Consider the following 95,005-nt stretch of genomic DNA (forward strand, 5'->3'; position numbering starts at 1 on the left):
TTCTGGCTGCTGCGGCACCACACCGTCCAGGCCCGCCAGCCACACCACTAGCTGCGCTGGCGCAACCAGATCCCGCGCCACCCCGACGTCCTGGCCGCGCAGCGCCGCGAACGCGCCCACCAGCCCCTGCCCCCGCAGCCGCAGCCGCAGCCGCAGCGAGAAGGGCATGCGCAGGGGCGAACGCCCCCTCGCCGCCGCAGCCTGACCAAGTGAGGGATCCCGCCGTGCCCGGATGTGGAGATCACACAACGGCCAGGCTCTTCGCCATGACCCGCTCCCTGCCAACGCCATCCGGCAGAAGATCGCCGGGCTCACCCGTGTCCGTGAAACCGTGCCGCTCATACAGCGCGGTCGCCTTGTGGTTGTCCGGCATAACGGACAACCGCAGCGTCGTGGCACCACGTTCCGCCGCCCATCGCTCGACCGCCTGGATCAGGTAGTCACCCACACTCTTGCCCCGAGCCGAGGGGTTGACCCACATCGAGATCAACTCCACGTTCTCCGCTCCCTCGCCCGGCACTCCGCTGGCCATGCCCGCCGGAAGGCCGTCGAGGAGCGCGACGAGATTGTGCGCGCCAGGAGTCGACAGACGGGCACGCCAACGTTCCTCTCGGTCGCCGGAGCCCTGCCACTGGGCCAGCGTCGATCCGAACGCATAGGGCGCCTCAGCAAGCGCGGCCAGTCGCAACTCCCGCCAAAGGGGCCAGTCGTCTGATTCCAAAGTGCGTAGTTCAAGCATGATTCACACCCTGCCCGCCCGCCGAGGTGGCTAGCAAGTTGATTACAACCATGCAAACGAGGTCGTTCAGCCCTGTGACCAGCCGAAACCGGGGAGCAGCGGTGACTCACACACCCGCTGACCGTGAACCCGTCCGGTCGCGGCACTAGCCGAACTCCCTTCAGCGGCCCGGGCATGTTGTGTGCGGCCTCGGTCACTATCGGCGGAACCCGAAGGCCGAGGTCGGAGTCACCCGTGACGTCGCGGGGTGTCTCGTGCACCAACCGGGGAAGTGTCGACGACCTCAACGTACGTAGGCATCGAGGCCGGTACCGGCGGCCAGAGCCGCCAGGTTGGGGGCGAGAGCCTGGCGCAGGCAGGCTGGTGGCGCCGCGTCGGCCAAGGAGACCGCACGGGTTCGGCGGCCCGGGTGGCAAGCAGCCACGAGGGCACGGGTCCGGACGGCGGGGATGTCGGCGAAGAGGTCGTCCATGGTGGATTCGGCTCAGTGCCCCGAGAGCACCAGGAACCTCGGTGGCCACGACGAGCACGCCGGCAGCCGGGCGAGCCGCCGGCCCCGCGGGATCACCCTGATTACGGAACGTGCCCGATAGATTACCCCTTCGGGGATATCTGCCGGCCGATCGGGGCAGGCAAGGGTCCGGGCACGGCAGCATTCAGCCCGAAGCAGGAGGGGAGCGGCATGCACATGGATACGGACGTCCGGCACGCTGTGGTGATCGGGGCGGGCATGGCGGGGCTTGCCGCCGCTCGTGTCCTGGCCGGCAGGTGCGAGGCCGTCACCGTCATCGAACGCGACACACTTCCCGGTGTGTCCGGCCCCAGAGCCGGAGTACCGCAGGGGCACCATGTCCATGGCCTTCTGGCCCTCGGTGCCGAGGTGTTCGAGGGGTACTTCCCGGGGCTTCGGACCGAGCTGGAACAGGCCGGTGCGCCGGTGTGGGACTGGGGCGAGGGCCTGTGTGCCGTGCTGCCCAACGGAACCCCGCCGCCAACGACGATGGGCATGCCGATCCAGACCTTCTCGCGCCCCTTCCTGGAGCATGTCCTCCGCCGCCGGGTGAGGGCGCTGGATCCCGTCACGTTCCGGGACGGACTGACCGTCACGGGCCTGAGCAGTGCCGGCCCCGGCAAGGTCGTCGGCGTGCGCGTCAAGGACGGTGACGGTGAAGAAGAGATCGCCGCTGACCTCGTGGTGGACGCGTCGGGCCGCTCCTCCCACCTGCCGCGATGGCTGGCCGCCCTCGGCCTGCCCAGCCCCCGCACGACGACCGTCGACGCTCAAGTCGGCTACGCCTCACGCACCTACGCCTTCCCGGAAGGACAGGCCCCGCCCTCGTGGATGGGCGTGCTGCAACCTCTGCGGGCCCCCGACTTCCCCAAAGGGTGCTACGCGATCCAGATCGAGAACAAGGCGCTCCACGTCACCCTGCACGGAGCCAACGGAACTCAACTCCCGCACGACGCCGAGGAGTTCCTCGCATTCGCCGCGACGCTGCGTGGCCCCATCGCCGATACCATCGCCTCCCTCACCCCTACCTCCGACGTGCGCCGCTACGCCCGTACGGTCAACCGCAGGATCGCCTACCATCGTCTGTCCCGCTGGCCTGACGGACTGATCGCGCTCGGGGACTCGGTGTGCGCCTTCAACCCCGCCTACGGTCAGGGCATGACGATCGCGGCCCTCGAAGCTCGTCTGCTGGACCAGATGCTCAGCAGCCGGCGCACTCGCACTCCCCTCAACGGGCAGGACTTCCAGCAGCGGTTGGCTCGCCTCACCACGTCCTCATGGCTGATGGCAACCATCCCCGATCGCGCCTGGGAGCAGTCACGGCCCACCTGGCCCGTGAAGGCCGGCAACTGGTTCATGAACCGCCTGATCGACACGGTCCCCCACGATCCGCAGCTCTACACAGCCTTTTCCGGCCTCTTCCACATGACCGCGGGGCCCCTGAAACTGGCCGACCCACGCTTGTTCTCCCGTGTCCTCATCGGCCCCCGCCCGGGCGGACACCCGGTCACGACCACGGTGTGAGTCCGCTGACGAAGAACCACGACCCGGTGCGGCTGGTCAGTCCGCCCCGGGCGACTTCGTCGCGGACGCGGGAGGCTCGGCCCGCTCCAGCGTGCCCAGCTCGCGCAGCGCCTGGAGTTCATCGGCGCGAGCCGCAATCCGTGCGGCTTCGCGCAGCCCGACCTCCCAGGCGGCATCGGCATCGGCATCAAGCCCGGCCTGGACGACGTCCCGCTTCACATAACGGCGCCGGGACATGGGCCGCAGGCGTGTCGGACAGGCGCCCCCGGGCACGACTTCGAGCATCAACTCCGCAACCCGGCAGGCACGGGCAGCGAGGTCGCCAACGGCCCGGCTCAGCACGCGGCGAGCGGATCCACCCGGTGCCGAGATGGCACATCGAGCGGATCACCGTCGTACCGGCGGCGAGGACCAAGCGCAGAGGGAAGGACGAAGTCGGCGTCATCACGGGCGAACTCACCGTACGCACCAACCTCCGCGGCGGCGGACGCAACGCGCACTTCACCGTCCAGTACACCGGCGCCGACGAGTGGTACACCCTCGGTCAGCGCGTCGGCACCTGGTACTCGTCGGCGGACGGCCTCACACGCCGCAGGGAGGCAGTCAGGGGGCCTATGTCCCGGACGACGGTGGCCGTACCGTCGAGCAGCTGCTTCTCGAAGGGTGACAGCGGTCGGGCCGTGACTGCCGCGCCTGCCCCGGAGGCGTGCCGGAGAAGCTGCTTCAGTGCGCGGTTCCGGCTCGGGTACGGGCGGTGGGCCATGGGTCCCCTTCTTGGTCTCCACCAGAATCGCAGACCTCTTCGGCGCTTCGGGCCAGATCGTCAACACGGTGCCGATGTCCTCTCGTCGGTGTGCGTGGCGCGCGGCCCGGGCATGCTGCGCTCCCCGACTCGCCTCTCGCCACCTCCTCGCTCCCCCACCAGCCATTCAGCCCGAGGTACGTGCGGCCTCAGGACGAAGTAGCCCAATGAGCGGCGGCATGACGACCTGCGTTTGGCCTCCTGATACAGCGCGGCACGGGGAATGACATCGCTGGTCATCCATCCATCCGCTCAGTAGATGGTGACGGACACCCCGCAGAGGCCGCGTGCGTCCGCCGCGGCCTGCCGCCATATCCGCAGCGGTCCGTCCAGGACGCTCTCCTCATCGTCGCCGTAGCCCAGCCAGTCCTGGTCCTCGGCCTCCGCGCGCTCCTTGGCTGTGAAGCCCAGTGCGCGCTCGACAGCAGGCAGCGTCTCGCGCACCTCGGCGGAGGTGAGCAGGAAGTTACCGCACCAGCCAGGCAGGAGGACGGCCCGATCGGGGCCGATCGCGTGAAAGAAGGATCTCAGCGCGAACTCCTTGGTCTGCACGGAAACGAAGATGTCCTGCGCTCCGGTGACCAGGTCCCACACGTCCGTGAGCAGTGAGAAGTCGTCGTCGGGTGACAGACCGTCGTACATCTTCTGCACGTGCTCCCCGGAGGCGGTCAGCTCGCCGAAGGAGTTCAGGTCGCCGGCCTCCCTTCGGCAGGACTGGCCGAAGGGCCTCCACCAGGTGCGGAAGTCCGGCAGAGGATCCCGGCGCCAGCGGTCCCAGCGTTCTCGTGCCAACGGGTCGTCCCGCTCCGCAGCGATCAGCGGGAGCAGCCGCGAGGCCAGCGTGCTGATGAAGTCGTCGTTGTGGGCGCTGATGGACCAGGCCGAGGTGATACCCATGTGGGGACCGTACGAGGTGCCAGTGACAATCTGGCTCCAGTGGCGCCGACCTGGATCAGTGCCAGGCGGCCGGTTTGAAGCTCGACCTGTCGCGCGGCCTGGTGCACATGCATCGGCAGCCCGTTCATGACGGTGCTGCCTGCGCGGCGGGTGGCCTGGGCGATCGCAGTGGGCCAGGGCAGGTGGACGACGTCGATGAGGATGGTCTCTGCTGCCGGCCAGTGCGGGGCGAGCGGGTCCGCGGTGCCGGGCGGGTGCAGACAACCAGGGCCGCGTGACGGTGGCGGGCCGCATCGGCCCAGGGGTGCAGGCACAGGTCGACGCCGATCCGGTCCGCCGCACACGTCAGTTCGCGGGTCCGGGCCGGGTCCCGGGCGACGCATTCGACCTCGCGGTCGGCTCCGCGTCGGTTCCCGCCTGACCGGTCGGGTCAGCCCTCGGCGGGGGTCGACCTCAGCGAGATCAGGACGCCTGCCACCAGACGCCGACTGGCAGGGCCGCCCAGGCGTGACAGCACCGACCGGTCTTCCGGGATCCCCGGCAGTGCCGCTCCGTCGAGTGAGTGCAACTCGGCCCGAACCGAGCGCTGATCCGTACATCGGCTCCGCGTCGGCCGGTCACCTGCCGGATGCCGCCTGGCGAGGCGATCGAGGAGCGCCCGGAGGCAGGACTGCCCCGGGCCGTCCTCAGCACGGCGCTCGCAAGCCAGTTCGCTCAGGCTGCTTCGCCCGTCGCCGAGGTCGTCGAGGGTCCGGGTCGGCCGGATCACCGGGGGCGGTTCGGGGCCGACGGCCGCTTCGACCGGTGCCCACGCGAACAGGACCTGTGTGACCGGCCCGTATCCGTCTCCGAGCGCGGAAGCCCGGCGGCCCCGCGGCGAGCACGCTCACGCGTGGGCCGTGGCACGACGGCGCAGCTCCTTCTTGTCGGGCTTGCCCACGTCCGTGAGGGGCAGCTCGGCCGGGAAGGTGATGCGGGCCGGTTCGTACATCGCGCCACGTTCGGCGCGCACCATGGCACGCAACTCGTCGGCGGTGGTCGTGGCACCGGGGGCGAGCAGTACGGCGGCGTGGACCCGCTCCATGCGGTCCTCGTCGCGGACACCGTAGACGGCGCTCTGCAGGACCTGCGGGTGGCTGTTGAGCAGATCTTCCAGTTCGGTGGTGTACACGTGGCCGCCGACCACGACGATCATGTCCTTGAGCCGGTCCACGACGGTCAGGTAGCCGTCGCCGTCCTGGAATCCGATGTCGCCGGTGTGCAGCCAACCGTCCTGGAGGACCTGGGCGGTGAGCTGGGGTTGCTTCCAGTAGCCCTGCATGACCATGCCGGAGCGCACCACGATCTCGCCGTGCTCGCCGTCGGGGAGCGCGTTGCCTGCCTCGTCCCGGATCTCGACCTCGACGCCGTCCAGGAGCTTTCCCGCACTGCGCAGCCGCTCGGGGTGGGCGTGGTCGTCCGGGGAGAGCGTGCTCACCAGGCCTGCCTCGTTCTGGCCGTATCCCTGCATCAGCACGGGGCCGAGGCGGCGCACGGCGTCGGCGAGCCGTGTCGGAGAGGCCTGGCAGCCGCCGTAGAGGATTTGGCGCAGCGTGGAGGTGTCGGTGTGCTGCATGTCGGGGTGGTCGAGCAGCTGGTAGAGGAGGGGCGGCAGCAGCCACAGGTGGGTGATGCGCTCGCGCTCGATGGTCTCGAGCACCGTCCCCGGCTCGAAGTCGTCGAGCATGACCACCGTGCCGCCGGACTCCAGCACGCCGTCCGCGAGCATGCCGGCCGCGTGGGCGATGGTAGTGGCGACGAGTTGGCGGGGCGCGGAGGCCGTGTCACTGTCGACCGGGCGGGCGGAGCGCTGCGCCTGCACCTGCCGGTAGGTGGTGCATATCCCCTTCGGGTGGCCGGTGGTCCCGCCGGTGTGCCGGATGGCACATATGTCGTCCGGCTGCGCCTGGCTCACGAAGGGCTCATCGGACTGGGCCGCGGCGAGCGCCAGCAGATCCTCGGCGGTGTCGGTCGGGCCCAGCACCAGCACCGACTTGACCGGTACGGACTCGGTGATCTCGGCGGCCCGGTCCGTCATCCGGACGTCGACGATGAGTGCCCGGCTCTCCATGTCCCGGACGATGGCGGCCTGCACGTCCGAAGCGAGCTTGCTGTACAGGTGGTTGACCCGGGCGCCGATCAGATTGGCCGCGTATCGCACGGCGACGGCCTCTGGCAGGTTGCCGCTGAGAAGAGTGACGGTCTGTCCGCGCTCGACTCCCTGCGCCTGCATGGCCCACGCCATCCGGTGCACCAATGCACAGAACTCCCCTGCGGTGACACGCTGGTTGCCGTACACCAACGTCTCGCGGTCGGGGTTCTGCCGCAGAGCGTCGAGGATGTACTCCACATGACTGCGGAAGCGTGGGGCGACATTGGACATGTGTGGTCCTCCTGAGCCGGCGCGCACGCACTCGCAGGCCGGCATGGTGGCTGTTCATCTGTGGTGGGGGGCACGGGAGACGGGCGTCGCATGACCTCGGTCACGCCGGCTCCGCTCCACGCAGGTTGGCCGCACACCCGTACCAAAGGTTGCCTGGACCAACCATGTATCGACTCTAGGACGTCACGACGAGCAGTACCAACTCGGCGGCGGAACAACGTCGGTAATCGGCCGTGTCCTGCTCACGCCGCATCGACGGACTCGCCCGCGCACCGTCACCCGGCCCGTCAACGCGCTTGGGCAGCAGGCGGACCGCACCAGGTGGGAACCGGTCACGGAATCACGAAATGGGGTCCGGCTCCCGCGTCCGGCCGTCGGCCGGCCCTGGACAAGGCCGGAGAGCACCAGCGCGGACCAGGGGCACAGCAACTGCCGCACGCGCACCGGCCGGCAGTCGTCCGCCCTGGGCACCTCCTTGCGCCGCTGAACGCCGCCGTGCAGAGCTACGGGGTGGGCATCTGGCCGAGGAGGGGGTGGGCCGACGACCGGAAGGCTGTCGGGATCGGGTAGCGGCCGCCGAGGGTCTGACGGTTCGATCGGGGCGGGGGCGCTGTGGGATGTGCGGCACGAGCAGCTGGAGGACATCGGCCCGTATTGGTGCCCGGTGTGCCCAGTCTGGCCGCTGGAACGGCAGTACGCCCTCCATCTGGTCCGGCACCAGATGGAGGTCGGCGGTGCATCGCCGACACGCCGGGCCACGTCGGGCACCAAGGCGAGGACATGGGGTGGTGGGTGAGGACGGTCCAACACTTCGACCCACCGGTGTGCGGCGGTGGCTGTACGAGCACGGGAAGCGGCCCTCGCGCCGTACACAGGCCGGCAAGTGGGACATGAACTCCGCCGCCGCCCGCCGGCTTCTACGAGCGCGCCCCAGGTCGAGGGGATTCGGCTGAGAACCCATTCTTAAACCCGCAGGGTGAAGCAGCGCGGCTTGCGGCTGGTTGGAGGGGATGTGAGAGAAGAAGGACGGGCCTGGGCCGATGAGTTGATCGGTCGGTGAGTCTTGATCGCCACCAGGCCCGCTGATTGGCTGGTCGGCATGACTGATCTTGGACCCGTCGCCTGGCCGCCTGCCCCGATCAGGACCGAGAGGCTCGTGCTCCGTGAGTCCGAGGCCCGGGACCGTACGGCGTTCATCGAGTTGTTTGCCTCATCGGACGTGCACACCTACCTCGGTGGTCCTCGACCGCGTGATGAGCTCGAACGCGAGGTGCCTGAGATACCCGGACGGCGGCCTGGCTTCTTCGTGATCGATCTCGGCGGAGCGATGATCGGCCAGATCACACTCACCAAGGACACGGGGCACCTTCGGCAGGCTGCCGGGAAGGCCGAGCTCGGCTACCTGTTCCTACCGGAGGCCTGGGGACGCGGATACGCCGCCGAGGCGTGCGCAGCGGCACTGGGCTGGTTCGCCAGCGCACTTCCCGGCGAACCAGTGGTACTCGCTACCCAGACCGCCAACGAGCGCTCGATGCGCCTCGCGGCGAAGCTTGGCTTTGTCGAGGTAGAGCGGTTCGAGGCTTACGGCGCTGAGCAGTCGTTTGGAATGTGGTCCCCGGTCGCGCCGTCCGAGTGAGGTCGTGCTCGGCAGTGTCCGCACTCATCGCGATGAAGCCGGGCGAGCGCGGGGAGATCAATCGAGGTTCAAGGATGGGTTCTGAGGTGCGGCGGACGATGTCAGGTACGGATCTCGTCCGGTCGATCAGCACTGCCACAGGAAGGCTGCCTGGGTGCAGGGCCCGCAGGCGAAGGCGAACGCTGTGCCGCAGCCGCCGAAGTTCATTGCCGTGGCGTGATCCGGTCCCTCCTCAAGCTGTGCGACCAGCGACATGGGCTGGGTGCAGGTCGAGCATGCGGGTGTCTCGTCGCCCTGAAGCCAGCCGGGCTGTCCGCCGAGTTGTCCCAGGACATTCCGCAGGCTGTTTCCGCTGCGGTTGCCCCATTCTTCCCGTGCGCTGAAGTAGTCGGCGGAGGGTGCGGGCACCAGGGTCACGGCGTTGACGGCCCCGAGGCGGAGCACGTCCTCGTCCTCGTCTTCCTCGTCCTCCTCCTCGTCCGGCTCGGGTGCGGCCATCGGCTGCAGTGCGTCCGCGGGGTAGAGCAGGGCGCGGTTGCCGCCGGCCGTCGGGCTCCACTCGTCGCACATGCCGGGATCGTTCTGGCACATGAAAATCGCCATGACATGGCCGGCCTGAGTGCCGCCGCCGACCGGGCGGCTCAGGTCGTCTAGGAGTATCTGGGCCAGGAACTGCATCGGTCCCCCGCACGTCGCGCAGTTGGGCCAAACCGCCCCCGGAGGGGCCAGCGGGGTGCCTCCGGTGCGCGTGATCAGCGCGTCGGGCTCCCCTGGTCCTGCGTATGTCATCAGCGTCGTAGTCATGGACCCGGACCCTACGACATCCCGCCAACTCGGGTCGTCAGGCAAGAACGCCACCATCACCAACCCGGTTCCCGGCCAGGCACCAGACAGGTGGAGCCCTTCGGCCGCTGATCTACGCCCCGGCCGGTGCAAGGCAGGTTCTGGCTCTGCCCTGCACAACGTCCAGCGGCGCGGCCAGGTCCACGGCACGATCAGTCAGGAAGCTGGGAGACGAAGGCCAGGACCGTGAAGCACCCGGTGCCAACTCTAATGTCCCACGCGTCGGTGTCCCGCGATCGACGCAGCGGCGTCGTGTGGCCCGCGGTGGTCAACCTCAGACAGTGCCGCTGGGCGGCCGAGGTGCGCGGCTCGGCCCGCCGGTCCAGCAGCCCGGCCTTGACCGGACGGGTGGTTGCCGGGGCCAGACCGCCGTCACTGACCGGCCGGGCGTAGCCGGACAGGTGCGCGCCACCTGGCTTCCGGACGGGCGGCAGGGCACCCTCGACCAGGAGCGCCGGACCAGCCGGTCGCTCCACGGCGTGGCGGTTGTCACCGTCCTGTCACAGCGGGCGGTCGGTGAAACCCACGACTGCGGTCCGTTATCTAGCTTGGTGTCAGCAGTTCTTCGTAGCAGAGGATGTTCATGAACCACCGTTACGCATCCGCAGCCGTCGTCCTGGCCTCCGCCGCCGCGCTCGTGGCCACCGCGTGCGGGTCTTCCAGCGCCAGCCCGAACACGGCGGCAAGCTCCCCGGCCGTGTCCGCCAAGGCCGGATCGGCCAGGGCTACGGGGTCTACGGCCTGGAAGCCGTGCCACCTGCCTGCGGGGTACCAGCACTTCTTCAAGCTGGACTCCGCCAAGAACGTCCACGGCAAGACCGTCGTGCGCATCACGCCGGAGACCTGCAAGGTGAACACGAAGAACGACGAGGACGTCGTCTACACCCCGAGTGGAGCGGCCAAGTCGCTCGTCTTCGCGTCAGGCGCCTCCGTCAAGGTCCTCCGCGACACCACGACCGTGAAGGTCACCCCGAAGTGGCTGGTGAGTCACAAGCTCGCCAACAGCCCGTACTTCTACTACCGCGTCAACGGCCAGGGCCACATCGCCGCCATGCAGGAGATCTACCACCCGTAGAGGAGTGGGTCTGTTCTCAAGCGCCACCGTCATGAGCTCTGGGTGATCATCACCTGCTGAGATGTGCCCCTGCTGCACGCAAAGGTGCGGCAGGGACAGATTCGCGTTCAAAGGGCGGCATGGCCACGTTCAGGTTCCCCTCAGGGGAGGCGACGGTGGCACGGCGACCAGCCTTTGCCCTACGCCCTGAGCCTGCATCAGCAACGGACCGACAGCCATCAGCCGAACCCTCCAGTCACGGATCACAGATGCCGAGGGATCGCGCGTACCGGTCGATGCGGCGGAACGGGCAACCCGGGCTCAGCAGCGGGTACGGGCCCTGTTGGGGCGACCGCCGAGTCCGAACCCCCGCTGGCGGACAGCAGGGCGAAGCCGGGATCGCGGCCGGACCGCTGTCGCGCCCGAAGCGGTGCCGGGGCCTGCCATGGGGGCACGAGGACCCCTCCGGCACGGGCGCGCGGCAGCTGTCCGGCGGGCACAACGGTCGTTGCGGTGATCGTCCTCGAGCAGCTCAGGGCGCGGTGAACAGGGTGGGAAAGCGGGGAGCCAGCCACGGTTTGGGCCCCCAGGCGAGGACCTGCCCCAGAGCCATGGCCCGCCAGGGGTTGCGCCGGCCCAGCGCGATGAGCAGGAACGCGGTCGATTCGATGAGGATGGTGCAGTCCGTACCGTGCGGCGGAGGCCCCGGGGTCACCCGCACGGCCCTGTCGGCCACGGACACGCCGAACGTGTCGCCCCCGCGCAGCCGGATCCGGTAGCGGGCCGTCAGACCGGCCGTGGCCGCGGTGTCGGCGACTCGCGGCATGACCGAGAGCATGAACGGCATGCACAAGCCCACCCGGACGGGGTCGATCATGTGCGGGCGCCGCAGCGCACGGGCCAGGTCGTATCCGTGGCCCAGCATGTGCGTGAGCAGGTAGGAGGCGAGAACGGACCGGCGCATGGGGCCCAGAGGGGTGGCCGGTGCCGGTCCGTCGGGAACGGTCCGGGACATGGCGTCGAGGAATGCCTCGGCCTGGTCCGTGATCACCTGTGCCAGGGGCTCCGCCCGGCGCTCCTTGAAGGTGGTGAGGGAGCGGGCGTTGGCGGCGGCCAGGCTCTGGGGCGTGCCGTCGCCATAAGGTCGTTGCCGCCCGGCGGCGAGGTCGGCCATCAGTTCGTTGGCCAGGGCCAGATGGGCGGCCGCCTCGCCGACGGTCCACTCCGATCCCGGCACGGGCAGCGCCGTGTCGGACGCGCTCCGCAAGAGCGCGGCGATGTCCTCGGCCGTCCCTCGTATCGCCTGTCCGAGCCCTTCGGGCAACGGACCTGCGCCGTTCTGCCCCACTGTCGCGTGCACGCTGCCTGCACTCCTCCCACCCAGGCTCCGCGTACCTGTGGCGCGGGAACCCAACCAGACTCGGGGGCGCACGGCAAGACCCCGCGCGCCCCGGCTTCGTGTTCGGCATGCCCAGCGCCAGAGGGCCGCGTCGGTCCGCTGCACATCGTCCTGGATCCGGTCGATGCAGGACATCATGGATCCGGCTGTCCGCTCTGCCTGACTACGGCCATTGCCTCGACCGTCCCCGCACCGCCGGGGTCGGCTGTCACCACAGCCGTCAGCGACCGTTCCTTGGCACAAGGACGTGCGTCAGACCGAACTCGCCGTCTGAGGCGAGCGTGCCGTTCGCAGTCGTGACCGGGCCAGGTCCACCGCGGCCTCGGTGGTCGTGGTGCCCGTTCGGCGGGCCTGGGCGATCACTTCGGCCACGCGTGCGCCGACCTGGCGGACGCGCTGCTCGGCCTGCTCGCGCGCGTGGCCCAGGATCTGCTCCTCGAGGAAGACCAGCCCGCCGGCGTTCACGCAGAAGTCGGGGGCGTACAGGATTCCGCGAGCCGCCAGCGCGGCGGCGTGCCCGGGCGCGGCAAGTACGTTGTTGGCGCCGCCGGCGATGATCCGGCAGCGAAGTTCGGGCAGCGTGACGTCGTTCACGACCGCGCCCATGGCGCAGGGCGCGAGGACGTCGCACTCGGTGTGTACCGCGGCCTCCGGCGCGACGACCAGTGCCCCCAGGCGGTCCGCCACCTCGGCGGCCCGTGCCGGGTTGGTGTCGGCAAGGACCAGTTCGGCGGACTCGGCGGCAAGCAGTTCGGCGAGCGCGGAGCCCACGTTGCCGACGCCCTGGACGCACACCCGCACTCCTTTCAGGCTGCCGTCCGCCCCGTCGGCGCGCAGGCAGGCTCGGATGCCCTCCAGCACGCCGAGCGCCGTCATGGGTGACGGGTCCCCGCTGTCACATACCGGAGAGGCCTCACGCCCGAGCACGCCGATGTCGGCCTGGGTGGTGCCGATGTCGTTCACCGGGATGAAGCGACCGCCGAGGGTGGCGATGAACCGGCCGTGGGCGCGGAGCACTTCCTCCGTCTTGTCGCGGGCCGGGTCGCCGATAATGACGCTCCAGCCGCCGCCGAGGTCGAGCCCGGCGGCCGAGGCCTTCAGCGTCATGGCTCGCGCCAGCCCCAACGCGTCGTCCAGCGCCGCGTCCTCGTCCTCGTAGGCGTGCATGCGTACGCCGCCCAGGGCCGGTCCGAGCGTCGTGTCGTGCACCACGATCACGGAGCGCAGCCCGCTGCGGGCGTCATGGCTGAACAGGACCTGCTCGGCGCCGTCGGCGCGGAGCCGTCCGAAAACAGTGGTGTCGTGTGCCGGAGTCGTCATGGGGCGATCCTCCCAAGGCCGGCCGGTGGGCGGCAGCGCAAGGAGGTGAGCTGGGCGAGTCCTTCCGCGGCCCGGTCGGGCAGCAGGACCAGCGTGCAGGCCCGTTCGAAGGCGGCGTCGATGCGCTCCCACCCCGCGACCGATTCGAGCAGGGCGTCCCGGTCGCCGTGCAGCCGCCCGGCCGCGCGGGCCAGGCAGGCGGCCGCCCAGGCGTTCTCGGCACCGGCCGGCGCCGCGGCGGCGAGGCGTTCACCGGCGTCCGCGAGCCCTGCGGACACGGCGGCCTCGGCGGCTACGGCCCAGGAGTAGGCGTCGTAGAACTGGTGCGTCCCCTGCGACCAGGGTGCCGCGGTCACGTCCACCGCGGCGGCGAGGGCGTCGTCGACCGCCCCCGTGTGCAGGGCGACGCGCACGTCGGCGAAGGCGGCGAAGCTCGCGGCGATGCTCCGCGGGTCCCAGGGCTCGGCCATGCGCCGGGCACGGTCGTGCCACTCCCGGTGCAGCCGGCCGCCCTCGACGCCGCCGCGCAGTCCCTGCACCAGAGCGGCGGCGTGCACGGCCGGCGCCATCCAGCGGGCGGTGGGGCGCCCCGCCCGCCGCCAGCCGTCCCACATGGTGGCCGCGTAGTCCAGCGCCTCGTCGAAACGGCCCGACAGCGCCAGCGGTGCCACGCTCTTGCTGGCCCGCATGTAGAGACCGCTGAGGGGATCGTCCCAGGCCCGGCGGGCGGCCGTGCGGGCACGCGGCAGATCGCCGGCGGCCACGGCGGCCAGCGGCACCACGTGCAGGGTGTCGATGATCTCGAGGCCGATCCGGGGATCGTGCCGCGGCAAGCGGTCGAACAGCCGCAACCGCTCGTCGCTCAGGCGGTGCGCCTCACGGAACCGGCCGGCGACCCCGTAACCGCTGCACACCGCGTCGATGGCACCGGCGATCAGCACCGGGTCGGCGGCGGCCCGCGCGGCGTCCAGCGCCACCCGGGCCAGTCCGGCGTCCGGGGCGGTCTTCTGCCCGGTCGCGTTCCAGGCCTCGGCCGCCGCCAGGTGAGCGGCGACGAGCCGGTCCCCCGGCGGCGCGAGACGCCTGGCCTTCTCCAGCAGCGCGCGCAGCTCCTCGTACGGCACCAGGTCGGTGAAGGTGGCGGGGAAGCGGCTGCCGATGCAGGCGGCGAAGGAGAGCGCGATGGCCTGCGCGGCCGCGTCACCGGCGGTGGCCGCGTACTGTGCCGCCTCGCGCAGCAGCGGGTAGGCCAGATCGCCGCGGTGCTGGGTCATCGCCACGTCGGCCGCCGCGCGCAGATCGGCCGCCGCCGCGGCGGCGGTGGGCGCGAGCGACCCGGCCGTACGGAAGTGTGCCCGGGCCTCCGTGAGGAACTGCCTCGCGTAGCACAGGCGGGCCAGGGCCCGGGCGAGTCGGTGCGGCCCGGACGCGGGGTGCGCGCCGACGCCGTCCAGTGCCGCGCGCAGATCGTCGGCGACCATGTCGAACCGGGCCGGCCAGCTGCGCCCCGGCCGGCCTGCGTCGGCTCGTTCGGCTGCGGCTTGCTCCAGTTCGGTGGCCGTCGCGACGGCCCAGGCAAGATGACGGGCACGGCACTCCGCCGCTTCGCTCTCGACGACGAGCCGTTCGCGCGCCATGGTGCGCACCGCGGGCGGCATTCGCCACAGGCCTGCGTCCGGTCGGCCTCGGACGAGCAGGGCGCGGTCGGCCAGCCGGTCGAGGAGCGCGGCGGTTTCGGTGCTGTCCGGGCCGGGACCGGCCGTCCCGGCGGTGCCAATACCAGTGCCGGAACCGGCTCCGGCCGCGACCGCGTGCGCTGCCCGAGCATCGAACTCACGCAGAAACAGGCTGAGTTGGCGTACGGCGTGCTGTTCCTCGGCGCCGAGCAGACCGTAGCTCCACGCGACGGCCCGCTCGGCCTCTCCCGTCCCTGCTTCCTCGTGCCGCTCGTCGGGCCCTGCGTCGAGCGGACCGGCACCGGCCGCGGTCAGTTCGACGGCCAGCGGCGTTCCGCCCCATCGGGCGCACACCCGCGCGGCGCGCCTGCGGTCGCCGCCGGTTTCCCGGGCACGGTCCAGGAACAGCTCCACCGCACCGTGCACCGCCCCGGGGTCCGGCTCCTGCGTCACCGAGAGCGCGTCCAGCTGCAGAACGTGCTCACCGGGCAGCCCAAGGGGTGCGTGGCCGGTGGCGAGGACGACAAGATCGGGGCAGTTGTCGAGCAGCCGGCCGACCAGGCCCGCGACGGCGGAGGGAAAGTGCTCGCAGCCGTCGACGACGAGCAGGCAGCGGCCCTGGCCCAGGCGCTCCTGGAGCGCCTGCTCCAACGGCTGTCCGGGCCGTTCGGTGCATCCCAGTGCCGTCGCCACCGCCTGCGCCAGGAACTCCGGCCGCACGGGAACGAGTTCGGCGAAGCCGCCACCGCCGGGGAACTCCCGCGTCGCCTCCGAGGCGACGACAGTGGCGAGCCGGGTCTTGCCCACACCGGCGGGGCCGGTCAGCGACACGAGCCGGTCCCGGCCCAGCGCCGCCCGGACGGCGGCGCGTTCCGCCGCTCGTCCGACGAACGGCCCCGTCTGCCAATCCGGCAGAGCCGACAGGGCCCCTGCCGACGCTTCGGATGCCTCAACGACGGAGTCCACGCTGGTTCTCCTCCTCGTCACGTTCGTCGGTCGCGGCCGCCGGGGCGGGTTCGCCGCGCGGCGGGCCGTCGGTTTCGGCGGCCGGGCTCCCGACCGCCGCGCAAGCCTCGTCCGCCGGGGAGACGTCGCCGGGCGACGGCGCCCGGTCCGCACGGGGTGTCCGGCGGGAGACCGCGACACCGGCCAGACACGACGCCCCACCCGCGAGGGCAGGCAGGGTGGGGACCTCGCCGAGGAACAGCCACGACAGCAGCACGACGACGACCGGGACCACGTACGTCGTGGCGCCCATCCGTCCCGCCGTGGTGCGGGCCAGCGCATAGGCCCAGGTATAGAAGGCGAGGGCCGTCGGGAACACACCCAGATAGACCATGCCGAGCAGGGCACGCGCCGGTGCCGATCCCAGGTCGTGGACCAGTGCACCGGCGAACGGCAGGCACGCCGCCGCGCCCACCGCACAGCCGAAGGTGGTGACCTGCAAGGCGGAGCCATGGCCGAGAGCGGGCTTCTGGGCCAGCACCCCGGTGGCGCAGCCGACGGCGGCGAGCAGGCACAGCAGCACTCCGGTCAGCGGGGCCCGGCCCGCGTCCGACCCCGCGAGGCCGACCAGGCCCGCTCCGGCGAAGGCCAGCGCCACACCGGCCAGCAGCCGCCTCGGGAACCCCTCGTGCAGCAGCCAGCCGCTGAGCAGCGCGATCAGGATCGGCCCGATGTTCACCACCAGGGAGGCGGTACCGGCGTCGACCCGCTGCTCGCCCCAGTTCAGGGCGACGAAGTACACCCCGAACCACAGCACTCCCGAGCCGAGGATGCCGGGCCACGCGGCGCGCGGGGGCAGCCCCTCACCCCGTACGGCCACGAAGACGCCCAGCACCGCCGAGCCGATCAGGAGTCTGCCGAGGGCGAGGGCGCCGGGCGAGAAGTGGGGCGCCGCGTCGCGGATGACGACGAACGCCGACGCCCACAACAGCACCGTGACCCCGGCCGCGAGTGCCGCCCGCCGTTCGTCCGCCCGCCGTACCTCGGCAGTGCGCATCGTCATGGCCGCCGCCTCCTTCCGCCGCGCCGTCCCCGGCGTCTGTGTCGACTCACTCCGCCGCGGGCGTCCTGCCCGGCACCGCGGCGAGGACCAGGATGGTCGCGACCAGGGAGCCTGCGGCGAAAACCGGCCAGACCTGGTGCCCCAACTGGACGAAGAGCCAGCCACCGACGACCGGGCCGACCGCGGTGCCCAGGCTCCAGATGAACTGGAAGCCACCGATGTAATGGGCCTTGCGACCCGGCGGGCCCGCGATCCCCGGGTAGGCCATCGCGGCCGGGCCCCCGATGATCTCCCCGATCGACCAGATCAGGGTGCCGAGCAGGATGACGGCCGGTCCGAGCGGCAGTCCGTACAGCGCGACGCCTCCGCTGAGCAGGACGAGCGTCAGCGAGATCGTCAGCCGGTGCGGCCACGCCTGGGTGACCTTCGTGAGCAGCAGCTCGAAACAGATCACGATGAAGCCGTTCAGCGAGACGGCCAGGGTGTACCAGAGGACCGCCACGTCCCTGGCCTTCACGTCCAGGGGCAGCGTGGACAGGTACTGCGCGTACACCATGGCGTAGAGCAGCATCGCCAGCAGGTACACCACATAGCGGCGGTCGCGCATCATGGCCGCGTAGCCGCCCCGGCCCGGCGCCTCGTCGCCGGATTCCGCACCGGCCTCAGCGGTGGCCGAGGCCGGCTGCGCGGAGCGCGGCGGGAGGGCGCGCCAGGCGATGGCGGCGTAGACCAGGGCGATCAGTGCCTCGCACCAGAAGACCAGGGTGTAGCTCTGGCCGCCCAGGTTGTACAGCGCGAATCCCAGCAGCGGTGCGACCGTGGCGCCGAGGTTGATGCCGAAGCGGTACATCGCGAAGATCATCACCTGCCGGTGGGCGGGGGTGAGATCGGAGAGCAGGGCCGCGGAGGCCGGGCGGTAGAGCTGGCCCACCAGGCCCACCAGCGCCACCGCGACCAGGATCAGGCCGTACGAGGGCAGATGGATGATGGCGGCCATGAGCACACTCGCACTGGCCATGCTGATGACACTGGCGTTGCGGGCACCGAGCCGGGTGGCGAGCGCCCCGCCGAAGAACACCCCGGCGATGGCGCCGCCGCCGTACACGCCGAGGGCGAGGGCCGCCTGGCTCGTGGAGTAGCCCCGGGAGGCCAGGAAGAGAACCAGGAAGATGTTGAGGAAGCCGCCCAGCCGGTTGACGAACACCCCGACAAGGAGGGCCTTCGCCGCGAGCGGGGCCTGCCGGAAGGTGGCTCCTACCGTGACCGTCTCGGCGTTCTGGGCGGCCTCCTGGGCGACGTCGCTCATGCACGTCCGCCGGTGACGACACGCACTCGGGCGCGAACGCGCGCTTCCAGGTGATCCAGAGTCTCGGGCGTGGGGGCGTCGATGAAGAACGTGACGGACCGGTCGTCCGAACTGGACAGCGGTTCCAGCCGGCTGCCGCGTTCCTTGAGCACCAGTACCGCGCGCAGCGTCGGCGGGTCGTCCGCCGCGCCGGGCTTGATGTCCGGCCAGACGCCGCTGTCGCTGATCCACTCCGCCCGCACGCCCGGCCAGTCGACGATGACGTCCTGCAGTGTCCCGGGGTCGTGTTCCAGATAGACCTGCCTGGTCCAGCGGCGGAGTTGCGGATACCCGGCGGGTTCGCCGAGCGCGATGCGGAGGATCTCCGGTTCCAGGGGACGCCCGGTCGCGAGCTGGTACAGCAGCAGCAGACCGTCGCCGGGAGTGCGGGCCGCCACCTCCATCAGGAAGGGGCGCCCGGTGTCGTCGACCCGCCACTCGGAGTGGGTGATGCCGTCCTGGAAGGCCAGCCCGGCCAGCAGCCGCCGGTTGGCGTCCAGGAGAGTGTCGCGCAGGTCGTCGCGCGCGCTGGGGACGCTGTGGGCGAGTTCGACGAACGTGTGCGCGTGGCTGTCCGTGGTGTCCTTGCCGGTGACCGACTCGAAGATCACCCGGCCGTCCTGGATCAGGCTCTCGACGGAGAACTCGGGGCCGATGACCTTCTGTTCGACGAGGACGACCTCGTGGTCCGGGTAGGCGCCGAGCTGTCGGCGCAGCTCCTGGGGCCCGTCGGCGGTCACGACGCCCGAACTGGAGGCGCGCGAGGCGGGTTTGACCACGGCGGGGTAGCGCACTCCGCTCAGGTCAGCTCTGTCGCGTTCCCCCGCCGGGACGGTCAGCGAGGCGGGGCTGAGCTCGGGCAGGTACCACCGCTGGAGGAACTTGGCGCGGCTCGCCCGGCTGGCCCGCAGGCCGGGCGAGCGCACGCCGAGGCCGTCGGCGAGCAGGCCGGTCGGTTCGGCGAGGTAGTCGCCGACGGCGTACGCGCCGACGATCGTGTACGACTCGCGCCACGTGGTCGTGCGGGCGACCGCGCCCGCGACGAAGGCGCCCTGGACGGTGAAGTCGCCGGTGACGAAGGCGATGTCGGTGATCTGGGAAGCGGGGTTGGAGGTGTCGGCCATCGCCTCGGCCGCCTGTTCCCGGTAGGACTCGGCGGTGATCACGAGGATCTTCAGGCCGCGCCGCGACAGTTCGGTCAAGTACAGGGGGTTGCGGCGGATCACCATGAAGGAGCCGGTCAGGATGAAGGCCTCGGCCTTCTCGGCGGGGGCGGGGGCGGGGCCTGGGACGGCTTCGGTCATGTCTGCGTGTTCTCCTGGTTCGGCACCCCGTCGGGTGCTCGGTTCGACGCCTGCGGGGGCGGCGGCGCCGGTCGTCAGATGACCAGTTCGGCGGCCGGGTCGTCGGCCACGTCGGCGATCTTCTTCAGCAGCGGCTGTTCGAGGAAGTGGGCGAAGGACGCGTAGCCCCGCCAGACCCGGCGCCACTGCGCCGCCACGGCCGCGTCGCCGAGCGTGCGCCGGACGCCGTCGAGGTGGGCGACGATGATGTCGGCGGCCTGCCGGGCATGGCCGGCGGAGAAATTGTCGATGGTCAGATGGGCCTGTTCGTAGCAGATGTCGATGCCGTGGTGACGCAGCTTCTGGATCTCGTGGAGCCGCATCTCGCCGGAACCGAACATCTCGATGGCGAGGTTGTAGCCGAGGATCTCGTCGTAGAAGCGGTCGGGGAACAGACACATGCACAGCTGCTGGATCGCGAACCCGTAGAGATCGTCCGGGAGTTCGTCCTGGTCGATGAAGGCCTCGTCACGGATGTGCGGCAGCTCGATCCCGGCGCTGGCCAGCACCCGGTGGGTCAGGGTGATGTGGTTCTTGCGCAGGTCGCCGTTGCCCATCTCGTCGGCGTAGATAGAGAAGAGCATGCCGTCGCTCTCGCGCTCGTCGTGCCCGAGGCGCGCGAGCCGGTGCAGCCAGGCACCGTCGATGAGATAGGTGAGGTAGTACGTGGTCTGCCGGAAGAGCACCTCGTCGCGGTCGGGTATCTCCGCCAGCGGCCGGTAGGGCTCGACGAGTTTCTCCCAGTAGACCCGCTCGGCCCGCTCGTACAGCGCCTGGGGGCTGTAGTCGAACCAGGTGGCGTCGGTGTACTTGCCGTCGCGTCCGTGGACGAACAGGATCTCCGCTTCGTCGAAGCACCGCTCGGCCCGCTCGGCGGCGAGCGGGAGGGTGTTGGGGAAGTTCTCGATGTTGACCAGCCGGTGGAACAGCTCGCGATGGTCGCGGGGTTCGGCCTCGGCGACAACGACGTCCGCGGGGGCGGCGTGCGCGAGGGCGGCACCGCGGCATGCGGCTCGTTCGTCTCCCACCGTGGCGGGCGAGATCTCGATGTCGGGTCGCTCGCCCGACTGGACACTCGCCGCCCAGGTACGGAAGGTCGCCGCCTCCCGCTCGTCGAAGATCCCGAACATCGGTCCCCCGAACTTCATCGCGTCGGTGAACCGGCAGGCTCCCTCCCCGGTGCCGGTGGCACGCAGCTGTCGGGACTCACGGAATTCGGACAGGAAGGCGCCCAGGTCGACGGCCGCGAGCCCGGCCCGGTCCGCACCGGACTCCGTGGCCTCGCCCCGCGCCCGAGCGGGCGAACGGAAGATGTCCGAGAGCAGGCTGTCGCCGACGCGCACGGCGCCGTGCTGGCTGCCGGCCAGCGGAGCGTGCCGGGCGATGATCTCGGCGACCTTCGACTCCAGGGTCAGCCCGGCGTGCCAGGATGCGAGTTCGGCGAGCATCGCGACGTGCTCGCGCTCCAGCTCCAGCTCCAGCCGTACGGCGGCCCGCAGCCGCCGTCGCTCGTCCGGGCCCGCCAGGCCCACGAAGGCGGTGAGCGTCTCCCCCAGCTCCTGTGGGGACAGCGGCGACGCGGTGCCCAGCAGGAGATCGTCGGTGCCCAGTACGTGGAACACGTGGTGCACGCCGACCACTTCGGGCAGGAAGTTGCCGGGCAGCCGGGAGAGGGCGAGGTAGAAGCAGCCGTGCAGCGCGGTCAGCGGCCGGACCCGCGCCGTGTCGAGGAAGCCGACGGCGGAGATCGAGGGCAGCTGGACGCCCTCGGCCTCCAGCGCCCGCCGTCGCAGCTGGGCCAGGCCACGACGGGGGTCGCCGTTTCCGCGCAGCGTCAGGTGGTGGGTGAACAGCCGGTTGACGATGACGGAGGGCTGGGTGGCGGGCTGTGACAGGGCGTCGAGCCAGCAGCCGTCCAGCAGGGCCAGCGGCGAGCGCTCCCTGACGACGGCCTCGCGCAACTCGGAGTCGAGTCGGCCGAGGGCGTCGGTCGTTGCGGCCAGTTCCGCGCGCACCTCGGCGACCTGGGCGGCGATGGCCGCGGCGACCGTCTCGGGGCCGGCTTCGGCATCGTCGTCCGTGTGGGGACCGTCGGCCGGCAGGAAGGCGTCCAGGACGCGTCGGGCGAGCAGTAAGGACGCCTCGGACTCCTGGTCGGTCAAGAGCCGGTGGAACAGCGCGGCGGGCTCCAGGGACGCTGCCGCCGCCTCGGCCACACCGGCGTGGCTGAACTCGAACGGGCGGCGGGGCAGGGCGGCGATGGTGTCGGGCAGGACGAAGGGCACGAAGGCCCGGTCTCGGCGCCCTGAGTGTGCGGTGTGTGCGGGGGTCATTCCCAGGCTCCCCTCTTCTCGGGACTGCGGGGCTTCTCGGACCTTTGGCGTGGTCATGGGCGCTGCGCCCCGCGGAGCAGCACACCGATGCGCTGCCCCGCGACGGCGGCGGCGAGCATGTAGTGACGGCCGGGTTCGATCTCGCCGAGGGCGGCCCGGTCGACGAGGTTGATCAGCGGGTCGGCGGCGAAGCAGTGCCCCACACGCGTGATGTTGTCGGTGTACAACTGGGCCGGTGTGAAGCCGGCCTGGAGTTCCTTCATCACGACGACGGGCTTGAAGATGTTGGCGTGCAGCAGGCCGGCGACATCACCGAGCTTCATGCCGACGGGTGCGAGGAGACGGTCGTTGGCCGCCCGTGCGAGGTCGGCGCTGATCTCGTTGGAATGGTCGAGTCCCAGCCTGTTCTGTGCGGTGGCACAGCCCACGACCTCGTACCCGCCGTCGGTGTCCCCCTCGGCCGCGATCAGACAACTTGCCGCCGCGTCGCTGAACAGGGCGTAGCTGACCATGCGGTCCGCCTCGTCGGCGACCATGTCGGTCGTGACGACCAGGACCCTGCGGTGGCGCCCCGCGGCGACGAAGGCGCTGGCCGTGTCGATCGCCGCCAGCAGGTTGACGCAGCGGTTCAGGTTCTGGCCGTAGAACGGGATGTCGCCGAGACCTGCCTCGGCGAGGAAGGTCTGCATGAACCGCCCGTGGACCTCCGACGGCCCCGGAATCCGGGTGGAACACAGCACGACCGCGTCTACGGAGGACGGGTCGGCACCGGCGGCCCGCAGGGTGGCGGTCGCGCTGTCGGCCGCCATGCTTTCCAGGCTCCGCTCGGCGCGGCGTACCGTCCCCCACCCCCACAGTTCGGGTGACGGCGGCATACGGAACTCGGCCGCGCGGGCCGGCAGATTGGCGATCTCGGTGTGGTGCACTTCGGTCTCGCCGAGTACGTACTGGGGCCCGTACAGGCGCACCGGGGTCATGCTCATGGCCAACACCTCTGCTTTCTCGTCCGGGATGGGACCTCCTGGATCAGGCCGACGGCGGCGCCGACATCCGTTCGTTGGCCTCGCCGTAGTCGAGGGCCCGCTGGGCGAACGAGAACGTCCCGTGGTCGCGGACCTCCAGCGCCGCCTCGACGAAGGCACCGAGCGCGGCCCGTGCGAAGGCCGAGCCGATGCTGACCCGGTCGGCGCCGGCGGCGGACAGCTCGTCCACCGTCGCCGTCGCGCTCGCGAGGACGTTGAGCGGCCTGTCGACCGCCGCGCGGACCGCCCGGACAGCGTCGAGGCCGGGCAGGGCGGGCGCGTACAGGACGCCGGCGCCCGCCTCCTCGTAGGCCTGGAGGCGGGCGATGGTGTCCTTGAGGTCGCCCCGCCCGTAGAGGAAGTTCTCGGCCCGGGCCGTCACCGTGAACGGGAACGGCAGCGCTCGGGCCGCGTCGACGGCCGCGGCGACCCGTTCGGCGGCCGCGGTCACGGGCCGGATCGGGTCGTCCGGGTCGCCGGTGGCGTCCTCGATGGAGGCGCCGACCAGCCCGGCCTCGGCAGCGAGCCGGATGGTCCGCGCGACGTCTTCGACGGAGTCGGCGTAGCAGCTCTCCAGGTCGCCGCTGACGGGCAGCGGTGTGGCGGCCACGATCGAGCGCGCGTTGTCCAGCGCCTCGTCGCGCAGCACCAGATTCGCGCCGTCCGGCCGGCCGAGGGAGAAGGCCAGGCCGGCGCTGGTCGTCGCGAGTGCCGGGAACCCCGACTGCCACAGCAGACGGGCGCTTCCTGCGTCCCAGGCGTTGACCACGACGAAGGCCCGCTCGCCCTCGTGCAGCCTGGCGAAGTCGACGGCTCTGCGGTACTGGTCCTCCGGGTCGAGCTGCACGCGTTCCCTCCAGAACGTTCTGTTGTTCGCTTCTCTAGATCACTTCGATGTGCCGGTCGGCCCGCACGGCGTCGAGCAGCAGGTCGGTCACGGCTCGGGGACTCTGGTCGCGGAAGTAGAAATGACCGCCGTCGACCCAGTGCAACGCGGGCGGAGTGCGGCACTCGTCGTGCCACTTGCGCATCTTCTCCGGATGCAGATAGGCGTCGTCCCGGCCGCCGACCACGCAGACGCTGACCTCCAGCGGGTCCGCCGGGCGGTAGTGGTATCCGGCGGCCATGCGGAAGTCCGCGATCACTCCGGGAAGCAGCAGGTCCAGGAGTTCCTCGTGCGCCATGACCTCCGGGGGGAGCCCTTCGAAGAAGCTCAGCTGCTCGGCGAACTCCCTGCCCTCCATGGCGGCGAGATCACGCACCCGCTGCGAGGGCGCCAGGGCGGGCGCGGATATCCCGGACACGAACAGATGCCGCAGCGTCGGCAGGTCACGGAGCCTGCGGGCGGTCTCGAAGGCGACGAGGCCGCCGAGGCTGTGTCCGAAGAGGTAGACGGGACGGTCGAGCGGGAAGGCCCCCTCGGCGTCACGCTCCTCGGCGAGGATCGCTGCCGCGGCGCCCTCGGCGAACTCCTCGAGGGTGGGGCGCGGTTCGGCCGCCCGGTGGCCGCGTCCGGGCGGGCACACGGCGACGAGTCGTGCCTCGTCCCCCAGCTCGGACCGCCAGGCGAGGAACGAGCGGGGATCTCCGCCGGCATGGGCGAAGCAGTAGACGCGGGGCACGTCCGGTGCGGTGGAGCCGGCGGTGATGAACCAGTCGGCGGGAGCGGTCATGCTGTCACCTCCGTCGTCGGGTGGTGCGGGTCGGTCCCGCGCAGCCGGAAGGAGCGGGTGTGGGAGCGGGCCGGATCGCCGGGGCGAAGATGCAGTTCGCCGAGGTCCGGTCGCAGGACGACCGCGGCGACCGTCCGCTCCCGGCGGATGTCGCCGTTGCCCTCGACGCGGATCGGCGCCTGCGAGAGCAGCGCGAAGTGGTCCTCGACGCCTGCGGTGGGCGGCAGTTGGGCCAGTTCGCCGCGGCAGGTCTGCAGTCGCAGCCGGGAGAAGTTCCGGGCGAAGACGTTCAGTTCGTCGTGCGGGACGAAGTCGGGGTGGAGGAAATGATTCGTGTGCGTCGTGGTACCGGCCTCGGCGATCCGCAGCTCGTCCCCGAGGATCTCCACCCACGCCGTCTTCACGCGGTCGCACAGGACGAGGGTGCGTGAGCTGGCCAGCTTCAGACCGCGCAGGATCTCCACCGCCTCGTCGACGCCCCCGGCGCTGTCCAGCAGATGGCGGATGGCCAGGTACGGCGGCAGGCCGGGACGCCACTCGCCGCCGAGCACGAGGTTGAGCCCCACCGCGAGCCCGTCGCTGTTGACGCCCAGATAGGCCAGCAGGCCGCCGAAGCTGAGGACGAGGGTGTGCCGGGGCGAGCCGGTGGGCGCGATGTGGACCACGCCGATCCGGTCGTCGAGGTCGCCGTTGAGGTCGACGGTCTGCGCCAGCACGGGCGGGGCGCCGCCGCTGCGGGCGTAGGTCGTGCAGTCCCCCGCCGTGGGAATCCGGCGGTACCCCATGATCTCGCGGCGCACCTGCAGCAGCACGGCCTCGTCCTCGCTCAGTCCGGCCCCGGCCGCCAGTCCGCGGATCTCCTCCGCCAGCCGTGGCGTCTGGGCCTCGATCTCGGCGCGGTGGGCGTCGAGCACGGGCCGTAGCGACTCGATCGACACCGGCTCCGGCATGAGCCGGGCCAGCCGGGTCAGGCCGTCGCCGATGAAGTCGCGCAGACTCTCGCCGAGTTGGGCACCGTGCTGGCGGCCGCACTCGTAGGGGTCGCCGTGGGCACGGACGAACGGCACCACCCGCGGTTGCGTCCCGCTCGCCGCCCCGGCTCCCGGCCCGGTTCCGATCACGACGCCTCCGGGCCGCGCGACACCTTGGGCCGGGTGAGCAGCTGTGCGCGCACTCCGGGCCATTCTCCGCGCAGCACGCTGTAGTAGATGGCGTCCCGGCGGCGGCCACCGGGCATCGGGTTGAAGCTGCGCAGCGTCCCCTCCTCGACGGCACCGATGTTGCGCAGACCCTTGCGCGCCTGGACGTTGAGCACATCGGTCTTGAACTCGACGCGCTCAGCGCCGAGTTGCTCGAACGCCTGCTCCAGCATGAGGAACTTGGCCCAGCGGTTGATGCCCTGCCCCTGGAACTTCAGGCCGAGCCAGGACCAGCCGATCTCCAGCCGGCCGTCCGCTTCGGCGATGTTGCAGAAGCTCATGCTGCCCGCCGTACGGCCGGTCGGTTTGTCGATGATGTGGTAGACGACGCGCCGGCCGGCGTCCTGGTCGGCGAGAGCCGCGTCGAAGAAGGCGTCGAAATCGGCGTCCGTCTCGATCAGCATGACGAAGTAGCGCCAGATCTCCGGTGACATGGCCGGCTCGCGCACTGCCGCGCGGTCCTCGGCAACGATGGGGCGGAGCAGGACGTGGTCGTTCTCCAGCGTCGTCCTTGCCAGCTGTGCCCAGGTCATGTCAGGCCACCTCTCCTGCATGGCGCGTCAGCGCCTCGGTCACTTCGCGCAACGTGGTCATCCCCGCGACATCGGGCTCGGTGAAGCTAGCCAGGCTCACCCCGGCCTCGTCGCAGGCCGACATCAGGAACACGACCTTGTTCAGGGACGTGAGCCCGTAGTCGCCGGCGAGGTCCGTGTCGAGGTCGAGGTCGCCGGGTGCGACATCGGACTCGAGGACCCGGGCGAGGTTCTTCCTGGCCACGTTCTCGATCATGGATTGGGTCTCAGACTGCATGGATGCTTCCCCGGGTGTCGTGGATGGCGGATCGGTAGGTGTCGAGGATCCGTCCGCGTCTGGGTTTGAGCTGCGAGGTGAGCAGACCGTTCGCCACAGTGAACCGGCCGCGCGCCACCACGACCCGGTGAATCTGCTCGTCCGCGCCGAACGCCGCGTTCGTGCGGGCGAGTTGCTCGGCGATGCCCTGGTCCCGGTCCGCCCCTGCCTGCCCGCCCGCCGGTGAGACCACCGCGACAAGGCGCGCCTGGTCGGGGCAGAACAGCACGCACTCCTCGATGGCCGGATGCGTCCTCATGTACTCCTCGATCGGCCGGACGGCGATCTTCCGGCCGTTGTCCAGCACGATGACGTCGTCGGCGCGACCGTGGATGTAAAGGTAGCCGTCCTCGTCCAGGTGGCCGATGTCATTGGTCCGCACGGTCCCGTCGGCGCCGAAGACGCGTTCCGACACGCCCGGCGGCGCCTGCTCGTAGCCCGGGCATACCGGGTGGTCGGCGCGTACGTGGATCACCCCGTCGACGTCGAGCAGGACCTGCTTGCCGGGCAGGACCCGTCCGACGCTGCCCGCGCGGTGGGCGCCGGGATGGTTCTTGGCGACGATACAGGTCTCGTTGAGCCCGTAGCCCTCGAAGACCGGCATCCCGAGACGGGTGAAGAACTCCAGCGTGCCGCCGCTCGCCGGGGCCGAACCGGTCCACAGATAGCGGATACGGTCCCCGAACAGCCGCCGCGCGGCGGCCCGTTCCCCGTCCTCCCCGCTGCCGGGGCCGCCCGCCTGTGCCTGGATGTGCTTGCGCGCGCTTTCGAAGAAGCCCGGCACACCCATCACCACCGTCGGCCGGATCTGCCGGAGGGCGGGGAAGGCGGCCTCGTAGGTGCAGATCGTGACATCATGCCCGAACCGGAGCGCGGAGTACGTCCAGTAGCGCTGCTGAAGCACCGACAGCGGAAGAAAGACGAAGACGTTGTCGTCCGGTCCGTGCGCGAACATGTCCTGGACGGCCAGGAGGTCGCTGTCGATGCTCCCGACGCTCGCCGTCATCGTCTTCGGCTCGCCCGTACTGCCGGAGGTGAGCTTGAGCGACGTCGCGTCCTCGGGCGTGTAGACGACCGGAGACGGCAGCGGCCCCGCCGCCTGCTCGGACGCCATGCGCATGGCGTCGCCGAGCGCCCGGACGTGCGGTGTGTCCCGTGCGGCGTCGGCCGCGCGGTCGGTGAACAGCAGTCGGAGCCGGTAGCGGTCCACAAGGGCGGCGGCGTCGGCCGAGGCGAACTTCACCGGGTCGAACCCGACGGTCATCGCGCCCAGGCGCAGGGCGGCGAGGTCGAGCACCACCCACTCGAGGCAGTTCCCTGCGAGGATGCCGATCCTGTGCCCGCGGGCGACGCCGAGGTCACGCAGCGCGACGGCGAGCCGTCCGGCCCGCTCGTAGAGCTCGACGAGGTCCAGGGTCTCGATTCCGCCGAGCCGGAAGAAGGAGATCCGGTGTCCGGCCGCGGGCGGCCGGGCCACGATGTCATTGATCACCGAGGATCCGGTCATGTCGTGCTCTCCTCCCGCGCGGTGAGGGAGGCTCCGACGAGGCTCGCCATGGCCCGCACGGTGTCGGCCTCCGGCAGCCGGTCCAGTGTGATGGTGAGACCGAACGCCTTGCGGACACCGGTGAGGATGCGGGCGGCCGCCAACGAGTCGCCGCCCAGGTCGTAGAGGCTGCGCGTGACGTCGAGGTCCGTCTCCGCGATCCGCAGTACCTTGGCCCACACGGCGGCCACCTGGCGTTCCAGCTCCGTGTCGGGCGCGGCGACCCCCGCGGCGGACGGCTCACCGCCCTCGGCCGACTCCACCAGCCGGGCCCGGTCGACCTTGCCGTTCCTGGTCAGCGGAAGGCTGTCGTGCCAGTGGACGGCCGCGGGCACCATGTAGTACGGCAGATGCCGCCGCAGTTCCTCACGGATCCACTCGACGCCGGGGCGCTCCTGCCCGGTCGGGATCAGATGGGCGGCGAGCCGGCTGCCGTGTTCCCCGTCCTGCCGTACGACGACCGCTCGTGCCACGCCGTCCAGGGCCGTCAGCCGGGTCTCCACTTCCCCGGCCTCGATGCGGTAGCCGTTCACCTTGATCTGGAAGTCGCTCCGGCCGAGGATGTCGATGTCGCCGTCGGGCAGATAGCGCCCCAGGTCACCGGTCCGGTACAGCCGTTCGCCGCGCTCCGGGTCGTGGACGAACCGTTCCGCGGTGCGGGCCTCGTCGCCCCAGTAGCCCCGGGCGAGACCGGCCCCGGCGGCCCAGATCTCACCGCTCACCCAGTCGGGCACGTCGCAGCCGAACTCGTCGAGCACATAGGCCCGGTTGTTCGCGTTGGGCCTGCCGTACGGGATGCTGCGCGAGCCGTCCTCGTCCTTGCGGACGGGGTGCAGGATGTTCCAGATGGTGGTCTCCGTCGGGCCCCCGAGCGAGATGACCTCCAGGTCGGGCCTGAGCCCGCGCAGTGCGGCCGGCAGCGCCGGGGGGATGCGGTCCCCGCTCATCATCACCAGCCGCAGCGAGGCCAGCGATTCGGCCCCTTCGGGTCCCTCGGCCACGGCCTGCTCGTGCAGGAGCGAGACGATGGCGGGCACGGAGTTCCAGACGGTCACGCCGGCCTCCGCACACCGGTGCAGCCAGTGCGCGGGGTCGGCGGCCTTGTCCGTGTCCGGCAGGACGAGGGCCGCTCCGGTGCTCAGGGCGCCGAAGACGTCGTAGACGGACAGGTCGAAGTTGAAGGCGCTGACGCCGAACAGCCGGTCCGTGGGCCCGACATGGAAGCGGGTGGTGCAGTCCGCGACGACGTTGGCGACGCTCCCGCGGCTGACCATGACGCCCTTCGGCGAGCCCGTCGTCCCCGAGGTGTAGAGGACGTAGGCGAGATGGTCGTCGTCATCCGCTCCGGGGACCGGGCGTGGCTCGGGCGGGGGGCCGGGCGGCAGGGGGCGTGTCGCGTCGAGGACGTGGACGCCGTGAGCGCCGTCGGTGTCGTGGTGGTCGTCGGTGTTGGTCAGAACATGGCGTACCCGGCCGTCGGCCAGCATGTACGCGCGCCGCTCGGCGGGAAGCGCGGCGTCGACCGGCAGGTAGGCGGCGCCGGCCAGCAGGGTGGCGACGATGCCGATGATCTGCTCGGGCCCTCTGTGCATGACCAGGCCGACCAGCTCGTCTGGGGCCGCGTGCCGTGCGCGCAGCCAGGCGGCGGCGTGCGCGGCGTGCCCGTACAGCTCCGCGTAGCTCAGGGTCGTGCTGCCGCTGATGACCGCCGGGGCGTCCGGAGTGCGATCGACCTGGTCGAGGAACGAGTCGGTCAGCGCGCCGGGCGCGGGCAGCGGGGTGGCCGTGTCGTTGGCGGCCCGCCGCCGTCGCCGCTGCTCCTCGGGGAGCAGGTCGAACGTGGTCGCCTGCCATGCCTCGACCGTCAACAGGGCTTCGAGGAGCCGCTGGTAGCCCGCGACGAGGTCCTCTACCAGTCCCTCGGGGAACAGCTCGTCGACACTGTCGAACTGTACGACCACCCCGCCGTGCTGCTCGAACGCGGAGACGTCGAGCCAGACCTGCGGCGTCTGGCTGGAGGTGTGCACCTCGGGGCCGAACAGTTCCAGCGTCGAGCCGTCGAGGCCGGCGTGCACATAGCCGAGCGAGCTGTTGAAGGTGTACGGCATCCGGACCTGGCCGGCGTCGCCCCCGCGCTGGGCGAGCTCACGCATCACCTCGATGCCGGTGAAGTGCCGGTTGTCCAGCTCTTTGCGCAGGCGCGCCTGGAGGGCGCGAGCCCGGTCGGCGAAGCGGGTGCCGCGATCGACGTCGATCTCCACGAGCATGGTCTCGCAGAAGTTCCCGACCGCTTCGAAGATGCGGGGGTGGATGGGAGGACGGTTGGCCACCGTGGTGTTGACGGTGAAGCGCGAACCGGCGCCCCAGGCGGCGAGCGTGTCGGCGTAGACCGCGAACAGCAGCGCGGACGGCGTCAGACCGTCCTCGGCGGCACGGGTCTTGAGCGCCGACCACTGCGCCTCGGCCAGACGGGCGAAGCGCGCGGTGAACCGGGGCTCGGTGATCGACGACGGGCTGGTCCGCAGCGGCAGACCGGGGCAGGGGGCGAGGTCGTCCAGCCGCTCCAGCCAGTGGGCACGGGCGCGCCGGGCGGGGGCCCGTGTTCGCGCGGCCTCCAGCGCTGCCACGTACGCTTCGAACGAGGCCTCCTCGTCCTCGCCGGCGCTCCGGGGAGCCGCGTCGTCGGCATAGGCGGACCACCAGTCCCGGAAGAACAGGAACATGCTGGTGGCGTCCATGATCAGTCCGTCGTGGTCGACGTGCAGGACCATACGGTCGTCGGCCAGGATCGTGACGTCCGCGGCCAGCAGCGGGGCCCGGTCGGCGGGCAGGACGCGATGCGAACGCTCCTCGCGCAGGGCGAGCCGGCGTTCCCGCTGCTCCTCCTCCGGTGCGCCACGCAGGTCGATGCGCCCGATGCGCACCTCGACCGCGTCCTCCCGCACTTGCCGGCCGTCGGCGGTGAAGCGGGTGCGCAGCGCCTCGTGCCGGATGACGACCGTGCGCAGCGCACTCTCGAGCCGGTCGAGGTCCCAGGCGCCCTCGATCTCGTGGTAGACGTGGCTGGCCACGTTGCCGATCTCGACGTGCTCGCCGCGGCCGACGAGATAGCTCTGTTGCAGGCCGGTCAGCGGGAAGCCCGCGGCCATGTCGAGGTGGGCGATCAATTCCGCCTTGTGTTCCCTGATCCGGCCGAGGAGTGCGGCGTCCATGCGGTCGCGCGGCCCCTTGAGACGGAGATCGGTGCCGGCCGCGGTGAGGGTGAGGCCGCGGGCCTCGATCTCGCGGAGCACCTGTACGTGGCTCATGACGTCACCTCTTGGAGGGCGGCGAGGGCCTCGGGTTCCGCGCCGTCCAGGACGCGGGCGGCCAACTCGGCGACCGTCATGTCACCCAGCAGGTCTTCGATCGGCACGTCGGCGCCGAGCTGCTCGGTGATCCGGTACTGGAGCGCGATCGCCTGGAGGGACTCCATGCCGATCTGCACGAGCGAGCTGTCCCGTACGGACTCGTCGGCCGGTAGCCGCAGGGTGTCGCGCACCAGGTCGCTCAGCCAGGGCAGCAGCGGCGAGTCCTCGGCCATGGCCCGCGGGTCGGCGAAGAACTCCTGCCGGGACAGGTCGACGGTGCTCCCGGCGGGCACCAGGGTGACGGTGCTGGGCCATTCGGTCGGCGGGGGTCCGCCGAGGGCGGCTGCCAGCCGGGTCGCGAACCTGGGCATGACGGGGGCGGCGCACGTGGCGAGCAGGCGTGCGGCGGCGAGTTCGAGGGCGACGGCGGTACGGGCCTCGTCCGCGCAGCTCTCGACGTCCGCGGCCGGGGCCTGGCGCCGGGAGAAGACCGTGACGTCCTCGACGATGCCGTTCAGTGCCTCGGCGGCCTGGTTGAGGGAGAACCCGTCCTGGCCCAGACTGCCGGTCACCTGCGCCAGCCGGGTCTGCAGCCGGGCGAGGAACGCCGTGTGCTCGGGGGTCCATGTGCCGGCGTCCGGGGCGGTGTTGCCGTAGCGCTTCTCGAGACGGTCGCCGAGTCCGTTCAGCCAGCCCTGCCAGGTGCCGATGAGGGTCTGCCGCACGTACGCGGTGTAGGCGCCGAGTTCGAAGTTGGTGCGGCGGCCTTCGGGGCGGGTCAGCGCGAGGTAGAAGCGGATGGAGTCGACCGAACGGGGGTTGAGGATCTCCTTGCCCGAGATGACGTGGCGGCGGCTGGTGGAGAACTTGCTGTTGTCGAGCAGGTAGAACTCGTTGATGTGGTAGTCGATGTCCGGCGTCCAGTCCGGATGGGCGAGCCGGTAGAGGGCCGGGACGAACATGGGGTGGAAGAAGCTGCCGTCCGAGCCCAGGAAGTGGACGACCTTCCAGTCCTGTTCGGGCTCGTCGGCCCTCCAGGACCGGCCGAGGCCGCGGCCGAGCGCCTCGATGCCGTAGAGGATGCTGAAGGCGTAGTCCAGCCATGACCAGATGACCTGGCCCTCGACCTCCGACCCGGCGGGCTTCACGCCCCAGGTGGCGGGGTGGGTGAGCGGGATCTCAAGGTGCTCACGGCGGGAGAGCCGTTCGGCGAGTTCCTTCACCGGGGCCGGGATGCGGCCGAGGCGGTGATGGGCGGCGATGTCCTTGGCCAGCTGGTGCAGCGGCACGGTGTAGCGGGTCACGGTGCCCTCGCGGGGCGCGGCGTCGGAGACCGCGGAGCGTGGGTCGGTCAGGTCGGTGCAGACGTTGGGCTCCAGGCAGGCCTCGCAGACGTTTCCACCGGTCTCGTTGGCGCAGTTGGGGCAGCGACCGGTGACGCCGGACTCGTAGAGGTATTCACCGGTCACGGCGTCGAAGAGGGCCGTGCCCGGGCGGGGGGCGACCGTGCCGGAGTCGGTGAGGCGGGTGAAGAACCTCCGAAGGGCGTCAGGGTAGGCGGCGTCACGGCTGGTCGCCGTGTACTGGTGGACATCGATGTCCATGAGCCGCAGGGTCGCGAGGATCTCCGCGCTGTAGTGGGCTGCGGTCTCGGCCGGCTCGCGCTCCTCCCGGCGGGCGGCGGCGACGACGTAGTTCTGGTAGTCGTCGCTGCCGGTGATGTGCCAGGCGTCGGCGCCCTTCATGCGCTGGTGGCGGACGAAGACGTCGGCGCCGAAGAACGGGCCGGACAGATGGCCCAGATGGAGATCCCCGTTGGGGGTCGGTGCCGAGGAGAACACGAACAGCGGACGTGTGTCGAAGCGGCGGTGTGCGGTGTCGGCGGCCGCGTGTGCGGCTCGGTCGGCGTCCCGCCAGTAGAGGCTGAGCAGCAGCAGGTCGGTGTCGCCGTGGTTCTCGACGGTGTGTGTCTCGAAGGGCTCGAACTGCACGACCGTGCCGGCCCGCACCGGGCGGCTTTCGGCGTCGACGGTCAGTTGGCCGGTGCCGGAGACGATCACCCAGGTCTCGGTCTCGTCGTGCTGATGGGCGTCGGACCGTGCTCCGGGTGCGACGCTCACCCAGGCGGCGGCGACGCCCAGCCGTGCCGCGGCACCGGTGTCGAGGGAGGTGACGTCGATCCCGTAGGACTTCTGTAACTCGGCTGCGGTGTAGGTGCTGATCTTCACGGCTGGCTCCTTCGGTTCTGTGCCGGGCGGGGCCGGGGATCCGGCAGGCGCAGCAGATCGACGGCGTCCGAGGCGATCGCCGGGGCGAGGCGGTAACCGGATCCGTTCGCGGCGCCGGCGAAGACGACGCGCCCGGCGGTGTCGAGGGCGCGTACCTCCGGCTCCCCGCCGACGCTGTACGCGTCGCAGAACACCCGCCCCGACGGGGCGTGTTCGGCGAGGTCCGGTGCGTGCCGGCGCAGGCTCTCCCGCGCTTCGACAGCGTTGTCGTAGGAGAGCCCGTCCGCTGTCGCGGCGGGATCGACGTCCCATTCCTGGCAGGTGTAGCTGAACAGCCAGTGCCCCCGGTCCCGCAGGGGCAGCAGGAAGCTGTCCTCGTCATGGAAGACGATGGTGCGGTGACCGTCGGCCGGCGACTGGTCGATGTGGAGGGCGATGATCTTCTTGATCCGGGCGCCGAGCGGCGCGACCAGCTCCCGCCAGGCGGGTGCGGCGAGCCACGGGCCGGGGGCCACCACGACCTGACGTGCCGTCAATGTCTCGCCGGTGCTGAGCCGCAGGGCCACGACGTCGCCGCCAAACGTGTCGTGGGCGTCCGGGTCGACCGCCTCGACGGCGACGCCCTCGCGGAACGTCACGACGTGGCGCAGTTCGTGTGCCAGGGCCTGGACGAGGGCGTACACGTCGGCGTACTGGGCGCCTTCGCAGGTGAAGACCTGGGAGTTCGCCGGGCGGCGGATGCCCGGTGGGCCGTCGGGGAGGTCGTCGGTCCGGGTCAGCCGGGCGCTGTCGAGGTAGATCTCGCGCAGTTCCGGTTCACTCGTCTCCGTGGCCACCACGGACAGGTCTACCTGGTGGATCGGCAGGGCCGGGTGCCGGACCTTGAGTTCGTCGTAGTAGTCCTGGCTGTAGCGGGCCATGCGCCGTACGCGCTCCGTCGCACCGCGCGGGCAGTGCAGCCCGGCCGAGCGGCGGCTCGCGCCGCTGCCGACGGTCTCGCGGTCGAGGAGCACCACGGAGCTGCCGGGTGCGCGCTCCGTGATGTGCCGGGCGATCAGACAGCCGACGACCCCGCCGCCGACCACGGCGACGTCGGCGCATCGTGGCATCACAGTCCGCCCAACTCCTCGGCGGGGGGTTTGGCGGACCACTCCACGAAGGACGGCAGTTGTTCGTCGGAGCCGATGCCCACGATCCGGTCGAAGATGCGCCGGCTGCGCCAGGCGGTGAGACTCAGATTGGGATCGGCCAGGCCGCGCTGCCCGCGGGCTGCGTTCTGCATGAAGATCATGCGGTTCTGGGGGCCGTCCCAGCGGACGGCGAAGTCCCGGTCGATGCGGTACTCGTCGCCTTCGCGTTCCAGGCGGTCCGCGATCGGCTCAAGGAAGTCGGTCGGGGCCGGGCGGAAGCCGGTGGCCCAGACGATGGCGTCCACGTCGACGTACTCGGCGACTTCGGGCCGGTCGTTGTGAGCCATGCTGATGGACCATCCGCCCGATTCGTCGCCGCTGACATCGGTGACGCCCCGGTTCGGCAACAGTGCGACAAGGTCCTCGGCGCCATGGATGAAGCGGTGTTCGTAGCACCGCTGGTAAATCTGCCTGAGTGTCGATTCGGAGATTCCGTCGCTGCTCAGAACATTCTTCTCGTTCAGCGTGTCCCGGGTCGCCCGGTCCAGTCCGAAGAAGTAGTCCGAATAGCTTGGAACGTAGTACTCGTTGGTGAACGGGGAGTCATCGATGGGGAAGTAGTTCCCCCGCCGGGAAATCCACGTCACACGCCTGGGTAACTCGCTGGGCGGCCGCGAGATAAGATCGAGGAACGCCTCCGCACCGGACTGGCCACCGCCGACGACCGCGACTCGCTTCCCGGCCAGGTGCTGTGTCTCAACGGTGAAGTCGGCGACGTGGAACTGAGTCGTGCCGAGCTTTCCCCGGGCCATTTCCGGAACCCAGGGAACGGTTCCGATGCCGACGACTATGTTCTCCGCCTGAAGCGTACGTCGACTGGTGCGCACGACGAAGGAATCGTCGAACTCGACGGCCAGAACTTTCTCGCCGAATACCACGTTCTGGTTGCGGCGGCTGGCCCATTGCAGATAGTTCCGGAACTCCATCCGCGGCACCGCGTCGTACTGCGCGTTGATGAAATGGTAGATCTTTCCCTGATCGTGCAGATACGACAGGAAGGAAAAGCGGTTCGTCGGATCGGACAGGAGAACGAGGTCCTTCAGCAGCGAGACCTGCAACGATGCGCCGGGCATCTGCTGGCCGTCGTGCCATCCGAACTGGCCCTTCTGATCCAGGAAGAGGTTCGGGACCTCTGGCCGACCGTGCAGCAGCGACGCCAGGCTCAGATTCGCCGGGCCGACCCCGATGCCCAGGCAGCGGTAGTAAGTCGTTTCGCTTTCCGTGGTGCGTGTACTGCTCTTCGTGGCAGATTTTCCCACAGCGCTAACACACTCCCAGCACTGACGTGGCTGATCATCTGGCGGAATTCTGCGATCATGCGGAGCACCGACTTCGGCCGGCGCGACAGAACAACTCCCGACGCGATCAAGAAGATCAGCGCAGCAAGAGCTTATCGACAGATGCTTCTCAATGAGCGGCTGCCACACATGATGGAAGCCGGATGGCTGACGGGCGCCAACGGGTTGAAGGCAGTTCGGCGGCTCATGTTCACCTGTCCCCCGCTCGCGTTTTACCGTGTGTCTGCGTTCGCGGCCTGCGGGCTCGAATAGGCCCTGGCCAGAAGCGTTACGACCCTGGATCGATCACCGAGACTGATGATCTCCTTTGTCTCAAACGCTAGTTGACGCTATCACGATCGCTATCGTGTGCCAACCGCTACGATTGATCGATTGGCCTGTGAAACTTTTTCGGCCAATGTGCGTGGTGGAATGAACCCGCCCGTGATGACGTCCTTCGGGCGTGTGTCGTGGCCCCTGAACGCCGGGGCGGACGTCATGTGACAACATCCGCCGGCTGCACGCCGGCCCTTCAACCGGCAGGCAGTTCCAGCCACTTGTCCATCCGTGCTCCCGGGGTGCTTGGTCGTCGGAGGTTCCGACAAGGGAATTGAACGCGTGTGATGAGCCAGGTCGCATGTCGGGCCGGGCCCTGGTCCGCGAGGGCCCCAACCGGGTGACATCACCCGCGGTTGCTGCCCGGCCGTGCACGTTCGACCGGACTCGGCGCGCTTCTGGGCCCTGGGGCCGCCCTCAAGGCCAGCCCCTTGCCACCTGCGCCGGCGTGCCGACCGCAACCGGCGTGCCCGCCCGCGCACTCCGTCAGGACCCGGAGCGTTCCTGCCGAGCGGGGCGCTCACATCGTGCGCGCGGCGCAGCCGGACACCGACGGCGAGCGCCGGCCTGTGAGCCGCACGGCCGCCCCATCCGCGCCGACGCCGTGGGCCGGTTGATGTCCGGCCCACGGGCCGGCACCTCGACCGGAGCCCGGCTGCCGGCGCACTGAACACCGACGACGTCAGGCCGTCCGGCGGTGCGCCGAGGTGCCGGCCCCTCTTTCGCATCATCGAGCGTGCACGCCACGAGTTCTGTGCTGTGGAACGGGTCGCCTTCCCCCCTGCTCGCTCCCCAGCTCTCCCTCCGCGTGTTCACGTGAGGCCGGTCGGATCAGGGTCTGATGCGGCCCTTGCTGCGCATGGCGGCACGGACGCGTTCCTCGGCGATACGGCGCCCGGCGATGTGCGGGGTGGTGGCATGACGTTGGGCTTCTTCGAGCACGTTGACGGCGTTGGCGCGCAGTCGGTGGGCGATCGTCTCGAAGATGGCGGAGGTCTCGGTGCGGAACCCGGAGTAGCGGGCGTCCATGGCGAAGGCCGCGGCGACGACACCGCCGGCGTTGGCCACGAAGTCGGGCACGACGGCGATGCCTCGTTCGGCGAGGATGGACTGGGCCGACGGAGAGGTGGGCAGGTTGGCGCCTTCCACCACCAGTTTCGCCTTGATCCGGCGTGCGGTCGCGTCGTCGATGACGTCCTGCAGAGCCGCCGGGACCAGGATGTCGCACTCGACGGTGAGTTCCTCGCCGGAGGGCACGGCGAACCCCTGGTGGTGGCGGGTGACGAAGTCGTCGCCGTGCTCCTTCCTCGCGGCCTGCAGGGCGGGCACGTCCAGTCCGCTGGGGTCGTGGAGGGCTCCCTTGACGGTGGACACAGCGACGACGGTGGCGCCGAGTTCGGCGAACCTCGCGCCGGCGGCGTGGCCGACCGCGCCGAACCCCTGGATGGCGACCCTGGCGCCCTTGAGCGGCAGCTTGAGGTGCTCGGCGGCGGCGTCGGCGACTTCGGCGACGCCGAATCCTGTGACGCCGAGTTCGTCGTAGGCGACTCCGCCGAGGTGGGCGGGGGTACCGACGGCCGCGCCGCGGTCGCCCAGTTCGTCCTGGATGACGGCACCGTCGTCCTCGGTGAGCCCCATGTCGAGGCCCATGACGTATTCGCGTGGCACCTCGTTGGACAGGGCGCGGGCGAAGGCACGCAGGATCGCCTCCTTGTCGGGGCCGGCCGGGTCGGCGACGATGCCGGCCTTCGCGCCGCCGTAGAAGAGGTCCACGCCGGCCCACTTCCATGTCATGACACGCGCCAGGCGGGCGATCTCGCCGACGGAGACGTTGGGGCCCATCCGCGTGCCGCCCTTGCCGGCGCCGCGGGCGGTGTTGTCGATGACCAGGACGCCCTTCATACCGGTGCGCCGGTGGGAGACGACGACGATCTTCTCGGGTCCCCAGTCGTCGACGAGGGAGAGTGCGTCAGTCATGCGGGTTCCTTGTCTGCTGGTGAAAAGGGCCGGTGGATCAGAGCTGCGTGGACAGACCACGGGCCACAGCGCACCCCTGCGACCGCGTGCTGGATTCCGGCCGCTGCGGCCTGGCGGGAGACTTCGGCTTCGAACTCGGCCACTGCGAACGGCTATGCCGCTGGTGGCCGTGGGTGGCAGTGGGGCTCTCTGACGGAGCGGGCGACGAGGTGAGGAGGCTGCCGGCCCGGGGTGTGGTGGACGAGGAGTTCGGCGTGGCTGCGGGTGCACCGGGCGAGCGCACCGGCACGCGGCTCGGGCGGATCGGTGGTTCTCATGCCGCGGTACAGCCCGGTTCCGGCCGACTGGATGCGACGGCAACCGGAGGCGTCGGCCGAGTACGGGGCGCGGCACCCGGCGTCGCCGTACGTCTCACCACGCTCTCCTCGCGTGAGCGTTACGGGCACGGCCGCCGCGTCGGAACGTTGCGGGCCCCGCGCTGTCGCCGTCACTGCGATCGCTCCTTGTGGCTCACCGATCACGAACCTCGTGACCGCCACGATCCTTGCCTGTGAAGGCAGTTCACAAGGGTCAGCAGCACGACAGAAGCGTCGCTTCAGGGCAAGCACTGCTTATGCTGAATCGAACCTGGAGTCCGGCCGGAGGGATGCGTTGCTCAAGCCGCAGCACCTGCTCACGTTGCGGGCCGTCGTGCGCACCGGCTCGTTCGTCATCGCGGCCGGCGAGCTCGGCTACACCGCCTCCGCCATCTCGCAGCAGATCTCGGCGCTGGAGAGGCAGACCGGTTTGGTGCTGTTCGAGCGGGAGGCGCACGGCGTCCGGGCGACCGCCGCGGCCCGACAACTGGTCGACCTCAGCATCCCGGTGCTGGCCGCCCTCGACGACCTGGGTCACCAGGTGCAGCAGCTCGCCACTGGTGCCACCGGCCGGCTGAGGCTGGGCAGCTTCCCGACCGCCGTCGTCCGGCTCGTGCCGCCGGCCCTGTCGGCGCTGACCGCGACCCAGCCGCGGGCGCAGATCCAGCTGGAGGAGGGCGAGCCGGACGAACTGGTAGCCGCACTGAACGACGGGGATCTGGACGTGGCGCTGGTGTACGAGTACGGGCTCGTCCCCCGTCAGTGGCCGGACGGTCTGGTCCGCCATCAGCTCGTGCGGGAGGACCTCGTGCTGCTCAGGGCCCGCGACGGCGGCCCGTGTGCTCGCCTGGCCGGGCTGTCGCGAGCCCGCTGGATCACCAGCAGGGAGGGGACGGCCGGCGCCCTCTCCCTCACCAGGCTGTGCGCGGCTGCCGGGTTCGAGCCCGAGGTGGCCTTTCGCAGCAACAACTACGACGTCGTACGCGAGTTGGTGTCCGCTGGGCTCGGCGTGGCGATCGTGCCGGGGCTCGGCCATTCGCCCAGAGACTCGGTGCAGGCCACCCGGCTCACGCAACCCTCGGCCTTTCGCCGGGTGATGGCCCTGCACCGCCGGGGCAACGGCAACCCGTTGCTCGGCACGGCGCTTCGTACGCTGCGTGGGGAGATGCCGGTGGCGGAGCCGTATGTGCATCCGGCGCGGGACACACACCCGGCTTGATCCCGTCACGGTTACCGTACCGGCGTACACTGCGCCCGCGACTCGGGCTCGTCGCGCACCGCCAGGTCGTCGTCCAAGGCGTGGGTGCTCGACGGACCCCGGGGCACCACCGGCGTTCCGGGACGGCAGACGCCTCCAGCCTGCCGCTCACGCCTGGGCCGGGCTCGGCCGGCGCCGAACCGCGGAGGCCCGCAGAACGTCGACCATGGCGGCGATCGTCGGCCGGTGCTCGGCGAAGGAACGGCACACCACCACGATGTGGCGCTCCATCGACTCGTCCAGCTCCAGGACATCGAGGCTGGACGGGCGCAGCCGGAGCATCAGATCCGTCACCACGCTGACCCCGACTCCGGCCTCGACCAGGGCCAGGGTGGCGGCCGTGTCCGTCACCTCGTGCAGCACCTGCGGTTCGAAACCCACTCTGCGGCAGGCGGTGAGCACGGCGCGGCCGTAGTAGCTGCCGACGCACGGCATGATCCAGCCCAGTTCCCTGGTGTGGGCGAGCGAGACCGACTGGCGGCCCGGCATGGTGCCGGTGGGAACCGCGAGCGCGAAGCGCTCCCTGGACAGCTCCGTCACCCTCAGGGACGGGTCCCGTGGGATGGGCACGTCCGGGTAGTCCAGGCCCAGTGCCAGGTCCACGCTTCCCCCGGCGACCGCGTCGTACACCTCGTCCACATCCATGTCCCGGCTGCGTACGGTCACGCCCGGATGTCGCTCGCCTATCCGGCGCAGCGCGGGTGGGAGGATCTCGGCCGCGGCCGTGGCGAACAGCCCGACCCGCAGTGTCCCGCTGATCTCGTTGCGCGTGCGCTCCAGCGCCTCCACGGCCTCGGCCTCCGTGGTGAGGATGCGCTCGGCGTGCAGGGCCAGTGTCGCCCCGGCGTCGGTGAGCTCCACCCGGCGTCCCACCCGTCGCAGCAGTTGCATTCCGGTGGCCTTCTCCAGTGCGGCGATCTGCTGCGAGACCCCGCCGGGCGTGTATCCCAGGGCTTCCGCGACACCGGTGATGGTGCCACGCCGGGTCAGTTCCACCAGCGAACGCAGCTGCGCACTCGTCCAGTCCATTTAGAGATACTAAAAGATCAGAAGCATTAACCGATGGTAGACGTCAACGTTTTGATTGCTGCACGATGACGCACAGATAGCTGATCGGCATCCTCCGTACTGACAGCCCGTCCTCTGTGCGACCGGACCCGTCCGGTCGCGACGGGGATGGCTTCTGGAAGGGAGTGGTCTGTTGTCCTCCTCCGCCTTCCGCACCGTTCCGGCCTGCGCCGATGTGGTGATCATCGGCGGAGGCGTGATGGGTGCGAGCACCGCGTTCCATCTCGCCGAGTCCGGGGTGCGGAACATCGTCGTCATCGACCGCGGCGACCTCGGCCGCGGCAGCTCGGGCAAGCCGATCGGCGGCGTACGCGCCCAGTTCTCCGATCCGCTCAACATCGAGCTGGGCAGCCGAAGTCTGCGTGCCTACGAGGACTTCCCCCGGCGCCCCGGAGCCGACATCAAGCTCGACACCGTCGGCTATCTGTTCCTTCTCGACAGCGCACGGCAGACGAAGGACTTCGAGGTCAGCGTCAAACTGCAGAACGACCTCGGTGTGCCGAGCCGCATGATCACCCCAGCTGAAGCCCGGCGCCTGTGCCCCTACATCAGCACCGACGGTCTCCTGGCCGCCGCCTACTCACCCACCGACGGGCATGCCCGCCCCGCACTCGTCGTCCAGGGCTACGCGCTGGCCGCAGCCCGGGCGGGTGTCACCATCGCGGCACACACCGAGGTGTGCGGCATCGACGTGGCCGGGGACCGCGTCACCGGCGTGCACACCAGCCATGGCCGCATCGGCTGCTCCACCGTCATCTGTACGGCAGGAGCCTGGTCGGCGAGCATCGGCGACATGGTCGGCGTCAACCTCCCCGTCCGTCCGGTCAGACGCCAACTGGCGTTCACCGAGCCGCTCGTGCCGTCCGCCCCGCGCATCCCCTTCACGATCGACTTCTCCTCGACCGCCTACTTCCACAACAGCGACGACGGGCTGCTCTTCGGGCTGGCGGACCCCGACCAGGAGGAGGGCTTCGACACCACCTGGACTCCGGAGTGGCTGGAGATGTTCCGCGACATCGCCCGCCATCGCGCGCCGGCCCTGGCCGACATGAGGACGACCAGGGGCTGGGCGGGGCTGTACGAGGTCACACCGGACCACAACGCGCTCATCGGGCGGTCCCCGGATCTGGCCAACTTCCTTTACGCCGCCGGGTTTTCTGGTCATGGCTTCCTCCAGGCACCGGCGGTCGGCGAAGTCGTGCGCGACCTGTACCTGGAGCGCGAGCCGTTCACCGACATCTCCCCGCTCAGCGCCGACCGGTTCCGCCACGGTGCCGGGATCCGGCCCGAGGCGCACGTGGTCTGACCCTCGATCGAAAGGCCCGCAAACATGTCGACGATCAGTCAGTGGCAGCTGCGCGCGGCGTTCGCGGCACGGTTGTCAAAGATGTACGGGCACGAGGTCCCCGCCTACACCACGCTCGTGGATGTCGCGCGCGAGGTCAACGACGACGTCCTGCGCACGCGGGGAGCCGACGCCGAACGCCTCGGCTCCATCAGCCGGGTGACCGCCGAGCGGCACGGCGCGATCCGCGTCGGCACACCCCGCGAACTGGCCCAGGTGGCCCGCGTCTTCGGCGCCCTCGGCATGCACCCGGTCGGCTTCTACGACCTGCGTGAGGCAGCCGCCAGCGCCGTACCCGTCGTGTCCACCGCCTTCCGGCCGGTCGACGGTGAAGAACTGGCCCGCAACCCCTTCCGGGTGTTCACCTCCCTGCTCACCCCGGCCGACCCCCGCTTCTTCGACGCCGGCCTGCGCATGCGCCTGGAAGCCTTCCTCGCGACCCGCGAGCTGTTCCCGCCCGAGCTGCTCGCGCTGGCCGACCGCGCGGCGGTCGAGCGCGAGCTGCCACGGGAGGAAGCCGAGAGTTTCCTCCAACTCGCCGTCGCCGCCTTCGAGTTGTCCGGCGAGCCGGTCGACAGGTCGTGGTACGAGACCCTGGAGCGGATCTCCGCCGTGGCCGCGGACATCGGCGGCGTACGCAGTACCCACGTCAACCACCTCACCCCGCGCGTCCTCGACATCGACGAGCTGTACCGGCGGATGACGGACCGCGGCATCGAGATGATCGACACCATCCAGGGCCCGCCGGCCTGGAAGGGCCCCGACGTCCTGCTGCGCCAGACGTCGTTCCGGGCGCTGGCCGAACCTCGTGCGATGCGCCTCGCGGACGGCAGCGTCGAGAGCGGCGCCCTGCGCGTGCGCTTCGGCGAGGTCGAGGCGCGCGGCATCGCCCTCACCCACGAGGGCCGCGCCCTGTACGACGAACTCCTCGGCGCCGTCGACGAGCAGGCGTCCCGGAATCCCACCGGGGCCCGCGCCGACATCGCCCGCACCCTGTGGGAGCGGCACATGCCGGGCAGCGAAGCCGGACTCGCCGCCGGCGGACTGGCCTACTTCACCTACCGGCCCGCCGACGAACGGCCCCGCGACGGCACCGAACCGCCCACCACCATCGGCGCGTTGGTGCGGCAGGGCTGGGTGCGCGCCGAGCCGATCGTCTACGAGGACTTCCTGCCCCGCTCCGCCGCCGGCATCTTCCAGTCCAACCTCAGCGGCGAGGGCACCCGCGACAACGACAAGGAAGGCACCGCCTACGACGCCGCCTGGCTCTCCGGTGCCATCGGCCGCGACGTTCTGGATCCCTACGCACTCTACGAGCAGCAGCAGGACCGCTCCCTGGCGCAGGTCGCCCGCGACCTCGGCCTCACCGGCACACTCCGCTGACCCCTCGTATCCTCAAAGGAGAGACCATGCCCAGCACCACGCTGCCCACCACCGTCGAGCTGCGCGCCCGCGCCCGGGCCTGCCTCGAGGGCATCGGCGTCACCGTCATGGAAGGCGGCGACCTCCATGCCCGCACCCCCATCACCGGCGAGCACCTCTTCGGCCTGCCGGCCGCCACCGAGGCCGACGTCGAAGCGGCCGTCGAGGCCACCCGTACGGCCTTCCTGACCTGGCGCACCACGCCCGCGCCGCGCCGCGGTGAACTCGTCCGCCAGCTGGGCGAGCTGCTGCGTGCGCACAAGAGCGAGCTGGCGGACCTCGTCACCGTCGAGGCCGGCAAGATCGGGTCCGAGGCGCTCGGCGAGATCCAGGAGATGATCGACATCTGCGATTTCGCCCTGGGCCTGTCCCGCCAGCTCTACGGCCGCACGATCGCCTCCGAACGCCCCGGCCACCGCCTGGCCGAGACCTGGCACCCCCTGGGCGTGGTCGGTGTCATCTCCGCCTTCAACTTCCCCGCCGCGGTGTGGTCCTGGAACACCGCCATCGCACTCGTCTGTGGCGACACCGTGATCTGGAAGCCCTCGGAACTCACGCCGTTGATCTCCCTGGCCTGCGACCACTTGCTCGCCCGCGCCGCCGAGGAGGTCGGCGCACCCCGCGACGTCCACCGCCTGCTGCTCGGTGACCGCGCCGTCGGCGAGAAACTCGTCGACGACCCCCACGTCGCCCTCGTCAGCGCCACCGGCTCCACCCGCATGGGCCGCGAGGTCGGACCCCGGGTCGCCGCCCGCTTCGGCCGCAGCCTGCTGGAACTCGGCGGCAACAACGCCGCCATCGTCACCCCGTCCGCCGATCTGGACCTCGCGATCCAGGGCGTCGTCTTCGCGGCCGCGGGCACGGCGGGTCAGCGCTGCACGACACTGCGCCGCCTCATCGTCCACCGCGACATCGCCGACGCACTCCTCGAACGCCTCACCGCCGCCTACACCAAGCTCCCCATCGGCAATCCCTTCGACGACACCACGCTGGTCGGCCCGCTCATCTCCGCCCCGGCGCTCGACGCCATGCACCACGCCCTGTCCCGCGTCCAGGCCCAGGGCGGCAAGATCCTGGCCGGTGGAAACCGGCGCCTGGCGGAAGCGGCACCCGCGGCGGCCTACACCGAGCCCGCCCTCGTCCGCGTCGGCGAACAGACCGACGTCGTACGGGAGGAGACCTTCGCCCCGATCCTCTACGTCCTCACCTACGACACCCTCGACGAGGCCATCGCCCTGCACAACGACGTCCCCCAGGGCCTTTCGTCCAGCATCTTCACCCGCGACCAGCAGGAGGCCGAGATCTTCCTGTCCGCCGCCGGATCCGACTGCGGCATCGCCAACGTCAACATCGGCACCTCGGGAGCGGAGATCGGCGGCGCCTTCGGTGGCGAGAAGGACACGGGAGGAGGCCGCGAGTCCGGCTCCGACGCGTGGAAGTCCTATATGCGGTCGGCCACGAACACGATCAACTACGCTAGTGAACTCGCCCTCGCCCAGGGCGTCAGCTTCCTCTGACCAGACCCCTCACTGGCCCCGTCCGCTCGGGCAATTCACTCCACCGGCACCGATTCCGGCAGGCCCAGTGCGGCGGACACATGGCGCCAGATGGAGGCGAGCGCGCTGTCCAGGGTGACGGTCGGGTCGCGGAGCATGAGGCGGATGCCGTAGCCGTCGCTCAGGGACAGGACGAGCGTGCAGAGGTCGTCCACGTCGGTCGGCGTGAACTCGCCGGACGCGATGCCGCGCCGTACCGCCTCGGCCACCCAGGTGTGCAGCTGCGCGTACAGGTCCACGGCAAAGGTCCGGGTGGCCTCGTCGCGCAGCGCCCGGACCCACAGTTCCTGCCAGAGCCGCCAGTCCTGGTGCAGTTCGGGATCGGTCGGCAGCAGGTTGCGCACGATGCGGGCCAGGATGACGGCGGCCGGTGCCGTCCCCGCGTCGCGTTCCACGTCCGTGGCGGTGTTGGCGAAGGAGTGCGTCATCGCCTCGGTGAACAGCTTCTCGCGCGTGTCGAAGTGGTAGTGCAGAAGCGCCGTCGACACGCCCGCCCGCTCGGCGACCATGCGCATCCGGATCTTCTCGAAGCCGATCTCGGCGATGGCCTCGCACGCGGCGGTCAGGATGCGCTCGCGCGTGTCTGCCGTGCGCATCTTGGTGGACACCCCGCGGCTCCTCTCGTTCGGTGGTCGTACGCCATGACCATTTTCCCTCACCTTTCCCTCGCCGGGGGCTGTCCGTCGTACATGTGGAAGCCGCGTCCGGATTTGCGCCCCAGCAGTCCGGCCTCCACCATCCGGGACAGCAGCGGGGGCGGTGAGTACTGCGGCTCGCGGAACTCCGCGTACAGCGACTCGGCGATGGCCCGTGTGGTGTCCAGGCCGATCAGGTCCGCCAGGGCCAGCGGTCCGAGCGGGTGGGCGCAGCCGAGGACCATGCCGCGGTCGACGTCCTCGACACTCGCGCTGCCCGACTCCACCATCCGGACGGCGGCCAGCAGATACGGCACGAGCAGCGCGTTGACGATGAATCCCGCCTTGTCCCGGGTGCGGACGACCTCCTTTCCGAGAGCGCCGGTCACGAAGGTCTCGGCGCGGGTCACGGTGTCGGCCGAGGTGAGCAGGGAGGGGACGAGTTCGACCAGCCGCAGTACCGGTACGGGGTTGAAGAAGTGCACGCCGACGACGTGCTCGGGGCGGGTCGTCGCGGAGGCCAGCCGGATGACCGGGATGGAGGAGGTGTTGGTCGCGAGGAGGGCGTTGTCGCCGGTGACCACGGAGTCCAGGCGGGTGAAGACGTCGACCTTGAGGCGCTCGTCCTCGGCCACGGCCTCGATCACGAGGTCGCGGTCGTGGAGTGCCTCGATATCGTCGGCCACGGTGACCAGTGCGGCGGCGGCCTCACGCCCCTCTTCGGTGAGCCTGCCGTGCGCGGTGGCCCGGTCGAGTGAGCCCACGATGCGCAGGCGGCCCGTGCGGGCCGCCTCCGCGTCGCGTTCCACCACCGTCACCGGCAGGCCAGCCCGCGCACAGACCTCGGCGATGCCCGCACCCATCAGTCCGCAGCCGACGACTCCGACGCGTTCGATGTCGGTCATCCGAGCTTCCCTTCGATCTGTACCGGTCGTTGTGTCGGCGTCGGGTCAGGCGGTGGCGGTGGGCAGGTCCAGGACCCCCGCGCCGCGCTTGATCAGCTCGTTGGCGATGATCAGCCGCTGGATCTCGGAGGTGCCCTCCCAGATGCGGTCCACGCGCAGCTCCCGGTACAGGCGCTCGACCGCGTACGTACGGTCGTAGCCCCGCCCGCCGTGGATCTGCAGGCACCGGTCGATCACCCGGCCGGAGGCCTCGCTCGCCGCGAGCTTGGCGATGGCGGCCTTGGCGTGCAGCGTCTTGCGGTCCTCGGCCGGGGCCTGGTCGGCCTCCCAGGCGACCTGGTGGGTGTAGGCGCGGTTGACCGCGATGTCCACGGCGCAGTCCGCGAGCATCCCCTGGATCAGCTGGTACGACGCGATCGGGGTCACGGGCCAGTTCCAGTGCGCGTTCGGCGGCGCCGGTGGTGCGTGCCGCGATCATCAGGCGCTCCTCGGTGAACCAGGAGCGGGTGATGTCGTAGCCCTCGCCCACGCCGCCGAGCACGGCGTCCTCGCCCACCTGGACGTCGGTGAAGGTGAACTCGGGGTGCTCATAGACGAAGGTGTGCATGAAGCGCGGCACGCGTGTCATCTCGATGCCCGGGGTGTCCTTGTCGACGAGGAACAGCGTCGGCGCGCGGTCCGGTCCCGCCGCGGCCAGGACGATCATGAAGTCGGCGTGGTCACCGACCGTCACGAACCACTTCTCGCCGTTGAGCACCCAGCCCCGGTCGTTCCTGGTGGCGGTGGTGGCGAGGTTCTGCGGGTCGGAGCCCGCGCCCGGCTCGGTGACGGCGTAGCAGTCGCGCCGTTCGCCCCTGATCACCGGGGCGAGGAAGCGCTCGCGCTGTTCAGGGGTGCACAAGCGCAGTGCGTTGGCGGGCCGCCACACCATGTCCCACAGGGCACCGGTGAGCCGTCCGAGTTCCTCCTGCACGGTGACCTGCTCGGCGATGGTGAGTCCGGCGCCGCCCCATTCGGCCGGCATGTTGACGGCCTGGAGTCCGGCGTCGAGGACGGCGTCGCGGATCTTGGCGTGAGCGTCGGCGGCCAGGCCGTTGTTCTCCTCGCACTCGATCTCGTAGGCGGCGATGACGTCGGTGAGGGCGCGGGCGTCGGCCTTGAGCTGTGCCTGGCGCGGGGTGAGACGGAAGTCCATGGAGGTGGGTCCTCGCTTTGCTGGGAAGGGGGCGGATTCAGTGCGTGGGCAGGGCCAGGGCGCGCGTGCCGCGCTTGATCAGCTCGTTGGCGATGATCAAGCGCTGGATCTCGGAGGTGCCCTCCCAGATCCGGTCGACGCGCAGCTCGCGGTACATGCGCTCGACGGGGTAGGTGCGGTCATAGCCGCGACCGCCGAAGATCTGCAGGCAGCGGTCCGCGACCCGGCCGGCGGCCTCGCTGGCGGCGAGCTTGGCGGTGGAGGCCTTGGCGTGCAGCGTCTTGCGGTCGGTGCCCGGCTGGTCCGCCTCCCAGGCGACCTGGTGGGTGTAGGCGCGGTTGACCGCGATGTCCACGGCGCAGTCCGCGAGCATCCCCTGGATCAGCTGGTACGACGCGATCGGGGGCGGCACCGACCGTGCGGGCGGCGATCATCAGGCGTTCGTCCGTGAACCATTCCTTGGTCAGTTCGTAGCCGCTGCCGACACCGCCGAGCACGTCCTCGTCGGCCACGAAGACGTCGGTGAAGGTGAACTCGGGGTGCCCGTTGACGGCGGAGTGCATGAAGTGCGGCAGCCGCGTCATCTCGACTCCGGGGGCGGCCTTGTCCACGAAGAAGAGGGTGGGCAGCCGCTCGGGGCCGGCGTCCGCCTGCACCAGCAGGAAGTCGGCGATGTCGCCGCAGGTGACGAACCACTTCTCGCCGCTCAGCAGCCAGCCGCCGTCGGTGCGGGTGGCCGTGGAGGTGCCCGAGGAGGGGTCCGAGCCGGCGCCCGGCTCGGTCACGGCGAACGCGTCGAACCTCTCGGCGCGGAGCACGGGCAGCAGGTACTTCTCGCGCTGGCGTTCGTCGCCGTACGCGAGGACGTTGGCGGGCCGCCAGGGGATGTCCCACAGACAGTTGGTGACCTTGCCGAATTCCTCCTCGACGATGACCTGGTCGAGGAGACTGAGGCCGGCGCCGCCCCACTCGGCAGGCATGTTGATGGCGTAGACGCCGGCGTCCATGGCGGCCCGGGTCAGCTCGGCGACCAGCTCCTGCGGCAGGGGGCCGCCGGCCTGCTCGGACTGGTCCTCGTACCGCATCAGCAGGCGGGCGTAGCCGGCGGCGCGGCGCTTGAGGTCGGCCTGCTCGGGGGTGTAGCGCATGTCCATGGGGCCTCTTCGGTTCGGGGCGCAAAGGGAGGGGGTCAGGCGAGTACCGCGCGGGAGTCCAGGGCGAGCGCCCCGTGCGGGCGTACGAGCAGGGGGTTGACCTCTGTCTCGGCGATCTCCGGGTGGGCGGCGGCGAATGCCGTGATCGTCTCGATGGCCGCCGCGGCCGCGGTGAGGTCGACGGGGGGCCTGCCGCGCACCCCGTCGAGTAGGGCGGCGGTGCGCAGTCCGCGCAGCAGGTCCAGGGCGCGCTCGGCGGTCACGGGGGCCAGGGTGAACGCGACGTCGTGCAGGGACTCGGCCAGTACGCCGCCCAGCCCCACCATGGCCACGGGGCCGAAACGGGGGTCACGGTTGACGCCGACGATCAGTTCGATGCCGTCGGTCAGGTCCGCCATGGCCTCCACGGAGTAGGAGGAGGCACCGAGTCTGGCGCGCATCTCGCGGAAGGAGGCGAGGAGTTCGTCGGGTCCGGCCAGGCCGAGTGCCACCCCGCCCGCGTCGGACTTGTGCAGCAGATGGAGGGCCTTGAGGACGTAGGGTCCGCTGAACTCCGCGGCCACTGCGAGGAGTTCGGTCTCGTCATGGACCTCCCGCGCCGCCGGGAAGGGAAGTCCGGCCGCCTCCAGGGCCCTGCGGGTCTGCAGATAGCCGCTCTCGCGCAGCGGGGTCGCGGGCGGGGGCAAGGGGGTGACGCCCGGGTACGGCGCGCCGGATGTCGTCGCGGCGAGGGCGCGGGCGGCGTCCTCGGTGGCATCGAAGACGGGGATGCCGGCCTCGGCCAGGGTGCGGCAGCTCGGTGACCCCGGATACATCGACTGCACCACGAGCGGCTTGGCGGTGGCCCGATGACGGTCGGCGATCAGGCGTGCGGCGGCCCGTTCCCCGTCCGCGAGGACCGTTCCTCCTCCCCCGAGCCCGCCGTCGGCGTCCGCGTAGCCGCCGAAGTAGCCGGTCATCAGGACGGCGTCCACCTCTTCGGCCGCCAGGAGCGCGGAGACCGTCCCCGCGTACGAGCCCGGGTCCTGCTCGCCCATCCCGGCGAGGTCCACCGGGTTGGCGACGGCCGACTGCTCCCAGAGGATCTCGCGGAGGTCGTCCCGTGTGGGCCGGCCGAGTTCGGGGACGGTCAGGCCGGCCGCCTCGACGGCGTCTGCGGCGATGACACCGTGGCCGCCGCCGTCCGTGAGGATCGCGACCCGGCGCCCGGCGGACCGTCGTGCGCCGTTCAACGCTGCCAGGACGACGGTGAGTTCACGTGGGGTGGCGACCAGTTCCACACCGGCGTCCCGGCACGCCGCACCCACCACGTCGGCCGAGGTGGTGAGCGCCCCGGTGTGGGACTGGGCGCTGCGTGCGGAGGCGTCGCCGCGGCCGGCGGTGAGCAGCACCACGGGTTTGCCCGCGTCGGCGGCGGCCTCGGCGAAGGAGCGTCCGTCGGCGAAGTCCTCGGCGTAGACGGCGATGGCGTGGGTGCCCTCGTGCCGGGCGCAGTCGGCGAGCAGGTCGACGAGGGTGACGTCGGCCTGGTTTCCCAGCGAGACGAACCGGGAGAATCCGAGGCCGTGCGGGCGGAAGCGAAGCTGGAGTTCCAGGGCGAGGTTGCCGCTCTGGCTGAGGAGCGCGATGCCACCGGGGGTGAAGGTGTCGGAGGCCAGGAAGAGGTCCGTGGTGTTGTCGGCCAGCCCGAGGCAGTTCGGCCCGACCATCACGGCACCGGCGGCGCGCACGCGCTCGGCGACGGCCTGCTGGCGTGCCCGCCCCGCGTCGCCGGTCTCCGCGAAGCCGGCGGTGATGGCGACGATCGCCCGGGCCCCGCAGCCCAGGGCCTCGTCGACGGCGTCCTCGAAGCCGGCGGCGGGCACGGAGACCACCGCCAGGTCGACGGGTTCGCCGAGCGCGCTCAGGCTGGGCGCGGCGGTACGGCCGAGCACCGTGCCGCCGCGCCGGTTGACCAGGTGGACGGGGCGACGGCCGTTCGCGCGCAGGGCCTGGGCGGAGATGGCGTGGCCGTACTTCGCGGGGTCGTCGCTGGCTCCGACGACGGCGACGGAGACGGGGTCGAAGAGGGCTGACAGGTCGCGTCCCATGTCACTTCACCAGCCGCAGGGCCGAGTTGGGGCAGGCGGCTACGGCGGCCTCGGCGGCGTTCGCGCCCTCGGCCGGCACGTCGCTCACGCGCACCTGGGCGTAGCCCCACTCGTCGAGGTCGATCAACTCGGGCGCGGGTTCCTGGCAGAGGCCGTAGCCCTGGCAGCGGGTGGAGTCCAGCAGGAGTTTCACGGTCGGTCCTTTCGGTGCGGCGGGTGCGGGCGGCTCGGTGGGGTGCGTGGCGGGGTGGGGCACGGCGGAGGGTCGCGGGCCGGGACCACAGGGCCCGGGACGACGAGGGCCCGGACATCGGGACGACGGGTGGGATGGGACGACGGGGTCGGACGGCGAGGACCGGGACGACTGGGGGCGGGACGGGACAGCGGGAGCCGTGGTGCGGGTCAGGGCACCGCCACCGTGAACCGACGGCCGTCGTGGGGTGCCGGGTCCGCGCACGTGGGGCAGGTGGTGTCGCGGTGGGCGTCGAGACGGCCTGGGAAGTGGGCGAGGAGGGTGGCGACGATCCGGGCGGCGGCATCGAGCAGGCCGCAGGCTCCGCGGCCGGGCAAGTGCCTTGACCAGCGGTACAGTTGGCCGGTCGCCGCGTCGTCCGCCGCGCCGCGGGCCACCGCCGCGAGGGTCTGGGCCAGCGCCCCGGTACCGGAGACGCACACCCCGCACTGCCGGGAACTCTGCGCCGCCAGATAGGCGGCGGCCTCGGTGGCCACGGCAACGGGGCAGTCCTCGGGGTGCAGGAAGTGCAGCGCCCCGCAGCCGAGCGCTCCGCCGGCCGCGTTCAGGCGGTCGTGGTCGAGCTGGAGATCCGTCCAGCCGACGCCGTGGAAGCCCCCGAACAGACCGCCCAGCAGGACCGCCTCGGCCCTGCCGTGGCCGCACAGGTCGGCCAGGACCTTCAGATGCGTCCCGGCGGGCACTTCGGCCAGCGCGGCGGCGGTATCGCCCGTTCCCGAGACGGTCACCAGATGAGCGCCGGCCACGGCCACCGCGGCGTCCGGGCACGCGTGCAGCATCGCGATCCGCGCCAGTGTCTCCACGTTGGCGACCAGCGTGGGCGCTCCGCCCACCCCCGCCTCGAAGGGGCGCGGGGGCTTCGCCGTGGGCAGGGCCGGGCCGCCCCCGATGCGCCGTACGACCGCGGTCTCCTCCCCGGCCACGTACGCGGGCTCCGTCCGTACGACGTCGACGCGCAGGTCGGCGGGACCCTCGGTGAGCGCGTGCCGGACGGCCTTCTCGGCGAGGGCGTCGGAGAGGTAGACGTAGCCGTGCCCGGCACCGGTCATGGCCGCGGCCAGCCGCAGGCCGTCCAGGACCAGATGCGGTCGGTGGCACAGCAGCCACCGGTCCTTGACCGATCCGGGCTCGCCCTCCTCGCCGTTGGCGACGACGACGGGCCGGCCGGGTGCGTCGCGGACGGCCCGCAGCTTCACGGCTGCGGGGAAGCCGGCACCCCCGCGGCCGCGCAGTCCGACGGCGGCGATCCGGTCGAGCAACCGGTCCCGCTCGGTCAGCGGTGCGTACCCGCCCACCGCGAGGTATCGGGCGCGATCCTCGACACCGTGGTGCGGCTCGGCGCCGAACACCGGCGAGACGAGCAATCCGGGCTGTCCGTCGGGAAGGAGGGGGTGGACGCCGGTCATACGGTGCTCCTGGGCTCGAAGTGGCCGGAGAGGGTGGGGCCGGTGCGGGACCTCAGACGCGCCAGCGCGCCTTCCAGGTCCCGCCGCTGGGCGGCGGTGCGCGCGTAGGCGGTGCCGGGCAGGCCGATCAGCATGCGGTGGTGATCGAGGACGACCTCGCCGGCCACCAGCGCCGGCCGGGGATCAGCGGTCGTGGATCCCTGCGCCGCCCGGACGACCAGGTCGGTGACCTCGTGGAGGTAGCGCAGCCAGGTGTGCTGTGTGCCGCGCAGCACCAGCCGCTCGACACGTTGCCGCTCGGCGGCGACCAGGGAGGACGGCGGACAGTCGGTCACCGGTGCGCGCAGGGCGGCCACCGCGGTGGGCAGTTCCTGTTCGGGCTCCGGCGTGAGACCGAGCCAAACCAGACTTCGGCGGTCGCTCATGCGTGCCTCCTTGGTCGCACCGCCGCCGGGTCGGCCCGGAAACGGGGTGGTGCGGCGACGGGGTGGACGAGGTGCCCCGACGCCCGTACGGGATCGGGCGGGAAGCGTGTGCGGGGTGCCGGCCTCGGGGCCGGGCACGGCATGGACAGCAGGTGTCCGCAGCGGTGCGACGTGATCGGCCGAAGCCGTGCACCGCCCGGACCGGGGGTGTCCTGAATCGGACGCCCTGGTGCGCGGATCGAGGTCCGCGGGCGTACGGAAGGCGCCGCGAAGGGCCCGGCACGGACCCTGGCCTTCCGCCTACCACGAGACTAACTAACTAATCAGTCAGCTCACAAGTCTTGACTTCCGGCCACCCCAGGCCCACTCTGACTAACCAATTAGTCAGCCGGATCCCGGCAGGTCGAAAGCCCATTCCTGCCGAGTTCCCGGCGCAGCCTCACCGCCCATCGCCGCCGCAGCGGCGCGGAGGAGGACTCCATGCACCCCTCGACCACCACCCGGGCAGGCGCCGTCTCCCCGGCCCCGCCGGGGCCGCCCTCCGAGCATCCCGGGGAAGCCCTGGCGGCCCGCTACTACACGGATCCGGCCATCGCCGAGGCCGAGACCGACCGTATCTTTGCCAAGTCCTGGCAGCTCGTCTGCCACGAATCCGATCTCCCCGGCCCCGGCGCGCGCCTGACCGCCACGGCCGCCGGCCGGGAGGTGCTGGTCGTCCGGACCGAGGACGGCGATCTCGCCGCCCACCTCAACGTCTGCCGGCACCGCGGCACCCGCCTGGTCACTGAGCCCGCGCCGGCCGGCAAGGCGATCCGCTGCCCGTACCACGGCTGGACGTACAAGCTGGACGGACGTCTCGTCGGCGCTCCCGAGGCCCGCCGGATCCCGTGCCTGGACAAGCCCCGGCTCGGGCTGCACCCGGTCAATGTGGAGTCCTTCCTCGGCTTCGTCTTCGTCAACCTCGACATGGAGGCGACCCCGCTCGCCGAGACCTGTGCCGGGCTCGCCGAGGCCGTCGGCCGCTACACCGGGCCGGACCTCGTCCCCGTCGGCAAGCACCGCATCCACGACGTGGCGGACGGCGAGGAGCAGAACGCCAACTGGAAGGTGATCGTCGACAACTACCTGGAGGGCTACCACGTCCCCGTGGCCCACCCGGCGCTCATGCGGCTGCTGGACTACCAGGCCTACGTGGTGGACGAGCTGCGCGAGGACTACGTCCTGTTCGAGGTACCGCTGCGCGAGAAGCCCTCCTCGAACTGGACCGAGCGGCTCTACCAGCGCCTCGCGACGCCGATGCCGGGGCTGGCCGAGACCGACCGGCGAGTCTGGCGGTACGCCGTGATCTATCCGAACACGCTCATCGACTTCTACCCTGACCACGTGCTCGCGTGGACCGTCCTGCCCACCGCCCAGGGCCGGGCGGCGATCCCCGGCGCCTTCTACACCAAGCACGGGGAGGGCGTGCGGACCCGGCTGGCCCGCCGGCTCAACATCCACATCGGCTGGGTCACCAACGATGAGGACGCCGAGCTGGTGGAGCGTGTACAGGCCGGCCTGTCGACGCCCGGATTCGAGCCGGGTCCGCTTTCGCAGCGCGAGGCCGCCGTCGGCTGGTTCGCCCGCCGGGTCCGGGACGACCTGGACGGTGACGCACAGTGAGGTCCTCCCGCGTGCCGTACGCCCCACGGCTCCGGACGGGCTTACCCCTCCCCCGCTGACGCACACTCGCACCCTCCCCAGACCGGTCTTCCCTACGGAGTCAGGGCCTCCGTGAGCCGACCAGCCGGTCCAGCCCTGGAGTTGTGCCGTTCCTCGACGGAGAGGACGTTCCGTGTCCCCCGAGGTACCCCCGCCCACCCGACGCGCCGTGCTCCGGGCAGGCGCCTACGGGCTGCTGGGCACCACAGCCGCCGGCTGCGGCTTCATGCCCGCGAAAACGCCGGATGCCCAGCAGCTCGCCCCGGTCGCAGCACGCGTCGACGGCGATCTCGTCTACTTCAACTGGGCCGACTACGTCGACCCGTCGGTGTTCAAGGGCTTCGAGAAGGAGTACGGCGTCAAGGTCGTCCAGTCGAACTTCGACTCGATGGAAGGCATGGTCGCCAAGCTCAACGCCGGCAACCGCTACGACGTCGTCTTCCCCACCGCCAAGTGGGCCCAGCGCCTGGTCCGCGGCGGCCGGCTGCGCCGCATCGACCACACCCAGCTTCCCAACGCACACGCGATCTTCGGCACGTACACCTACTTCGCCGACCCCTGGTACGACCCCGGCTCCGCCCACACCGTCCCGTTCACCGCGTACAAGACCGGCATCGGCTGGCGCCGTGACCGGATCGGCGAACTGACCGGATCGTGGCGGGACCTGTGGAGCGACAAGGCCCGCGGCAAGGTGTTCCTGCTGGACGACCGCGACGAGGTCCTCGGCATGGGCGCCCTGGAACTCGGCCTGAAGGTCAGCACCGGGAACACCGGCGACCTCGACCGGATCACGTCCCTGCTGGGCACCCTGCGCCCACGGCTGCGCGGCTTCTCCAGCGACAGCTACAACAACCTGCTCAACGGCAACGCGGTCATGACCCAGGCGTGGAGCGGCGACATGGCCGCCATGCTCAACCAGGCCAAGGACCCCTCCGTGTTCGGCTTCGAGGCCCCCAGGGAGGGCACGCCGATCAACTCCGACTGCTACGCCATCCCCTGGAACGCTCCCCATCCCGGCACCGCGATGCTGTTCATCGACTACATGCTGCGGCCGGAGAACGTGAAGAAGAACATCGAGTACATCGGCTACCCGATGCCGGTGGCGGGCACCGAGAAGACGTACGCCGACCTGGTCAGACCCTTCCCCGAGTGTCTGGTCACCGACGACGACCTCAAGGCCGGCCTGTTCTTCCGCAACGGCAGTCGCGCGGCGGAGGACGCCCGCGACACCGCCTGGACCCATGTGAAGGCGGGCTGACATGGCACTGCTCCGCCCCTCCTCCCGCACCCGCAGGCGCGGCGCGGACCGCGACCGGATCTGGACCTGGCTCATGCTGCCGGGCACCCTGTGGATGACCGGGTTCCTGATCGCCTCGCTGGTGCTGGTCGCCGTCCTCGCGGTCGGCACCACCGACGACCTCGGCAACCCGCGCTTCGGCTTCGACCTGTCCGGTGTACGCGCCCTCGCCGACCCCGCCTACACCGAGGTCCTGGCCCGCTCCCTCGGCTACGCCGTGCTCACCTGCGCGATCTGCCTGCTGATCGCCTACCCGGTGGCGTACACCATCGCCCTGCACGGCGGACGGTACAAGAACGCGCTGATCGCCGCGATCGTGGTGCCGTTCTTCGCCAACTACCTGGTGCGCATGTACGGCTGGTCGGTGGTCCTCTCCGACGACGGACCGGTACTGCGCGCGCTGCGTGCCGTGGGGCTGGCCGACGGGAACACGAAGATCCTCAACACCGGTGTCGGTGTGGTCGCGGGACTCGTCTACGGCTTCGTCGTCTTCATGATCATCCCGCTGTACGCGGCCCTGGAACGCCTGGACGTCTCCCTCATCGAGGCCGGCCGCGATCTGTACGGCGGCCCCGTCCGCACCTTCCTCTTCGTCACTTTGCCCGCCACCCGGCAGGGCGCCGCGGCCGGACTCGTCCTGGTCTTCCTGCCCGCGATGGGCGACTTCGTCAGCGCACAGCTCATGGGAGGGCCGGACCAGATCATGATCGGCAACCTGATCCAGGACAAGTTCTTCCAGGGCCAGAACTGGCCGCTGGGATCCGCCCTCACCATGCTGCTGATGCTCGTCCTGCTGATCGGGATGTTCGGCTATCTGCGGCGCACCCGCAAGGACGAGGCGGAGGCCCGCCGATGACCCTGCTCAAACTGCCCTCCGCCACCGCCCCGGCCCGCCCGGCCGTCAAGGCCCGCAGCCGGCGCGGACGCGGACGCGCCGACCGCAAGCCGCGCGTCCTCATCGCCGCCACCGCGCTGTTCTTCGCGCTGCTCTACCTGCCCATCGGCGTCGTGGCGCTGTTCTCGTTCAACTCCAAGAAGTCCCTGACCGTCTTCGGCGGGTTCAGCCTGCGCTGGTACCGCGCCTTCGTCCACGACGACGTACTGATCTCCTCCCTGGGGACCAGTCTGCGCATCTCCCTGGTGGCGATGGCCGGTTCGGTCGTCCTCGGGGTGGCGCTCGCGCTCGGCCTGGTCCGCTGCCGTACCCGGCTCGGCTCGCTGGCCGGCCTGGTCATGCTGGTGCCGCTGATCACGCCGGAGATCGTCACCGGAGTCGCGTCGATGCTGCTGTTCAAGGGCCTGGGCGTGGACCTGTCGACCGGCACGGTGATGCTCGCCGAGATCACCTTCTCCATCTCCTACGTCACCGTCATCCTGCGCTCCCGGGTCGCGGCGCTGAACCCGGAGGTGGAGGAGGCCGCGATGGACCTGGGCGCCACCCGCTGGCAGGCGGTCCGCCTGGTGACCCTGCCGGCCCTGCTGCCCGCCGTCCTGGCCTCCGCCGTGCTGATCTTCGCGCTGGTCTTCGACGACTTCGTCCTCGCCTACTTCACCACCGGCGTCGATCCCCAGCCGCTGTCGGTACGGATCTATTCCGCGATCCGTTTCGGGGTGCAGCCCACCATCAACGCCGTCGGCACGCTGATGCTCGTGGGATCCATCTGCCTGATCGCGCTGGCCCTGTTCATTCCGCGCCTCTTCGGCCGCCGTGGCGGCCTCGACATCCTCTCCGGAGAGTGACCCATGGACGCGACCCCGGCCGTCCGGCTCGACGGCGTCTCCAAGCAGTTCGCCGACTCCTACGCCGTCCACCGCCTCGACCTCGACATCGACTCCGGCCACTTCTTCTCGCTGCTGGGCCCCTCCGGCTGCGGCAAGACCACCACGCTGCGCATGATCGGCGGGTTCAGCGACCCGACCGAGGGCTCGGTGCTGCTCGCCGGTGAGGACGTGACCGCGCTGCCGCCGAACCGGCGCAACGTCAACACGGTCTTCCAGAGCTATGCGCTGTTCGACCATCTGAGCGTCGCCGACAACGTCGGGTTCGGGCTCAAGCGCCAGGGCGTGGCAAAGGCCGAGATCCGGCAGCGGGTCGGCGAGATGCTGGAGCTGGTCCAGCTCGCCGGTCTCGCCCACCGGAGGCCCCGTACGCTCTCCGGCGGCCAGCGCCAGCGCGTCGCCCTGGCCCGCGCGCTGGTCAACCGTCCGGCCGTGCTGCTCCTGGACGAGCCGCTGGCCGCACTCGATCTGAAGCTGCGCCGGCAGATGCAGGTGGAGCTGAAGCAGATCCAGCGCGAGGTCGGCATCACCTTCGTCTTCGTGACCCACGACCAGGACGAGGCGCTGACCATGTCCGACCGGATCGCCGTGATGAACGAGGGCCGCATCGAGCAGTGCGGCACCCCCGAGGACGTCTACGAGCACCCCGCCAGCCAGTTCGCCGCCTCCTTCATGGGCACGTCCAACCTGATGACCGGCACCTACCGGGGCGGTGAGGTCGCCTTGGCCGGCGGTCCCGCGCTGGCGGTCGGTGCCCGTACCGGCATCGCGGACGGCACCTCGGTCAGCGTTTCGGTACGCCCCGAGAAGATCTGGCTGTCCGACTTCGAACCGGGTATGTCGGTGCTGTCCGGGGTGATCCGCGAAACGGTCTACAGCGGCCCGACCACGACCTACCTCATCGAACTGGCCCCGGGCGTCACGCTGTCCGTGCTGGAGCAGAACACGGCCCGCGCGCGCATGGAGGACCGCTGGAGCGGCGGCGAGACGGTCGAGTTCGGCTGGCGGCCCGAGCACTGTCTGGTCCTGGCCTGATCCGACTGCACAGGAGAGCGAAACCGATGCATCACGACGTGATCGTGCTCGGGGCCGGGCTCGCCGGCCTCGCCGCCGCCCGTGACCTGGCGGCCGCCGGCACCGACGTACTCGTTCTGGAGGCCCGGGACCGCGTCGGCGGCCGGGTCGAGCAGACCCGCACTCCCGACGGCCGTACCGTCCAGCTGGGCGGCGAAGTGGTCGGCCATGCCCACACCGCGTACCTCCAGCTCGCCAAGGAGCTGGGTCTGGAGCTGGTTCCCAGCTATGTCGCCGAACCCGGCCGTATCACCCGTGCCACGCCGGAGGGCCTCTCGGCCGGCGATACACCGCACTGGTTCGACCCCGGCGACCTGGCCCAACACGACCAACTCAGCAGGGAGTTCAGCGATCTCTCGGCCACCGTCGATCCCGACGACCCCTGGTCGCACCCGGAGGCGTCCGCCCTGGACCGGCTGTCCGTCGCCGACTGGTTGCGCTCCCGCCATGCCGCACCCGCCGTGATACGGCTGTGGGACATCGGCCAACTGGCCCTGGCGGGGGGATCGTACGAACGCATCTCGCTGCTCGCCGCGCTGCGCAAGAGCGCGGCGGTCCCTGGCACGGGCGACTACGACTACGACCAGTGGGAAGGACTGCGACTGGCGGACGGCTCGGCCACCCTCGCCGAGGTGATGGGCCGCGAACTGGGTCCGCGCATCCGCCTCGGCTCGCCCGTCGACGCGCTCGACAAGCGCCCCGGCCACTGCACCGTGCGCCTGGTCACCGGCGAAGTCCTCACCGCCGCCGCCGTGGTGAGCGCCCTGCCGGTGGGGCCGCTGCGGTCGGTCGCCGTCACCGGAGTGAGCGACGCCCGCCTGGCCTCCCTGCACCGCCAGCGGCATGCCACGGCTGCGAAGTTCGCCGCCGTCTACGACCGTCCCTTCTGGCGCGCCGACGGTCTCAGCGGCCTGTCCGAGGCCGAGGGCATCCTGGGCAGCACCTGGCCGCAGAAGGAGGGCGTGCTGTCGGCGCTGATCCCGCCCGAACGCTACGGCGTCCTGCTCGGCACCCCGCCCCAGTTGCGCACCCCCGAGCTGCTCGCCGAGGTGGCCGCGATGTTCGGCGACGAGGCGCTGCGGCCGACCTCCTGTCATCTGCGGCTGTGGGGCACCGACCCGTGGACGCAGGGCTATGTCACACAGTGGCCGCCGGGCGAGGTGATGGCGGTCGGCCCGCTGCACGGCACCCATGAACCGCCGTTCTACGTCTGCGGCTCCGACCAGTGGGTCGCCGGATACATGGAGGGCGCCGTCCGCACCGGCCGTGCCGCCGCCGAGGAGGCACTGCGCCGTGGCTGAGAACACCGACCTCACGACCGTCCTCAACCACATCGGCGGCAAGGAGGTGCCGGCCGCCTCCGGGGCGACCCTGCCGCTGATCGACCCCGCCACCGCGCTTGAGCACGGCACGGCGCCGCGGTCCGGCCCCGAGGACGTCGACGCCGCCTGCCACGCGGCGCAGCAAGCCTTTCCTGGCTGGTCGGCCACGACTCCGGCGACGCGGCAGACGGCGCTGCTGGGCCTCGCCGACGCCCTGGAACGGGAGGCGACTGCCGTGGCGCGTGCGGAGGTGGCCGACACGGGCAAGCCGCGGGCCCTGTTCCTGGCGGACGAACTGCCCGCGATCGTGGACGTGCTGAGGTACTTCGCCGGAGCCGCGCGGAATCTGCCGGGCGCCGCGGCCGCCGAGTACACGCCGGGCCGCACCTCGGTGCTGCGTCGCGAGCCGGTCGGCGTCTGCGCCCAGATCACTCCGTGGAACTACCCGCTGATGATGGCCGTGTGGAAGATCGCCCCGGCACTGGCGGCCGGCAACACGGTCGTCCTGAAGCCGTCCGACACCACGCCCTCCTCCGCCGCGCTCCTCGCCCGGCTGGCCGCCGAGCACCTGCCGCCCGGGGTGCTCAACGTCGTGTGCGGCGACCGCGACACCGGACGTGGGCTCGTCACCCACCCCGACGTCCGGCTGGTCGCCGTCACCGGCAGCGTCCGCGCCGGACAGGAGATCGCCGCAGCCGCGGCGGCCGACCTCAAACGGCTGCACCTCGAACTCGGCGGCAACGCACCGGTCCTGGTCCACGAGGACGCCGATCTCGCCGCCGCGGTCGAGCAGTTGTCGTATCTGTCCTTCTACAACGCGGGCCAGGACTGTACGGCCGCCACCAGGATCCTGGTCCACCAGCGGCTCCACGACGCCTTCCTGGACGCCTTCGCGCGCCGTGCCGCGCAGCGCGTTCCCGGCACCTGCGACGATCCGCACGCCGACTTCGGCCCGCTGGCCAACGCCGCCCAACTGTCATCCGTGCGTGGGATGTTGGAGCGCCTTCCGGCCCACACCGAGGTCGTCGCGGGTGGTGCGACCCTGGACCGGCCCGGCTACTTCCATCAGGCCACGGTGGTGGCCGGTGCCCGGCAGGAGGACGAGATCGTACGGAGCGAGGTGTTCGGCCCGGTCGTCACGGTCCAGCCGTTCACGGACGAGGCCGAGGCCCTCCGGATGGCGAACGCCGTGCCCCAGGGGCTGGCCGCGAGCGTCTGGACCCGCGACCACGACCGCGCCATGCGCGCGAGCCGGGCGCTGCACACCGGCATCGTCTGGGTCAACACGCACGGCACGACCGTCTCGGAGATGCCGCACGGCGGTGTACGCCACTCCGGCTACGGCAGCGACCTCTCCCTCACCGGCCTGCTGGACTACACCCAGGTCAAGCACGTCATGCTGTGACGTCCGCCCCGCCGCCCTCCAGGATCTTCTTCAGGGTGGCGAGTTCGATGTCGACCAGGTCGATCTGGGTCCTGAACTCGGAATCACCGAGGGACGGGGGCTGGTAGAAGGTCATCATGAACTCGGCGCCGTCGCCGTTGGGGACCACGCGGGCCGGCACCCGCCAGGAGTCCGTGTCGTCGTCGAAGACGTGATCGAGGATGCCGAACTCGGCGTTGGCCCGCAGGCCCAGCCGGGCCGGACCCAGCGGGGTGGACATGCGCCACCAACAGGGGTCCTCGGTGGGCTCGATGGACTGGACGTTGACCACCGCCCACGCGGGCCAGTTGGCGGGGTCGGCGAGGAAGGCGAAGACCTCCTCGCGGGGGCGGTCGATGCCGATGCTCTTGGTGATGGAGTGCTTGATGCTCATGACTCTCTTCCCTCAGGGGTTGTCGGGCGGCGCCGCGGGGTGGGACTCGCCCACCAGACGCCGGATCCATTCCTCCAGCTGCCGGCGCTGACCGGCGTCGAGCGAGCCGAAGTAGTGGTGGTCGTTGCGGTCCGCCAGTTCGGCCAGCTCCGGTACGAGGGCCTGCCCGCGGTCGGTCAGAACGAGCCGGACCGTGCGCCGGGAGGCGGGGTCGGGCTCGCGGCGGATCAAGCCCTTGGCCACGAGACGGTCGACCAGGCGGGAGACGGCTCCCGGATCGATGTCCATGTGCGCGGCCACGGCCTTGGTGGTGTCGTGGCCATGGAACACGCCGGCCATCACCCCCCACTGGGAGACGGTGACGTCATGCCGCGCGAGTTCGGCCTCGAACCGGCCATGGACCTCGTCGGACAGGCGACGCAGCCAGTAGCCGAGGTGGTCGTGGAGTCCACTCGTTTTACTCACACATCCACCATCATTGTCACGGCAACACTTGTCAAGGCAACAGTTCGATGATTGCTCCTGTCGGGTCCCTGCCGGCCGCCATGGGCCGCACGAGCGGTGATGGTGGAACGGTCGGCGCCCGGTCCCTCGTGGCGCCCTGTCCCGGAGGCCGGTGTGACGTTCTCCATTGCGGCCGGTGTGCCGATGCTGTGAGTCTTCGGGCCGGACCGCTCACCGAAGAAGTCGAACAATTCTCCGAGTAACTGTTATCGGCGCCGCACCGAGCGGTCTCCCAGATATCGGACAGCACCGTTCGGCGTCGAGGACAGGGAAGCTTTGATGGGTACACAGCGCACGGCGGAGTCGGTGGCACTGGTGAACGCCGCCCGAGCGGGAGATCCGGCGGCCCAGGACGCCCTGGTGAGCGCCTATCTCCCGCTGGTCTACAACATCGTGGGCCGGGCGCTGAACGGCTCCGTCGACGTCGACGACGTGGTCCAGGAGACCATGCTCCGCGCCCTCGACGGGCTCGGCGATCTGCGCACCCCCGAGAGCTTCCGCTCCTGGCTCGTGGCCATCGCCATGAACCGTGTCCGGGCGCACTGGCAGGACCGGCAGTTCGCCCCCGACGCCGTCGAGGAGGCCAGCGAACTCGCCGACCCGGGCGCCGACTTCGTGGACCTGGCCATCGTGCGGCTCCAGTTGTCCGGGCAGCGGCAGGAGACCGCCCGCGCGACCCGCTGGCTGGAGCCGGACGACCGGGAGGTGCTGTCGCTGTGGTGGCTGGAGTGCGCCGGCGAGCTGACCCGCGCCGAGGTCGCCGCGGCCCTGGAGTTGTCGCCGCAGCACGCCGCGGTACGCGTGCAGAGGATGAAGGCACGCCTCGAGGCGGCGCGCGTGGTGGTTCGGGCGCTCGATGCGCGGCCGCCGTGCGAGGACCAGCGTGCCGTGGTGGCGTCCTGGGACGGCCGGCCCTCAGCACTGTGGCGCAAGCGAATAGCGCGGCACGCCCGGGACTGTGCGCGCTGCGGCGGCCTGTGGCAGGGCCTGCTGCCCGCCGAGGGCCTCCTGGCCGGGCTGGCCCTGGTCGCGGTGTCGTCGGCACTGTTCGCCACCACCCGCTCGGCCGTGGCGGCGGCCCCGGCCGCGGCGGCCACCCCGGGCCCCGCACAGCCGGGCCCCGCCCCGGGCGGCGGCTACGACGCGTTCGTCGGGCTGGGCTCCGGCGGGAGCGATGCCGAACCGGTCTCCGCGTCCGGCGACGGCCCGGGCGGGGCCGGGCACCGTGCGGAACCCGGCCGGCAGACCTCCCGCAGCAAGGCCCGCCGGCGTCGGCGCATGCGCCGACGAGCCGTCGGCGGAGCCGTGGCGGTGGCCTGCGTGGCGGGCGCCTGCGTCTGGTACGCCGACTCCAGCCCCGCGCCGCACACCGCGACCGCCTCACAGCCCGCCGGCGACCCTGCGGTCGGCCTCGCGGCGCCCGATGCGGCGGCGGCCTCGTCGTCGGCCCCGGCGTCCCCGTCACCGTCCCCGACGCAGACAAAGAGGAAGAGCCCCGCCAAGAAGAGCCCCCACCCCCGCACCACCCGGAAGACCGGCTCGCCCACGCCCCAGCAGTCCGCCACCACGAGTGCCCCCGTCTCGCCGCAGGCACCGCCGACCGCCTCCGGCCAGGTCGGCCAGGTCATCGCGCTGGTGAACCAGCAGCGGGCGACCGCCGGATGCGGACCGGTCAGCGAGAACGCGGACCTGGACAAGGCCGCGCAGGGCCACTCCGACGACATGGCCGCCCGCGGCTACTTCGACCATGTCAGCCCGGACGGCACCGACCCCGGGCAGCGCATCACCGCGGCGGGCTACCGCTGGTCCACGTACGGCGAGAACATCGCCGAGGGCCAGCCGACGCCACAGGCCGTGATGGACGCGTGGATGAACAGCCCCGGCCATCGCGCCAACATCCTCAACTGCGCGTTCAAGGAGATCGGCGTGGGCGTCAACAAGGGCTCCGGCGGCCCGCTGTGGACCCAGGACTTCGGCGCCAGACTCTGACAGGGCTTCACCGTGGGGCGCGTACCGCTGTGCTCGAGGGCGGCCCCGTCGATGCCGGAGATCGAGGAGCACCGGCCCACTCAGTGGCCGGTGTCCGCGTCGGCGCGGCGCCTGCCTTGAAGCCCGGTCCACCGGCCCCGCTCCGTGCGTCAGCGCCCCCCAGCGTCTCCAGCATCGACGCGCGCATCGGGGGCAGGACCGGCTTCACCCCGACCACGGCCGGTCATACCGGCACCCCAAGCGGCAGCGGATACGGCGCCTGCCGGACCGCCACGGTCCTGTGCACACCCAGGTCCCCGGTCACACACCCGACCCCGTACCACGGCCGCAGACCCGACCACCCGTCGGCCGGTTGCAGTCCGTCCCGGTAGAAGCGTGAGCGGGGCACCGGATTTCACCGACGCCCCACTCCTGACCCATTACCGGAGGACGACGCCGTGGACCTGCCGGCTGCGGGCGGCCGGCCACGGTCGTCTCGATGGCGTCGGTGACGAGCCCCTGCCCCCTGGTTCGAGGCGCGGTTGAACGCCGACTCGGACCGGACGCGGCCGAGCCCGGCCGGCCCCAGGCACCAGGCGACGGCGGGCCACGGCGGGCCACGGCGGGCCGACCCTGCGGCTACTCGGCGTGCTCGGCTGTCGCAATGACCCGTCGCAGGGTTTGACGGGCTTGCGCCAACTCGTCCGCTCGCTGGTCAAGGTGGGTGAGTTGGGTGCGCAGCTTGGCCAGGACTCCCGGGCACGGACGCAGTGTGCCGTCGGTGAGGGCGCAGGGCAGCACCTGCCGGATCAGGCTGGTGGACAGCCCTGCCGCCAGCAGGGCGCGAATCTGCCTGACCGTCTGCTCCGCAGCGTCGTCGTAGTCGCGGTATCCGTTGGCCCGACGAACCGAGGCGAGAAGGCCCACGCGTTCGTAGTACCGGAGCAGACGCTCACTCGTCCCTGTTCGTCTGGCCAGCTGCCCAATCAACATCGATGTCTCCGCCGAGCTTGACCTTGCCATGGTGTCAACCCCCAACGATGGGACCAGCGACGGCATTCCGTCGCCGTCACCGATTCTGACCAGGAGAATTCGTTGATCATCGACGCCCACAGCCACGTCCACGATCCCGTGCACAGCCACATCGCCCTGCTGGACGAGGCCGGAGTCGACCGCGCCGTACTCTTCGGAACCCGGCCGCATCCCGAGCGGGCCACCGATCTGGCCTCCTTCCGGAGCGAGATGAGTGTGCTGGACGAGACGATCAGCGGACGGTCCAACGATCCCGACGGCTACCAGGCAGCGTGGCAGGAACTCGACTCGGCTTGTGCGGCGTACCCGGATCGGTTCATCGGCTTCGGCAAGGTGCGCCTGGACCAGCCCGCCGAGCAGATCGCGGTGGAGGTGGAGCGGGAGATCGTCGGCCGGGGGTATCGGGGCATCGGTGAGCTGACCCCGCCACCGGACGGGACCGCGCGGATCGAGCCGGTTCTGCGGGCAGCCGCCGACCACGGTGGCCTCCCCGTCGTCGTGCACGGGTTCACGCCCACCACCGCGGGAGACCTGGCGACTCTGGCCGGACTCGCGCGCCGTCACCCGGACGTCCCGCTGGTGATCAGCCAGCTCGGCGGACCGAACTGGCTGACGGCCATCGAGTTGGCCCGCGACACCCCCAACCTGTACCTGGAGCTGTCAACGGCGAACGTCATCTTCGCAGTGCGGCTGGCCATCCACGAAGTACCCGACCGCACACTGTTCGGTTCCGACGCCCCCTACGGCGATCCGCTTCTCGCCCGCACCACCGTCGAACGCGTCACCAGGCCAGGTGCCCTTCGCGATCGCGTCCTCGGCGGCACGCTCGCGGAGCTGCTCGGCCTGTGACCGTACGCACAGCCCCGACGCGCGGAGAACAGCGCCCAGCAACAAGAGCCCTGCACCCACCCCGGCGACGGGCTCCACCCCCACCACCACGCCCCGCGCCCTCGTCCGCACCTCCGTCGGGGTCCCGCTCGTACAACTGCGGCAGTGGGCAAGGCTGCGCACGGCCATCGCCGACCTGCCCCGTGAATCGGTGGCCGCGGCCGCGGCGACCAGGCCCACCTGGCCCGCACCACACGCGCCCTCCTCGGGGCCGCAGGCACTGCTGAACACAGCGCGTCGCGTCGACGCCCCTGGCACACACGCACACCCCGGTCAGCGCCGTAGTCGGCCGCAGGGCCGTCGGGACCGGCGTGCCGACCACGAGGCCCCCACGGCCCAGCCAGGCGTGTCAGTGCTGAGTCGTACTGTGCCGATGCGCCGCGACCATTCCTCGCCGACGTCGGTGGTGGCGCGTCGCCGCTCAGCAGATCCACTCGGAGTTGTCTTCGATGTCATAGGCAACGGCAGCCAGGAGCAGCAAGGTTGAGGGGCAGCGCGCCGAGAAGGGCCGTGGCCCTGCGCGGGCGGCGGAGGTTACCTTGCAACGATGCGGATCCTGCATCTCTCTGACACTCATCTCGACCGGGCCGGCGGCCCCGATGCCGACGGCGGCGATGGCACCGCGGCTCTCCGCCGTCTGCTGGACGAACTCGGCCATCTGCACGACCTCGACGCGGTGGTGGTCACCGGTGACGTCGCGGACGACGGCTCCCACGAGGCATATGAGCGAACGCGTGAACTCCTGTCCGGCTATGCCGGCCGAAGAGGAGCGGACGTCTTCTACACGACCGGCAACCACGATGACCGCACCGCATTCGCCGACGTGCTCGGCAGCGGCCACGTCCAGCCCGAGGCGGTGTACGACGGCGCGGCGGGTGAGCGGGCGGCAGCAAGTACCGTCGACGGGTGGCGGCTGGTCACGCTGGACACCCTCGTTCCGGGCAAGGGCTACGGCCGACTCGACGACGGCCAACTCAACTGGCTGCGCGGACTCCTGGCCGCCCCGGCGCCGCAGGGCACCGTCCTGGCCTTCCACCACCCCCCGGTCGCCCTGGACGTCGACATTCAGCGGGCGTTGGGTCTGCACAACAGCGCCGAACTGGCCGAGACGATCCGCGGGACCGACGTCCAGCTCATCCTGTGCGGGCACTTTCACCTGCAGATCCTGGCGCGCCTGGAACAGGCGACCGTGTGGGTCACACCCGGCGTCGTCAGCCGTATCGACCTGACCGCCCGCCCCGGCACCGAGCGCGCTGTCCACGGCCCGTCGGCCTCCCTCGTCCACCTCGGGACCGCCCACGGCCCGGTCATCCATACGCTCCACGCCCGGGACCCACGTATGGGCGAGACGGTCTACGAGGCCGACGAGGAGGAGATGCGCGAGGCCATCGAAAGGCTTGGTCCTTCGCGTCGAGCCTGAGCCAAGCGCTCCAGTCGACGTGTCGGTTCAGGCAAGCCGGGCACATCGGGGCAGCGAGAGGTACGGCGGCTCGACCGTCGCGGGGGTCGGCGACGGGCCTCGTCGATGCCGCCTCGGTGACGGACACCTGGTCGCGGGCGGTGCGGTGCCCACCTGCGAGGGCGCGGCGTCGCCCCGGTGGTATGTGCGGGACGCGGCAGACTGCGGGGTTCCCGTTCGACTACAGCTCTGCCGAAGTCCGCGCCGCAGACGCGACAGGAGCGATCCGTCCAGCTGTCGGAACCGTCGCCGACGCAGCCGCTCCGTCTCCCCCGCCGTGCCCGGCGCGACCGGTCCGCGCCGCTGGTCCGCCGTGCAGCCCCGACCGGACACCGCGCCCCGCCCCGATCAGTCCCGGCGCGCCTCGGCACGGGCGTGCTCCGGTCGGCCACGCGGCGCCCGCCGGCGCGCGGCCGGGGAGCCATGCCGCTCTCCCCGGAACGTCGTGCCGTTCCGGGGAGAGCGGTCGATCAGCCTGCGGTTCCGTTGCGGCGTCTAGCGGACGACGCGGACGGTCACCGGCGCGGAGGTGCGGTCCGTCTTCGGGTGCTTGTGGTGCCCGTCGGTCGAGTAGAGCACCGAGCGGAACTGCAGCTCGCCCGCGTGCGTTGCCTTGACGTTCGCGCGCGCGTCGCCGGAGAAGCTCTGCTTGACGGCGCGCCAGTTGCTCCAGTGGCCGGGTTTGCCGGACCGTTCCTGTATGACGAGCGTGGTGTACGGCGCAGCGTCGTCATCACCCTGGCCGTGTGCCTTCACCACATGGCCGACGTGCACCGTGTGCGGGCCTGCCTGGATCGAGATGTCACTCTTCGCGAACGCCGGGGAAGCCGCCAGTGCCGCCGAGGCCACACCCAACGCACCGACTACCCCGAGCCGCTTCAAACCAAGCTTCATGCTTGGATCTCCTTGGATCTCCTCGTTCCCGAGCATCAGTCAGGGCTTCCAACAGCCGCCCCACTTGACGCGCTTTCGCAGAGGAAGAGCAGGTTGCGCACCGAGAAGTTAACTCCCGATTGTCACGACCTTGTAACCTCGTAGGTGCTGGTGGTCGTATCCCTCGTCCAGGTGCGGTGTGTGCGGGCGTCGGCGTCGTGGTCCACGGCGGGGACTGTCGTGGGACGCCGTACACGCCAGCTCCACCAGGCCCTCGGCCGACGGCACATGCAAGCGTGCTCCGATGCTCACACACACGTGCAAGGCACGCATCTCCGCTGGACGCAGCTCGTCTTCAACACACGGACAACGTGCCCCCGTCCGTGTGAGCCGACCGTAGGCAGGAAGGCGTCGTTCGAGGACCCGTTTTCGAGGACCCGTCGGACACGGTCGCGTCGCCTCCGCCTCGTCGAGCAGGCTGCCGGCCCCTCGTGAACGGTCGAGGCCAAGACGTGTCGATCGTGCCGAGGGGGCTTGAGCCGAATGACGATCCCCCGTGGTGCTCGGCCAGCGCGGTGGTTGACGGCCGTTGCGTGGTGAAGTCCGCCTGGGCCCGGCCGGCCGCGTTGCGGGTCTGTCATCAGGCGCAGATCCAGGATGCTCTGCGGACGGCCGCACCGCCGCTGCCGCTGCCGCCCGTGGTCGCGGTTTCCCGCGATCCGGCGATGCTGGTCCTGCGCTGGGTTCCGGCGACGCGCTCGGTGGCGCGGGGCGTCCGACGTGCTGGGCCAGCAGCCAGGATGCGGTGGGCGACCGAAATCCCCGCCTTCTTCGCCTGAGGGTCGGACCGCGCCGCTTCTTTGCAGGTCAGCTTTCTGTCAGAGGGGGGAACGCGGTTCCCAGAGGGCAGGGCGCTGTCGATTCGAACGGGGTGGAGGTCGACGCCGCAGCCGCCGTCGTCGTGCTCACGGCCACGGCGCCCCCGGTCTGCAGGGACACGGCGGCTCCCGCCGGGGCCTGACCGAGCCGGCCCGCCGTATCGTCGTCGGACTCGGCGCGGACCGGTCCCCGCTGCCACGAACATGGATGCGCCAGGCACGGTTCGGTCCGCCTCGGCACGGGCGCGCTGCATCACGAAACCCAGGTTACTGAGACACGCTCCTGGCCAGTCCGGGGACGATCACGTGGTGGGCGGAAGCTGCGCATCCAGATGAGTCGGCCGCTGTCCCGCACCGGCCGACGGGAACACCGAGGCCGTCGGCCGCCTCCAGGTGGAGTTGCTCGCGGGGCACGTGGATCCGGCACCCGCCGTCGCCCGGCAGCTCGACGGCGAACGTACCGCGTCGTCAAGTCGATGGCGAAGGCGCCGTCCTCCGCAGGCGCAGGTCAAGGCGTCCGGGTCAGACCTCGAGCGATACGTCGGCACGTGGCGCCTGCTCACACCAGATGGTCTTGCCGCTCGCTGTCTGCCGTGTCCCCCAGCGTTGGGTGAGCTGCGCGACGAGCAGCAGGCCGCGCCCGCCCTCGTCGAACACGCGGGCCCTGCGGAGGTGCGGTGCGGTACTGCTGCCGTCGGACACCTCGCAGATCAGCGTGCGGTTGCGGATCAGCCGCAGCCGGATGGGAGCGCTGCCGTACCGGATGGCGTTGGTGACCAGTTCGCTGACCACCAACTCGGTGACGAAGGCGGCCTCGTCCAAGCCCCATTCCGCCAGTCGGCGCAGGACGTCCGCTCGGACTCCGGCCACTGCCGCGGGATCGGCAGGAACGTCCCAGGTCGCGACCCGGCCACTGTCGAGCCGCTGGAGGCGGGCCAGCAGCAGGACGGCATCGTCGGCCACCCGGTCTGCCGGCATGTCCTCCAGAACGTGGTCGCACAGGGCGTCCAGCGAAGCACCCGGTGTCGTCAAGACCCGCTCAAGCGCTTCCGTCCCTGCGGCCGTCCCATGCTGCCGGGACTCCACGAGACCGTCGGTGTAGAGGGCGAGCAGGCTGCCCTCGGGCAGGGGCACCTCACTCGCCTCGAAAGGAAGCCCGCCCAGCCCGAGGGGTGGTCCGGCAGGCGAGTCCCAGACGGTCGCGGTTCCGTCCGGGTGCGCCACGATCGGTGAGGGGTGTCCGGCGCGGGCCATTGCACAGGAGCCCGACACCGGGTCGTAGATCGCGTAGAGGCAGGTGGCGACGACCTCGCCCGTGGCCGTGAGGTCCGAGTCGGAGTCCACCTCTGATTCCATGGCCAGCCGGATGACGATGTCGTCGAGCTGCGTGAGCAGCTCGTCCGGTGCCAGGTCGACGTCGGCGAGTGTGCGCATGGCGGAGCGCAACCGGCCCATGGTCGCGGCGGCGTGGATCCCGTGTCCCACCACGTCGCCGACGACCAGTGCCACGCGTGCGCCCGACAGCGGAATCACGTCGAACCAGTCACCGCCCACTCCGAGCCGGGGATCGGCCGGCAGGTAGCGGAAGGCCGCCTCGACGGCGCACTGCTCCGGCAGCCGTCGGGGCAGCAGGCTGTGCTGAAGCGTGAGGGCCACCGTGCGCTCGTGGGTGTAGCGGCGGGCGTTGTCCAGGCAGACGGCGGCACGGGCGACCAGTTCCTCGGCCAGGGCAAGATCATCGGTACCGAAGGGGTCGGGGTTCCTGGACCGTACGAAGTCCACCACGCCGAACGTCGTTCCCCGTGCGGTCAGTGGCACCTCCATCCAGGAATGGAACCCGTGCTCCTGGGCCTTGGCCCGGCGCACCGGATCTTCTGCCACCCACGCACGGATGGCAGCGTCCGCCACCTGATGCAGCTCCGAGCGTCCGGTCGCCAGACATCGCGCCTGCGGCGAGTTCTCCGTGACGAGGTCGAGGTCGTCCACGCTGGTCACGGCCTCGGACGTGTCTGCCAGCACGGACCGGTGCGCGACTCTGCGCAGCAGGGGGTCGGCCACCGGCCCGGGAGCCGGCTCCTTGCCGCTCAGTACCTCCTCCAGCAGGTTGACGCTGACGAAGTCGGCGAGCCGGGGGACCACCACGTCGGCCAGTTCCTGCGCCGTACGCATGACGTCCAGGGAGTTGCCGATGCGCGCGCCGGCGTCGTACAGCAGGTTCAGGCGCTCGCGGGCCTCTTCGACCCGGCCGGTCAACGCGAGGAGCTCGGTGCTGTCCCGCAGGGTCACCACGAACCTGGCGGGGCCGCTGTGGACGGCCGCGGGCCGGAGGTTGACGGCGAGCAGACGGCTGCCTGCCCTGTGCACCTCATCGGTGGCGGACTGCCCGGAGGCCAGCAGTGCGGCCATGTCCCGGTCCAGGCCCAGATCGTCCACGGGCGACCCGACCCCTGTCGGGCGCAGGCCGAGCAGACGCTGTGCCTCGTCGTTGGCCAGCACCAGCCGCCGTTCGGCGTCCAGAATCAGCACACCTTCGCGGACGGCATGCAGGACGGCGTCGTGGTGCTCGTACATCCGGGTCATCTCTTCGGGGCCCAGGCCATGCGTCTGGCGACGCAGCCGTCTGCTCACCAGCGCCGCCCCTCCCGAGGCCAGGGCGAGCGCGGCTGTTGCGGCACCGAACAGGGCCGGCAGCTCGCGGCTCACCGCGGCGCCCACGTCGACCGTCTGAAGGCCGGCGGAGACGATTCCCACCACCGTGCCGTGGGCATCGGTGACCGGAACCAGGGCCCGCACCGCGTCCTGCGGCCTTCCTTTGAAGACCTCGGTGAAGGCCTGTCCGGCCGCCGCCCGATGGATGTCGCCCTGGGCGCGTCGGCCGATGAGACGAGGGAGAGGGTCGGTGTAGCGGATCCCGGTCTTGCTCAGCACGTCGACGAAATCGACGCCGGCACCCTTGCGGGCCTCCTCGGTGAGCGGCTGGAGGGCGGTCGTCGGATGGGGCGACGCGAGCGCCTGCACCAGTCCGGGAGAGTGGGCAACGCCCTCCGCGACGGCGAGCGACCGGTGGCGTGCGTCGTTCTGGGCGTCGTGCGCGGTCTTGAGGAGCAAGGCGACCATCGCGGTGGCCGCGAGCAGGACGAGGACCGCCAGCTGCCAGACGAACGCCTGGCCCGCGACGCTCCGCACGCTGAACAGCGAGGTCAGATACGTTCTGCGGGACCGGCCGCGCGTGCCGTGGCGGCGCGACTCCTCCGTGTCCCCGGCGTCCGGGTCACGGTCGGAATCGGCGCGGCTGTGCCGACTGTCCCGACGCCTGTCGACCGCTCGATACCTGTCGGCCACCAGGCGGCGCAGCGATGCCGTAAACCGACCGAACCGACGCATACCACCATTTCTAGCACCCTGTCCTCTGCCAGGACGTACCTTCGACCTCGCTCGGCCACCCTCACCGCCCCGATGCCTCCCACCGGCCGAAGCCGCGGGATCGTCCGATGCTCCGAGGCCGCGGCGAAAGGTGCGCCCGCCGCGGCCTCGCGCCTGGTCAGGATGGCTTGTGGCGCCGATGGTCCTGCCGGAGGGCGTCGAGGATCCGGGCGGGTTCCAGCAGTCCGGCCTCGCGGCAGCGGGCGGCGGCGGCCGTCAGGCGGGTGATCGCCCGGTCGAGGCCGCCGGGGGCGCGGCCCTCGATCAGGGCCGCGATCCGCAGTGCCTCGGCGCGCGGCACCTCGCCGTGTTCACCGCCCCCTCGTACGCGGTGACGGCGGCTTCCGCCTCGGCGAGGGCCTCCTGCGAGCGCTCGGCCTCCGCCAGTACCCGGGCGCGGCGGTAGTGCACGGCACCGCTCTGGTACCCGTCCACGAAATCCTCGTCGTCGGCCGGCGCCGCTTCCCGTACCGCGTCCGCCCGCGCCGGGTGGCGAGCGCCTCGCCGGCGCCCTCCGCTCCGCGGGCGGGCATCGTCACCCGTGCGTACTCGCACATCATGTGCCTGATCTGGGACGGGTCCGGCGCCCCGGCGTGGGAGGCGACAGCACGCTCGTACACCGCGCCGGCCGCGTCCCAGCGGCCGGCCAGCGCGAGCGCCGTGGCTGCCTCCGCGCACACCCGTTTCCCACGTGCTGGTCATGCGGTCCCTATCGACGACTGCGCTCGGCTGACGGGCGGACGGCGGGTGCCGGAAGGCCGTGGGCGCCCGGACCTGTGTGGTCCGGACGCCCCTTGCGGTTTCGGAGCACCGCTGATCGGCCGTCAGTAGCGAATGACGCTCGGCCGTTCGGTGGGCGCGTGCGATGTGCGGGCGGCACCGCTCGGCGTCATGGAGAAGGAGCCGCCGGACAGCGGTCCGGGCCCGTAGCCGCCGCTGGTGAACGCCTGCGGATTCGTCGTGTCGAGCGACTGGCCGTCCACCGTCACACCGGAGAAGTCCAGTTCGCTGAAGGAGGGATAGCTCTGGGTGGGGGATTCGATGACCGCTTCGGCACTGGCGTTCTGCGCGCCGAGGTTCTGGTTGACGTGTTCGGTCCAGCCCCTGGTGTTGTCCTTGAGCGTCAGCGTATAGCTGCCGCCGCCGTTGGAGACCACTGAGGCGGTGAAGCTGTCACCTTCGGAGATCGGGTCGTCCCAGTACACCGGGGCGGCAGGATACATCTCGTACCAGGCGGAGAGGACCGGCGACCCGCTGGAGCAGTCGGTCTGCACTCCGGTCTGTTCCACCGTCTGCGAACCGTAGCCGTCCAGGCCGATCCAGGGAGCGAACAGGTCGTTACTGCTGTTGCAGGTGACGTGCGGTTCGGTCCAGGAGCCGCTGATGGTGCCGAAGCTTCCGGTGGCGACGTATCCGCCCCAGTTGCTGTCCTGGAATCTTCCCGAGTGCGGGCCGAAGCCCGCGCCGGCGGCGGCCGCTGACGTCCCGGCACACGCCGGGACGAGAGCGACGGCGGCGAGCAGCAGACCCGCGGCTGCCGCCCGGCCGGTGAGGTGAGGATGTCTGGTTTCTGTGTTCGTGCCCATGTACCGGTCTCCTGTGGGGGATGGAGTCGATGTTCGGGGGGCCTGTCAGACCGGGGTTCATCGTGAATGTGGACTGTGTGAACCCTCAAGAGTCCGGCGCCAACCGGAACCCGCCATGGCGAGAACATGACACAATGATCCGGTGGCGGGCACCGCTCATCGAGCTTCGCCCGCCCGGAGCCGAAGGGCGGTCAGGGTGTTCCCAGCCGATTTTCACACGGCGTCAGGCGTAACCCAGCCATCGGTGCCCCTGCGCGCGGCGTCGGGTGGTCTGCTCGAGGGCCTCGGCATTCCCGAAGCGGAACAGAACACCTATCTACGTGTCCTTACCTCTCCGCACTGCACCGCAGCCGGTCTCGCCCTGGAGCTGGGTCTCACGGCCGACCGTGCCGAGCGGCTGCTGACCGCGCTCGCCCAACAGGGCCTGGTCACCCGGCACGACGGTCTTCCGGCCCGCTGGTCGGCGGCGGCGCCCGACGTCGCCATCGAGGCACTGCTGCTGCGCCGGGAGGAGGAACTGTTGCGCACCCGCGGCCGGGTGGGGGAATTGATGCGGGCCTACCGGCGGGCCCAGAGACCGCACGCGGCCGATCTGATAGAGGTGGTCACCGGCCAGGCCGCCATCGCCGAGCGCTGGCGGCAGATGCAGGACGGCGCACGGCGACATCTCCTCCTTTTCGACAAGCCCCCGCACATCTCGCCCACCGACACCGAACTGGAGCGCTCCCTGCTGGCCCGCAGCGTGCGCATCCGCGCGGTGTACGAGGCAGGCTCGGTCAGCGCCCCCGGCCGCCTGGCCGAGATCCGCGAGGTGGTCGCGGCCGGGGAGGAGGCGAGGGTACTCCCGGAACTCCCGTGCAAGCTGGCCGTGGTGGACGACCGCTGGGCCATGCTGCCAGTGGCGACCGGCTCCGAGTTGCAGGCCGCGGTACTGGTCCGGGCCTCTTCCCTGCTGGACGCGCTGACCGGAATGTTCGAGGCGTACTGGCATCGGGCGGTACGGGTGCCGGACGCGGGCGGCCCGGCGCTCGGCGCGGGGACCCGCCGCGGAGAACTGCTGACGCTGCTGTCGGCCGGGTTCACCGACGACAGCATCGCTCGCCAGATGGGCGTTTCACCGCGCACCGTCCAGCGGTGGGTGCACGAGGTGATGGACGCCCTCGGCGCGCGGACCCGCTTCCAGGCGGGCATCCAGGCAGCCCGGGCCGGTCTGCTCTGAGGCCCGCCGTCCAGCGAATCCTGCCCGGCGCGGAACTCGGATCAAGCGTGTTCACCGGGGACGGCGTCCCGCCACACCGTGTCGAAGGCCAGGCGCAGGCAGGTCGCGAGCGCCGGGTGTTCGATGAAGAGGGTGGTCGTGGAGCCGGCGCCGGCCACCGGGTCGGGCATGTCGCACAGGACGAGGGAGGCGTCGGCGACGACGAGTTTCAGTGGCAGGTCGGGGACGAAGCGGGCCTCCTCCCCCGCGGCGGCGAAACGCCGGACGTGTTCCACCGTCTCGGGGTCGTCCAGCGCGTCGGCGAGATAGATCGCGCGGACGGTGCCGCCCGCCCGGTGGAGCCGGCGTACCACCGCGATGCCCTCCGTGTTCTCGGCGGGGGCGACGAACGGCGGCTTGCAGAAGGTGAGGAGTTCGTGCCGCGCCTGCCGCTGGATGTCGGCGAAGCGCTCGGCGATCGCCTTCGGGTCCCGCAGGATCTCGATGTAGTCCAGCGGATCGGTGTGCTCCCGGCCCTGGGACCACAGCGGTTGCAGCAGACCGGCCAGCCCCTGCGAGACCCGCTCCAGCCGGTCGACGGACTCCCGTTGCAGCGTCATCAGCCGGGCTAGGGCCAGCTCGGGTGTGACCGCCGAGTACGTGGCCACACGCCCGGGGTGGGCGGCGACCAGCTGACGTCGTACAAGTGCGTCCAGCACGTCGTACACGCGCTGGCGCGGCACATCGGCCTCCCGGGCCGCCTCGGCGGCCGTGAAGGAACCACGCCTGATGAGTGCCAGGTAGATCCGCGCCTCGTACCGGGCCAGGCCCAGTGACATCAGGTCGTTGACGGTTGCGTCCTCCAGCTCCATGGCTGCATAACGTACCCGCCGAAGCCGGGGAGTTGAGGGCAAGGTTTTACCAACCGACTCTGTTCTCTTCGGCAAATGGTCAATAATCTCGTCCACAGCCACCACTGACCGGGGTGGCACACCAACAACACGCCCGGAAACGGGCTCCACTAGGCCACCCCCAACGGAAAGCGCTTGTCATGCTCTCGCCACTTCGGTGGGCGGGGCACGCGACATCGCTTCCGGCCGCCGTCGCGGAGCCCATCCATCCCCCCACGGAGGGCAGTTCATTGCATTCGCATCGCAGAAGGAACCCGATACGCCGCAGCGCGCCCGCACTGCTGTCCGCAGCGGCCCTGATCACCGGCGGTCTCGCCATCGCCACGCAGTCGGCAGCCTTCGCGACCACCACCACACATTCCACCGCCACGTCCGCCGCCGCGGTGCACACCCACCGGCTCTGCTCGCAGCCGAGCAAGCCCGGCTACATGGCGTGCGAGGCGGTCGTACGCACCGACCTCAAGGCACAGAAGTCGCTCGGCCGCCACGACACCCCCCAGGGCTTCGGGCCGACCGACCTCCAGGCCGCCTACAACCTGCCGAAGGACGGCGGCAAGGGCGCCACCGTCGCGATCGTCGACGCGAACGACGACCCGAACGCCGAGAAGGACCTGGCGGCCTACCGCTCCCAGTACGGTCTGCCGGAGTGCAGCACGAGCAACGGCTGCTTCAAGAAGATCGACCAGGACGGCGGCTCCAACTACCCTACGCCCGACTCGGGTTGGGCCGGCGAGATCTCCCTCGACGTCGACATGGTCAGCGCGGCCTGCCCGCAGTGCCACATCCTGCTCGTCGAGGCCAAGTCCGCCAACATGGAGGACCTGGGCGCGGCCGTGAACCAGGCCGTCAAGCAGGGCGCCAAGTACGTCTCCAACAGCTACGGCGGCGGCGAGTCGGCCGACGACACCAAGGCGGACGACCAGTACTTCAAGCACCCCGGCGTCGCCATCACCGTCAGCTCCGGTGACAGCGGCTACGGCGTCGAGTACCCGGCCGCCTCCCCGTACGTGACCGCCGTCGGCGGCACCTCGCTCAAGAAGGACAGCAGCACCCGCGGCTACTCCGAGTCCGTGTGGGGCACGTCCGCCGGCGGCGACGGGGCAGGCTCGGGCTGCTCGCAGTACGAGACCAAGCCGTCCTGGCAGAAGGACACCGGCTGCACCAAGCGCACCGTCGCCGACGTCGCGTCCGTCGCCGACCCGGCCACCGGCCTCGCCGTCTACGACACCTACCAGGCGAGCGGCTGGAACGTGTACGGCGGCACCAGCGCCTCTTCGCCGTTCATCGCCGGTGTCTACGCCCTCGCGGGCACCCCGGGCTCCGGTGACACTCCGGCCTCGTACCCCTACGCCCACCCGGACAAGCTGAACGACGTCACGAGCGGCTCCAACGGCTCCTGCAGCGACTACCTGTGCAAGGCCGGCAAGGGCTACGACGGCCCGACGGGTCTCGGTACCCCGAACGGCGTCTCGGCCTTCACCAAGTAGACCGGACGGCAGACCAGCAGTACAGCAGAGCGGAAGAGCCCGGCACGCGCCAAGTGCCGGGCTCTTCCCGCGGGTTGGGTCACCTGACGGTGATCGTCACCGTCGCCGTGCTGGTCGCGGCAGGGAGGCGGGCGGTGTCGACGGCCAGGTACTCACCGTCGTCCTGCGTGCCGTCCGGGAGGGTCTTGGCGTGCAGGGAGTACGGCGGGACCGGCGTCGCGTCGGAGATTCCGTCGACTCCGAAGTCGCTGTCGTTGCTGACGACGACGGTACGGCCGCCGTCCGTCGTGGCGACGCCCTCGATCTTGTCGTGGCCGAAGAAGCCGCCGGCCGGGTCGAGGCCGGTGAGCAGGCCGCCGAGGTCGAGACCGAGGCTCTTGGTGACGGGGGTGATGCCCGCGGCCTTCAGGGCGGCCGTCGCTGCCGCCGTGTTCCCTGCGCCCACGTACGCCTCGATCGTCTGCTGGGCCGGGCCGACGAGCAGCCCGCCCTTCGCCGCGTCGTACGCGGTGCCCGGCACCGTCGCCTTCGGACCGATGTCCGTGGCGCCGGCGACATCGATGGCGAACAGCTTCTTGTAGGCGCCCGGTTCGGTGTTGCCGTCCCGTTCGTCGACGAGGAAGCGGGTGCTGCTCAGGGCGGTGATCTCGCTGACCGCGCCGCTGTTCGTCTTGGGGTCGTCGAGCAGGTACACGTACTCGTGCGTGACATGGCTGCGCAGGTCGTACGTGACGATGCGCAGCGCGGTGATGTGCTTGACCTTGACGCCGCTCGACAGGTCGGGCGCTTGGAGCGCGGACTGCATGATGCCGACGAGCGTGCGGCCGTCGGGGGTCACGGTCAGGCCTTCCATGCCCTTGTTGGGCACCCGGTTGGCCAGCTCGGCGGGGAGTGAGCCGTCGAACGGGGATAGCCGTGCGATGGCCCGGCCGTCGGGGCCGAAGTGCGTGACGTAGGGACCGTACTCGTCCGACACCCAGAAGGTACCGTCGCGCATGGCCACGAGGCCCTCGGAGTCGTAGCCGTAAGGCGAGTGCGGCAGCGCCTTGCCGTTGAGGTCGACGAGGTTCTCGCCCGTGCCCGCCTGGGAGTTGACGAGCCCGTTGTACGGGGTGCCGTCGGCAGCGCGCAGCGGGATGGTCCGCTCCAGTACGGCCTTGGTGCCCGTCAACCGGAACTTCCCGATCGCGGGGTCGAAGTCGGGCAGCGGCAGCACCTTGTCGCCGTTCGGCGCGTCGACGTTCGGGCCACGGTCGGTCAGGCCGTAGAACTCGTCCTTCGAGCCGGGCACCGGGTACAGGGAGGAGCCGTACGCACCGGCGGTCACCCGTACCCCGCCGATGGTGGCGAGGGGCTTCAGATGGGTCCGGTACAGCCGTACGGCGTCGCTGATCCGGTAGGTGAAGGTGTCGGTGCCGCGGTAGCCGGCGTCAGGGGTGTAGCGGAACGAACCGTCCTGCTGGAGCGCGAGCGTGCCGTGGGCGGTCTTCGTGTGTGCGACGAGGGTCGCCGGGCTGCCTGTGTCATCGGCCAGTACGCCACGGCGCGCGCCGACGGTCAGCGTCCGCCCGACGTGCGCGGTGTAGGCGTCGTCGCGTGCCTGGAGCTTGGGCGTACGTCCCTGGACCTGCGGCGTGCCGGCGTCGGCCGGTCCGGTGCCGGCCAGGGACAGCACCACGGCCGACGCGGCCGCGGTCGCGATTGCCAGACGTCTCATTTGATCCCCTCCTCGTCACGCGTCCCGATGACGCGCGACCGGAAGTCTGATCACCGCGCATGGCCGGAGGGCGTCCGGAAGGTACGGCTGGGGTAAAGCATGCCGGGCCCGGGCGGGCCTGTGGGGCGGCGTACTTGCCGGGCGGCGGGCCTGTGGGGCGGCAGACCGGCAGACCGGCACCGGCCGGTGGCGGATCGTGGGCCGGTGAGCGGCGGGCCGGGGACCGGCGGCAGGGCCGGTACTGGCGGGCCTTCGGCCCGGGGGCCGGAACCCTGCGGACCTGGGACGGCGGGCCAGGGACCGTGGCCCCCGAACGGAGGAACGGCCAGCCGGGACGGGCCGGGACGGGGCCCGGTCGTCCCGCCCGCGGCGCCGCTCGACGGCTGGGCGGACGCCCCGACGCCTGGGTGGTGATCTGCGCAGCGGCCTCGGCCCTCTCCCCTCTCTCTCCCCTCCGCCCGTCCACCGTCCGCCCCCGGCCGAGCTACTTCAGGCCGATCGCGGCACAGTCCGCCTCGTACGTCGGGGTGCAGATGTCCTTGACGGTGTAGACGCCGTCCGCGATCACCGTGTCCTTGATGTTGTCCTTCGTGAGGGCGACCACCGGCACGAGCCTCGCGGGGATTTTCTTCGTGGTCGGGCTGTCGACCGTGTCGCGGGTCAGCGCGTCGAACTGGATGTCCTTGCCCTGGACCTTGTCCACCGCCATCTGCGCGGCGTCGGTGGCCTCGTCCAGGAACGACTTGTACACGGTCATGTACTGCTCGCCCGAGACGATCCGCTGCACCGCGTCCAGATTCGCGTCCTGCCCGGTCACCGGCGGGACCTTGGTCGCACCCGCCTGTTTCAGCGCGTCGATGACGGCGCCCGCCATACCGTCGTTCGCCGAGTAGACCGCGGCGATGTTGTCCAGCCCGACGGACCGGATCGATTTCTTCATGTTCGCCTCGGCCACCGCGGGCGACCACTTCTCGGTGTCGTACTGCTGGACGATGTCGACCTGGCCACGGAGTTCGCCGAGCGCGCCCTCCTTGAACCGGGCGGTGTTCGGGTCGGCGGGGTCTCCGTTCATCATGACGATCTTGCTGCTCGACGCCTTCGGACCGAGCGCCTTGATGATGGCGCGCGCCTGCACCTGGCCGACGAGTTCGTTGTCGTGCGAGACGTACGCGTCGACCGGACCCTGGGCGAGGCGGTCGTACGCGATGACCGGTATCCCCGCGTCCTTGGCCTTCCGCACGTCCGGCGCGATGGCCCTGGCGTCCAGCGCGTCCACCAGGACGACGTCGACCTTCTGGGCCACCATCTGCTGGAACTGTCGGCTCTGCGTGGCCGGGCTCGCCTCGGCGTTGGCGTAGACGACCTTGCCCTTGCCGTTCGTGAGGGCGGCGACCTCCTTCTTGATGATGGGGTGGTCGAACTTCTCGAAGCGGGCCGTGTCCTTGTCGGGCAGGAGCAGCCCCACCGTGATGTCGTCGCCCTTCGCCGAGGGCGCGGAACTGCCGCTCCCGCCGACGCTGCCGAGGGCGCCGCACCCGGTGAGGGCGAGAGCCGAGGCGGTGGCGGTCACGGCCACCGCGAGATGACGCACGGGGGTGCTGTGGGGGGTTGGAGCGTTCACGGCAGGTGCCTTCCGGATCAGGGAGCATCTGGGAACCCAGGTGGCGGAAGCAAACGCGGAAGCAGCGGGGAACGTCAAGACGTAAGGACAACAAGGTAATTGAGGCGTGACATTCACACCGCCCCTCGATGGGTGTGTGCCGTGCCCGTCCGGCAAGCGGCGCAGGGCGAACCAGGGTTCCGCCCGTACTCCGTTCCTCCCCGGACGGAGTTGCCGATCGCAGGGCCGGCAACCGCCGGCCGAACTGGTCGGCTTCCTCCAGACTCGCCCGGACCCGGTGTTCATCGGTTTCGGCAGCATGGCGCCCGGGGGCGAGCGGCTCGGCGCACTGGTGGCCGCCGCGGCGAGGCGGGCCGGGCCGGGCTGAGCAGAACGGGCGACGGCGTCCTGGCCGTCGGCGATCTGCCCCACGGTCGGCTGTCTTCCCTCACGGCCGCCGTCGTCAGCCACGCCGGGGCCGGCACCACCGGAGCCGGGCTGCGGGCCGGGGTCCCCGCGGTACCGGTCCCGGTCGTGGCTGACCCGGCGCTCTGGGCGGCACATCTGCGGCGGCTGGGAGTCGCCCCCCAGCCGCTGCCGTTCCCGGACCTCACCGTCGAGAGCCTGGCCGCCGCGATCACGGCAGCCGTCGCCGAGCCGGTCGGCCGGTCGATGGCCGAGCCGGCCCGGCCCATGGCGGACGAGGGGTCCGCGCACCGACCTCGTGACGGCTGCCCGCATAGCTGCGGACCTCCTCGCTGCCGTCCCGTTGGCGCGGACCGCCGTCGCGGCGGCGTTCTCCTCGGGTCTTGGGTCTCAGTCCGCGAGAGCGCCCATGGGGTCCCAGGCGGGCAGGACGATCGGCGGCTGGTCGAGGGCGGCGGCCAGGTCCGGGGGCAGGGCCGAGCGGCGGACCGCGATCTCGAAGACGTGCTCGCCGAACCACGAGTCGTTCATGGTCCAGAAGCCCTTGTCGGCCTTCTCCTCGCCCCAGCTGTTCTCCACCCGCCAGCGGCGCGGGTCGCCGTCCACCACATCGACGCCGGTGAACAGCATCGCGTGGGTCATCTCCGTGTCGTGGTGCAGCAGCCGGGTGGCCTTGTCCATGGTGAAGGGGGCGTCGTAGACGGCCGCGTAGTCGAAGAGGGCTGCGTCCCAGACGCCGACGTCCCCGCGCATCATCTTGGTCACGTCGCAGCCGAACCACACCGGCTCGCCGCCGACGATCGACTCCATGGCCAGCCGCTTCAGCAGCTCCATCTCGGCGTTGAGATAGACCACCGGCGGGCCATCCACGACATTGCCCAGGTACTCGACGGTGAAGGTGCGGCCGAACGGGCTCGACTCGCGCGGGTCGTGCACCAGGCAGACGTACTCCTCCAGCGGGAGCTGTACGTAGGAGGCGGCGAACTCGGCCGGGGTGAGCCAGCCGTCACGGTGGAAGTTCTTGTCCTTGTCCTCCCACTGCCACAGGAACCGCTGCGGAGGCGTCCCGAGATGGATGCTGAGCACGCGGTGGACGGCGGCCAGCACCTCCTGCTTGCGCTCCCGCTGCGCCTTGGCCCCCTCGCCGGCCCGCCCGCGCAGATCGCGGGCGCCCTGGCGGAGCAGGGTCTTCAGGGCCCGGTTCATCGCCCGGGTCGCGGAGGAGCTGTCGGTCTCCGGCATGGCCGACTTGGGCACCAGGCCGTGCTTGGCGATCAGCGCCACGAACATGTTCCACTGTCCGCCGTCACTGATCGGGTCCGTCAGCAGATGTGCCACCGTACGGTCGTCCACGTCCCGGTCCGAGGTGTCGATGACCGCTTCGAGGAAGTGGTTCGCCCGCTCGAACTTGTCCCACCAGAGCAGGTAGTTCTGAGAGAACTCGAAGTCCCTCACGCCCAGCTTCCGCGCTGCGCCGACGCGGAGCAGGTTGAGCCCCGCGAACATCCAACAGCGGCCGCTCTGCTTCTGGTTGGTGGCCTTCCAGTCGTCCAGGTGGTGGGAGACCGAGTGGTCGATGCTGGTCAGGATCCGCCGGTCCAGCGCGACATCGTCCACCGGTGTCTGAGTGACGGCGTTCTGCATCAGCCGGTTCACCGGCCGCGCGGCGAACTCCTTCTCGAAGAACTCGAGGTGATCCGGGGTCAGACTACGGTCCATGATCCTCACCGTCGCACGGCTGTCCGGCCGGAGTCAACGGATCGTCGAAGACTGAATGACATCAGTGATGATCGGCGAACACCTCACGTCGCCATGCCGTCGGGCCGGGCGGGCTCGGGGGCCGGGGTCTTCGGTCATTGCGCCTGGTCGGGCCGGGCTTCTGGCCGGCCCACTTGGCCGATGCACGATCCGTCGGCTCCTGCGACGTTCGCGGTGCCCTGCAACGGCGGCGAGCAGTTCACCACCACGGGCGGCGAACTCCTGCTCCCTGCGCTCGCGCGGGAGGCCGCAGGAGGCGCGGCCCTCGGAGCGCGTCAGACCGGTCAGCGCCGACGGCGCCCCGAGCCGCATCGCTTTGTACGGTGACCGGATCGACCGTCGGATGCGACTGCGCGCAGACCGTGCGCCGGACCCGACGGACGCGTCCATCCGGCCATCATCGTGCCGGTCCTGACAAGGTCCAGGACGTTCACCGAGCTGGAGTCCTCCGCTCAGGCCTGAGCTCGCGCGATGAGCAGAGCGACGTCGTCCTCACCACCGGGCGGCCGGAGAATCTCCAGGATGCGGTCGCAGGTGTCTTCCAGACCGTGACCACGCGTCGCCGTGAGGGCGTCGAGCAGGGCATCCAGGCGGGCGTCGATGGGTTCGCTTCGGGTTTCGACCAGGCCGTCGGTGTACAGGACCAGCACGTCGCCGGGGCGGAAGGGGAGCGTGGCGGCCTCGAAGGGCACCCCGCCGACGCCCAGTGGTGCGCCGGTGGGGAGGTCGAGAAGCCGCGCTGCGTGACCGACACGCAGCAGGGCCGGGGGCAGGTGGCCGGCGAGGCATATCCGGCACTGGCCCTGGTGCGGGTCGCAGACGCAGTAGATGCAGGTGGTGATGGCCAACTCGACCCCCTCGGCCAGGTGATCGAGGTGGTACAGGGCCTCGGCCGGGGCGAGATCGAGTTCGGCGAAGGCGCGGGCAGCGCTACGGAGTTGGCCCATGGTGGCGGCGGCGCTGATGCCACTGCCCATGACGTCCCCGACGACCAGGGCGGTCTTGTCTCCCCGCAGAGGTATGGCGTCGTACCAGTCGCCGCCGATCTCGCTCGTGGCGCCGGCGGGCTGGTAGCGGCAGGCAACCTCAAGACCCGGCAAGTCCCTCGTGAGCCGGGGAAGCAGACTGCGCTGGAGGGTGAGGGCCGCATGGCGCTGGGCCTGGTATCCACGGGCGTTGTCGATGCAGACCGCGGCTCGGGCGGCCAACTCCCGGGCGAGCAGTACGTCGTCGTCATCGAATGGAGCGGGGTTGCGGGTGCGTGTGAGGTCGAGGGCACCGAGGACTTCGCCACGGGCCATCAGCGGTACGGCCAGGTAGGAGTGCACGCCGGACGCCGCGAGGAGGGCGGCGGCCGGGCCGTGGCGGGCGATGCGCTCCAGGTCCTGACGTGTCGTGTGAGGCAGCAGAACCGGCTGACGGGTACGCACACACTGGGTGATCAGGCGGTCGCTGTCGTAGGTGGCGAGTCCCCCCGGCGGGTCGGCCGCGCGGACCGCCTCGGTGGCGTAGGCCGCGCTGACGGCGAGGGCGCGGAAGCGGGCCGGGCCCTCGCGCGGCGCGCTCCGGCCGTCGAGGGCACTGTCGAGTACGTCCACGGCTGCCACATCGGCCAGGGCCGGTACGACGAGGTCGGCGAGTTCACGCGCCGTCGTCTCCAGGTCGAGGGTGGTTCCCACGGAGGCGGAAGCACTCGCGATCAGGGCCAGCCGCTGCCGGGCCTGTGCCGCCTCGGCGGCAGCTCGATAACGCTCAGTGACGTCGATGACGGAATAGGCCAGGCCCAGCACCCGCCCGCCGGAATCCTCCAGCCGGTAGTACGAGACGGACCAGGCGTGATCGTGGTCCGGGTCGCCGGGCGGACGACAGACGATGTCCCGGTCCACGACCGACTCGCCCGTCTCCAGGACACGGCGCAGACGCGCCTCGGGACCCGTGTCCAGGAACGTCAGGACCTCGCCGACCGGTCGGCCGAGGCGATCCGCGGCGGACTGACCGGTGATGCGTTCCAGGGCGGGATTCACGGCCAGGTACCGCAGCTCCGTGTCCAGAATGGCCAGCCCGACCGGGGACTGGGACACCAGACGCATCGCCAGGGCGGCATCTCGCTCGACCCGCTCCACCGTGGCCTGGTCCGCGGCGAGACCCAGGGCGTAGACGTCGCCGAGGTCGTCCAGCAACCGCATGTTGCGGAACTCCACCAGGCGGGTGCTGCCGTCCTTGTGCCGGATCGGGAAGGCCCCGGCCCAGTCGGTGCCGGATTCCATGACCTCCGCGAAGAACTTGACCACCTCGTCCCGGTGCTCCTCGTGGACCGTCAGCCCAGCCGCCGACTGTCCCAGCGCTTCCGCTGCGGTGTAGCCGAACAGTTCCTCGGCCTTCGGGCTCCAGAAGACCACCTGGCCCTGCGCGTTCAGCACCACCGCGGCGACGCTGAGCAGGTCCAGCAGGCCGCTGGGCGGCGCGCCGGGACCGGCCACCGACCGGCCGGCGGCTGCTCGGGAGGAGTCCATCGTGCCCATGCCTCATCTTCCCTCCCGATCGACGCCTTGGCTCGTGCCGCATCGGCGGGCGTTCTGCCTTCATCCATGGTCGTCCCGGACCGGGGCAGCACACACCTGGGCCGTCCTGTGCGGCAAGGAGGGACGGACCGGTCGGCACGGCATCCCGATCGCCCGGGGGAGCCGCTGTGCGAAGCTGGAGTTGATCACGAGCGCCACGCTCCTCCGCGTCCCGCCCGGAGAAGGGTGAGTACAGATGACCTCGAAGTCCGCCGATGCCCCCGATCCCGGCTCAGCCGTGACCGGCAACGGCCCCGCCGTCTCCCGTCGGGAGTTCGACGCGCTCTTCGAGGCGGTCCGCACCTGGGGTCGCTGGACTCCGGCCGACCGTGGTGCCTGGAACCGGGTGACCGCGGAGCATGTGCGGCGGGCCACGGCCGGAGTGCGGTCCGGGGTGGTCGTCCCGTTGGCACTGCCCTGGAACACCCGGCCCGGCCCCGACAACCGCAAGCCCGCTCTGCACCACATGACCGACCTCGGCGACGTGGAGAGCCCGGAACCCTCCGCCTACAAGGACTTCATCGCCGCCGACTACCACGGCAAGGGCGTCACGCATCTCGACGCCCTGTGCCACGTCGCCTTCCGGGGGCAGCTCTACGACGGCCGGGCGGCCGGCGACGTCGTCGGTACCGCGGGCTCCCGCTTCGCAGCGGTGTCGACGCTCGGGCCCCTCGTCACGAAGGGGGTGCTTCTCGACCTCCCGGCCGCCCTCGGGATCCGCTGGCTGGAGCCGGGACGAGCGGTGCACGCAGCGGACATCGCCGCCGCGGAGAGGGCGCTCGACGTGACGATCGGCGAGGGTGACGCGGTGCTGCTGCGTTCCGGGCACGTCCGCCGCCGTACGGAGCTCGGCGCGTGGAACCCGGACACGGCAAGCGCGGGCTTCCACGTGGACGCCGTGCCGCTGCTGGCCGAGCGTGGCATCGCGCTGCTCGGCGGTGACGGCGACAGCGATGTACGGCCCTCGCCCGTGGCGGGTGTGCACTCGCCGATCCATGCCCTGGCCCTGGCCGCGATGGGTGTCCCGCTGCTGGACAACCTCGATCTGGAAGCCCTTTCCGCCGCCACCGCGGAGGCCGGGCGGTATGAGTTCCTGCTGGTCGTGGCGCCGCTGAACGTCCCCGGGGGAACAGGCTCGCCGGTCAACCCGGTGGCGGTCCTGTGACGACCGACCCTCATGGTCATGCACATGCACAGCCTTTTCGTGACTCACGCCCCTAATGTCCGTATTCTCGTCTATGCCAGATGTTTCAGCGCAGCGGGCTATCGCGAGTGAGGCGCAGCGTGGTTCGGTTCGGCGGGGCACCGACGGCGACGGGGCGTGCGACAGGCGGCACAGGGCCCGTCCTTTCGCGGGAGCGGTTTCTGGAGGGTGGGCCGGTCGAAGCGGGCGTACGTTCAGCCATCTCGGATTCGTGGCAGCGCTGCCGGTCCCTGGGACTCTCACCGGACGGGTCCGACCTCCCCTTCCGGGAGGACTTCGATACGGACGCCCGGATAGTCGGCGCGGCCGTACCGGTGCTCGACCGGCTGCAGTACAGGTTCGCAGGCAGTCAGCTCAACATCGCTGTCGCCGACGCGAGCGGAACGGTCCTGCTGCGCCGTTTCGGAGAGGCGTCCCTGGCCAGAAGCCTCCCGGCGATCCAGAGCGTGCCGGGATTCGTGTTCGCCGAGCAGTTCGCCGGCACCAACGGCATCGGTCTCGCGCTGGCGGAGCGGCAGCTCATCCGGGTCTACGGTGCCGAGCACTTCGCCGAGCGCTCCCAGTCGAGCGCCTGCCGCGCGCTTCCGGTCCGCGACCCGCTCAGCGGCCGTATCGAGGGCGTCCTGTGCTTCGGCTATCCACGCAGCTTCGACGATCCCGCGCTGGCCACCGTGATACGCAAGGCTGCGCACGCCATCGAACGGCGGCTGCTGAGCCACAGTTCCGCACGCGAGCGCGCCCTGCTACGGGCGTACCTGGACACCGAAGCCGAAGCCGCCGTCGGCCGTCACCACACCGTCGGGCTGGACGAACTGGCCCTCGGACAGCACCCCCATGACCGTGAGATCCTCATGGAGAAAGCCACCGAGTTGATCTCCTGTGCGCAGCGGGCGGCTGTCCACGTTGCCCTGTCCGACGGCCGGCGTGTCACGCTGCTCAGCCGTCCGATGACGAGTGCCACCGGAGTCGAGGGCCTCGCCGTCGAGGCCGTCCTGCCCGGGCCCGCACCACGAAGTCCCCTCGTCGCCCCATGGCAGACGGACGAGGTTGCGGGGTTCCCTGCCGAGCCGGCCACCCCCCGTGTCGTCCTGCCGCCCGGGGCCGTCGCCATCGCGGCACCCGGCCAGGTCGCCTCGGGCGGCAGGGGCGTCACCGTCGTCGGAGCGCAGGGCGATCACCTGGCCTGCGCACCCCCGTCGAGAGGCCTGCTGCTCGTGGGGGAGCCGGAGGTGGGACGGTACGCCCTCGCCGCACGGCGCCGCCTGGAGCTGCTGTCCGAGGCCAGTACGCGCATAGGTACCACCCTGGACGTGCGCCGCACCGCCCAGGAACTGGCTCGCACGGCCGTCCCACGGCTCGCCGACTACGTCACGATCGACCTGCCCGAGGCCGTACTGCGCGGAGAGGAGTCCGCCGACCCGCACGGCGACCTGCGCCGTACGGTGGTTCACGGCATCCGCGAAGACTGCCCCTTCCATCCGGTCGGCAAGCAGGTCGACTACGGCCCGGCCACGCCGCAGCTGCGCTGTCTGACCAGCGGGGAGGTGGTACTGGAGCCGGATCTGAAGGTCGCCGCGGGCTGGCTCGCCCACGATCCCGAGCACTCGGCGGAGTTGCTCACCCACGTCCACTCCCTCATCGCGGTCCCTCTGGTGGCCCGCGGTGTCGTCCTGGGCATCGCCGCCTTCTACCGCGGGCAGGACCCCGCGCCCTTCGGCGACGACGACCGTTCCATGGCCCAGGAACTCGCCGCCCGTGCCGCCCTGTCCATCGACAACGCCCGGCGCTACACACGCGAACGCACCATGGTCCTGGCCCTGCAGCGCAGCCTGCTCCCCCAGGGGCTGCCCGACCAGGACGCCGTCGAGGTCGCCCATCGCTACCTTCCCGCCGAGTCCGACGTGGGCGGGGACTGGTACGACGTCATCCCCCTCTCCGGCACCCGTATCGGCCTCATGGTCGGGGACGTCGTCGGCCACGGCATGCTCTCCGCCGCCACCATGGGCCGGCTGCGCACCGCCGCGCGCAGCTTCGCCGAACTCGACTTCCCCCCGGACGAGGTCCTCACCCATCTCGACAACCTGGTGGGACGCCTGGACCGGGAGGACCCCGCCGACGACGCGGCGGACATCATCGGTGCGACCTGCCTGTACGCCGTCTACGACCCGACCACACAGCGGTGCACCATGGCCCGTGCCGGGCATCCTCCGCCCGCGCTGGTCCGCCCCGACGGCACGGTGTCCTTCCCCGAGCTGCCTGCCGGGCCTCCTCTCGGGCTCGGCGGCCTGCCGTTCGAAGCCGTCGAGATCGATCTCCCGGAGGGCAGCCAGCTGGTCCTCTACACCGACGGACTCATCGAGGACCGCAACCGCGATGTCGACGTGGTCCTCGGCCGGTTGCGCGAGGTCCTGGCCCATCCGGAGCGCACACCGGAGGAAACCTGCCAGGTGGTTCTGAACACCGTGGCGCCCAACCACCCCGGAGACGACATCGCCCTGCTCGTCGCCCGCACCCACGCCCTGGACCCCGGCCGGATCGCCACCTGGGACCTGCAAGCGGACCCGGCCCTCGTCAGCGAAGTGCGCGCCCGCGCCATGCGGCAACTGGCCGACTGGGGACTCGAGGAGACCGCGTTCGCCGCGGAACTGATGCTCAGCGAGCTGGTCACCAACGCCATCCGGCACGGTTCCGGCCCGATCCGGGTACGGCTGCTCCACGACCGCACCCTGATCTGCGAGGTCTCCGACACCAGCAACACCGCCCCGCATCTGCGCCGGGCGGCCACCACCGACGAGGGCGGCAGGGGCCTGTTCCTCGTCGCCCAGCTGTGCCAGAGCTGGGGTACGCGGTACCTGCCCCAGGGCAAGGTCATCTGGGCCGAGTGCGGCCTCGACGGTGGCTGAGAGCGGCAACGCCGCTGACCCGTTGGTGTCACACGGGGCGGCAAATATACGAAATGCCGTTGACCGGCCGATTAGGATCACTGGCGACAGTCGGGAAGAACTCGCCAGGCCGACCCTCGGAGATGTCCGTGCACGACCCTCCCGACACCTCCCAGGACCCCCTGGTCCGCATCCGCGGTCTCACCAAGCGGTTCGGCGGGACCCTCGCGCTGGACGGAGTCGACCTCGACGTCCACGCGGGCGGCGTCCTCGCCCTCCTCGGACCCAACGGAGCCGGAAAGTCCACCCTCATCAAGGTGCTCGCCGGCATCCACCACGCGGAGGCGGGACAGGTCACGGTGGACAGGCACCCGCTGGGGACTCACGGTGCGTCCCGCGCCATGTCCTTCATCCACCAGGACCTCGGGCTCGTGGAATGGATGACGGTCGCCGAGAACATCGCCCTGAGCACCGGCTACCAGCGCCGCGCCGGACTGATCTCGTGGCGGCGCACCCGGGAGCAGTGCACCGATGCCCTGCTCACCGTCGCCGCCCACCTCGACCCTGCCGCGCCGATCGCCCGTCTCTCCCCCGCCGAGCGGTCGCTGGTCGCCATCGCCCGAGCCCTGGCCTCCCGGGCGGAACTCATCGTCCTCGACGAGCCGACCGCCCGACTGCCCGCCACGGACTGCACCCGGCTGTTCCGCGTCCTGCACACCCTGCGCGACCAGGGGCACGGCCTCCTCTACGTCACCCACCGGCTGGACGAGGTGTACGAGGTGGCCGACACCTTCGCCGTCCTGCGCGACGGCCATCTCGTCAGCCACGGCGCCTTGGCGGGCCACGACCCCGCCCGGCTGGTCCATGACATCGTCGGCGAGGAACTCACCCACTACCGCCCCGCCACCGTGCCCGCCGGAGGCCCGCCCGTCCTGACCCTCGACGGCGTACGGACCCCGGGCACCGGGCCGGTAGGCCTGGAACTCGGGGCCGGGGAGGTCCTGGGCCTGGTCGGTCTCTCGGGCGCCGGGCACACGGACCTCGGCCGGGCCCTCGCCGGAACCCGGCCCCTGCTCGACGGCCGGGCACTCCTCGGCGGCCGGCCGTACCGCCCCCGCACCGTCACCGACGCCGTCCGCCTCGGTGTCGGCCTCGTGCCCGGCGACAGACAGCGGGAGGGCTGCGCCGCCGAGCTGACCGTGCGCGAGAACCTCCTGGCCAACCCGCGTGCCGAAGGCGTGCCGGCGCTGCACTGGATCGCGCCCCGCCACGAACGCGCCGTGGCCGCCGGCCTGATCGAACGGTTCACGGTGCGTCCCCGCGACAGCGAGGTCCCGATCGGCACGCTGTCCGGCGGGAACCAGCAGAAGGTCATGCTCGGCCGGTGGCACCGGGTGGGCCTGCGCCTGCTGATCCTGGAAGAGCCGACCGCGAGCGTGGACGTCGGAGCCAAGGCCGCCGTCTACCGCCTGCTCGACGAGGCACTGGCCACCGGCCTCGCGGTGCTGCTCGTCTCCACGGACTTCGAGGAGGTCGCGGGCGTGTGCCGGCGCGCCCTGGTGTTCGTCCGCGGGTCCGTGACGGCCGAGCTGAGCGGTCCGGCCCTCACCGTCGCCGGGCTCACCCGGGCGGCCTCGGCCATGCCCCCCTCCGGAAGCGGGGCGACGCCATGACCGCCTCGCCCTCCCCCTCCACGCCCCCGTCCCGGCCGCACCGAAGCCCCGCGGGACACCTCGTCAGCGCCTACGGCCTGCTGGCCCTCACCGCTCTGCTCGTCCTGGTCTTCTCCCTCGCCCTGCCCCGCACGTTTCCCACGCGGGACACGGTCGACTCGATCCTGTCCAACCAGTCGATCCCCGCTGTCCTCGCGCTCGCCGCGACGGTCCCCGTCGTGACCGGCGCGTTCGACCTCTCCATCGGCTACGGCCTCGGCCTGGCACACGTCATGGCGATGCAGCTCATCGTCAACGAGGGGTGGCCCTGGCCGTGGGCCTGCCTCGTAGTGATCGCCGGAGGGGCGGTCGTGGGCGTCCTCAACGGTGTCGTCGTCGAGTTCGGCCGTATCGACTCCTTCATCGCCACCCTCGGGACCGGCAGCATGATGTACGCGGTGACCGGCTGGATCACCGGCGGCGGCCGGATCGTCCCCGGCCCGCAGGGTCTCCCCGCCGCGTTCACCGACCTCTACGACTCCACGTTCCTGGGGCTTCCGGTTCCCGCCTTCTACGTGCTGGCCCTCGCCGTCGCTCTCTGGCTGGTGCTGGAGCGGCTGCCGCTCGGCCGCTACCTCTACGTCGTCGGCTCGAATCCGCGCGCCGCCGACCTCGTCGGCATCCCGACCCGCAGGTACACCGTCTACGCGTTCGGCGCATCGGGACTGATCGTCGGTTTCGCCGGTGTGCTGCTCGCGGCCCAGCAGCAGATCGGCAATCCCAGTGTCGGTCTCGACTATCTGCTGCCCGCCTTCGTCGGCGCCCTCCTCGGCTCCACCGCGATCAGACCCGGCCGTCCCAACGCCCTGGGCACGCTCGTCGCCGTCGCCGTGCTCGCGGTCGGCCTCACCGGCATCGGCCAGATGGGCGCCGAATTCTGGACGGTCCCCCTGTTCTACGGAGGCACCCTCCTTCTCGCCGTCGGACTGGCCGGCTACTCCGCCCGCCACCTGCGCATCGGGGCCGACGCGTCCCGTGAGGCACTCGCCCCACCCCCGCAGCCGCCGTCCTCGGCGCGGGGCGGTGCCACTCCTTGATCCCTGCCGCGGTCCCTTCCGCGCCCCTCATCCCTCCGGGAGGAGCTTCCGTGCACCGCAAGCGCAGGGCCGTCCCCGGCATCGTGGAGGCACGATCCGTCTCCATCGCCCTGTTGGCAGCGGCAGCCGTCCTCGCAGGCTGCCAACGCGGCTCGTCGAGCGGCCCCGCGGTCTCCACCACGGGCCCGAGCGGCTGCCCCGCGGCCCAGGCAAAGGCCCAGGCCGCCGTCGCCCGGGCGGAGCAGGCCGACGTCCCCTGGAACGGGCCCACCAGCGGCCCCGCGGCGGTGTCCGGCAAGACGATCGTCTACGTCGCGCAGACCATGACCAACCCCGGAGTCGCAGGCGTCGCGCAGGGCGTGCGGGAGGCCGCGAAGGTCATCGGCTGGAACGTCCGGGTGATCGACGGCGAGGGCACTCCCGCCGGCATCCAGGCGGCGCTGAGCGAGGCCGTCTCCCTCAGGCCCTCCGGCATCGTCATCGGCGGTTTCGACCCCGACTCGACCTCGCAGCAGGTCGCGCGGGCCACCGCGGCCGGCATCCCCCTCATCGGCTGGCACGCGGTCGACTCCCCCGGCCCCAGTATGAGACCCCGGCTCTTCACCAACGTCACCACCCACGTCGACGACGTCACCGCGATCAGCGCGCAGTGGGTCATCGCACGCTCCCGGGGCAACGCCGGGGTGGTCCTCTTCACCGACGCCTCGATTCCGTTCGCCAAGCACAAGTCCGAGCTGATCAGGAAGCGGCTGGCCGTCTGTGCGGGCGTGCGGCTGCTGGCGTACGAGAACATCCCGATCGAGGACGCGAGCAGCCGGACCCCCAGGGAGGTCTCCTCCCTCCTCTCCCGCTACGGAAGCCGGTGGACCTACTCGGTGGCGATCAACGACCTGTACTTCGCCGACGCCGCCCCCGCATTCCGCGCGGCCGGAGAGGAGGGCTCCGGCCCGCCCTTCAACATCGGCGCCGGCGACGGCGACCCGTCCGCCTTCCAGCGCATCAACAGCGAGCAGTACCAGGCGGCCACCGTCCCCGAACCGCTGTCGCTCCAGGGCTGGCAGATCCTCGACGAGTTCAACCGCGCCTTCTCCGGCCGTCCGGCCAGCGGCTATGTCGCGCCCGTCCATGTCTCCACGGCAGCCACCAGCAAAGGCGCCACGTCCTGGGACCCCTCGGGCTACCGGGAGGCCTACCGGAAGATCTGGGGCAGGTGACAGGTGGTGCGTGAGGGTGGCGGCCTGGTCCTGCTTCCGCGCGCGTGGACGCCCCGTTGACCTGTTGTGCAGGTCGGTGGGGCGTCTGTGGTGGGACTCGTTGCCTGTCGGCGGGCCTGCTTGCCTGTTG

75 protein-coding genes and 4 pseudogenes (1 of these 79 running past the window's edge) are annotated in these 95,005 nt (G+C 71.0%); 29 read left to right on the forward strand and 50 right to left on the reverse strand.

The genetic code is table 11. From position 1 onward, the window contains the following. Positions 1 to 205 (forward strand): annotated as a pseudogene (locus tag ADK64_RS43100) (IS630 family transposase) (its annotated part extends 81 nt beyond the left edge of the window); the annotation flags it as partial. 36 nt (positions 206 to 241) lie between these two features. On the opposite strand, the gene ADK64_RS17870 reads toward ADK64_RS43100, so the two are convergent. Further along, positions 242 to 739, reverse strand: coding sequence for a GNAT family N-acetyltransferase (locus ADK64_RS17870; RefSeq protein WP_053660098.1), 498 nt, complete (start codon positions 737 to 739; stop codon positions 242 to 244). Between the two features lie 688 nt (positions 740 to 1,427). Between ADK64_RS17870 and ADK64_RS17875 the strand changes: the two genes are divergently transcribed. After that, positions 1,428 to 2,774: an NAD(P)/FAD-dependent oxidoreductase gene (locus ADK64_RS17875; RefSeq protein WP_159046285.1), complete on the forward strand. Its 1,347-nt coding sequence runs from the start codon at positions 1,428 to 1,430 to the stop codon at positions 2,772 to 2,774. Positions 2,775 to 2,810: 36 nt separating this feature from the next. Here ADK64_RS17875 and ADK64_RS17880 read toward each other — a convergent pair whose 3' ends face one another. The 4 genes from ADK64_RS17880 to ADK64_RS17895 form a co-directional block, all read right to left on the reverse strand. Next, positions 2,811 to 3,059: a hypothetical protein gene (locus ADK64_RS17880; protein ID WP_159046286.1), complete on the reverse strand. Its 249-nt coding sequence runs from the start codon at positions 3,057 to 3,059 to the stop codon at positions 2,811 to 2,813. Between the two features lie 259 nt (positions 3,060 to 3,318). Continuing rightward, positions 3,319 to 3,537: a hypothetical protein gene (locus ADK64_RS45960; protein ID WP_053660103.1), complete on the reverse strand. Its 219-nt coding sequence runs from the start codon at positions 3,535 to 3,537 to the stop codon at positions 3,319 to 3,321. 291 nt (positions 3,538 to 3,828) lie between these two features. Further along, positions 3,829 to 4,473 carry a hypothetical protein gene (locus tag ADK64_RS17890; protein WP_053660105.1) on the reverse strand — a complete coding sequence of 215 codons (645 nt, stop codon included), beginning with the start codon at positions 4,471 to 4,473 and terminating at the stop codon, positions 3,829 to 3,831. Between the two features lie 886 nt (positions 4,474 to 5,359). After that, positions 5,360 to 6,895 carry an AMP-binding protein gene (locus ADK64_RS17895; protein WP_053660107.1) on the reverse strand — a complete coding sequence of 512 codons (1,536 nt, stop codon included), beginning with the start codon at positions 6,893 to 6,895 and terminating at the stop codon, positions 5,360 to 5,362. A 1,099-nt stretch (positions 6,896 to 7,994) separates the two neighbouring features. On the opposite strand from ADK64_RS17895, the gene ADK64_RS17900 reads away from it, so the two are divergent. Next, positions 7,995 to 8,531 carry a GNAT family N-acetyltransferase gene (locus ADK64_RS17900; protein WP_053660215.1) on the forward strand — a complete coding sequence of 179 codons (537 nt, stop codon included), beginning with the start codon at positions 7,995 to 7,997 and terminating at the stop codon, positions 8,529 to 8,531. Between the two features lie 126 nt (positions 8,532 to 8,657). Here the strand turns inward: ADK64_RS17900 and ADK64_RS17905 are convergent, their stop codons facing one another. Together ADK64_RS17905 and ADK64_RS17910 are read right to left on the reverse strand one after the other, a co-directional pair. Next, the gene (locus ADK64_RS17905; protein ID WP_324614414.1) at positions 8,658 to 9,392 is read right to left on the reverse strand and encodes a DUF1963 domain-containing protein; all 735 of its coding nucleotides are present in this window, start codon (positions 9,390 to 9,392) and stop codon (positions 8,658 to 8,660) included. A gap of 134 nt (positions 9,393 to 9,526) precedes the next feature. Further along, a complete protein-coding gene (locus ADK64_RS17910) occupies positions 9,527 to 9,850 on the reverse strand; it encodes a hypothetical protein (RefSeq protein ID WP_053660109.1) in 324 nt (107 codons plus the stop codon). A gap of 107 nt (positions 9,851 to 9,957) precedes the next feature. On the opposite strand from ADK64_RS17910, the gene ADK64_RS45965 reads away from it, so the two are divergent. Beyond that, entirely contained in the window at positions 9,958 to 10,449 is a 492-nt protein-coding gene (locus tag ADK64_RS45965; RefSeq protein ID WP_159046287.1) for a hypothetical protein, read from the forward strand. Positions 10,450 to 10,960: 511 nt separating this feature from the next. Here ADK64_RS45965 and ADK64_RS17925 read toward each other — a convergent pair. From ADK64_RS17925 to ADK64_RS18010, 18 genes are all read right to left on the reverse strand, one after another. Further along, positions 10,961 to 11,788 carry a maleylpyruvate isomerase family mycothiol-dependent enzyme gene (locus ADK64_RS17925; RefSeq protein WP_234384616.1) on the reverse strand — a complete coding sequence of 276 codons (828 nt, stop codon included), beginning with the start codon at positions 11,786 to 11,788 and terminating at the stop codon, positions 10,961 to 10,963. Between the two features lie 291 nt (positions 11,789 to 12,079). Then, positions 12,080 to 13,147, reverse strand: a complete 1,068-nt coding sequence (locus ADK64_RS17930) for a Leu/Phe/Val dehydrogenase (RefSeq protein ID WP_053660116.1) — start codon at positions 13,145 to 13,147, stop codon at positions 12,080 to 12,082. Further along, positions 13,144 to 15,789 (reverse strand): ATP-binding protein, encoded by a 2,646-nt coding sequence (locus ADK64_RS17935; RefSeq protein ID WP_053660118.1) that lies wholly within the window; start codon positions 15,787 to 15,789, stop codon positions 13,144 to 13,146. Before ADK64_RS17935 ends, ADK64_RS17930 begins: the two co-directional genes overlap by 4 nt. Continuing rightward, a complete protein-coding gene (locus ADK64_RS17940; protein ID WP_107093013.1) occupies positions 15,773 to 16,825 on the reverse strand; it encodes a DMT family transporter in 1,053 nt (350 codons plus the stop codon). The genes ADK64_RS17935 and ADK64_RS17940 overlap by 17 nt, the downstream gene beginning before the upstream one ends. A gap of 52 nt (positions 16,826 to 16,877) precedes the next feature. Further along, positions 16,878 to 18,137, reverse strand: a complete 1,260-nt coding sequence (locus ADK64_RS17945) for an MFS transporter (protein ID WP_053660120.1) — start codon at positions 18,135 to 18,137, stop codon at positions 16,878 to 16,880. Next, a complete protein-coding gene (locus ADK64_RS17950; protein ID WP_053660122.1) occupies positions 18,134 to 19,480 on the reverse strand; it encodes an ATP-grasp domain-containing protein in 1,347 nt (448 codons plus the stop codon). Before ADK64_RS17950 ends, ADK64_RS17945 begins: the two co-directional genes overlap by 4 nt. Positions 19,481 to 19,554: 74 nt before the next feature. Beyond that, on the reverse strand, positions 19,555 to 21,852 hold the full coding sequence (locus tag ADK64_RS17955) for an iron-containing redox enzyme family protein (RefSeq protein ID WP_053660123.1): 2,298 nt from the start codon (positions 21,850 to 21,852) through the stop codon (positions 19,555 to 19,557). Between the two features lie 53 nt (positions 21,853 to 21,905). Then, positions 21,906 to 22,835, reverse strand: coding sequence for a 3-oxoacyl-ACP synthase (locus ADK64_RS17960; RefSeq protein ID WP_053660125.1), 930 nt, complete (start codon positions 22,833 to 22,835; stop codon positions 21,906 to 21,908). A 43-nt stretch (positions 22,836 to 22,878) separates the two neighbouring features. After that, the gene (locus tag ADK64_RS17965; protein ID WP_053660126.1) at positions 22,879 to 23,721 is read right to left on the reverse strand and encodes an isocitrate lyase/PEP mutase family protein; all 843 of its coding nucleotides are present in this window, start codon (positions 23,719 to 23,721) and stop codon (positions 22,879 to 22,881) included. A 34-nt stretch (positions 23,722 to 23,755) separates the two neighbouring features. Then, a complete protein-coding gene (locus ADK64_RS17970; protein ID WP_053660127.1) occupies positions 23,756 to 24,547 on the reverse strand; it encodes a thioesterase II family protein in 792 nt (263 codons plus the stop codon). Continuing rightward, positions 24,544 to 25,668 (reverse strand): C45 family peptidase, encoded by a 1,125-nt coding sequence (locus ADK64_RS17975; RefSeq protein ID WP_324614415.1) that lies wholly within the window; start codon positions 25,666 to 25,668, stop codon positions 24,544 to 24,546. Before ADK64_RS17975 ends, ADK64_RS17970 begins: the two co-directional genes overlap by 4 nt. Then, positions 25,665 to 26,279 carry a GNAT family N-acetyltransferase gene (locus ADK64_RS17980; protein ID WP_053660131.1) on the reverse strand — a complete coding sequence of 205 codons (615 nt, stop codon included), beginning with the start codon at positions 26,277 to 26,279 and terminating at the stop codon, positions 25,665 to 25,667. Before ADK64_RS17980 ends, ADK64_RS17975 begins: the two co-directional genes overlap by 4 nt. A 1-nt stretch (position 26,280) precedes the next feature. Continuing rightward, positions 26,281 to 26,556 carry a hypothetical protein gene (locus ADK64_RS17985; protein ID WP_053660133.1) on the reverse strand — a complete coding sequence of 92 codons (276 nt, stop codon included), beginning with the start codon at positions 26,554 to 26,556 and terminating at the stop codon, positions 26,281 to 26,283. Next, entirely contained in the window at positions 26,546 to 28,102 is a 1,557-nt protein-coding gene (locus tag ADK64_RS17990) for an AMP-binding protein (protein WP_053660135.1), read from the reverse strand. The genes ADK64_RS17985 and ADK64_RS17990 overlap by 11 nt, the downstream gene beginning before the upstream one ends. Then, positions 28,099 to 31,449, reverse strand: coding sequence for a non-ribosomal peptide synthetase (locus ADK64_RS17995; protein ID WP_053660137.1), 3,351 nt, complete (start codon positions 31,447 to 31,449; stop codon positions 28,099 to 28,101). Before ADK64_RS17995 ends, ADK64_RS17990 begins: the two co-directional genes overlap by 4 nt. Further along, a complete protein-coding gene (locus tag ADK64_RS18000) occupies positions 31,446 to 33,719 on the reverse strand; it encodes a class I tRNA ligase family protein (protein ID WP_053660139.1) in 2,274 nt (757 codons plus the stop codon). The genes ADK64_RS17995 and ADK64_RS18000 overlap by 4 nt, the downstream gene beginning before the upstream one ends. Then, positions 33,716 to 34,828, reverse strand: a complete 1,113-nt coding sequence (locus ADK64_RS18005; protein ID WP_053660141.1) for an NAD(P)/FAD-dependent oxidoreductase — start codon at positions 34,826 to 34,828, stop codon at positions 33,716 to 33,718. The genes ADK64_RS18000 and ADK64_RS18005 overlap by 4 nt, the downstream gene beginning before the upstream one ends. Then, the gene (locus tag ADK64_RS18010; RefSeq protein ID WP_053660142.1) at positions 34,828 to 36,168 is read right to left on the reverse strand and encodes a lysine N(6)-hydroxylase/L-ornithine N(5)-oxygenase family protein; all 1,341 of its coding nucleotides are present in this window, start codon (positions 36,166 to 36,168) and stop codon (positions 34,828 to 34,830) included. Before ADK64_RS18010 ends, ADK64_RS18005 begins: the two co-directional genes overlap by 1 nt. Before the next feature lie 57 nt (positions 36,169 to 36,225). Between ADK64_RS18010 and ADK64_RS45970 the strand changes: the two genes are divergently transcribed. Next, positions 36,226 to 36,459, forward strand: coding sequence for a hypothetical protein (locus tag ADK64_RS45970; RefSeq protein ID WP_159046288.1), 234 nt, complete (start codon positions 36,226 to 36,228; stop codon positions 36,457 to 36,459). Positions 36,460 to 37,353: 894 nt separating this feature from the next. Here ADK64_RS45970 and ADK64_RS18015 read toward each other — a convergent pair. After that, positions 37,354 to 38,499, reverse strand: a complete 1,146-nt coding sequence (locus tag ADK64_RS18015) for a Glu/Leu/Phe/Val family dehydrogenase (RefSeq protein WP_053660144.1) — start codon at positions 38,497 to 38,499, stop codon at positions 37,354 to 37,356. Positions 38,500 to 39,150: 651 nt separating this feature from the next. Between ADK64_RS18015 and ADK64_RS18020 the strand changes: the two genes are divergently transcribed. After that, on the forward strand, positions 39,151 to 40,074 hold the full coding sequence (locus ADK64_RS18020) for a LysR family transcriptional regulator (protein WP_053660145.1): 924 nt from the start codon (positions 39,151 to 39,153) through the stop codon (positions 40,072 to 40,074). A 147-nt stretch (positions 40,075 to 40,221) separates the two neighbouring features. Here the strand turns inward: ADK64_RS18020 and ADK64_RS18025 are convergent, their stop codons facing one another. Then, positions 40,222 to 41,142 carry a LysR family transcriptional regulator gene (locus tag ADK64_RS18025; protein ID WP_053660147.1) on the reverse strand — a complete coding sequence of 307 codons (921 nt, stop codon included), beginning with the start codon at positions 41,140 to 41,142 and terminating at the stop codon, positions 40,222 to 40,224. Between the two features lie 172 nt (positions 41,143 to 41,314). Here ADK64_RS18025 and ADK64_RS18030 point away from each other — a divergent pair, with 172 nt between their 5' ends. Genes ADK64_RS18030 through ADK64_RS18040 form a run of 3 tightly spaced genes read left to right on the forward strand, consistent with a single transcriptional unit; the run spans position 41,315 to position 45,465 of the window. Then, on the forward strand, positions 41,315 to 42,487 hold the full coding sequence (locus ADK64_RS18030) for an NAD(P)/FAD-dependent oxidoreductase (RefSeq protein WP_053660149.1): 1,173 nt from the start codon (positions 41,315 to 41,317) through the stop codon (positions 42,485 to 42,487). A 24-nt stretch (positions 42,488 to 42,511) separates the two neighbouring features. Next, positions 42,512 to 43,909, forward strand: coding sequence for a VOC family protein (locus tag ADK64_RS18035; RefSeq protein ID WP_053660151.1), 1,398 nt, complete (start codon positions 42,512 to 42,514; stop codon positions 43,907 to 43,909). Positions 43,910 to 43,935: 26 nt separating this feature from the next. Then, positions 43,936 to 45,465 (forward strand): aldehyde dehydrogenase family protein, encoded by a 1,530-nt coding sequence (locus tag ADK64_RS18040; protein WP_053660153.1) that lies wholly within the window; start codon positions 43,936 to 43,938, stop codon positions 45,463 to 45,465. A 35-nt stretch (positions 45,466 to 45,500) separates the two neighbouring features. Here ADK64_RS18040 and ADK64_RS18045 read toward each other — a convergent pair whose 3' ends face one another. The 10 genes and pseudogenes from ADK64_RS18045 to ADK64_RS18080 all read right to left on the reverse strand — a co-directional run bounded on the left by ADK64_RS18045 (position 45,501) and on the right by ADK64_RS18080 (position 53,567). Continuing rightward, complete coding sequence (locus tag ADK64_RS18045; protein ID WP_053660154.1) at positions 45,501 to 46,112, reverse strand: TetR/AcrR family transcriptional regulator; 612 nt, start codon at positions 46,110 to 46,112, stop codon at positions 45,501 to 45,503. Positions 46,113 to 46,159: 47 nt separating this feature from the next. Further along, complete coding sequence (locus ADK64_RS18050; protein WP_053660156.1) at positions 46,160 to 47,044, reverse strand: 3-hydroxybutyryl-CoA dehydrogenase; 885 nt, start codon at positions 47,042 to 47,044, stop codon at positions 46,160 to 46,162. Positions 47,045 to 47,089: 45 nt separating this feature from the next. Further along, positions 47,090 to 47,470, reverse strand: a complete 381-nt coding sequence (locus tag ADK64_RS47395) for an acyl-CoA dehydrogenase family protein (protein ID WP_234384617.1) — start codon at positions 47,468 to 47,470, stop codon at positions 47,090 to 47,092. 196 nt (positions 47,471 to 47,666) lie between these two features. Continuing rightward, positions 47,667 to 48,239, reverse strand: a pseudogene (locus tag ADK64_RS47400) (acyl-CoA dehydrogenase family protein); the annotation flags it as partial. Between the two features lie 37 nt (positions 48,240 to 48,276). Then, a complete protein-coding gene (locus ADK64_RS47405) occupies positions 48,277 to 48,612 on the reverse strand; it encodes an acyl-CoA dehydrogenase family protein (protein ID WP_234384618.1) in 336 nt (111 codons plus the stop codon). Between the two features lie 202 nt (positions 48,613 to 48,814). After that, positions 48,815 to 49,393 (reverse strand): annotated as a pseudogene (locus tag ADK64_RS47410) (acyl-CoA dehydrogenase family protein); the annotation flags it as partial. Positions 49,394 to 49,428: 35 nt separating this feature from the next. Continuing rightward, positions 49,429 to 51,483 carry an acetate--CoA ligase family protein gene (locus tag ADK64_RS18065; protein ID WP_053660158.1) on the reverse strand — a complete coding sequence of 685 codons (2,055 nt, stop codon included), beginning with the start codon at positions 51,481 to 51,483 and terminating at the stop codon, positions 49,429 to 49,431. 1 nt (position 51,484) lies between these two features. Beyond that, complete coding sequence (locus ADK64_RS18070; RefSeq protein ID WP_053660159.1) at positions 51,485 to 51,676, reverse strand: ferredoxin; 192 nt, start codon at positions 51,674 to 51,676, stop codon at positions 51,485 to 51,487. A gap of 209 nt (positions 51,677 to 51,885) precedes the next feature. After that, positions 51,886 to 53,142: an NADH-ubiquinone oxidoreductase-F iron-sulfur binding region domain-containing protein gene (locus ADK64_RS18075; protein WP_063789915.1), complete on the reverse strand. Its 1,257-nt coding sequence runs from the start codon at positions 53,140 to 53,142 to the stop codon at positions 51,886 to 51,888. Continuing rightward, entirely contained in the window at positions 53,139 to 53,567 is a 429-nt protein-coding gene (locus ADK64_RS18080) for a hypothetical protein (RefSeq protein ID WP_053660161.1), read from the reverse strand. The genes ADK64_RS18075 and ADK64_RS18080 overlap by 4 nt, the downstream gene beginning before the upstream one ends. 480 nt (positions 53,568 to 54,047) lie before the next feature. Between ADK64_RS18080 and ADK64_RS18085 the strand changes: the two genes are divergently transcribed. The 7 genes from ADK64_RS18085 to ADK64_RS18115 all read left to right on the forward strand — a co-directional run bounded on the left by ADK64_RS18085 (position 54,048) and on the right by ADK64_RS18115 (position 62,145). Next, the gene (locus ADK64_RS18085) at positions 54,048 to 55,229 is read left to right on the forward strand and encodes an aromatic ring-hydroxylating oxygenase subunit alpha (protein WP_053660163.1); all 1,182 of its coding nucleotides are present in this window, start codon (positions 54,048 to 54,050) and stop codon (positions 55,227 to 55,229) included. 172 nt (positions 55,230 to 55,401) lie between these two features. Further along, on the forward strand, positions 55,402 to 56,526 hold the full coding sequence (locus tag ADK64_RS18090; RefSeq protein ID WP_053660165.1) for a polyamine ABC transporter substrate-binding protein: 1,125 nt from the start codon (positions 55,402 to 55,404) through the stop codon (positions 56,524 to 56,526). Position 56,527: 1 nt separating this feature from the next. Continuing rightward, positions 56,528 to 57,421 (forward strand): ABC transporter permease, encoded by an 894-nt coding sequence (locus tag ADK64_RS18095; RefSeq protein ID WP_053660166.1) that lies wholly within the window; start codon positions 56,528 to 56,530, stop codon positions 57,419 to 57,421. Further along, a complete protein-coding gene (locus ADK64_RS18100) occupies positions 57,418 to 58,305 on the forward strand; it encodes an ABC transporter permease (RefSeq protein ID WP_107093011.1) in 888 nt (295 codons plus the stop codon). Before ADK64_RS18095 ends, ADK64_RS18100 begins: the two co-directional genes overlap by 4 nt. 3 nt (positions 58,306 to 58,308) lie before the next feature. Next, on the forward strand, positions 58,309 to 59,379 hold the full coding sequence (locus ADK64_RS18105; RefSeq protein WP_078992702.1) for an ABC transporter ATP-binding protein: 1,071 nt from the start codon (positions 58,309 to 58,311) through the stop codon (positions 59,377 to 59,379). A 26-nt stretch (positions 59,380 to 59,405) separates the two neighbouring features. Then, a complete protein-coding gene (locus ADK64_RS18110; RefSeq protein WP_053660168.1) occupies positions 59,406 to 60,719 on the forward strand; it encodes a flavin monoamine oxidase family protein in 1,314 nt (437 codons plus the stop codon). Continuing rightward, positions 60,712 to 62,145 carry an aminobutyraldehyde dehydrogenase gene (locus tag ADK64_RS18115; RefSeq protein WP_053660170.1) on the forward strand — a complete coding sequence of 478 codons (1,434 nt, stop codon included), beginning with the start codon at positions 60,712 to 60,714 and terminating at the stop codon, positions 62,143 to 62,145. Before ADK64_RS18110 ends, ADK64_RS18115 begins: the two co-directional genes overlap by 8 nt. Here the strand turns inward: ADK64_RS18115 and ADK64_RS18120 are convergent. Together ADK64_RS18120 and ADK64_RS18125 are read right to left on the reverse strand one after the other, a co-directional pair. Then, entirely contained in the window at positions 62,135 to 62,557 is a 423-nt protein-coding gene (locus tag ADK64_RS18120) for an SRPBCC family protein (RefSeq protein ID WP_053660172.1), read from the reverse strand. The two genes, ADK64_RS18115 and ADK64_RS18120, sit on opposite strands and share 11 nt — an antisense overlap. Positions 62,558 to 62,569: 12 nt before the next feature. Beyond that, on the reverse strand, positions 62,570 to 63,022 hold the full coding sequence (locus ADK64_RS18125; protein WP_053660174.1) for a MarR family winged helix-turn-helix transcriptional regulator: 453 nt from the start codon (positions 63,020 to 63,022) through the stop codon (positions 62,570 to 62,572). Positions 63,023 to 63,340: 318 nt separating this feature from the next. Here ADK64_RS18125 and ADK64_RS18130 point away from each other — a divergent pair, with 318 nt between their 5' ends. Then, positions 63,341 to 65,050: a sigma-70 family RNA polymerase sigma factor gene (locus ADK64_RS18130; RefSeq protein ID WP_053660175.1), complete on the forward strand. Its 1,710-nt coding sequence runs from the start codon at positions 63,341 to 63,343 to the stop codon at positions 65,048 to 65,050. 618 nt (positions 65,051 to 65,668) lie between these two features. Here ADK64_RS18130 and ADK64_RS18135 read toward each other — a convergent pair. Beyond that, positions 65,669 to 66,022: a MerR family transcriptional regulator gene (locus tag ADK64_RS18135; protein WP_053660177.1), complete on the reverse strand. Its 354-nt coding sequence runs from the start codon at positions 66,020 to 66,022 to the stop codon at positions 65,669 to 65,671. 102 nt (positions 66,023 to 66,124) lie between these two features. On the opposite strand from ADK64_RS18135, the gene ADK64_RS18140 reads away from it, so the two are divergent. Together ADK64_RS18140 and ADK64_RS18145 are read left to right on the forward strand one after the other, a co-directional pair. Then, positions 66,125 to 66,910, forward strand: coding sequence for an amidohydrolase family protein (locus tag ADK64_RS18140; protein WP_053660179.1), 786 nt, complete (start codon positions 66,125 to 66,127; stop codon positions 66,908 to 66,910). A 586-nt stretch (positions 66,911 to 67,496) separates the two neighbouring features. Then, entirely contained in the window at positions 67,497 to 68,369 is an 873-nt protein-coding gene (locus ADK64_RS18145) for a metallophosphoesterase family protein (protein ID WP_053660180.1), read from the forward strand. 534 nt (positions 68,370 to 68,903) lie between these two features. Here the strand turns inward: ADK64_RS18145 and ADK64_RS18150 are convergent. Next, positions 68,904 to 69,302, reverse strand: coding sequence for a hypothetical protein (locus ADK64_RS18150; protein WP_063789916.1), 399 nt, complete (start codon positions 69,300 to 69,302; stop codon positions 68,904 to 68,906). Between the two features lie 491 nt (positions 69,303 to 69,793). On the opposite strand from ADK64_RS18150, the gene ADK64_RS45975 reads away from it, so the two are divergent. Beyond that, a complete protein-coding gene (locus ADK64_RS45975) occupies positions 69,794 to 70,120 on the forward strand; it encodes a hypothetical protein (RefSeq protein WP_159046289.1) in 327 nt (108 codons plus the stop codon). Positions 70,121 to 70,681: 561 nt separating this feature from the next. Here the strand turns inward: ADK64_RS45975 and ADK64_RS18155 are convergent. From ADK64_RS18155 to ADK64_RS18165, 4 genes are all read right to left on the reverse strand, one after another. Further along, positions 70,682 to 73,543: a SpoIIE family protein phosphatase gene (locus ADK64_RS18155; protein WP_078992704.1), complete on the reverse strand. Its 2,862-nt coding sequence runs from the start codon at positions 73,541 to 73,543 to the stop codon at positions 70,682 to 70,684. Between the two features lie 157 nt (positions 73,544 to 73,700). Next, positions 73,701 to 73,883: a hypothetical protein gene (locus tag ADK64_RS18160; RefSeq protein ID WP_053660184.1), complete on the reverse strand. Its 183-nt coding sequence runs from the start codon at positions 73,881 to 73,883 to the stop codon at positions 73,701 to 73,703. After that, the gene (locus ADK64_RS45980) at positions 73,847 to 74,017 is read right to left on the reverse strand and encodes a hypothetical protein (protein ID WP_159046290.1); all 171 of its coding nucleotides are present in this window, start codon (positions 74,015 to 74,017) and stop codon (positions 73,847 to 73,849) included. Before ADK64_RS45980 ends, ADK64_RS18160 begins: the two co-directional genes overlap by 37 nt. Positions 74,018 to 74,406: 389 nt before the next feature. Beyond that, positions 74,407 to 75,168, reverse strand: coding sequence for a G1 family glutamic endopeptidase (locus tag ADK64_RS18165; protein WP_053660185.1), 762 nt, complete (start codon positions 75,166 to 75,168; stop codon positions 74,407 to 74,409). 244 nt (positions 75,169 to 75,412) lie between these two features. On the opposite strand from ADK64_RS18165, the gene ADK64_RS18170 reads away from it, so the two are divergent. Next, on the forward strand, positions 75,413 to 76,387 hold the full coding sequence (locus ADK64_RS18170) for a helix-turn-helix domain-containing protein (RefSeq protein ID WP_053660187.1): 975 nt from the start codon (positions 75,413 to 75,415) through the stop codon (positions 76,385 to 76,387). A 41-nt stretch (positions 76,388 to 76,428) separates the two neighbouring features. Here the strand turns inward: ADK64_RS18170 and ADK64_RS18175 are convergent, their stop codons facing one another. Further along, on the reverse strand, positions 76,429 to 77,238 hold the full coding sequence (locus ADK64_RS18175; RefSeq protein WP_053660189.1) for a TrmB family transcriptional regulator: 810 nt from the start codon (positions 77,236 to 77,238) through the stop codon (positions 76,429 to 76,431). A 269-nt stretch (positions 77,239 to 77,507) separates the two neighbouring features. On the opposite strand from ADK64_RS18175, the gene ADK64_RS18180 reads away from it, so the two are divergent. Further along, positions 77,508 to 78,764, forward strand: a complete 1,257-nt coding sequence (locus ADK64_RS18180; RefSeq protein ID WP_234384619.1) for a S53 family peptidase — start codon at positions 77,508 to 77,510, stop codon at positions 78,762 to 78,764. 79 nt (positions 78,765 to 78,843) lie between these two features. On the opposite strand, the gene ADK64_RS18185 is transcribed toward ADK64_RS18180, so the two are convergent. Both ADK64_RS18185 and ADK64_RS18190 read right to left on the reverse strand, forming a co-directional pair. Continuing rightward, positions 78,844 to 80,481 (reverse strand): esterase-like activity of phytase family protein, encoded by a 1,638-nt coding sequence (locus ADK64_RS18185; RefSeq protein WP_053660191.1) that lies wholly within the window; start codon positions 80,479 to 80,481, stop codon positions 78,844 to 78,846. Between the two features lie 484 nt (positions 80,482 to 80,965). Then, complete coding sequence (locus tag ADK64_RS18190; protein ID WP_053660193.1) at positions 80,966 to 82,072, reverse strand: sugar ABC transporter substrate-binding protein; 1,107 nt, start codon at positions 82,070 to 82,072, stop codon at positions 80,966 to 80,968. A 171-nt stretch (positions 82,073 to 82,243) separates the two neighbouring features. On the opposite strand from ADK64_RS18190, the pseudogene ADK64_RS48680 reads away from it, so the two are divergent. Next, positions 82,244 to 82,702: pseudogene (locus ADK64_RS48680) on the forward strand (glycosyltransferase); the annotation flags it as partial. Between the two features lie 195 nt (positions 82,703 to 82,897). Here the strand turns inward: ADK64_RS48680 and ADK64_RS18195 are convergent. Beyond that, positions 82,898 to 84,226, reverse strand: coding sequence for an aminopeptidase C (locus ADK64_RS18195; protein ID WP_053660194.1), 1,329 nt, complete (start codon positions 84,224 to 84,226; stop codon positions 82,898 to 82,900). A gap of 180 nt (positions 84,227 to 84,406) precedes the next feature. On the opposite strand from ADK64_RS18195, the gene ADK64_RS45985 reads away from it, so the two are divergent. Next, positions 84,407 to 84,592, forward strand: coding sequence for a hypothetical protein (locus ADK64_RS45985; RefSeq protein ID WP_159046291.1), 186 nt, complete (start codon positions 84,407 to 84,409; stop codon positions 84,590 to 84,592). A 125-nt stretch (positions 84,593 to 84,717) separates the two neighbouring features. On the opposite strand, the gene ADK64_RS18200 is transcribed toward ADK64_RS45985, so the two are convergent. Next, a complete protein-coding gene (locus ADK64_RS18200) occupies positions 84,718 to 86,787 on the reverse strand; it encodes a SpoIIE family protein phosphatase (RefSeq protein ID WP_053660197.1) in 2,070 nt (689 codons plus the stop codon). 235 nt (positions 86,788 to 87,022) lie between these two features. On the opposite strand from ADK64_RS18200, the gene ADK64_RS18205 reads away from it, so the two are divergent. The 5 genes from ADK64_RS18205 (at position 87,023) to ADK64_RS18225 (ending at position 94,875) form a co-directional block, all read left to right on the forward strand. Then, a complete protein-coding gene (locus tag ADK64_RS18205) occupies positions 87,023 to 87,991 on the forward strand; it encodes a cyclase family protein (protein ID WP_053660198.1) in 969 nt (322 codons plus the stop codon). Between the two features lie 119 nt (positions 87,992 to 88,110). Beyond that, complete coding sequence (locus ADK64_RS18210) at positions 88,111 to 90,933, forward strand: SpoIIE family protein phosphatase (protein WP_053660200.1); 2,823 nt, start codon at positions 88,111 to 88,113, stop codon at positions 90,931 to 90,933. Between the two features lie 122 nt (positions 90,934 to 91,055). Further along, positions 91,056 to 92,585, forward strand: a complete 1,530-nt coding sequence (locus ADK64_RS18215; protein WP_053660202.1) for a sugar ABC transporter ATP-binding protein — start codon at positions 91,056 to 91,058, stop codon at positions 92,583 to 92,585. Further along, positions 92,582 to 93,661 (forward strand): ABC transporter permease, encoded by a 1,080-nt coding sequence (locus tag ADK64_RS18220; protein ID WP_053660203.1) that lies wholly within the window; start codon positions 92,582 to 92,584, stop codon positions 93,659 to 93,661. The genes ADK64_RS18215 and ADK64_RS18220 overlap by 4 nt, the downstream gene beginning before the upstream one ends. A 50-nt stretch (positions 93,662 to 93,711) precedes the next feature. Continuing rightward, a complete protein-coding gene (locus ADK64_RS18225) occupies positions 93,712 to 94,875 on the forward strand; it encodes a substrate-binding domain-containing protein (RefSeq protein WP_053660205.1) in 1,164 nt (387 codons plus the stop codon). The last annotated feature ends 130 nt before the right edge of the window (positions 94,876 to 95,005 follow it).

Origin of the sequence: Streptomyces sp. MMG1121 (assembly GCF_001280015.1) — a bacterium.
Taxonomy (GTDB): Bacteria; Actinomycetota; Actinomycetes; order Streptomycetales; family Streptomycetaceae; genus Streptomyces.

Excerpts from the sequence above, each read along its gene's own strand:
- ADK64_RS45970 (WP_159046288.1), top strand. The coding sequence starts at position 36,226 with ATGCGGAGCACCGACTTCGGCCGGCGCGACAGAACAACTCCCGACGCG.
- ADK64_RS17950 (WP_053660122.1), bottom strand. The coding sequence starts at position 19,480 with ATGACCGAAGCCGTCCCAGGCCCCGCCCCCGCCCCCGCCGAGAAGGCC.
- ADK64_RS18065 (WP_053660158.1), bottom strand. The coding sequence starts at position 51,483 with ATGGGACGCGACCTGTCAGCCCTCTTCGACCCCGTCTCCGTCGCCGTC.
- ADK64_RS18185 (WP_053660191.1), bottom strand. The coding sequence starts at position 80,481 with ATGAGACGTCTGGCAATCGCGACCGCGGCCGCGTCGGCCGTGGTGCTG.
- ADK64_RS17955 (WP_053660123.1), bottom strand. The coding sequence starts at position 21,852 with ATGACCCCCGCACACACCGCACACTCAGGGCGCCGAGACCGGGCCTTC.
- ADK64_RS18195 (WP_053660194.1), bottom strand. The coding sequence starts at position 84,226 with ATGGACCGTAGTCTGACCCCGGATCACCTCGAGTTCTTCGAGAAGGAG.
- ADK64_RS17995 (WP_053660137.1), bottom strand. The coding sequence starts at position 31,449 with ATGAGCCACGTACAGGTGCTCCGCGAGATCGAGGCCCGCGGCCTCACC.
- ADK64_RS18165 (WP_053660185.1), bottom strand. The coding sequence starts at position 75,168 with ATGGGCACGAACACAGAAACCAGACATCCTCACCTCACCGGCCGGGCG.
- ADK64_RS18120 (WP_053660172.1), bottom strand. The coding sequence starts at position 62,557 with ATGAGCATCAAGCACTCCATCACCAAGAGCATCGGCATCGACCGCCCC.
- ADK64_RS18080 (WP_053660161.1), bottom strand. The coding sequence starts at position 53,567 with ATGAGCGACCGCCGAAGTCTGGTTTGGCTCGGTCTCACGCCGGAGCCC.
- ADK64_RS18110 (WP_053660168.1), top strand. The coding sequence starts at position 59,406 with ATGCATCACGACGTGATCGTGCTCGGGGCCGGGCTCGCCGGCCTCGCC.
- ADK64_RS18205 (WP_053660198.1), top strand. The coding sequence starts at position 87,023 with ATGACCTCGAAGTCCGCCGATGCCCCCGATCCCGGCTCAGCCGTGACC.
- ADK64_RS18025 (WP_053660147.1), bottom strand. The coding sequence starts at position 41,142 with ATGGACTGGACGAGTGCGCAGCTGCGTTCGCTGGTGGAACTGACCCGG.
- ADK64_RS17940 (WP_107093013.1), bottom strand. The coding sequence starts at position 16,825 with ATGCGCACTGCCGAGGTACGGCGGGCGGACGAACGGCGGGCGGCACTC.
- ADK64_RS18050 (WP_053660156.1), bottom strand. The coding sequence starts at position 47,044 with ATGACCGACATCGAACGCGTCGGAGTCGTCGGCTGCGGACTGATGGGT.
- ADK64_RS45960 (WP_053660103.1), bottom strand. The coding sequence starts at position 3,537 with ATGGCCCACCGCCCGTACCCGAGCCGGAACCGCGCACTGAAGCAGCTT.
- ADK64_RS18105 (WP_078992702.1), top strand. The coding sequence starts at position 58,309 with ATGGACGCGACCCCGGCCGTCCGGCTCGACGGCGTCTCCAAGCAGTTC.
- ADK64_RS18035 (WP_053660151.1), top strand. The coding sequence starts at position 42,512 with ATGTCGACGATCAGTCAGTGGCAGCTGCGCGCGGCGTTCGCGGCACGG.
- ADK64_RS17875 (WP_159046285.1), top strand. The coding sequence starts at position 1,428 with ATGGATACGGACGTCCGGCACGCTGTGGTGATCGGGGCGGGCATGGCG.
- ADK64_RS18135 (WP_053660177.1), bottom strand. The coding sequence starts at position 66,022 with ATGTTGATTGGGCAGCTGGCCAGACGAACAGGGACGAGTGAGCGTCTG.
- ADK64_RS17930 (WP_053660116.1), bottom strand. The coding sequence starts at position 13,147 with ATGACGACTCCGGCACACGACACCACTGTTTTCGGACGGCTCCGCGCC.
- ADK64_RS45985 (WP_159046291.1), top strand. The coding sequence starts at position 84,407 with ATGCACGATCCGTCGGCTCCTGCGACGTTCGCGGTGCCCTGCAACGGC.
- ADK64_RS17960 (WP_053660125.1), bottom strand. The coding sequence starts at position 22,835 with ATGAGCATGACCCCGGTGCGCCTGTACGGGCCCCAGTACGTACTCGGC.
- ADK64_RS18095 (WP_053660166.1), top strand. The coding sequence starts at position 56,528 with ATGGCACTGCTCCGCCCCTCCTCCCGCACCCGCAGGCGCGGCGCGGAC.
- ADK64_RS18005 (WP_053660141.1), bottom strand. The coding sequence starts at position 34,828 with ATGCCACGATGCGCCGACGTCGCCGTGGTCGGCGGCGGGGTCGTCGGC.
- ADK64_RS18015 (WP_053660144.1), bottom strand. The coding sequence starts at position 38,499 with ATGACTGACGCACTCTCCCTCGTCGACGACTGGGGACCCGAGAAGATC.
- ADK64_RS17945 (WP_053660120.1), bottom strand. The coding sequence starts at position 18,137 with ATGAGCGACGTCGCCCAGGAGGCCGCCCAGAACGCCGAGACGGTCACG.
- ADK64_RS18130 (WP_053660175.1), top strand. The coding sequence starts at position 63,341 with ATGGGTACACAGCGCACGGCGGAGTCGGTGGCACTGGTGAACGCCGCC.
- ADK64_RS18215 (WP_053660202.1), top strand. The coding sequence starts at position 91,056 with ATGTCCGTGCACGACCCTCCCGACACCTCCCAGGACCCCCTGGTCCGC.
- ADK64_RS17900 (WP_053660215.1), top strand. The coding sequence starts at position 7,995 with ATGACTGATCTTGGACCCGTCGCCTGGCCGCCTGCCCCGATCAGGACC.
- ADK64_RS18085 (WP_053660163.1), top strand. The coding sequence starts at position 54,048 with ATGCACCCCTCGACCACCACCCGGGCAGGCGCCGTCTCCCCGGCCCCG.
- ADK64_RS17990 (WP_053660135.1), bottom strand. The coding sequence starts at position 28,102 with ATGACCGGATCCTCGGTGATCAATGACATCGTGGCCCGGCCGCCCGCG.
- ADK64_RS17870 (WP_053660098.1), bottom strand. The coding sequence starts at position 739 with ATGCTTGAACTACGCACTTTGGAATCAGACGACTGGCCCCTTTGGCGG.
- ADK64_RS45965 (WP_159046287.1), top strand. The coding sequence starts at position 9,958 with ATGAACCACCGTTACGCATCCGCAGCCGTCGTCCTGGCCTCCGCCGCC.
- ADK64_RS18150 (WP_063789916.1), bottom strand. The coding sequence starts at position 69,302 with ATGAAGCTTGGTTTGAAGCGGCTCGGGGTAGTCGGTGCGTTGGGTGTG.
- ADK64_RS18175 (WP_053660189.1), bottom strand. The coding sequence starts at position 77,238 with ATGGAGCTGGAGGACGCAACCGTCAACGACCTGATGTCACTGGGCCTG.
- ADK64_RS18100 (WP_107093011.1), top strand. The coding sequence starts at position 57,418 with ATGACCCTGCTCAAACTGCCCTCCGCCACCGCCCCGGCCCGCCCGGCC.
- ADK64_RS18200 (WP_053660197.1), bottom strand. The coding sequence starts at position 86,787 with ATGGGCACGATGGACTCCTCCCGAGCAGCCGCCGGCCGGTCGGTGGCC.
- ADK64_RS47405 (WP_234384618.1), bottom strand. The coding sequence starts at position 48,612 with ATGCTCGCGGACTGCGCCGTGGACATCGCGGTCAACCGCGCCTACACC.
- ADK64_RS18220 (WP_053660203.1), top strand. The coding sequence starts at position 92,582 with ATGACCGCCTCGCCCTCCCCCTCCACGCCCCCGTCCCGGCCGCACCGA.
- ADK64_RS18155 (WP_078992704.1), bottom strand. The coding sequence starts at position 73,543 with ATGCGTCGGTTCGGTCGGTTTACGGCATCGCTGCGCCGCCTGGTGGCC.
- ADK64_RS17895 (WP_053660107.1), bottom strand. The coding sequence starts at position 6,895 with ATGTCCAATGTCGCCCCACGCTTCCGCAGTCATGTGGAGTACATCCTC.
- ADK64_RS17970 (WP_053660127.1), bottom strand. The coding sequence starts at position 24,547 with ATGACCGCTCCCGCCGACTGGTTCATCACCGCCGGCTCCACCGCACCG.
- ADK64_RS18040 (WP_053660153.1), top strand. The coding sequence starts at position 43,936 with ATGCCCAGCACCACGCTGCCCACCACCGTCGAGCTGCGCGCCCGCGCC.
- ADK64_RS17905 (WP_324614414.1), bottom strand. The coding sequence starts at position 9,392 with ATGGTGGCGTTCTTGCCTGACGACCCGAGTTGGCGGGATGTCGTAGGG.
- ADK64_RS17890 (WP_053660105.1), bottom strand. The coding sequence starts at position 4,473 with ATGGGTATCACCTCGGCCTGGTCCATCAGCGCCCACAACGACGACTTC.
- ADK64_RS18145 (WP_053660180.1), top strand. The coding sequence starts at position 67,497 with ATGCGGATCCTGCATCTCTCTGACACTCATCTCGACCGGGCCGGCGGC.
- ADK64_RS17980 (WP_053660131.1), bottom strand. The coding sequence starts at position 26,279 with ATGACCTGGGCACAGCTGGCAAGGACGACGCTGGAGAACGACCACGTC.
- ADK64_RS18075 (WP_063789915.1), bottom strand. The coding sequence starts at position 53,142 with ATGACCGGCGTCCACCCCCTCCTTCCCGACGGACAGCCCGGATTGCTC.
- ADK64_RS17985 (WP_053660133.1), bottom strand. The coding sequence starts at position 26,556 with ATGCAGTCTGAGACCCAATCCATGATCGAGAACGTGGCCAGGAAGAAC.
- ADK64_RS17880 (WP_159046286.1), bottom strand. The coding sequence starts at position 3,059 with ATGCTCGAAGTCGTGCCCGGGGGCGCCTGTCCGACACGCCTGCGGCCC.